At 69.6% G+C, this 91,576-nt stretch carries 83 protein-coding genes and 1 rRNA gene (1 of these 84 cut by a window edge); 27 read left to right on the top strand and 57 right to left on the bottom strand.

The genetic code is table 11. The annotated features are described in order from the left end of the window. The 6 genes from FKR81_RS11950 to FKR81_RS11975 all read right to left on the bottom strand — a co-directional run. Positions 1 to 532, bottom strand: partial view of an alpha/beta fold hydrolase gene (locus FKR81_RS11950; RefSeq protein ID WP_146351065.1) — the 5' end (the start) only. It extends 1,052 nt beyond the left edge of the window; the window shows 532 of its 1,584 coding nt (coding positions 1-532); its start codon is at positions 530 to 532; the stop codon falls past the left edge of the window. A 69-nt stretch (positions 533 to 601) separates the two neighbouring features. Next, a complete protein-coding gene (locus FKR81_RS11955; RefSeq protein WP_146351066.1) occupies positions 602 to 1,024 on the bottom strand; it encodes a DUF3237 domain-containing protein in 423 nt (140 codons plus the stop codon). A gap of 8 nt (positions 1,025 to 1,032) precedes the next feature. Beyond that, the gene (locus tag FKR81_RS11960) at positions 1,033 to 1,758 is read right to left on the bottom strand and encodes an SDR family NAD(P)-dependent oxidoreductase (protein ID WP_146351067.1); all 726 of its coding nucleotides are present in this window, start codon (positions 1,756 to 1,758) and stop codon (positions 1,033 to 1,035) included. Continuing rightward, positions 1,755 to 2,522: an SDR family NAD(P)-dependent oxidoreductase gene (locus FKR81_RS11965; protein WP_146351068.1), complete on the bottom strand. Its 768-nt coding sequence runs from the start codon at positions 2,520 to 2,522 to the stop codon at positions 1,755 to 1,757. The genes FKR81_RS11960 and FKR81_RS11965 overlap by 4 nt, the downstream gene beginning before the upstream one ends. Before the next feature lie 50 nt (positions 2,523 to 2,572). Further along, complete coding sequence (locus tag FKR81_RS11970) at positions 2,573 to 3,196, bottom strand: TetR/AcrR family transcriptional regulator (RefSeq protein ID WP_186762925.1); 624 nt, start codon at positions 3,194 to 3,196, stop codon at positions 2,573 to 2,575. 80 nt (positions 3,197 to 3,276) lie between these two features. Next, positions 3,277 to 3,900 (bottom strand): TetR/AcrR family transcriptional regulator, encoded by a 624-nt coding sequence (locus tag FKR81_RS11975; protein ID WP_235921471.1) that lies wholly within the window; start codon positions 3,898 to 3,900, stop codon positions 3,277 to 3,279. A 110-nt stretch (positions 3,901 to 4,010) separates the two neighbouring features. Between FKR81_RS11975 and FKR81_RS11980 the strand changes: the two genes are divergently transcribed. The 5 genes from FKR81_RS11980 to FKR81_RS12000 are packed head-to-tail and all read left to right on the top strand — an operon-like array spanning position 4,011 to position 11,629. Beyond that, on the top strand, positions 4,011 to 5,411 hold the full coding sequence (locus FKR81_RS11980; protein WP_146351071.1) for an amino acid permease: 1,401 nt from the start codon (positions 4,011 to 4,013) through the stop codon (positions 5,409 to 5,411). Continuing rightward, entirely contained in the window at positions 5,408 to 6,118 is a 711-nt protein-coding gene (locus tag FKR81_RS11985; protein ID WP_146351072.1) for an urea amidolyase associated protein UAAP1, read from the top strand. The genes FKR81_RS11980 and FKR81_RS11985 overlap by 4 nt, the downstream gene beginning before the upstream one ends. Next, positions 6,115 to 6,699, top strand: a complete 585-nt coding sequence (locus tag FKR81_RS11990) for an urea amidolyase associated protein UAAP2 (protein WP_146351073.1) — start codon at positions 6,115 to 6,117, stop codon at positions 6,697 to 6,699. Before FKR81_RS11985 ends, FKR81_RS11990 begins: the two co-directional genes overlap by 4 nt. Then, positions 6,699 to 10,064, top strand: a complete 3,366-nt coding sequence (locus FKR81_RS11995; protein WP_146351074.1) for a 5-oxoprolinase/urea amidolyase family protein — start codon at positions 6,699 to 6,701, stop codon at positions 10,062 to 10,064. Before FKR81_RS11990 ends, FKR81_RS11995 begins: the two co-directional genes overlap by 1 nt. Further along, complete coding sequence (locus tag FKR81_RS12000) at positions 10,061 to 11,629, top strand: allophanate hydrolase (RefSeq protein WP_146351075.1); 1,569 nt, start codon at positions 10,061 to 10,063, stop codon at positions 11,627 to 11,629. The genes FKR81_RS11995 and FKR81_RS12000 overlap by 4 nt, the downstream gene beginning before the upstream one ends. Here FKR81_RS12000 and FKR81_RS12005 read toward each other — a convergent pair. After that, positions 11,592 to 12,389, bottom strand: coding sequence for a class I SAM-dependent methyltransferase (locus FKR81_RS12005; RefSeq protein WP_186762926.1), 798 nt, complete (start codon positions 12,387 to 12,389; stop codon positions 11,592 to 11,594). The genes FKR81_RS12000 and FKR81_RS12005 overlap by 38 nt on opposite strands. Positions 12,390 to 12,596: 207 nt before the next feature. Between FKR81_RS12005 and FKR81_RS12010 the strand changes: the two genes are divergently transcribed. Beyond that, entirely contained in the window at positions 12,597 to 13,583 is a 987-nt protein-coding gene (locus FKR81_RS12010) for a PHP domain-containing protein (protein ID WP_146351077.1), read from the top strand. A 190-nt stretch (positions 13,584 to 13,773) separates the two neighbouring features. On the opposite strand, the gene FKR81_RS12015 is transcribed toward FKR81_RS12010, so the two are convergent. Beyond that, entirely contained in the window at positions 13,774 to 14,355 is a 582-nt protein-coding gene (locus FKR81_RS12015) for a hypothetical protein (RefSeq protein WP_146351078.1), read from the bottom strand. 216 nt (positions 14,356 to 14,571) lie between these two features. On the opposite strand from FKR81_RS12015, the gene FKR81_RS12020 reads away from it, so the two are divergent. From FKR81_RS12020 to FKR81_RS12030, 3 genes are read left to right on the top strand one after another with little or no spacing between them, the layout of a single operon-like run. Further along, positions 14,572 to 15,948 carry a CBM96 family carbohydrate-binding protein gene (locus FKR81_RS12020; protein ID WP_146351079.1) on the top strand — a complete coding sequence of 459 codons (1,377 nt, stop codon included), beginning with the start codon at positions 14,572 to 14,574 and terminating at the stop codon, positions 15,946 to 15,948. 55 nt (positions 15,949 to 16,003) lie between these two features. After that, positions 16,004 to 17,221 (top strand): MFS transporter, encoded by a 1,218-nt coding sequence (locus FKR81_RS12025; protein ID WP_146351080.1) that lies wholly within the window; start codon positions 16,004 to 16,006, stop codon positions 17,219 to 17,221. Then, positions 17,218 to 18,156 carry a TolB family protein gene (locus FKR81_RS12030; protein WP_146351081.1) on the top strand — a complete coding sequence of 313 codons (939 nt, stop codon included), beginning with the start codon at positions 17,218 to 17,220 and terminating at the stop codon, positions 18,154 to 18,156. Before FKR81_RS12025 ends, FKR81_RS12030 begins: the two co-directional genes overlap by 4 nt. Here FKR81_RS12030 and FKR81_RS12035 read toward each other — a convergent pair. After that, complete coding sequence (locus tag FKR81_RS12035; RefSeq protein ID WP_146351082.1) at positions 18,153 to 18,458, bottom strand: hypothetical protein; 306 nt, start codon at positions 18,456 to 18,458, stop codon at positions 18,153 to 18,155. The genes FKR81_RS12030 and FKR81_RS12035 overlap by 4 nt on opposite strands. A 118-nt stretch (positions 18,459 to 18,576) precedes the next feature. Here FKR81_RS12035 and FKR81_RS12040 point away from each other — a divergent pair, with 118 nt between their 5' ends. Further along, positions 18,577 to 19,086: a hypothetical protein gene (locus FKR81_RS12040; protein WP_146351083.1), complete on the top strand. Its 510-nt coding sequence runs from the start codon at positions 18,577 to 18,579 to the stop codon at positions 19,084 to 19,086. Positions 19,087 to 19,148: 62 nt separating this feature from the next. On the opposite strand, the gene FKR81_RS12045 is transcribed toward FKR81_RS12040, so the two are convergent. The 6 genes from FKR81_RS12045 to FKR81_RS12070 are packed head-to-tail and all read right to left on the bottom strand — an operon-like array spanning position 19,149 to position 25,834. After that, on the bottom strand, positions 19,149 to 20,435 hold the full coding sequence (locus FKR81_RS12045) for an ABC transporter substrate-binding protein (protein ID WP_146351084.1): 1,287 nt from the start codon (positions 20,433 to 20,435) through the stop codon (positions 19,149 to 19,151). A 16-nt stretch (positions 20,436 to 20,451) separates the two neighbouring features. Beyond that, the gene (locus FKR81_RS12050) at positions 20,452 to 21,552 is read right to left on the bottom strand and encodes a branched-chain amino acid ABC transporter permease (protein WP_146351085.1); all 1,101 of its coding nucleotides are present in this window, start codon (positions 21,550 to 21,552) and stop codon (positions 20,452 to 20,454) included. Then, positions 21,549 to 22,436 (bottom strand): branched-chain amino acid ABC transporter permease, encoded by an 888-nt coding sequence (locus FKR81_RS12055; RefSeq protein WP_146351086.1) that lies wholly within the window; start codon positions 22,434 to 22,436, stop codon positions 21,549 to 21,551. Before FKR81_RS12055 ends, FKR81_RS12050 begins: the two co-directional genes overlap by 4 nt. After that, complete coding sequence (locus FKR81_RS12060) at positions 22,429 to 24,267, bottom strand: AMP-dependent synthetase/ligase (RefSeq protein WP_146351087.1); 1,839 nt, start codon at positions 24,265 to 24,267, stop codon at positions 22,429 to 22,431. The genes FKR81_RS12055 and FKR81_RS12060 overlap by 8 nt, the downstream gene beginning before the upstream one ends. Then, positions 24,264 to 25,052 (bottom strand): ABC transporter ATP-binding protein, encoded by a 789-nt coding sequence (locus tag FKR81_RS12065; RefSeq protein WP_222598233.1) that lies wholly within the window; start codon positions 25,050 to 25,052, stop codon positions 24,264 to 24,266. Before FKR81_RS12065 ends, FKR81_RS12060 begins: the two co-directional genes overlap by 4 nt. Continuing rightward, on the bottom strand, positions 25,049 to 25,834 hold the full coding sequence (locus tag FKR81_RS12070; RefSeq protein ID WP_146351089.1) for an ABC transporter ATP-binding protein: 786 nt from the start codon (positions 25,832 to 25,834) through the stop codon (positions 25,049 to 25,051). The genes FKR81_RS12065 and FKR81_RS12070 overlap by 4 nt, the downstream gene beginning before the upstream one ends. A gap of 199 nt (positions 25,835 to 26,033) precedes the next feature. Here FKR81_RS12070 and FKR81_RS12075 point away from each other — a divergent pair, with 199 nt between their 5' ends. The 6 genes from FKR81_RS12075 (at position 26,034) to FKR81_RS43500 (ending at position 30,348) form a co-directional block, all read left to right on the top strand. After that, positions 26,034 to 26,498, top strand: a complete 465-nt coding sequence (locus tag FKR81_RS12075) for an SRPBCC family protein (RefSeq protein ID WP_146351090.1) — start codon at positions 26,034 to 26,036, stop codon at positions 26,496 to 26,498. 12 nt (positions 26,499 to 26,510) lie between these two features. Next, on the top strand, positions 26,511 to 27,230 hold the full coding sequence (locus tag FKR81_RS12080) for a SigB/SigF/SigG family RNA polymerase sigma factor (RefSeq protein WP_146351092.1): 720 nt from the start codon (positions 26,511 to 26,513) through the stop codon (positions 27,228 to 27,230). A gap of 44 nt (positions 27,231 to 27,274) precedes the next feature. Then, positions 27,275 to 27,700, top strand: a complete 426-nt coding sequence (locus tag FKR81_RS12085; protein WP_186762927.1) for a DUF4383 domain-containing protein — start codon at positions 27,275 to 27,277, stop codon at positions 27,698 to 27,700. A gap of 480 nt (positions 27,701 to 28,180) precedes the next feature. After that, positions 28,181 to 29,248 carry a carboxylate-amine ligase gene (locus FKR81_RS12090; protein WP_186762928.1) on the top strand — a complete coding sequence of 356 codons (1,068 nt, stop codon included), beginning with the start codon at positions 28,181 to 28,183 and terminating at the stop codon, positions 29,246 to 29,248. Between the two features lie 3 nt (positions 29,249 to 29,251). Next, complete coding sequence (locus FKR81_RS12095) at positions 29,252 to 29,968, top strand: heme oxygenase-like domain-containing protein (protein ID WP_186762929.1); 717 nt, start codon at positions 29,252 to 29,254, stop codon at positions 29,966 to 29,968. 17 nt (positions 29,969 to 29,985) lie between these two features. Next, a complete protein-coding gene (locus FKR81_RS43500; protein WP_186762930.1) occupies positions 29,986 to 30,348 on the top strand; it encodes an STAS domain-containing protein in 363 nt (120 codons plus the stop codon). A gap of 45 nt (positions 30,349 to 30,393) precedes the next feature. Here the strand turns inward: FKR81_RS43500 and FKR81_RS12100 are convergent, their stop codons facing one another. Genes FKR81_RS12100 through FKR81_RS12110 form a run of 3 tightly spaced genes read right to left on the bottom strand, consistent with a single transcriptional unit; the run spans position 30,394 to position 33,574 of the window. Then, the gene (locus FKR81_RS12100) at positions 30,394 to 30,717 is read right to left on the bottom strand and encodes a hypothetical protein (RefSeq protein ID WP_146351097.1); all 324 of its coding nucleotides are present in this window, start codon (positions 30,715 to 30,717) and stop codon (positions 30,394 to 30,396) included. Between the two features lie 47 nt (positions 30,718 to 30,764). Next, the gene (locus FKR81_RS12105) at positions 30,765 to 31,208 is read right to left on the bottom strand and encodes a nucleoside deaminase (protein WP_235921472.1); all 444 of its coding nucleotides are present in this window, start codon (positions 31,206 to 31,208) and stop codon (positions 30,765 to 30,767) included. Positions 31,209 to 31,234: 26 nt separating this feature from the next. Then, entirely contained in the window at positions 31,235 to 33,574 is a 2,340-nt protein-coding gene (locus tag FKR81_RS12110) for an immune inhibitor A domain-containing protein (protein WP_146351098.1), read from the bottom strand. A 123-nt stretch (positions 33,575 to 33,697) separates the two neighbouring features. Between FKR81_RS12110 and FKR81_RS12115 the strand changes: the two genes are divergently transcribed. After that, a complete protein-coding gene (locus tag FKR81_RS12115) occupies positions 33,698 to 35,191 on the top strand; it encodes an Nramp family divalent metal transporter (RefSeq protein WP_146351100.1) in 1,494 nt (497 codons plus the stop codon). 1 nt (position 35,192) lies between these two features. On the opposite strand, the gene FKR81_RS12120 is transcribed toward FKR81_RS12115, so the two are convergent. Beyond that, on the bottom strand, positions 35,193 to 35,522 hold the full coding sequence (locus FKR81_RS12120; protein WP_146351102.1) for a TfoX/Sxy family protein: 330 nt from the start codon (positions 35,520 to 35,522) through the stop codon (positions 35,193 to 35,195). Positions 35,523 to 35,529: 7 nt separating this feature from the next. Further along, complete coding sequence (locus tag FKR81_RS12125) at positions 35,530 to 38,124, bottom strand: CHAT domain-containing protein (RefSeq protein ID WP_235921475.1); 2,595 nt, start codon at positions 38,122 to 38,124, stop codon at positions 35,530 to 35,532. Between the two features lie 258 nt (positions 38,125 to 38,382). On the opposite strand from FKR81_RS12125, the gene FKR81_RS12130 reads away from it, so the two are divergent. From FKR81_RS12130 to FKR81_RS12150, 5 genes are all read left to right on the top strand, one after another. Then, on the top strand, positions 38,383 to 39,399 hold the full coding sequence (locus tag FKR81_RS12130; RefSeq protein WP_235921477.1) for a S8 family peptidase: 1,017 nt from the start codon (positions 38,383 to 38,385) through the stop codon (positions 39,397 to 39,399). Between the two features lie 54 nt (positions 39,400 to 39,453). Beyond that, on the top strand, positions 39,454 to 40,080 hold the full coding sequence (locus tag FKR81_RS12135) for an RNA polymerase sigma factor (protein WP_146351105.1): 627 nt from the start codon (positions 39,454 to 39,456) through the stop codon (positions 40,078 to 40,080). Continuing rightward, positions 40,055 to 40,513: a hypothetical protein gene (locus tag FKR81_RS12140; RefSeq protein ID WP_146351107.1), complete on the top strand. Its 459-nt coding sequence runs from the start codon at positions 40,055 to 40,057 to the stop codon at positions 40,511 to 40,513. The genes FKR81_RS12135 and FKR81_RS12140 overlap by 26 nt, the downstream gene beginning before the upstream one ends. A gap of 110 nt (positions 40,514 to 40,623) precedes the next feature. After that, a complete protein-coding gene (locus FKR81_RS12145; protein WP_146351109.1) occupies positions 40,624 to 41,424 on the top strand; it encodes an SAM-dependent methyltransferase in 801 nt (266 codons plus the stop codon). A 3-nt stretch (positions 41,425 to 41,427) separates the two neighbouring features. Beyond that, positions 41,428 to 43,326 (top strand): diguanylate cyclase domain-containing protein, encoded by a 1,899-nt coding sequence (locus FKR81_RS12150; protein ID WP_146351111.1) that lies wholly within the window; start codon positions 41,428 to 41,430, stop codon positions 43,324 to 43,326. 55 nt (positions 43,327 to 43,381) lie between these two features. Here FKR81_RS12150 and FKR81_RS12155 read toward each other — a convergent pair whose 3' ends face one another. The 6 genes from FKR81_RS12155 to FKR81_RS12180 form a co-directional block, all read right to left on the bottom strand. Continuing rightward, a complete protein-coding gene (locus tag FKR81_RS12155; RefSeq protein ID WP_235921478.1) occupies positions 43,382 to 43,906 on the bottom strand; it encodes a snapalysin family zinc-dependent metalloprotease in 525 nt (174 codons plus the stop codon). Positions 43,907 to 43,987: 81 nt separating this feature from the next. Continuing rightward, on the bottom strand, positions 43,988 to 45,145 hold the full coding sequence (locus tag FKR81_RS12160; RefSeq protein ID WP_146351115.1) for an alkaline phosphatase PhoX: 1,158 nt from the start codon (positions 45,143 to 45,145) through the stop codon (positions 43,988 to 43,990). Between the two features lie 56 nt (positions 45,146 to 45,201). Continuing rightward, positions 45,202 to 45,798, bottom strand: a complete 597-nt coding sequence (locus FKR81_RS12165; RefSeq protein WP_146351117.1) for a GTP-binding protein — start codon at positions 45,796 to 45,798, stop codon at positions 45,202 to 45,204. A gap of 16 nt (positions 45,799 to 45,814) precedes the next feature. Beyond that, a complete protein-coding gene (locus FKR81_RS12170) occupies positions 45,815 to 46,234 on the bottom strand; it encodes a roadblock/LC7 domain-containing protein (protein WP_146351119.1) in 420 nt (139 codons plus the stop codon). Then, complete coding sequence (locus FKR81_RS12175) at positions 46,231 to 49,074, bottom strand: sensor histidine kinase (RefSeq protein ID WP_235921479.1); 2,844 nt, start codon at positions 49,072 to 49,074, stop codon at positions 46,231 to 46,233. Before FKR81_RS12175 ends, FKR81_RS12170 begins: the two co-directional genes overlap by 4 nt. A 232-nt stretch (positions 49,075 to 49,306) precedes the next feature. Beyond that, positions 49,307 to 50,317, bottom strand: coding sequence for an ABC transporter substrate-binding protein (locus FKR81_RS12180; protein ID WP_146351122.1), 1,011 nt, complete (start codon positions 50,315 to 50,317; stop codon positions 49,307 to 49,309). 181 nt (positions 50,318 to 50,498) lie between these two features. Between FKR81_RS12180 and FKR81_RS12185 the strand changes: the two genes are divergently transcribed. Both FKR81_RS12185 and FKR81_RS12190 read left to right on the top strand, forming a co-directional pair. Next, positions 50,499 to 51,668, top strand: a complete 1,170-nt coding sequence (locus tag FKR81_RS12185; RefSeq protein WP_328593138.1) for a 4-hydroxybenzoate 3-monooxygenase — start codon at positions 50,499 to 50,501, stop codon at positions 51,666 to 51,668. Between the two features lie 125 nt (positions 51,669 to 51,793). After that, a complete protein-coding gene (locus FKR81_RS12190; protein WP_146351125.1) occupies positions 51,794 to 52,510 on the top strand; it encodes an IniB N-terminal domain-containing protein in 717 nt (238 codons plus the stop codon). Between the two features lie 1,006 nt (positions 52,511 to 53,516). On the opposite strand, the gene FKR81_RS12195 is transcribed toward FKR81_RS12190, so the two are convergent. The 5 genes from FKR81_RS12195 to FKR81_RS12215 form a co-directional block, all read right to left on the bottom strand. Further along, the gene (locus FKR81_RS12195; RefSeq protein WP_146351127.1) at positions 53,517 to 54,323 is read right to left on the bottom strand and encodes an ABC transporter ATP-binding protein; all 807 of its coding nucleotides are present in this window, start codon (positions 54,321 to 54,323) and stop codon (positions 53,517 to 53,519) included. Further along, positions 54,307 to 55,074 (bottom strand): ABC transporter permease, encoded by a 768-nt coding sequence (locus FKR81_RS12200; protein ID WP_146351129.1) that lies wholly within the window; start codon positions 55,072 to 55,074, stop codon positions 54,307 to 54,309. Before FKR81_RS12200 ends, FKR81_RS12195 begins: the two co-directional genes overlap by 17 nt. Beyond that, positions 55,071 to 55,814 (bottom strand): ABC transporter permease, encoded by a 744-nt coding sequence (locus FKR81_RS12205; protein ID WP_146351130.1) that lies wholly within the window; start codon positions 55,812 to 55,814, stop codon positions 55,071 to 55,073. The genes FKR81_RS12200 and FKR81_RS12205 overlap by 4 nt, the downstream gene beginning before the upstream one ends. A gap of 93 nt (positions 55,815 to 55,907) precedes the next feature. Next, positions 55,908 to 58,718 carry an NACHT and WD repeat domain-containing protein gene (locus tag FKR81_RS12210; RefSeq protein ID WP_146351131.1) on the bottom strand — a complete coding sequence of 937 codons (2,811 nt, stop codon included), beginning with the start codon at positions 58,716 to 58,718 and terminating at the stop codon, positions 55,908 to 55,910. Between the two features lie 6 nt (positions 58,719 to 58,724). Continuing rightward, entirely contained in the window at positions 58,725 to 61,547 is a 2,823-nt protein-coding gene (locus tag FKR81_RS12215) for an nSTAND1 domain-containing NTPase (RefSeq protein WP_146351133.1), read from the bottom strand. A 131-nt stretch (positions 61,548 to 61,678) separates the two neighbouring features. On the opposite strand from FKR81_RS12215, the gene FKR81_RS12220 reads away from it, so the two are divergent. Further along, positions 61,679 to 62,626, top strand: coding sequence for an ArsR/SmtB family transcription factor (locus FKR81_RS12220; RefSeq protein ID WP_146351134.1), 948 nt, complete (start codon positions 61,679 to 61,681; stop codon positions 62,624 to 62,626). Here FKR81_RS12220 and FKR81_RS12225 read toward each other — a convergent pair. The 4 genes from FKR81_RS12225 to scpB form a co-directional block, all read right to left on the bottom strand. Continuing rightward, the gene (locus tag FKR81_RS12225; protein ID WP_146351136.1) at positions 62,619 to 64,739 is read right to left on the bottom strand and encodes an ATP-binding protein; all 2,121 of its coding nucleotides are present in this window, start codon (positions 64,737 to 64,739) and stop codon (positions 62,619 to 62,621) included. The two genes, FKR81_RS12220 and FKR81_RS12225, sit on opposite strands and share 8 nt — an antisense overlap. A 185-nt stretch (positions 64,740 to 64,924) precedes the next feature. Beyond that, positions 64,925 to 67,690 carry an nSTAND1 domain-containing NTPase gene (locus FKR81_RS12230; RefSeq protein ID WP_146351138.1) on the bottom strand — a complete coding sequence of 922 codons (2,766 nt, stop codon included), beginning with the start codon at positions 67,688 to 67,690 and terminating at the stop codon, positions 64,925 to 64,927. A gap of 249 nt (positions 67,691 to 67,939) precedes the next feature. Then, on the bottom strand, positions 67,940 to 68,674 hold the full coding sequence (locus tag FKR81_RS12235; RefSeq protein ID WP_146351140.1) for a pseudouridine synthase: 735 nt from the start codon (positions 68,672 to 68,674) through the stop codon (positions 67,940 to 67,942). Beyond that, positions 68,667 to 69,872 (bottom strand): SMC-Scp complex subunit ScpB, encoded by a 1,206-nt coding sequence (gene scpB / locus FKR81_RS12240; protein WP_407936517.1) that lies wholly within the window; start codon positions 69,870 to 69,872, stop codon positions 68,667 to 68,669. The genes FKR81_RS12235 and scpB overlap by 8 nt, the downstream gene beginning before the upstream one ends. Positions 69,873 to 70,003: 131 nt before the next feature. On the opposite strand from scpB, the gene FKR81_RS12245 reads away from it, so the two are divergent. After that, a complete protein-coding gene (locus tag FKR81_RS12245; RefSeq protein WP_146351141.1) occupies positions 70,004 to 71,149 on the top strand; it encodes an RNA-guided endonuclease InsQ/TnpB family protein in 1,146 nt (381 codons plus the stop codon). A 100-nt stretch (positions 71,150 to 71,249) separates the two neighbouring features. On the opposite strand, the gene FKR81_RS12250 is transcribed toward FKR81_RS12245, so the two are convergent. The 6 genes from FKR81_RS12250 to ald all read right to left on the bottom strand — a co-directional run bounded on the left by FKR81_RS12250 (position 71,250) and on the right by ald (position 75,708). After that, positions 71,250 to 72,059 carry a segregation and condensation protein A gene (locus tag FKR81_RS12250; protein WP_146351143.1) on the bottom strand — a complete coding sequence of 270 codons (810 nt, stop codon included), beginning with the start codon at positions 72,057 to 72,059 and terminating at the stop codon, positions 71,250 to 71,252. Then, on the bottom strand, positions 72,056 to 72,373 hold the full coding sequence (locus FKR81_RS12255; RefSeq protein WP_146351145.1) for a hypothetical protein: 318 nt from the start codon (positions 72,371 to 72,373) through the stop codon (positions 72,056 to 72,058). The genes FKR81_RS12250 and FKR81_RS12255 overlap by 4 nt, the downstream gene beginning before the upstream one ends. Then, on the bottom strand, positions 72,370 to 73,305 hold the full coding sequence (locus tag FKR81_RS12260; protein ID WP_146351146.1) for a ParA family protein: 936 nt from the start codon (positions 73,303 to 73,305) through the stop codon (positions 72,370 to 72,372). The genes FKR81_RS12255 and FKR81_RS12260 overlap by 4 nt, the downstream gene beginning before the upstream one ends. A 100-nt stretch (positions 73,306 to 73,405) precedes the next feature. After that, the gene (locus tag FKR81_RS12265; protein ID WP_146351148.1) at positions 73,406 to 73,726 is read right to left on the bottom strand and encodes an ArsR/SmtB family transcription factor; all 321 of its coding nucleotides are present in this window, start codon (positions 73,724 to 73,726) and stop codon (positions 73,406 to 73,408) included. Positions 73,727 to 73,750: 24 nt separating this feature from the next. Further along, complete coding sequence (xerD, locus tag FKR81_RS12270) at positions 73,751 to 74,635, bottom strand: site-specific tyrosine recombinase XerD (RefSeq protein WP_146351231.1); 885 nt, start codon at positions 74,633 to 74,635, stop codon at positions 73,751 to 73,753. Beyond that, on the bottom strand, positions 74,635 to 75,708 hold the full coding sequence (gene ald / locus FKR81_RS12275; protein ID WP_146351150.1) for an alanine dehydrogenase: 1,074 nt from the start codon (positions 75,706 to 75,708) through the stop codon (positions 74,635 to 74,637). Before ald ends, xerD begins: the two co-directional genes overlap by 1 nt. 52 nt (positions 75,709 to 75,760) lie before the next feature. Here ald and FKR81_RS12280 point away from each other — a divergent pair, with 52 nt between their 5' ends. Continuing rightward, the gene (locus FKR81_RS12280) at positions 75,761 to 76,378 is read left to right on the top strand and encodes an NINE protein (RefSeq protein WP_235921481.1); all 618 of its coding nucleotides are present in this window, start codon (positions 75,761 to 75,763) and stop codon (positions 76,376 to 76,378) included. Positions 76,379 to 76,381: 3 nt separating this feature from the next. Here FKR81_RS12280 and FKR81_RS12285 read toward each other — a convergent pair whose 3' ends face one another. The 16 genes from FKR81_RS12285 to rrf all read right to left on the bottom strand — a co-directional run bounded on the left by FKR81_RS12285 (position 76,382) and on the right by rrf (position 91,563). Next, on the bottom strand, positions 76,382 to 76,747 hold the full coding sequence (locus tag FKR81_RS12285; protein ID WP_222598234.1) for a DUF2752 domain-containing protein: 366 nt from the start codon (positions 76,745 to 76,747) through the stop codon (positions 76,382 to 76,384). 35 nt (positions 76,748 to 76,782) lie between these two features. Further along, complete coding sequence (locus FKR81_RS12290; RefSeq protein WP_235921482.1) at positions 76,783 to 77,406, bottom strand: NUDIX domain-containing protein; 624 nt, start codon at positions 77,404 to 77,406, stop codon at positions 76,783 to 76,785. Further along, positions 77,407 to 79,086, bottom strand: a complete 1,680-nt coding sequence (locus FKR81_RS12295; RefSeq protein WP_407936520.1) for a CTP synthase — start codon at positions 79,084 to 79,086, stop codon at positions 77,407 to 77,409. An 815-nt stretch (positions 79,087 to 79,901) separates the two neighbouring features. Further along, entirely contained in the window at positions 79,902 to 80,831 is a 930-nt protein-coding gene (locus FKR81_RS12300; RefSeq protein ID WP_146351155.1) for a copper transporter, read from the bottom strand. Next, complete coding sequence (gene steA / locus FKR81_RS12305) at positions 80,828 to 82,012, bottom strand: putative cytokinetic ring protein SteA (protein ID WP_146351157.1); 1,185 nt, start codon at positions 82,010 to 82,012, stop codon at positions 80,828 to 80,830. Before steA ends, FKR81_RS12300 begins: the two co-directional genes overlap by 4 nt. A gap of 55 nt (positions 82,013 to 82,067) precedes the next feature. Continuing rightward, entirely contained in the window at positions 82,068 to 82,526 is a 459-nt protein-coding gene (locus FKR81_RS12310; protein WP_146351159.1) for a hypothetical protein, read from the bottom strand. Then, positions 82,523 to 82,978, bottom strand: a complete 456-nt coding sequence (locus FKR81_RS12315; protein WP_146351161.1) for a hypothetical protein — start codon at positions 82,976 to 82,978, stop codon at positions 82,523 to 82,525. Before FKR81_RS12315 ends, FKR81_RS12310 begins: the two co-directional genes overlap by 4 nt. Then, positions 82,978 to 83,559 (bottom strand): hypothetical protein, encoded by a 582-nt coding sequence (locus tag FKR81_RS12320; RefSeq protein WP_146351163.1) that lies wholly within the window; start codon positions 83,557 to 83,559, stop codon positions 82,978 to 82,980. Before FKR81_RS12320 ends, FKR81_RS12315 begins: the two co-directional genes overlap by 1 nt. Next, positions 83,556 to 84,149 carry a hypothetical protein gene (locus FKR81_RS12325; protein ID WP_146351165.1) on the bottom strand — a complete coding sequence of 198 codons (594 nt, stop codon included), beginning with the start codon at positions 84,147 to 84,149 and terminating at the stop codon, positions 83,556 to 83,558. The genes FKR81_RS12320 and FKR81_RS12325 overlap by 4 nt, the downstream gene beginning before the upstream one ends. Positions 84,150 to 84,175: 26 nt before the next feature. Continuing rightward, positions 84,176 to 85,963: a DNA repair protein RecN gene (gene recN / locus FKR81_RS12330; RefSeq protein WP_186762932.1), complete on the bottom strand. Its 1,788-nt coding sequence runs from the start codon at positions 85,961 to 85,963 to the stop codon at positions 84,176 to 84,178. Positions 85,964 to 86,043: 80 nt separating this feature from the next. After that, positions 86,044 to 86,934, bottom strand: coding sequence for an NAD kinase (locus FKR81_RS12335; RefSeq protein WP_146351167.1), 891 nt, complete (start codon positions 86,932 to 86,934; stop codon positions 86,044 to 86,046). Beyond that, entirely contained in the window at positions 86,931 to 87,737 is an 807-nt protein-coding gene (locus tag FKR81_RS12340; RefSeq protein ID WP_146351168.1) for a TlyA family RNA methyltransferase, read from the bottom strand. Before FKR81_RS12340 ends, FKR81_RS12335 begins: the two co-directional genes overlap by 4 nt. A 4-nt stretch (positions 87,738 to 87,741) precedes the next feature. Beyond that, positions 87,742 to 87,909, bottom strand: a complete 168-nt coding sequence (locus tag FKR81_RS43505) for a hypothetical protein (protein ID WP_186762933.1) — start codon at positions 87,907 to 87,909, stop codon at positions 87,742 to 87,744. Positions 87,910 to 87,913: 4 nt separating this feature from the next. Continuing rightward, positions 87,914 to 88,708 carry an HAD-IIA family hydrolase gene (locus FKR81_RS12345; protein WP_146351170.1) on the bottom strand — a complete coding sequence of 265 codons (795 nt, stop codon included), beginning with the start codon at positions 88,706 to 88,708 and terminating at the stop codon, positions 87,914 to 87,916. Continuing rightward, positions 88,705 to 91,353 carry a tetratricopeptide repeat protein gene (locus FKR81_RS44315; protein ID WP_235921483.1) on the bottom strand — a complete coding sequence of 883 codons (2,649 nt, stop codon included), beginning with the start codon at positions 91,351 to 91,353 and terminating at the stop codon, positions 88,705 to 88,707. Before FKR81_RS44315 ends, FKR81_RS12345 begins: the two co-directional genes overlap by 4 nt. A 93-nt stretch (positions 91,354 to 91,446) precedes the next feature. Then, a 5S ribosomal RNA gene (rrf, locus tag FKR81_RS12355) occupies positions 91,447 to 91,563 on the bottom strand. Positions 91,564 to 91,576: the final 13 nt, after the last annotated feature.

Below are 91,576 nucleotides of genomic sequence, written 5' to 3' on the forward strand. Positions count from 1 at the left end.
CGCGCTGGCAGTTGACCTCCTGCGCCCGCGCGTAGTCGGTCCAGTTGGACAGCTGCGCCTCGGTGGGCCGCGTGGGGAACTCGTCGTCGGACCCGGTGCTGATGCACAGCAGGTTCGTCGACCGGCCGACGCCGCGCGGGTCCATGCCGATCACGTCGTAGACCTGGCGGGCCTCCTGGCCGTCGAACCAGTTCACCAGGCGCAGGCCGCTGCCTCCCGGACCACCGGGGTTGGTGAACAGGATGCCCCGTCTGCGGGCCGGGTCACCGGCCTTCTTGCGGGAGATCGCGATCTCCAGGCTGCCGTCGTCGGGGTTCTTGTAGTCGACTGGCACGATCACCGTCGCGCACTCGACACCGGTGGACGGGGTGACCCATCCGGCCGGGCACTCCGCCCAGCTGACCGCCTGGGTGTAGAAGGGCTCCAAACGCTTGGGGTAGTCGGCCGCCTGGGCGGATGAGGCGGACGCGACGACGAGTGAAGCGGCGAGCGGAGCGACCAACGCCGCTGCGCCCCAGCGTGAATTGCGCACGAATTCCTCCGATCAACGTCTGCGAAAACGTATTCATCGGAGGAGCGCGCCGGAACCCTACGATCGTCGCTACCGCACCTCGAAAAGTTCGTACGTGAGGGTCATGCCGTCCAAACGGCCCTTCGCGACCGCCTGCACCTTGTTCAACCAGCGGTACCGGTCGTCGCCGGTCTCGAACAGCGGCGCCGCGTACATCGGTGAGCTGCCCGGACCACCGGAGACGTCGGTGCGCCCGGTGTAGTGGATGAAGATCAACGCGCCGTCGTCGGTCTCCAGCACCGAGCGCACGTCGAGGGTCGCGGTGCCGTCGGGTCCGATCACCAGCCAGTCGGCCGTTGACGAGCCCTTCATCTTGCCGGACAACCGCTCCCCGGTGATGGCGCCGGACTCCACCTCGTAGACGAGCCGGTCGCCCACCGGCGTCTTGGGGAGGTAGTGCGGACGGCGCAGGTCCGCCGTCATGGTGCCGAGCGGAACGAGTTCGATGCTCACGAATGACCTCAGATCATGGAAAGGCCGCCGCTGACGGCGAGGGTGTGCCCGGTGATGAAGGAGGCGTCGTCGGACACCAGGAAGGCGATCGCACCGGCGATCTCGTCGGGGGTGCCGCTGCGCTTCATGGTCGTCGCGTCGATCATCCCCTGGCGCAGCCGCGCGCCGAGCGTGCCCGCGTCGGACGCGGAACCGTTGAGCAGCTGGGTGTCCACCGGGCCGGGCGCGACCGCGTTGCACCGCACGCCGTAGCGCGTGGACTCCTGCGCGATCGCCTTGGTGAAACCGATCAACCCCGCTTTGGCCGCGGAGTACGCGGCGCCCGCGATGGTCCCGCCGCGGCCCGCCTCGCTGGACACGTTGACGATCACACCGCGCCGCCGCGCGTGCATGCCGGGCAGGACGGCGTGCGTGCACGTCATCGCGCCGAGCAGGTTCACGCCGAGCACGAAGTCCCAGTCGGCGCGCGTGGTGTCGAGGAAGAACGCGAACCGCGAGGCGCCCGCGTTGTTGATCAGCACGTCGACCTCGCCGATCGACGCGATCACCGCGTAGACGGAGTCGGTGTCGGCGACGTCGAGCGTCACCGCGACCCCTCCGATCTCCTCGGCGACCAGCTCCGCGTTCGCGACGTCGATGTCCGCGACCACGACCGAATGGCCTTCCTTCGCGAGCCTGCGGCAGACCGCGGCGCCGATGCCGGATCCACCTCCGGTCACGAACGCGGTGCTCACGCGACTGTCCCGCCGTCGACGACGATGATCGACCCGGTCGTGTACGACGCCGCGGCCGAAGCCAGCCACACCACCGAACCCGCGACCTCGTCCGCCTCGCCGACCCGGCCCAGCGCGGTCTTGCCGATGACGGCCTTGTGCAGCTCGGGCGTCTCGACGATCAGCTTCGAGAAGTCGGTGTTGATCACACCGGGCGCGACCGCGTTGACCCTGATGCCCTGCGGGCCGAGCTCGCGCGCCAGCGTCTTCGTCGCGCTGATCATCGCCGCCTTGGCCGCCGAGTACAGGCCCATGAACGGCTCGGCCTTCAGACCTGCCGCGGACACGATGTTGATGACCGAACCGCCACCGTGTCCGAGGCCGGCCCTGACCGCCTCGCGCGTCAGGCTCAACGGCGCGCGAACGTTGACGGCCATGATCTTGTCGAAGAGCTTCGGCGTCACGTCGATCATCGCGCCGAACGGCGGGCTCGCGCCCGCGTTGTTCACCAGCACGTCGATCCGGCCGAACCGCGCCGTCACCGACTCGACGATGCCCGCGATCTCGTCTTCGTGGCCGACGTCCGCGACCACGGGGAGCGCCTCGACCTCGAACTCGCGCTCGATCTCGGCCGTGACCTGCTTCGTGGCCTCCGCGGTGCGGGCGACCACGGCGATGCTCGCACCGGCGCGGGCGAGGCCGCGCACAGTCGCGAGACCGATGCCACGGGTACCACCCGTGACCAGTGCGACATGCCCTACCAGGGAGAACGGATTGCTCGACATGGTGCCGAAGTTAATCGACACCGTGTCGAGTCGAAAGCGGTGAGCGTTATCTACTGCGAAACCCCGTACACCGACCGGAACCACACCGATGTGAGCGTGTCCACGAGCTCGCGATCACGCGCCGCGGACTTCCTGCCGAGCGTGAGGTTGAAGCAGGCGGCCTCGTTCATGCTGATCAGCACGGTGGCCAGCCCGCGCGCACTGGGCGGGCCTGCCGTCGCGACGCCCGCCGCGCGTTCGATCTCGATCTGCTGCGCGGTCGCGTCGATGAACCGGTGCGCGACCTCGGCCCAGAACTCGCGCATCATCGAGTTCGTGTCCCGCGCGCGCACCGCGGCCCGCAGCACCGGGCCGTGCTGGCGCCACAGGCCGACCGTCGCGGCGATCGCGCGGCGGATCGAGTCCTCCGGCGGTTCGCTCCCCCGGCGCAGCCACATGGCCGCCGACTCGTACAGCCCTTCGGAAACGCGTTCGGACAGCGCGTACAGCACTGCCTCGCGTGATTCGAAATGGAAATAGAAGGTGGATCTCGAGATGCCCGCGCCCGAAGTCAGCTCGTCGACCGCGATCTCGTCGAGCGGCTTCGTTTCCAGCAACCGTTCAGCCGTGTCGAGAATGGCCTGCGAAGTAAGATCACCTTTACTTCGCTTGCGCCTCGATCCGGCTTGACTCACGGGGGCCGAGCGTTGGGACATGGCGAACATCTTGATGTACCGCCCGGCCGCCGTGAAAGCGGCCCCGCCACAGGATCGATTCAGCGGCAAAGACGCAGACCAGCCGCCCGAACCTCGGGAAGGTCGTCCTCGGCGCACCCGGCGACCCGCACGCACGCGTCCGCACCCGCCGCGGCGAAGTCGGCGACTTCCGAAATGGCTTTCTCGCGCCTCGTCAGAATCACGCCTTCGACCAAGCCGAACACGAGATCGACGCGCACTTCAGGGCCGTCAACCAACTCTCCGTAGGCCACTTTGAGTGCCGCTCGTTCGGCACGAAACCGTGCGAAACGCTCGGAGTTCAGCTCGGGCAGGAGGTAGAGCGCGCCGAGGTTGTGCGCACCGCCGCAGAGAAGTGCGATGTCGAACTCGCTCAACGCCCACAGCTTCACCATCGGCGGCACGTCGAGCGCGCCCAGTTCCTCCGCGCGTTGCAGCGACGGCAGCACCGTGGCCTCGAGCAGCTCGGCGAGCACGTCGTCCTTGCCGCCGAAGTAGTGGTACAGCGAGGCCTGCCTCAGTCCGGCGCGCTGGGCGATCGCCCGAGTGGACGTCGCTGCGTAGCCCCGCGTGGTGAACAGCTCGGCCGCCGCGTCCAGCAGGTCCCGCCGCGAGTCGCCGGACACCCCGGTCGCCCTCGGCCTGCCCACCTTCCTCGGCTCCACGGAGATCATTCTGCCTTACCCAGGTGTCACAAGGGCTTCACGTGATCGGCACGACCCGACCCTAATTTCGATCACATGACAGAAATCCTCTGACCTGCGATGGAGACGTCATGTCTGACGAGCTGTCCACGTTCGGGTACAAGCAGGAACTACGCAGGACGCTCGGCGGTTTCTCCGCGTTCGCCGCCGGCTTCTCGTTCGTCTCGATCCTCACCACGGTCTTCCAGCTCTTCGCCTTCGGCTACTCGTTCGGCGGCACGCTGCTGTTCTGGACGTGGCCCGTCGTGATCTTCGGCCAGCTGATGGTCGCGCTGAACTTCGCCTCGCTGGCCGCGCGCTTCCCGCTGGCGGGCTCGGTCTACCAGTGGGCGAAGAACCTGAGCAGCGGGTTCGCCGGCTGGCTCGCCGGGTGGACGATGCTGCTCGGCTGCGTCGTCGCGCTCGCGGCGGCCGCGATCGCACTGCAGATCGTGCTGCCCTCGGTGTGGCCGGGCTTCCAGCTCGTCGGCGGCGACCCGTCCGTCATGTCCGCTTCCGGTGCGACGAACGCCGTCGTGCTGGGCACGTTGCTCATCATCGGCACGACGATCGTCAACTCGGCGGGCGTCCGGCTCGTGGCGCGGGTCAACGACATCGGCGTCGCCGCCGAGCTCATCGGTGTCGTCGTGCTCATCGGCGGACTGGTCACCTTCGCCGTGCGCGGGCCGCAGGTCGTGACGCAGAACCCCACCGGCACCACGGGTGCGGGCGTGTTCGCGGCGGCGCTGATGGCCGCGTACGTGCTGTACGGGTTCGACACCGCGTCGTCGGTCGCCGAGGAGACCGTGGACGCGCGGCGCACCGGTCCGCGCGCGATCCTGCGCGCGCTGCTCGTGTCCGGGATCGGCGGCCTGGCCGTGGTGCTGTTCGCGCTGATGGCCGCGCCGTCGCTCACCGACGGAAGGCTTGCGGGCGAAGGACTTCCGTACGTCATCACATCGATCTTCGGCGACACTCTCGGACGGATCTTCCTCGCCGACGTCGCCGTGGCCGTGGTGATCTGCACGCTGACGATCCAGACCGCGACCGTGCGGCTGATCTTCTCGATGGCCCGCGACGGCGTGCTCCCCGCGTCGCGTTCGCTCGCGTCCGTCCACCCGCGGACCGGCACGCCGGTGGTCGCCACGGTGCTGGCAGGCGTGGTCGCGATCGGGCTGCTGGTGCTGAACCTGGGCAACGCGCAGCTGTTCGCGTCGCTCACCGCGACCTCGGTCGTGCTCGTCTACCTCGCCTACCTGCTGGTGACGCTGCCTCTGCTGCGCGAACGCCTGCGCGTCGGCTCCGGCCGCTGGATGCTCGTCGCCAACGCGCTGGCCGTGGCGTACGGGATCGCGATGATCGTCAACATCGCGTGGCCGCGTCCCGAGGTCTACAAGCCCGCGTTCTTCCCCGTCCTGTTCGTCGCCGCCGTCATCGTCGTCGGCAGGGTCGTGTGGCGTCCTGCCCGTCAGCTGGAGGTGCAGCCCGCATGAACACGTCGACCACGTACGGCGCGCGTGACCACGCTCGTGCGCAGGAACAGGAGGTCGAACGGCCGGACGCGCCCGGCGCGTTCTGGGCGGAACGCGTGCAGCCGGACGGGTACGCGCACCGCGTGGTGGCGCGCGGCACGGTGCTGCGGATGGACGACGTGACCGGTGACGCGTGTGCGCACGTGCTGCTGCACCACGCCGACCAGCCGTGGGAACGGCTCAACGTGGCGGACACCGTGAAGGTGCAGTGGAACGCGTACCTCGGTGCCGGGGTGCTGCTGCTGTCCGACCAGGGGCGGGTGCTGGCGTCGATCACCGAGTCGTCCGGCGCGCACGACGCGCTGTGCGGCACGTCGCCGCAGGGGCGGTCGCTGTTCACGCTCGCCGCGGCCAAGCACGGGCTGACGCCGCGCGACCTGCCGCCGAGCCTGTCGTTCTTCCAGGGCGTGCACGTGATGCCGGACGGGAAGCTCGACTTCACCGGTGCGTCCGGGCCGGGTTCGGTGACGCTGCGGGCCGAGCTCCCGCTGATCGTGCTGATCGCGAACACCGCGCACCCGCTGGGCTCCACGTGCTCCGCACTGGACGTGGCGGCGTGGCGTGGCGAACCGACCGCACCATCCGATCCACTGTGGACAGCCACTCCGGAAGGCCGCAGGGCGTTCGAGAACACTGCCGACTACTTGACCGCGCGGGGGTTGTCATGACTGTCGTTCCCGCCCGCGCGCCGTGGTCCGGCGTGATCGCACGCGGCCAGACGCTCACGATCATCGACAGCGGTGGCAACCAGGCCGTCGACTTCCTCGTCTACGACGCGGCCGACACGTCCGTGCGGTACAGCGCACCGGACACGATCGTCATGCAGGGCAACATCTTCCTGACCTCCGGCAGCGTCCTGTACTCCGGCGCGCGCACGCCGTTGATGACCGTCGTCGAGGACACCTGCGGCCGGCACGACACGATCGGCGGGGCGTGCAGCAAGGAGTCCAACACGCTGCGGTACGGCCACCACACCCGGCCGCAGCACGCGTGCGTCGAGAACTTCCTGCTGGAAGGCTCGAAGTGGGGCCTCGGCAAGCGCGACCTGGTCAGCAACGTCAACTGGTACATGAACGTGCCGGTCGAGCAGGACGGCACGCTCGGCATCGTCGACGGCATCTCCTCCCCCGGCCTGCGCGTCGGGCTGCGGGCCGAGACCGACGTGCTGGTGCTGATCTCGAACTGCCCGCAGATCAACAACCCGTGCAACGGCTTCGACCCGACGCCGATCGAACTGGTGGTGTCCTGATGTTCGACACGCTGCTGGTGGCGAACCGGGGCGAGATCGCGGTGCGCATCATCCGCACGGCCCGTCTGCTGGGACTGCGAACCGTCGCCGTGTTCTCCGACGCCGACCGGGGTGCGCCGCACGTCCACCTCGCTGACTCGGCCGTGCACCTCGGTCCCGCGCCCGCGCGGGACTCGTACCTGCGGATCGACCGGCTGCTGGAGGCGATGGACTCCTCCGGAGCCGGTGCCGTGCACCCCGGCTACGGCTTTCTGTCGGAGGACGCGGCGTTCGCGCGTGCCGTCGAGGGGGCCGGGCTGGTGTTCGTCGGGCCGTCGCCCGCGCACCTGGAGTTGTTCGGCACCAAGCACACCGCGCGCGCTGCCGCTCTCGCCGCCGGTGTGCCGCTGTTGCCGGGGACCGGGCTGTTGGCTTCCGTCGACGAGGCCCTTGCCGAGGCCGAGCGGATCGGCTACCCGGTGATGCTCAAGGCAACCGACGGTGGCGGCGGGGTCGGGATGCGCCGGTGTGCCGACGCTTCCGCGCTGGCCGAGGCGTGGGAGTCGGTGCGCCGGGTGTCGCGGGCCGGGGTGTACCTGGAGCGGCTGATGGCGGACGCGCGGCACGTCGAGGTGCAGGTGTTCGGTGACGGGCACGGCGACGTGGTCGTTCTGGGCGACCGCGACTGCACCCTGCAGCGGCGCAACCAGAAGGTCGTCGAGGAGTGCCCGGCGCCTGATCTTCCCGTGCGCGCCGAGCTGCACGAGGCCGCGCGGGCGTTGTGCGCGGCGGCGTCGTACCGGAGCGCGGGCACCGTCGAGTTCATCTACGACGGGTCGGTCGCCGCGTTCCTGGAGGTCAACACGCGGCTGCAGGTCGAGCACCCGGTCACCGAGGCGGTGTACGGGGTGGACCTGGTGGAGTGGATGCTGCGCCTCGCGCTGGGCTCCCCGCTTCCCGAGGTGCCCGCTCCGCGCGGGCACGCGGTCGAGGCGCGGATCTACGCCGAGGACCCCGTGCTCGACCACCGGCCCAGCGCCGGTGTGCTGACCGGGGTGTCGTTCCCGGACGTGCGCGTCGACACGTGGGTGGGGGCGGGCACGGAGGTCACCACGCACTACGACCCGTTGCTGGCCAAGGTGATCGTGTCGGGCGCCGATCGTGCCGCCGCGTGGGAGGCGCTCGGCGACGCGTTGAAGGCGACCCGGATCGACGGGATCGCCACCAATCTCGGTCAGCTGCGCGCTGTCGCACCTGGTTCCCGCGTCCTGCCTCCCGATCCGTCGCCGCGGATCGACGTGCTGCGCGCCGGCACGATGACGACCGTGCAGGACTGGCCGGGGCGCACCGGGTACTGGCACGTGGGCGTGCCCCCGAGCGGGCCGATGGACGACCGGTCGTTCCGGCTGGGCAACCAGATCGTCGGCAACCCCGAGGGCGCACCGGGCCTGGAGTGCACGGTGGACGGGCCTTCCTTGCGGTTCTCCACGGCCGCAACCGTTTGCGTGGCTGGTGCACCCGCGCCGGTTCTGCTGGACGACGTCCCGGTGCCGCAGTGGGAGGCCGTTGAGGTGCCCGCTGGTTCCGTGCTGTCGATCGGTGCGGCCACCGCCGGACTCCGGACGTACGTGCTGATCGCGGGCGGGCTGGACGTGCCGGACTACCTGGGTAGCGCGGCGACGTTCACGCTCGGCGGGTTCGGTGGTCACGGCGGCCGTGCGCTGCGCGGGGGTGACGTGCTGCGGCCGGGTTCCGCGTCTGGCGTGCCCTCGACGGTTCTGGAGGTGCCGGAGTTCCCTTCTTCCTGGGAGATCGGCGCGGTCGAGGGGCCGCACGCGGCGCCGGAGTTCTTCACGGTGGAGGACGTGGAGGAGTTCTACGCGGCCGAGTGGCAGGTGCACTTCAACTCGGCGCGCACCGGGGTGCGACTGGTCGGACCACGGCCTTCGTGGGCGCGATCGGACGGCGGCGAGGCGGGGCTGCACCCGTCGAACATCCACGACACGCCCTACTCCGTCGGCGCGGTCGACTACACCGGTGACCTGCCGATCCTGCTCGGGCCGGACGGGCCGAGCCTCGGCGGGTTCGTGTGCCCGGCGACCGTGCACACGGCGGAACGCTGGAAGCTCGGCCAGTTGCGGCCCGGTGACACCGTGCGGTTCAAGCCGGTGACCACCGCGCTGCGGGATCGGCGGGCACACGTCGACGGCGGGGTGCTGGACCGGTTCGACGACGTGACGTTCCGCCGCAGCGGCGACGACAACCTGCTGGTCGAGTTCGGGCCGATGCAGCTGGACCTGGCGCTGCGGATGCGGGTGCACGCGCTGGCGTCCGAGCTGACCTCGCTGGGGATCACCGGGCTCACGCCGGGCATCCGGTCGTTGCAGATCCAGGCCCCGCCGGAGGAGGTGCTGGACGTGGTGCGCTCGGCGGCCGCGGCGCTGCCGGACGACCCGGTCGTGCCGAGCCGGACCGTGCACCTGCCGCTGTCCTGGGACGATCCGGCGACGCGCGAGGCGATCGAGCGCTACATGGCGGGCGTGCGCGACGACGCGCCGTGGTGCCCGTGGAACATCGAGTTCATCCGCCGGGTCAACGGACTGTCCAGTGTGGACGACGTGTACCGCACGGTGTTCGACGCCGAGTACCTGGTGCTGGGCCTGGGCGACGTGTACCTGGGCGCGCCGGTCGCGACGCCGCTCGACCCCCGGCACCGCCTGGTGACGACGAAGTACAACCCGGCGCGCACCTGGACCGCGGAGAACTCCGTCGGCATCGGCGGCGCGTACCTGTGCGTCTACGGCATGGAGGGGCCGGGCGGCTACCAGTTCGTCGGGCGCACGACCCAGGTGTGGCACAGTTGGCGTTCCGGCGACCCGTGGCTGCTGCGCTTCTTCGACCGGATCCGCTGGTACCCCGTCTCGGCGGAGGAACTGCTCGACCTGCGCGCGGACTCGGCGGCCGGGCGGTGGGAGTTCGCGTCCGAACCGGGCGAGTTCCGCCTGTCGTCCTACCAGCGGTTCCTGGACTCCAATGCGGAGAGCATCGCCGCGTTCCGCGCGCGTCAGGCGGCGGCGTTCTCGGCCGAGCGGGCGGCGTGGGAGGCAGCGGGCGAGTTCGATCCGCGGCCGGATCCCGGTCTGTCCACTGTGGAACGCAAACCCGTGCTGCCGGGAGATGTCGTCGAGGCGCCGTTCCTCGCTACCGTGTGGCGGGTCGACGTGCGGCCGGGCGACGTCGTGCGAGCCGGTGATCCGCTGCTGGCGCTGGAGGCGATGAAGGCGGAGTCGGTGGTGCCCGCTCCGCGCGACGGTGAGGTGGTCGAGGTGCTGGCGGGACCGGGTGACCAGGTCGGTCCGGGAACTCCTTTGGTGGTGATGGCGTGAACCGGGTGCGGCAGGCGTACGAACGCATTCGTCAGGTGGACCGGCCGGAGATCTGGATCGACCTGCGGCCGGAGTCGGATGTGCTGTCGGAGTTCGCTTCGGCTTCCGGCCCGCTGGCCGGGAAGTTGCTGGCGGTCAAGGGGAACATCGACGTCGCCGGGCTGCCGACGACGGCAGGATGCCCTGACTACGCGTACCAGCCCTCCGCTGACGCGCCGGTGGTGGCGCGGTTGCGTGCGCTGGGTGCCGTGGTGCTGGGCACGACGAACATGGACCAGTTCGCGACCGGGTTGGTCGGCACGCGATCGCCGTACGGGGCCGTGCGGTGCGCGGTGGATCCTTCGCGGGTGTCCGGCGGGTCGAGTGCCGGTTCCGCGGTGGCGGTCGCTCTGGGAATCGCCGACCTGGCGCTGGGAACGGACACCGCCGGGTCCGGGCGCGTGCCCGCGGCGTTCAACGGCATCGTGGGGCTGAAGCCGACTCGGGGCCTGTTGTCGATCTCGGGTGTGGTGCCCGCCTGTCGGTCCATCGACTGCGTGAGCATCTTCGCGCGTACGGCGCCGGAGGCTTCGTTCGCGTTGAGCTGCTTGACTTCTGAGCCGCTCGGCGGTCCGCCCGCGCTGCCTTACCGACTCGGTGTGCCTGTCGAGCTGGGTCCGCTGGCGCCTGGTTGGGACGCTGCCTTCTCGGCCGCTTCGCACCGGTTCGCCGGCGCTTCGCTCGTGCCGGTGGACATCTCGCCGTTCCTGGCGGCGGCGCGATTGCTGTACGAGGGCGCGTTCGTGGCCGAGCGGTACTCGGCGGTGGGGTCGTTCATCTCCGCGCACCCCGACTCGGTGGACCCGACCGTCCGGTCGATCATCAGCTCTGCCGCGTCGCTGCCGGCTTGGCAGCTGTTCGACGATTTCGCGGCGTTGGAGAGCTTGAAGCTCGCCGCCGATGAGGTGATGTCGTCGGTCGACGCGTTGTTGCTGCCCACGACCACTTCGCACCCCACGCTGGCCGAGGTGGCGGCCGATCCGGTCGGGGTGAACAGCGGGCTGGGGCGGTTCACGAACTTCGCGAACCTGCTGGACTACGCGGCTCTGGCCATTCCGGCCGGTTCCGTGGACGGGTTGCCGTTCGGGGTGTCGCTGATCGGGCCGGCACACAGCGATCACCGGCTGAGCGCGATCGCTTCGTTCTTCGGTGACACGCGGAAGATCGCTGTCGTCGGTGCGCACCTGTCCGGTCAGCCGCTGAACCACGAGCTGGTCAGCCGGGGTGCGGTCCTGGTTTCCTCGACTAAGACCGCGTCCGCGTATCGTCTGTTCGCCCTGGACACTTCGCCGCCGAAGCCGGGCCTGGTTCGTGCCGGTGACGGCGCCGCGGTCGAAGCCGAGGTGTGGGAGCTGCCGGTGTCCGCGTTCGGTTCGTTCGTGGCGGGTGTGCCTGCCCCCATGGCGATCGGCAAGGTGGAACTGGCCGACGGCACGTGGGTGCCGGGCTTCACGTGCGAGCCCTTTGCCGTTTCAGGTGCGCAGGACATCACGTCGTACGGCGGGTGGCGAGCGTTCCTGTCGTGAACCGCATCCGGGTCGTGAGCACGAGGTCCCCTCGGGGCCCGCGCGCTTTCTCGATCTCGGCGAACGCGGCCGCGCACGCCTCGGGCATGGTCTCTTCGGGGACCGCTTCGAGCAACGCGCGGCCGCCGTGCGTCCACATCCACTCGAGCCACTGCTCCGGATCCTTGAGCCTGCTTTCGAACGCCAGCTCTTCGACTCGGCCTTCGAAGCCGTTGCCGGTCAGCAGTTCCAGGAGGCTCTCCGGTGTGTCGAACACCGGGTTGCGCGGGGGCCGCTCGTACCCGGTGAACTTCGCCATCGCCTCAACGGCCTTGGCGAACCGTTCGTCCTCGGCGGCGAAGCTGTTGAAGACGACCCGGCCACCGGGGCGCAGGATTCGCGCGTAGTTGCGCAGCGCCTTGGCCGGATCGGGGAGGAAGAAGATCACCAGGTTGGCGGTGACGACGTCGAACGAGCGGTCAGGGAAGTCCGGCTCCTCGGCGTCGCCGATGCGGACCGTCGCGTTGGCGGGCGCGTCCTTCTTCGTGAGCTCGACCATCGTCGGCGCCAGGTCGGTGCCGACGACCGTGCGCGCGGTCTTCGCCGCCTCGACGAGCGCCGCACCCCGGCCGCAGCCGACGTCGAGCACGTCGTCGGTGGGCTTCAGGTCGGCCCTGCGGACCAGCTCCTTCGCCATGGGGAGGAAGAAGTCGACGTCGACCTTGTCGTAGGTCTGCGCCGCGCGGTCGAAGACCCCCGTGATGTACGACTTGGCATCCATGGTCTCCATCGTGCCCGGTTCCCCTGGTCGACTCACCTTCGCTTGATCAACGGCCCGTTCACTCGCCGGGCTGGGAATTTCGCGGAACGTTCCGGCCCCGCCGATCGTTGCGCAATTCGGAAGCGCGCGGGGGCAGCGGGGCTCGCCTGTGCCGGGGCCTGTGGACAACTGTGTGCGGGATCCGGCGGGACCGGGTAGGAATGGGACGTGGATCCGGTACGGGCACTCCGTCAGGTCGCCTTCCAGCTCGAACGAGCAGGCGAGCCGACCTACCGCGTGCAGGCGTTCCGCAAGGCGGCGGCGATCGTCGCCGAGCTCGACCCCGACGAGGTGGTCAAGCGCTCCCGCGTCGGCACGCTGACCGACCTGCCCGGCATCGGCAAGTCCACCGCGGGCGTCGTGGCCGACGCACTGGCCAAACGCGAACCCCGCTACCTCGACAAGCTCCGCAAGGTCGAGATCACCGGCGGGGACGAGCTGCGCGCCAAGCTCCGCGGCGACTGCCACACCCATTCCGACTGGTCGGACGGCGGCAGCCCGATCCGCGAGATGGCCGAGGCGGCCCGCGACCTGGGCCACGAGTGGATGGTCCTCACCGACCACTCGCCACGCCTGACCGTCGCGAACGGACTCACCGCCGCCCGCCTCCGCCAGCAGCTCGAGGTCATCGCCGAGCTGAACGTGTCGCTCGCGCCGTTCCTGATCCTCACCGGCATCGAGGTGGACATCCTCGACGACGGCTCACTCGACCAGGACCCGGACCTGCTCGCCCAACTCGACGTCGTGGTGGCGAGCGTGCACTCGAAGCTCCGCATGCCGCGCGCCGAGATGACCGAACGCCTGCTCACCGCGGTCGCCAACCCGCACGTCGACATCCTCGGCCACTGCACCGGACGCCTGGTCGTGGGCAAGGGTCGCCCCGAGTCGGAGTTCGACGCCGCGGCCGTGTTCGACGCCTGCGCCTCGCACGGCACCGCTGTGGAGATCAACTCGCGGCCTGAGCGGCTGGATCCGCCCCGGCGGCTGTTGTCGATGGCCGTTGAGGCCGGGTGCACGTTCGCCATCGACAGCGACGCTCACGCGCCTGGGCAGCTCGACTGGCTGGGGTACGGGTGTGCTCGTGCTGAGGAGTGCGGGGTCGATCCCGGCACGGTGATCAACACTCGGGCTGCTTCGCGGTTGTTGACCGGCTGATCAGGCTGGCTCTGCGTACGCCGCATGGGGCGATCGGGCCGGCCCGGCACGCACCGCACCGGCTGGTCGGGCTGGCTCGCTTGCGCTGCACCGGATGATCAAGCTGCTCGCGCGCACCGCACCGGGGTGATCAAACTGACCTGCGTGCGCCCAACCGGGCCGACCGGGCTGGCCCTCACGCATCCGGTGATCAACACGCGGCCGGCATCGCGGCAGACGTGCGAACGAGGTGGTCGTACCAGGCGACCAACGGCCCAGGCTGCTCAATGGCATGCCGCCAAGCAGCCCGACAGAGCCGCAACACGGGCGTCGCGTCCCACCGAGCGACGAGCGACTCCAGCGAGGACTCGGCAAGAGACCCGAGCGCGTACCGCCGATCGATCCCCGAACACAGCGGCACGACGGTCCCATCCTCCTCCACCACCAACGGGTCAAGCCGAAGGAAGTCATCCGGACGAGTGAGCAGCGCAGTCCGCGACGCGACGTCGAACTGCACCTCGACGGCGTGCTCGGAGGCGATCGACCGCACCTCGACGGCAGCACGGACGAGCTCGACCTCGTCGACGCCGGAGGGGCAGATGCGCACCTTGCGGGCACCATCAGCCACCGCGGCCGCGGCGAGGACGCGCAGCGGGCACGAAGTGGTCAGCTCGATCGACGCGGTCACGCGGTGCGAGGTGTGGGATGCCACGTCACCGGCGTCGACCACCAGTTCGGCCGGCTCGCCGCACGCCGCGAGCCAGCGCGCGGCACGCACTTCCAAGGCACGCACTTCCAAGGCACCAGCGCGCACATCCAGGTCCATGTAAGCAAGGAGCATCCAGGTGACCTGCTGATACACGGATGTCGCCAGATCAGGACCCCGACCATGCGCAGGAGGAACGGTTACGCGGCCGTTCACCGGATGGCCGTCCGAGGATCATCCGGCCGTGCTCACGCGTCCCTACCGTTCCCGGAGCCCTTGTCCGGCAACAGGAAGCGAACAGGCATGTCAGGTCGCAGGGCTCCCCTAGCGGTCCTCGCCGTCACAGTCCTCACGGCGACCGCGCTCACCGTCGTCGCCTCGTCCGACCAGCTCCCGGCCGCGCAGGCCGCCACCTCCACCTTCACCCCGGCCGCGGACACGTTCGTGGACAGTTCGGCGGCCGGCACGAACTACGGCACGTCCGGGCAGATCGGCGTGGACGGGTCGCCCACCAAGCGGGCGTTCCTCAAGTTCGCCGTCTCCGGTACGTCCGGCACGGTGACCAGTGCGAAATTGCGCATCCACACCGATGACGTGTCGGGTGCGCAGAGTCCCAGCGGTGGCGCGTTCCGGGCCACCACCAACACCTCGTGGGCCGAGACCGGGGTCACCTGGAACAGCCAGCCCGCCATCGACGGCGCGTCACTCGGGTCGCTCGGGTCCGTGGCGCGCAACGCCTGGTACGAGGTCGACGTGACGAGCTACGTCACCGGCAACGGCACGTTCAGCATCGCGATCACGTCCACCAGCAGCGACGGCGCGGACTACGACTCCCGGGAGTCCGGTACCACCGCGCCGCAGCTCGTGATCACCAGCGGCACCACGCCGCCGCCCGGCGATCCGGTGCTCGTCGGTGCCGGTGACATCGCGGACTCCGGTTCCGGTGACAGCGCCACGGCGGCGTTGCTCGACAACATCGGCGGCACGGTGTTCACGACCGGCGACAACGTCTACGAGAACGGCACCTCCGGCGAGTTCAACAGCTACTACAACCCGACCTGGGGGCGGCACAAGGCGCGCACCAAGCCGTCGCCCGGCAACCACGACTACAACACCAGCGGCGCCAGCGGCTACTACGGCTACTTCGGCTCGGTCGCCGGACCGTCGGGGCGCGGCTACTACTCCTACGACATCGGCAACTGGCACGTCGTGTCGCTGAACTCCAACATCAGCATGTCGGCGGGCTCGGCGCAGGAGCAGTGGCTGCGCGCGGACCTCGCGGCGAGCACGAAGCCGTGCACGGCGGCGTACTGGCACCACCCGCTGTTCACGTCGGGCGCCAACCACGCGCCGTCGACCGCGACGCGGCCGTTGTTCCAGGCGCTGTACGACAACAACGCCGACCTGGTGTTGTTCGGGCACAACCACCAGTACGAGCGGTTCGCGCCGCAGAACCCCACCGGCGGGCTCGACACGGCACGCGGCATCCGGACGTTCGTCGCGGGCATGGGCGGTGCCAGCCACTACGGCTTCGGCACCATCAAGCCCAACAGCGAGGCGCGCAACAACGACACGCACGGCGTGCTGAAGCTGACGTTGCACAGCAACAGCTTCGACTGGCAGTTCGTGCCGGAGGCGGGCAGGTCGTACACGGACAGCGGCAGCACCAACTGCCACTGACCACCCCATCACCCGCACCCGGCGCGAGCCGGGTGCGGGCTCTCCGGAGGCCAGCGTGTACCTGTCCACAATAGACAAGACGAAACCGGTCGGCGGCTGGAGAGGACTGAGCGGCAACGTCTTCGCGCTCGGTGCGGTCAGCCTCGTCACCGACGTGTCCTCGGAGATGGTGACGTCGATCCTGCCGCTGTACCTCGTCGTCGGGCTCCAGCTCAGCCCGGCCGCGTACGGCCTGATCGACGGCGTCTACACCGGGGCGACCACGCTGCTGCGGCTCGTCGGCGGGTACGTGGCCGACCGGACGAACAGGCGCAAGGCCGTGGCGGGCACCGGGTACGCGATCTCGGCGGTGGCCAAGCTCGGACTGCTCGCGGCGGGCAGTTCCACCGCCGCACTCGGCCTCGTGATCACCGCCGACCGGGCGGGCAAGGGTCTGCGCACGGCGCCGCGCGACGCGCTGATCACGTTGTCCACCCCCGAGAAGGACCTGGGCCGGGCGTTCGGCGTGCACCGGGCGATGGACGGCATCGGCGCGTTCGCCGGGCCACTGGTCGCGCTCGCCGTGCTGGCCGCCGCCGCGCAGTCGTTCGACGCGGTGTTCATGGCCAGCTTCTGCGTCGCCGCGCTCGGCGTGGTGATCCTCGTGCTGTTCGTCCGCGACCACCACGAGCACACGGCCCCCAAGGAGCCCTTGCGGCTCAACGCCATCACACAGCTCCTGCGCGAGAAGCCCGTCCGCGACGTGGTGCTCGCGGCGTCGCTGCTCGGGCTCGCGACGATCGGCGACGGGTTCGTCTACCTCTTGCTGCAGAAGCGCGAGGGCCTGCAGATCGGCTGGTTCCCGCTGCTCGCGGTCGGCACCAGCCTGGTCTACCTGCTGCTCGCCGCACCCGTGGGCGCACTCGCCGACCGGGTCGGCAGGCTGCCTGTGATGCTCGGCGGCTACGTCGCGCTGGCCGCGGTGTACCTGCTGCTCTTCGGACCGGCGGGCGGGTGGACGCTGGTCGTGCTCGTCCTCCTGCTGCACGGCGTCTTCTACGCGGCCACGGACGGCGTGCTCATGGCGCTGGCCGGCCCTCGGCTCCCCGAACGCCTGCGCACCACCGGGATCGCACTGATCCAAAGTGGACAGGCGCTGGCCTACCTCGGCTCGTCCGTGCTCTTCGGCGTGCTGTGGCAGTTCTGGGGACCCGAGGCCGCCACCCGGATCGCCGCGCTGGGCGTCGGGCTCGCCCTCGCCTGCACCGCCTACCTGCTGGGACGCCGATCATGACGACACGCACCCGCCTCGCGATCACCGCACTCGCCGCGATCCTGCTGGCCGCCGTCGCGGTCGGGTACACCAAGCTCTCCGCCGCACCGGAGAGCAACGTCGCCGCGGGCGGTGTGATCGGGCCGCGGCTGCAGGTGCTGAGCAACGGCAGGCTGTCCACGGTGTCGCGCACCGACCCCTGCGGGCCGCGGGAGGTGAGCGAGCAGCTCTGCGACCGCGCGTACGCGGCGGCGGGCACGGTCGCGTGCCTGCGTCCCGTCGGGGCGCTGAAGTCCGGTGAGCTTGCCGTGCTCGACGCAGAGCTGCACGAGCAGCGCACCGTGCCGCTGACCGGGTTCCCCAACCGCGCCCGCGTGTCCGCGAGCGGGCGGATGGTGGCGTGGACGCTGTTCGTCGACGGGCACTCCTACGCCGCCAACGGTTTCTCCACCAGCACCGGCATTCTCGACACGCGCACCGGCGCACTCGTCACGTCACTCGAGGAGTTCGTCCCGGACCGGGCCGCGGACACGAACTTCTGGGGCGTCACGTTCGCCGCGGACGACAACCGCTTCTACGCCACCATGTCCACCGGCGGCCACCGCTACCTGGTCGAGGGCGACTTCGCCGCGCGCAGCGTGAAACCGGTGCAGGACAACGTCGAGTGCCCGTCGCTGTCGCCGGACGGCACCCGCATCGCCTACAAGGCCGCGATCGACGGCGACCCGCAGCGCGGCTGGCGGCTGTCCGTGCTCGACCTCGCGACGAAGCGGATCACGCCGCTCGCCGAGACCCGCAGCGTCGACGACCAGCCGGCGTGGCTGGACGACCACGACGTCGCGTACGGCATCCAGCGCGGAGACGGGGTCAACGACGTCTGGACCGTGCCCGCGGACGGCACCGGCAGCGCGCGGGTGCTGGTGCCCGAGGCGAACTCCCCCGCACCACTGGGCTAGCCGGGCAACGGCTTCATCCGGTCGGGCATGTGCGCCCGCAGGCAGTCCAGCAGGACGGCCACCTCGGCCGCGTCGAGCAGCACCTCGGTCTGGCCACAGGCGAGCGTGGCCTCGCCGGTGCCGGCCTCCGGCTGGTAGCGCAGTGACACCTCCGGGACAGCGCAGGCATGCGAGTCCCTGATGGCCTCGATCAACTGACCCGCGCGGGGATAGGGCAACCGCGCGCTCCACTGGCGCGCCGCGACCGGCCTGACCAGCAGGCGCAGGCCTCCGGACGCACGGCGAACATCAACCACATGCACAACAGGTCAATGTACCCTTCGATGCCAAACAACAGGCCGCTCGTTAATCCATTCGAGTAGTGCATAGGGCCTTCACCTGCGATTCCAAGCGGAATAGCGTGGCGAGGAGGTGTACCGAATGATCCGAGCGATCCTCATTTCCGCCGCCACGGTCGCCGCACTCATCGTCCCCAGCGCACCTGCCGGAGCCGCCGTCGATGTGCTGACCTGCGTCTCGTCGACCGATGTGACGTACACGCCCGGTCTGCTGCTCACCCCGCAGGAGGTGAAGGTCGAGGTCGACGGGAAGTTCCTCACGTGCGTCGACCTCAGCGGTCAGTCGATCACCGGCGGCACGTACGGGGCGAAGCTCAAAGCGACCCGATCGTGCCTGGACCTGCTGGCGTCCACCACCGGGACGTTCACCGTGCACTGGAACAACAACAGCTCCAGCACGATCAACTTCTCCCGCACGACGACCGTGACCGGGGCCGCCATCGTCACCACCGAGGTGGGCGCCGTCGTGTCGGGCGCGTTCACCGGGCACAGCACGGTGTTCGTGACCACCGGCCCCAACCTGCTGACGCAGTGCCTCGCACCGCCGGGGCTGACCACCTTCCACACCAACGGAGACCTGACCGTCGTCTGAGACCATGAGGGAACCCTTCACGGCGCAGACCGCCGTGAAGGGTCCCCTCATCGCATCTCAGGTCACTGGTAGCAGGGCTTGTCGAACTTGAAGTCCTTCGCGGTCGGACCGGTGAAGAACTCCTCCACCAGCGACACACCGGTGGGCGCCGCGTCGTCCGGCTTGTAGATCAGCGACTGCCGGAACACGTGGTCGTTCGGCGAACCGGTCTGCTTGCCCGCACCCGAGGGCAGCATCCCCTCGTAGTCGACGGAGTCCAGCTGCCGCACCGCGTTCAGCAGGCCGGCCCGCGTCAGGTCCTTGTTGTCCGCGGCCTTCTGCAGAGCGGCCTTCAGCGGGTACGCCCACACCCAACCTGCGGTGTAGCCGTCGTTCGGCGTCACCGACGGCAGCGCCGCGCGCATCGCGGTGTGGCCGACGGACTCGGTGTTCCACGCCTTCCACGGCGCGGACTGCATGTACAGCGCCTTGATCGCCGGTGCGGCGGGCGACTTGAGCAGGCCGGGGTTCCAGGTGGGCGAGGTGCCGATGAACCTGCCGGTGAAGCCGCGCGCCGCCGTCTGGCCGATGATCACGGCCGCGTCGGTCGGGCCGGTCGTGAGGATCACCAGGTCGGGCTTGCCGGACACGATCGCGTCGATCGCGCCGCCCTGGTTGTCCTGGCCGGTCTGGGTCGTGACGTTGGTGAACGTCAGGCCGCGCTTCTCGGCCGCGAGCTTCGTGCCCGCCGCGGCGTCGTCGCCGTAGTCACCGGCCAGGTGCACGGCCATGACGGACTTGACGCCCATCTTGTCCGCCGCGTAGTCGACCGAGTTCATCGACTCGATGCAGTAGTTCGTGCCGGACTCCAGCACCACTTCCTCGTGGCCCCACAGGGAGGTCCACGACGCGGGCACGGACACCATCTGGGTGTTCTCCAGGTCCGGCAGGATCGCGGCGGTCGTCGGCGAGCCCAGCGTCTGGGTCAGCGCCAGGATCTTGCCCTTGATCTCCTGGTAGACCTGGTTGTGGATCTGCGGCAGGTACTTGTTGTCCTTGACGTACGTCGTCACGTCGATCTCGTAGCCGCCGATGCCGCCCTGGTCGTTGACGCGCTTCCAGAACGCCTTCTGCGCGTCCGTGATGGGGACGGCGAGCGTCTTGAACGGGCCCTCGGTCAGGTCCGAGATCGTGCCGAGGTAGATGCAGCCCTTCGACTTGTCGACGGCGCTGGGGCAGGCGTCGGAGGTCACTCCGGCGTCGACCTTGATGCCGCCTTTGCCCTCCGCGGGGGCGGCGCCGTCACCACCGCGGCAGGAAGTGAGAGCCAGCAGCGCGACGAACACCGCTGCCAATCTTGTGGAGGACATGGGCTTTCTCCCTTGCTCAGTACGAGAACGGCCAGGTGCGCCAGTAGTTGCGGACGCGCACCCAGATGCCGAACAACCCACGCGGTTCGACGATCAGGAACACGATCAGCAGCACCCCGTAGAGCACGGCCTCCAGCTGGAAGACCGTGAACGTGCCGGTGGCGTCGCCGCTGATGAACGGCAGCACCGCGGGCAGCTCCCTGGTGATGCGCGGCAACAGCGTGATGAACAGGGCGCCCATGATCGCGCCCGAGATGGTGCCCGCGCCGCCGATGAGCACCATCGCGATGTACTGCACCGACAACAGCAGGCTGAACGAGCCGGGGTCGAAGAACCCGTTCGGCACGAACAGCAACGCGCCCGCGACACCCGCGTAGAACGACGAGATCGCGAACGCCAGCACCTTGTACTTCGTCAGGTCCACGCCGATCACCGACGCGGCCAGGTCGCGGTCGCGCACGGCCGCGAACGCGCGGCCGACCCGCGAGCGCACCAGGTTCCGCGCCAGCACGCCGAAGATCACCAGCAGGACGAACATCACCAGGTACAGCTTCTGCGCGCCGGTGAGGAACGCGCCGTCCTTGTCGAGCCGGACGCCGAGCAGTTCGGGCACCGCCGCCGGCCGCCCGACACCTGGCCCGCCCGTCAGCTCCGTCCACTCCCGGAAGACGTGGTCTCCCAGGAAGACCAGCCCGAGCGTGACGATCGCGAGGTACAGCCCGCGCAGCCGCACGGCCAGCGGCGCGACGATCACGCCCGCCAGCGCGGCGACCAGGCCGCTCGCCAGCACCCACACCGGCAGCGACGTGACACCGAACCCGATCACCCTGCCGTCCGGGTCACCGGACAGCGCCGCACCCGTGTACGCGCCGATGGCGAGGAAGAACGCGTGCCCCAGCGACACCTGGCCCGCGTAGCCCGTCACGATGTTCAGCCCGATCGCGCCGATCGCGGCCACGTACCCGGTCGCGAGCAGCTGCAGCAGGTCATCGGTGATCATGAACGGCAGGAGCAGCGCGACCACCAGCAGCGCACCGGTCGACACGCGCTTGGGCCGCGTGTTCAGGAACGCCATGTCCTGCGCGTACGACGTGTAGAGCTCCGGACGGCCTCTCACAGGCGTTCGACCTCCCTCTTGCCGAACAGCCCGTACGGCCGCACGAGGAGTACCAGCAGCATCAGCGCGTACGGGGCGACCAGCGCGAAGTTCGGCCCGAGCCAGGGCGCCACATCACCTTGGTACGTACCGAAAAGGGACTCGATCACGCCGACCGCGAGACCACCGATCACCGCGCCGCCCAGTGACTCGAGGCCACCCAGGATGATCGCGGGCAGCGCCTTCAGCGCCACGATCCACAGCTGCTGGTCGACGCCGGCGCCGGTCGCGACGAACACACCGGCCAACGCGGCGAGACCGCCCGCGAGCGCCCACGACAGCGCGAACACCGAGCCGACCGAGATGCCCTGCGCCAGCGCGACTTCCTGGTCGTACGAGACCGCCCGCATCGCGAGCCCGACCCGCGAGTACCGGAAGAACGCGAACAGCGCGGCGGTCACCACGGCCGTCGTCGCGAACATGACGAGGTAGCGCTCCTGGACGTCGACCCCGAGGAGCGGCACCGTGTTCAGGCCCCACGGGTCGCCGACCTGCCGCACGTCGAGCCCGATGAACGCGTTCGTGACGACGCGGACCACCACGTCGACGCCGATGGTGATGATCGCGACGACGAACACCGGCTTGCCGACCATCGGGCGCAGCACGGTGCGCTCCACACCGAGCGCGAGGAACGCGATGACGACGGCCGCGAGCGCGACGGCACCGAAGAACCCGGTCGCCGGCGCCAGGTAGCTCACCAGCACCGCGCCCGCGAGCATGAACGCCGGCTGCGCGAAGCTGATCACCTGGGTCGACTTGTAGATGATGACGAAACCCAGTGCCAGCAACGAGTAGATGGACCCGGTACCGAGACCGCGGACGAGCGACTGAACAAACTCATCCACGGGTACCTCCCGCGTACATGTCGTCGACGAGCGCGTCGAACATCTTGTGCAGCGCGGAGCGCTTGACCTTCTGCGTCGCGGTCAGCTCGCCGTCCTCGTGGTCGAGCTCCTTCGGGAACATGCGGAACTTCTTGACCTGCTCGACGTTCGCGAACCGCGCGTTGACGTCGGTGACGATGCCCTGCACGAGCTTCAGCACCTCGGGTTTCTCCGAGAGGTCGCGGTAGGTCGTGTACGGGATGCGCTTCTGCTGCGCCCAGTGCCCGACCGTCTCCAACTCGATGCCGATCAGCGCGGTGAGGTACGCGCGGCCGTCGCCGATCACCACGGCTTCCTTGATGTACGGCGAGGTCTTGAGCGCGTTCTCGATCTCCGAAGGGGCGATGTTCTTGCCGCCCGCGGTGATGATGATGTCCTTCATTCGGTCGGTGATCTTCACGTGCGTGTCGCCGACCCACTCCCCCACGTCGCCGGTGTGCAGCCAGCCGTCCGGCGAGACGACGCGCCTGGTCGCCTCGTCGTCGCGCCAGTAGCCGGCGAACACGCCCGCGTGCCTGGTCTGGATCTCGCCGGTCTCCGGGTCGATCCGCAGCTCCACCGCGTCGTGCGGTTCGCCGACCGTGCCGACCTTCACGCGGCCCGGCCGGTTGGCCGTCGCGATCGCGCTGTTCTCGGTCATGCCGTAGACCTCGTGCATCGGCACGCCGATGCCCATGAAGAACTTCAGCACCTCCGGCGCGATCGGCGCGGCACCGGACGACGCGTAGCGCACGCGGCGCATGCCGATGCGGGTGCGCAGCGCGCGGAAGCAGAAGAGCCAGCCGATCGCGTACCGGACGCGGCTCTTGGACGTGTGCACGCCGCCCGAACGCACGAGCTCGGCGCCGATCGCGTCGGCCTGCTTCAGCCAGAACCGGGTGGTGGTGCGCTTGAGCCAGGACGCGCTGGACACGCCGATCGTGACGCCCGCCAGCACCTTCTCCCAGATGCGCGGCACGCCGAACAGGATCGTCGGCTGCACCTCGCGGAGGTTCGCCTGGACCGTCTCGATCGACTCGGCGAAGTGGACCTGCACGCCGGACGACGCGCTGAACCACGTCGTGAAGATCCGCTCCGCCACGTGGCACAGCGGGAGGTACGACAGTGTCATGTCCTTTTCGGATGGTGGGGGCGAAGTGAACCCACCTCCCTCTACCAGGACGGTGACCGCGAACTCGACGTTCTCGACGGTGAGCATCGCGCCCTTGGGCGGGCCCGTCGTTCCCGACGTGTAGATCAGCGTCATCACGTCGTCCGGCGTCGTCTCCTCCATCCGTGCGGACAGCTCGTCGGGGAACTCGTCGCGGTGCGCGGCTCCCAGGGCGAGGAAGTCGTCCCACCACAACAACTTCGGCTCGTCGTACCGGCCGCGCACGCCGCGCGGTTCGATGTAGACGATGCGTTCCAGGTCCGGCAGCTCGTCGAGCACCGCGAGCACCTTGTCGACCTGCTCCTGGTCCTCGGCGATGAGGATGCGCGCGCCGGAGTGGCCGAGGAGGTACGCGACCTCGGACGCCGGGTTGGTCGGGTAGAGGCCGACCGTGATGGCGCGCGCGGCAACCGTGCCGAGGTCCGCGTACAGCCACTCGCGGCGGTTCTCCGAGTGCACCGCGACCCGGTCGCCCGGCTCGACGCCGAGCGCGAGCATCGCGTGGCCGACGAGCTCGACGTTGGCCCAGTACCGCGCCCAGGTGACCTCCTGCCAGATGCCGAAGTCCTTGGCGCGCAAGGCGGTCCGGTCCGGTGTCGCGGCCGCGCGGTCGCGGACGCGGGTGACGACGGTCGTGGTCATGCCACACCTCCGGCGGTGCGGTGCTGCTCACCCAGGTACGCCCTGATCACGTCCGGGTCCTCCTGGACCTCGCGCGGCGTCCCGGTGCGGATGGGCTTGCCGAAGTCCATCACCATCACCCGGTCCGCGAGGTCCATCACCAGGCCCATGTCGTGCTCCACCATGACCATCGCGACGCCGAGCTCCTCGCGGATGTCGAGCACGAACCGGGCCATGTCCTCGGTCTCCTCGACGTTCATGCCCGCCACCGGTTCGTCGAGCAGCAGCAGGCGCGGCTCCATGGCGAGCGCCCGGCCGAGCTCGACGCGCTTCTGCACGCCGTACGGCAGGAGGCCGACCGGGAACCGGCGCCACTGCTCCAGCTCGAGGAAGTCGATGACGTCCTCGACGGCCGACCGGTTGGCCAGCTCCTCGCGGCGGGCTCGCCCGATCCAGGCGAAAGCCGACAGCGCGCCGTAGCGCATGTGGTTGTGGCGTCCGAGCATCAGGTTGTCCACGACGGTGAGGTGGGAGAACAGCTCGATGTTCTGGAACGTGCGGGCCATGCCCAGCGCGGCGATGCGGTGCGGCCGCATGCCGATGAGGTCCTGGTCGTGGAAGCGCACCGAGCCCTGTTGCGGCCGGTAGACGCCGGACAGCACGTTGAAGATGGACGTCTTGCCCGCGCCGTTCGGGCCGATGATGGCGAACAGCTCGCCAGGTTCCACGGTGAACGAAACACCGTCGACCGCGACGACACCGTCGAAGGCGAGGCGGATGGCGTCGACCTCCAGGACGGGATTCACGACAGCCACCGCTTCCGCCTCTTGTAGTGCTTGACGGTCCGGAACGACTGGGTCGTCGCCTCGCCGCGAAGGCCCAGGTAGAACTCGCGGACGTCCTCGTCGGCGAGCAGTTCGGACGCGGGTTTGTCCATCACGACCTTGCCGGTCTCCAGCACGTAGCCGTGGTCCGCGATCGAGAGCGCCATGCTGGCGTTCTGCTCGACCAGCAGGACGGTGGTGCCCTGGTCGTTGATCTTCACGATCAGGTCCCTGATCTGCTGCACGAGCAGCGGCGCGAGGCCGAGGCTGGGCTCGTCGAGCAGCAGGTAGGACGGGTCGGACATGAGCGCTCGGCCGATCGAGAGCATCTGCTGCTCGCCGCCGGACAGGTAGCCGGCCGACTGTCTTCGCCGCTCGTGCAGCCGGGGGAAGAGCTCGTACATCCGTTCGAGGTTCTCGCGCACCCGCGCGGCCTTGACGTGCCCGCCGACCTTGAGGTTCTCCTCCACGGTCAGCTCGCCGAGGATGCGCCGGCCCTCCAGCGCCTGCTTCACGCCCAGTGCGGCTATCTTCGCAGGTGGAAGCCGGTGGATCGGTTCACCGTCGAGTGTCACCGACCCCTTGGTGACCTTGCCGTCGTGGACGTCGAGCAGGCCCGAGAAGGCGCGCATCAGGGTCGTCTTGCCCGCACCGTTCGCCCCGAGCAGGGCGACGATCTTCCCAGCGGGCACCCGCAGGCTCACGCCGCGGAGCACCAGCATCACGTCGTCGTAGACCACCTCAAGGTTGCTGGCCTCGAGCACCGGCGCCTCCACATCGTTGGGAGGTGATCAGTATGACCTGGATCACAAGCTTGTCGACTACCCAGCGCGATTTCGTGATGTTCAGATGGCAACAGGTTCACTACTTTACGTAACTGTCCATAGTGGATAGAACCGGATGTGTAACGTTCGGGATCACGGGTACTCCTCTGTCTGACGACAACCGATACGAGGAGTTTGTGTGACCACTATTGAAAAGTCGGTAGACGTCGGAGTTCCGGTGAGCACGGCGTACAACCAGTGGACCCAGTTCGAGTCGTTCCCCGCCTTCATGGACGGTGTTGAGCGCATTCAGCAGCTGACGCCCACGACGACCCACTGGACCACCAAGATCGGTGGCGTGCAGCGCGAGTTCGACGCTGAGATCACCGAGCAGCACCCGGACGAGCGCGTCGCGTGGTGCACCACCGATGGTCCGAGGCAGGCGGGCGTCGTGACGTTCCACCGGATCGACAACGACACCACCCGCGTCCACCTGCAGATGGAGTACGAGCCTGAGACGCTGACCGAGAAGGCGGGCGCCGCGCTCGGCGTCGTCGAGCACCGCGTCAACGGTGACCTCAAGCGCTTCAAGGAGTTCATCGAGAGCCGCGGCACCGAGACAGGTGCGTGGCGCGGCGATGTCGAGCCGCCGGCACAGCACTGAGATTGGCGTGGGGTGACGCCTGACCAGCAGCGCGCGTTCGACCAACTCGCGCGCACACCGAACGGCTCGCCGTGCAGGCAGGCGCTGCGCGAGCGGCTGGTGCGCGAGTACCTGCCGCTCGCGCGCCACATCGCCCGCCGGTTCGCCGAACGCGGTGAACCGCTCGAGGACCTGACCCAGGTCGCGGTGGTGGGCCTGCTCAACGCCATCGACCGGTTCGACGTGGGACGGCAGACCGACTTCCTGTCGTTCGCCGTTCCCACGATCACCGGCGAGGTCCGCAGGCACTTCCGCGACCAGTGCTGGGCGGTCCGCGTCCCGCGAAGGCTCAAGGAACTGTGCGACGCGATCGACGGCGCCACCATCGAGCTAGCCCACCGCACCGGGCGGTCTCCGACTCCGACGGAGATCGCCCGGCATCTCTCCATTCCGCTCCGCGAGGTCTACGAGGGCCTGCTCGTGGAGAAGAACACCCGCCCTGCCCCCCTCGACGAGATCGAAGACAACGAGGTCGAAGACCCCGCACTCGAGGGCGTCGAGATCCACGAGGCGCTCCAGCCGATGCTGCGCGGCCTGCCCCGCCGCGAACGCACGATCGTCATGCTCCGCTTCTTCGGCCGCATGACCCAGACCGAGATAGCCCGGCGCGTCGGCATCTCCCAGATGCACGTCTCGCGCCTCATCAACAAGTCACTCGAACAGCTTCGCCGCGACATGTTCGCGGACGAATGAATAAGCACGCGCGCGGGTAGGCCGGAGTGGTAATACTGATGTCCATGAGGCGTTCGCGGCTGAGGTGGCCCCAGGTGCTGTCGCTCGGCACCGGCCTCTTCCTGCTGCTCTGGGGCCTGGCGGGATTCCTCGTCACCGGTGTTGCCGACTTCGCAGGGCAGGCCGAGACGCACTTGCTCGGGTTGCGGGTCAACCCGCTCTCCAACGTCGTTCACGTGGTCACCGGGCTCGGTTTCATCGCCGTCGCGCCTCGGGTGCGGACGCTCGCCGGGGTCGGCCTGCTGCTGGCCGGGTTGTACCTCGTCATGTTCGGCATCGGCTCGGCCGACGACGCGTCCACCAACCTGCTGAACGTCAACACCGGGACCAACGTGCTGCACCTGTTCGTGGGGTTCGCCGGGATGGCGATCGTGCAGGGTGCCGCGTGGATGCGGCAGTGCGACAAGGTCGCGGCTTCTCGCCAGTCCTGATCGGACGTTGTTGCGGTGTGGGCCTCCGGCGGCCCGTGCCTTCTTTTCGTAGTGGGTCGCCTTGGTGGTGGGGTCTCCGTACGACGCACCAGAGGCAGCCACATTTCGAGGGTGGGGTCAAGACGAAAAACGTGTCTTGACCCCACCCTCGAAATGCGGCAGGGCTTCGCCTGCGCCGTACGGAGACCCCACCACCCACTGGTTTGTTGCGCCTTCGGCGCCTCTCGGTGCTCGCCTTCGGCATCGCCTAGTGAAAGAGCCCCCCGCACTCCGGCGGCCACGCTGGAAAGAGCGCCCGCCGCACTGGCGAGCACCGCACTGCCCGGCGGGCGCGGCCCCGAGCACAAACCGGCAGCCGAACGACCAGAACAAACTTTCCCGGAGGGCAGGGAGTGGGGAGGGCCTCCCCACCACCAGAAACCCAGCCCGCAGCACACCGGGAGAGTTTCGGCCCCAAGATCAGCGGGTATTCGCGCCACGATGAGCGAGTACACGGTCGGCGTGGAGCAGGAGTTCCTGCTGGTGGACCCCCAGACCCGGCGGCCGGTGGCCAGGGCTGAGGAGGTCCACGCCGCCGCGCGGGCCGAGAAGCCGTACGACGTGCAGTTTGAGCTGACCCCGTTCCAGATCGAGGTCGCCACCGGTATCTGCGCTACGCCCGCCGAACTGGACCAGCAGGTTCGGCGCGCCAGGAAGGTGCTGGTCGACGCGGCTGACGCGGTGGGGTGCAGGCTCGTCGCGGTCGGTCTGCCGCCGATCGGTGAGGCCGGGCCGCCGCCGGGTACGGACGACCCCCGATATCACCGGATCGAGTATTCCCACCGAAGGCTCGTGATCGGGCAGGGTGCGTGTGGGATGCACGTGCACGTGGGTGTGGAGGACCGGGCGGCCGCGATGCGCGCGTCGAACGCGCTGCGGCCGTGGCTGCCTACGTTGCTGGCGCTGAGCGCTAACTCGCCGTTCGCCAACGGCGAGGACACGGGTTACGCGAGTTGGCGCGCGATGGTGTGGTCGCGGTGGCCGGTCAGCGGCCCGCCGCCGGACTTCGACTCGCCCGAGCACTACGACCGCGTGGTGGAGGCCCTGGTCAGGTCGGGTGCGCTGATCGACAGGGCGATGGTCTACTGGGATGTCCGGCCGGCTGTCGACTGGCCGACGGTCGAGGTGCGGGTGTCGGACATCCCCATGCTGGCAAGCGAAGCCGTGATGCTGGCTGAGCTGATCCGCGCGATCGTGGTCGTCGGAGCGCCCGAGGGCCGGGTGGAGGATCCCGTGCTGCGCGCGGCGTACTGGCGGGCCGCGCGCGACGGGGCGGACGGGCTGTCCGCGAACCCGATCACCGGGCGGCTGTCCCCCGGCTTCGAGCAGGCGGACGCACTGGTGAAGCACTGCGCTCCCGCGCTGCGGGATCGTGATCAACTGTCTACTGTGGAACAGCACTTGGAGTGGTTGCGCCACAACGGCTGTGGCGCGGCCCGTCAACGCCGCACCGAGGATGCTGAGTCGCTTGTGGACATGCTGATCGCCAAGACCCGTGAGGACCTGTAGCCCATGTGCCTGCCCGCGCCCCGCGGCCACACGAGTGCCGCGCTGATCGCCGCGCTCCGCGCCGCACCGTCACCCCACCCCGCGCTGCTGGTGAGCGGCGGCACCCGCCCGGTGCAGGCCGACGACGATCTCCAGCTGGCGCTGTGGATCTGCTACAACCGGCCGTTCACCGACGAGCACCCCGGCTGGCAGCGGCACCCCGCGCTGGCCCAGTTCCGCTCCGCGCTGGAGGCCCGCTGGGAGACCGCGCTGCGGGCGGTCGAGCCGGTGGATCCGGTCGAGGTGCGTCCCACGACCGCGCAGGAGGCGGCGGAGTGGGAACGGCACCAGGCGTTCTGGCTGCCGCAAGGTGGTTATCGCACGGTGATGCTCGACATCGACGCCTACGGCTCGGTGCTGATGTCGTTGTCCTCCGACATCTCGGAGATGCCGGTGCAGACCCTCGCGCTGGCGAACGCGCTGTCCCTGTTCAGTTCTCATCCGCGCCTGGTCGGTGTGCTCGCGGGGTTCCTGACCGCGGTGGACACGATGGCGGGCGACCCCTACGCCCAACTGGCCGCGGGAGGCTTTCCCGCGGAGGACGTCCTGTTCGGTTTCGGCACGTGTCATGCTCTGCACGCACGGCTCGGCGCGCACGTCGCCGACGCCTGGCGGAGCGGGCGCTCGTCGCTCCGGACACGCTGGCTCCCGTTGCCCGACCGGGTCAACGTGGGCTGTTGATCGAAAGGAGCCCATCGGTGCCCGACCCCACTGCTCTCGCGTCCGTGGTCGTCGACCACATCTCGCCCGACGTCGTGGTGCTGCACGTGTCCGGCGAGCTGGACACGACGAGCACGAACGAGCTGACCGAGCCCATCGGGACCCACGTGGTCACCGGCAACCGCGCGGTCGTCGTCGACCTGTCCGGCGTGCGCTTCCTCGGCTCGGCCGGGCTGGAGGCGTTGGTCGTCGGCCAGCAGCGCGCTGCGGCGGCCGGTGTCGAGTTCGTTCTCGTCGCGGACTCGCGTGCCGCGCTGCGCCCGATCGAGGCGACCGGACTCGACTCGGTGTTCACGATCCTGCCGTCAGTCGAGCAGGCTGCTGAGCGCTTCTCCGCCTGACCTGACCGGCGCCGAACTCGCCTGGGCTGCGACTACGTGCAGCCATCACGGCCGCACGGTCCTGATCGCGCAGCGGATCACGCTGACCAGCGGCAGCGCGTCGCCGGGGCGCACGACCCAGTGCGCGGTCGGCGCGGGTACGCGGTCGCGCCAGTAGCGGACGTCCGGCGGGGGCGTGTGCGGTCTGGTGTCCCAGCGCGCCAGGAACAACCAGCGGGTGCGTCTGCCTGGCAGCGCGAGGATGGGGCCGAGCGGTCCGGCGAACGTGAGCTGGTGGCTCACCTCGCCGCCCCAGCTCGCGGGCACGTCCACCGCGACGACGTCACGCGGCAGCAGCAGTTCGTCGGAGTCGAGGCTCAAGTTCGCCATGTCCGACGATGGTGATCAACGCACATGACCGCCGGGTAACCCGGAGATCAATCCTGGCCGATGTCCTCGTACCAGAGCTCGGGGCGCTCGGCGATGAACGACTCCATCATCGCCACGCACGCGGGGTCGTCCAACAGGGTGACCGTGACACCGTGCTCCTCGAGCCACGGGTGGCCGCCGGAGAACGTCCGCGCCTCGCCGATCACGACGTGCGAGATGCCGAACTGGCGCACCAGGCCGGAGCAGTACCAGCAGGGCGACAGGGTGGTGACCATCGTGGTGCCCCGGTAGGAGCGGCGCCGTCCGGCCGCGCGGAACGCCGAGGTCTCGGCGTGCATGGACGCGTCGCCGTCCTGCACGCGGCGGTTGTGCCCGCGTCCCCACACAGAGCCGTCGCCGCCGAAGAGGGCCGCGCCGATGGGGATCCCGCCCGATGCGAGTCCCATCCGCGCCTCTTCGACGGCGACGGCGAGCATGTCCTCAGGGGTCATGCGGAAACACTACCCAGAAGGAAGTGCTATTTCGTCTTGAACAACTTCACCTTCATCGAAGTGCCCGCCTGGGACACGACGCGCAGGCCGACACCGGCCGCCGGGACCTTGACGCCCGTGTTCGGGGTCTCGGCGTACCAGAACGGCTTGGTGTCGTCGAACACCGGCTGCGCAGCCTGGCCGCGGACGTAGGACGCCTTGCCATTGACGTGCAAGGTGAACGAGTCCGACTTCTGCCTGCCGAACGGGGCGTCGTAGCCCGCCACGGTCGCCGACCACGGCCTGCCCTCGAGGTTGTAGATCGGCGCCGGGTTCGCGTCGATCGGGAGGATCAGGCCCTCACCGGGGTGCTCGCTGGTGTTGTTGTCCAGGTGGGACGTGTCCCACAGCGACACGAGCAGACCGTCCTGGTACGGGAAGTGCTCCACCCAGTCCGGCTTGTCCGGGAAGCTGAAGCGGTACGGGCCGGTCTTGTTGTACTTGCCGTACGACTCGTACGTGCGGTTCGACGCGACGTAGAACTGGTCGAAGACCTTCTTCTCCGTACCCGCCGTGCTGCGGAAGCCCTTGAGCGTCCACGGGCCTGCCGTCTCGGCGCCGTCCTCCAGCACCGGGGCACCGTCCGCCGTGACGACGAGCGAGTCCGCGAAGAAGCCCTGCAGCGCGAGGCCACCGTCGGTGCGGTAGGCGAAGCGCAGCTTGGTGTTCTTGCCCGCGTAGGCGTTCAGCGGCACCTGCACGTCGACCCACTTGCCGGCCGACGAACCGCTGATCGCGGGAGCGTCACCGGAGTCGCGGATGAACGGCTTGCCGTCGACCACGCCGTCGAGCTGGGTCCAGCTGCCGTCCTCATTGGACGCCTCGACGTAGAGGTAGTCGAAGTCCTCCTCGATGTCGAAGCGCGCCTTCAGCGACAGCGACGCCGACGTCTTGCCCGTGAGGTTCAGCGGGGCCGTCATCGTGTGGTCGAGGTCGTTGCCCTTGTCGCTCCACCACATCTTGGAGCCGGCGAACGGGGTGCCGTAGTTGAACGTCTTCTCGACGTCCGGCAGCACGACCACGAGCCCCTGCGCCTTGCGCGAGTTGTACTCGTGCGGGCCGAGCTCGAAGGTCTTCTCCTGACCGGCGACGCCGATCTCGTAGTCCAGCCAGCCGAGCTGCAGCTTGTCCCACGCGGACAGCTCGTTCGCACGCGTGCCGGGCGCCTCGTTCAGCTCGCCGACGCGGGTCTGGCCCATCAGCGACCACCAGTTGACGCCGTTCTGGCCGCCACCGCTGGTGTCGTAGTGGTCCGGCAGACCGAGGTCGTGGCCGTATTCGTGCGCGAACACGCTGACGCCGCCGTTCTCCGGCTGCATCGTGTAGTCGCCGACCCAGATGCCGGTGTCGCCGATCAGCGAACCACCGAGCTTGTTGTTGCCGGGGCCGGTGTTGTAGTTCTTGAACGCGTAGCCGCGGTGGGACCAGATCGCGTCCTCGCCCTGCCACGGGTCGCCGTCCGCCTGGTCGCCACCGGAGTGCACGACCTGGAAGTGGTCGATGTAGCCGTCGGGCTCGTTGAACTCGCCGTCACCGTCGAAGTCGTAGCGGTCCCACTCGTCGAACGTCGCGAGCTCGGCCTTGATCTGCGCGGGCGTCCGGCCCGCCGCCGTCTGGTCGGCGACCCACTGGGTCACCGCGTCGCGGACGAGCTGCTCGGAGTTGTTGCAGACGTTGCCACCGCACGGGAAGCCGTTGGACCGGCCGTAGCGCGCCTCGTTGTACTTGACCTTGACCCAGTTCGTCACCGAGCCGGTGACGCTGTAGCGGCCAGACGACTGCTTGTCGTAGTAGTTCGCGACCGAGTTCGCGCCCGACTTGGTCGAGAAGTACAGGTCCTGGAAGTACTGGCGGCTGAAGTCCTTCTGCCAGATCGTCGTGTTGTCCTTGGTGCGATCCGGCTCCGGGATCTGGTTGTGCAGCGGGCCGTCGAACCTCTGCGGACCGGGCACGTTCGGCGCCGTGTCCTTGTCCGGGTACTGCGGGTGCCGCTCGTTGCCGAACTCGGTGAGCACGACGAAGATCTTGTCGACCTTCTCGCGCTTCAGCTCGACGTACTGGTCCTTCTTGTCCTTGGTGCTGGTCTTACCGACCTTGACGACGGTGCTCGCACCGCGCTTCTCCGCGGTGGCGGCCCCCGTCAGCACCTCGGCGAGCGCCTCCTGGCGCGCGGCCCGGCGCTTGTCCTCCAGCGGGTGGGGCAGCTCATCCGTCTGCTGCACCGTCTGCTCAGTCGGCTGGGCCGCGGGCGACGCCGTCGCGACTGCGGGCAGCACGCCCGCGCTCAACAGCGCGAGAGCGGCCGCTCCGGCCAGAACTCTTCGCACGAGAGTCCCCCTCACTAATGGGTGAAAAGACAAACCGAGGGGACGCTACGTATTCGATCGGCGGCGCAACACGTCCGAAAGTCGGTAGTACGGTCGTCGAAAAGCCAGTTCGGGAGGTCGTCAATGGAGACGCAAACCCACCCATTAGGGACGAGCAGGCCACCGCTGGACGTCGCTGACCTGCCCCAACCCGAAGACGTGTTCAAGGTCCGGAAGCTCGGGCCCGTTCAGGTGATCCAGTTCGTCATCGGCCCGAGCCTCATCGCGCTCGGCATCTCGATCGGCAGCGGCGAGTGGCTGCTCGGACCGCAGGCCGTCGGCAAGTACGGATTCGTCGGCGTCGGCTGGGTGATCACGGTCTCGGCGCTGCTGCAGACGTTCTACAACGTCGAGATCTCGCGGTACGTCATCGCCACCGGTGAGGTGCCGGTCGTCGGGTGGGGAAGGGTGCCACCCGGCTGGAAGTTCTGGGTGCCTTTCTCACTCGTGGTCTTCTACTTCGCGTTCATCTTCGGCGGCTGGGCGGCGGGCGCCGGACAGGGACTCTTCGCGTTGGTCGCGGGACGCGTCTACCGGCCGGACGAGATCGAGTACGTGCGTCTGCTCGGAATCGGCCTGCTCGTCGTCGTATTCCTCATCACCGTGATGGCCAAGAAGGTCTCGCGTGCTCTGGAACTCACCAACTGGGTGCTGGTCGGCGCACTGCTGCTGATCCTGCTCGGCGTGACGGTCGCGATCGTGCCGTTCGCCGTGTGGCTGGACGGGATCAAGGGCCTGGTCACGTTCACCGCGCCACCGGCGGGCATCACGGCGACCCAGCTCGGCGCGCTCGCCGGGTTCACCGCGCTCGCGTCCGGGCTCAACTGGTACGCGATGAACCACTACCGCGACAAGGGTTACGGCATGGGCCACCGGGTCGGCTACATCTCCGGCATGCGCGGAGGCAAGCAGGAGATCAAGCCGGTCGGCGTCACGTTCCCGGACACGCCGGAGAACCGGTCGCTCTGGAAGCGCTGGTACAAGCTGCTGCTGATCGACCAGTGGGCGGTGTTCTTCGTCGGCGCGATGCTCGGCATGCTCCTGCCGACCGTGCTCATGGCGCACGTCGTGGACGTCAGCGGAAAGCAGCCGACCGCGGCGAACGTGCCGACGTTCTCGGCCGAGCAGCTCGGCGCCATCTACGGCCAGGCCATGTTCTACCTGATGCTGATCGTGGGCGTGCTCATCCTGTTCTCCACGCAGCTCGGCATCTTCGAGGCGCTGGTGCGCAACTTCACCGACGCGGCGCACGCCGTGTCGCCCCGGATCAGGAAGCGGATCGAGGACGACCCGCGCAAGTTCTACTACCCGTTCATGCTGCTGGTGCTCGCGGTCATCGCGGGCGCGATCCACCTCGCACTTCCCGTTGAACTGGTGCAGATCTCGGCGAACATGTCGAACTTCGGCGCGCTGATGTTCCCGTTCGCCTTGATGTACCTGAACTCCAGGCTCCCGAAGCCCGCCAGGCCGCACTGGTGGCACTACGTGATCCTGGCGCTGAACGTCGTGTTCTTCGGGTTCTTCTTCGTCAACTTCGTCTACGAGTTCTTCACCGGCGCCGCGCTGGTGAAGTTCTGAGTCACTTCGGCGGCATCGGTTCCACGTAGTCGCGGGCCCGGTCGATCCAGTCGGCCAGGTCCGCGTCTTCGCCGACGGCCTCGCCTGCCACGACGACCCAGCCCTTCATCGGGCGGCCGGTGAAGTCGAAGACCCGTGCGCCCGGCTGCTTCAGCGCGTCTGCCATGCCGTCAGGGCCTACGCGGGCGATCAGGTCGTCGCCCATGACGCCCACCAGCATGTTGCCGCGCCACATGCAGGCGAGGCCGCCGAACATGCGCTTCTCCACCACGTCGGGGAGGTCACCGAGCGCCTCGCGCAAACGCTGGGCCAGGCCTTCGTCGTAAGCCACGGGCAACTCACCCCGCCCCGAAGCACACGAAGCCGACACCGGCCGCGTAACCGAGGTCGTCATCCCGTTGCACGGCAGCCAAAGCCTCGGCGGGCGCCATCCCGGACGCGAGCCGCTGGTGCAGGTCGACCATGAGCGGCGCGGTGCCGTCGGTGGGCACCGGTACCACGGGCGCGATCAACGTGCGGGTCCCCAGCCCGAGAAGGGCGGCGGTGAACCCCATGAGCTCGTCCCCCGGACGCACCGCCGACTGACCGGTGTCGCACGCGGACAGCACGACCAGCGAAGGCGGCGCGTGCAGGCGTTCGAGGTCGTAGACGGTCAGCGGACCGTCGGCCAGTTCCAGGGCGGAGAACAGCGGGTTGTCGACGCGGAAGCTGCCGTGCGCGGCCACGTGGGCGAGCCGGGCGCCGTCCATCGCGTCGGCGACCGCGGACACGGTCGCCGCGGCACCGACGAGCACCTTGTTGTCCGGGACGTGCGCGCTGATCGCCTCGATCTCGGCGGGGGCCGCCGCCAGCCGGGGACCGGCGGCCAGCACGGAGGAACCGGCGCCGCCCGCGACCGAAGAGGCGCGCAGCCACACCGTCGCCGACGGCGAGACGGTCACCTGGCGGTTGAGCACCGCCCACGGCAGACCGTTCAGTGCGCCGGTCGGCACGACCACGAGCGACCGGCCGTCGATGCGCCGCTGCAGCGGCGCGAGCAGCCGCTCGCCCAGCGCCTTGGCCGCGTGCGCGGCGGAAGCCCGTGCCACGGAACGGTTCGGCGTGTCCGGAGGCAGGGTCACCAGGCGGTGCAGGGCGAAGCGCAGCAGGCGGATCTCCCGCACCGCGCCCTCCACCTCGCCGAGCCGGTGCAACGACGCGCGCCCGTCGACCACGACGACCGCGAGCAGCGCGGAGTCGTACTGGACGAACTCGACCAAGGCCGATGAACCCAGCGCGCCCGCGAGGCGGGACAGCGACGGCGGCCGGTGGACCACTCCCCCACCCGACGCCTGGCGGGTCAGGTCGCGCACGCGCTGTTCGAGCCGGACGAGGCGCTGGCGCAGCGCGTTCGACGGCCGTCCGGCCAGCACAGCGGCCTCCAGGTCGCCGGACACCGAGCGCAGCTCGCCCATCGCGTCCTCGAGGCGGGGATCGTCGGGCGGCGAAACAGGAGTCATGCGCAGCGCACCGGCGCGCCAGCTCTCCGCCCACGACAACACCTGCGAAGCAGCACCGGAAGCGACCGCCAGCCCCAAGCCCTCCAGCGCGAGCGCCTTGCCCTGGGCGCCGCTGAGCGCGCGGAGCTCCGCCGCGCCGAGGGACACGCGGTACTCGTCCAGCAGGGAAAGACCGCGTCGCAGCGCCGACGCCGTGCCGCGCACGTTGCCGGAGAGCTTGCGCCGCAACGCTTCCGCGTACCAACCGTGCACGCGGTGCGAGGCCGCGCCGCGCTGGCGGGACCGCGCCGCGACGGCCAGCTGGGACTCGGCGCGACGCACGTCGCCCATGTCCAGTGCCACCTGGCCCGCGTCGACCCGCGCCTCCAGTGCCGACATCCGCCAGCCCAGCGACTCCAGCTCGTCGGCGACCTTGATGATCGCGGTGCACAGCACGCGCGTGCGTTGCCCGGACAGGACCGCGGCGCGCAGCTCGAGGTAGCGCGCGGACGCCTCCCAGACGTCGCGCTTCTCCCGCCGGAACAACCCGCGCGCCTCGGCGGCGAACGACGCGGCGCCCGCGAGGTCGTTCTCCTGCAACGCGACCTGCGCGCGGTAGAACAGCGACTCGGACAGGCCGTGGGTGAGCTTCGACGACCGCATCTCGGCGATCACCCGGTCCGCGGTCGTCCGCGCCTCGTCGAGCAACGGCACCGACGCGAGCAGCTCCAGCCGGTTCACCAGCAGCTGCGGCCGGGGCACGTCGAGCCGCCGGTACTCGTCGTCCGCCTGGGAGAACATCGTCAGCGCGCGGGGGATGTCGCCGGCGCGCTGCGCGGAGATGCCCGCGTTCCACCGCACGTCCGCGACCGCCAGCTCCTGCCCGAGCGACGCGTACAGCTCGGCCGCGCGCGAGAAGTCCTCGTCCGCGCGGCGCAGACCACCGCAGTAGGCCCTGACCAGGCCCCGGTTGTTGCGGGCCCGCGCCTCCCCCAGCGCGTCACCGGTGCGCCGGGCCGCCTCGATCGCGTGGTCGTAGTCGCGCAACGCGTCGGTGTACCGGCACAGGTAGTGCGCGACGACACCGCGTTGCATGCGCGCGTGGTCGGCGTCCTCACCGGAGAGCTCGGGCAGCGCCGAGTCGATCAGCTGCAACGCCTGCCGGTGCCTGCCGAAGTGCGACAGCACGTACGCGAGGCTGATCGACGCCAGTGCCGCCAGCCGGGCCGACCCGATGGACTCCGCTATCTGAATCGAACGACGCAGGTGCCTTCGCGCGCCGGCGAAGTCGTGCAGCTCGCGCAACGACAACCCGATCGCGCGTTCGGCGACGGAAGCCTCCTCCAGGTCGCCTGAGGAACGGGTGCGGCGGAGCACCTGGCGGGCCATCTCGATGGCCGCGCGGGGGTTGCGCTGCCTGGCCTCCAGCGCGTCCTCCGCGGAGATATCGGTCACCGCGCCACTTTATCCGCTGTGGTAGCTTGATCAAGCTCGGTCGGGGTGCCCGTCAACGCTGCTAGTGAGGCCGTTGTGTCGAAATCGCCGGAACGTGCGGAACTTTACGAAAGAGCTTTTGACCAGCTCATCGCCGAAGACAAGCGCATTAGTCTGCACGCCGAGCAGGGACGTGAATTTCTTTTCCGCCCCAGCGAGTTGTTGGTCAATGAAGTAGATCGCGACCGCGTGATCCGAAAGTTGCGGCAAAACGACTTCGTGGTCGAAGTCGGTAAGGGATTCGCGGGAATGGCCCGGCTGATCCTCCCGCGCAACCCCGACGACATCCCGCGCATCGTCCGCCTGCTGCGCGACCCGCGTCAGTGGCCCGGCGAGCGCGTCCCGTTCGTGCAGCCGCACCACGTCGTGGTCGGCCACGGCGGCAACATCCACGGCCACCCCGGCGACCGCCCGAAGCCCTCGGACCCGTTGAAGGAGCCGAAGCCGGACGAGCGCAACAGCAAGGTCGTCGTCGGCATCATCGACACGGGCATCTCCAAGTCCGCGACCAACGACCACGGCGGCTGGTTCAAGGGCCGGTACTCCCAGGAGCTCGACGACGTCGACAAGGCGTACAGCGCCGGCGACTTCTTCGCGCTCCAGGGCGGGCACGGCACGTACGTCGCAGGCTGCGTGCAGCAGGCCGCGCCGGGCGTCTCGTTCGACCCGGAGGTCGCGCTCGACCCGAACGGCCTCGGCGACGAGGAGACGCTGTGCGCGAAGATCACTGAACTGGGTGACCGCGTCCACATCCTGAACCTCTCCCTCGGCTGCTTCACCGAGGACGACGTGGCGTCCGAACCGATGCGCCGCACGATCAACGCGCTCAAGAGCGACGTCGTCGTGGTCGCGTCGGCGGCCAACCAGGGCACGACCCGCCGGAGCTGGCCCGCGGCGCTGCGCAACGTCGTCGCGGTGGCCGCGCTCGCGCAGAACGGCGACGGCTCGATCGTCCCCGCCTGCTACAGCAACCACGGCGACTGGGTCGACCTGTGCGCCATCGGCAACCGCACCAGCACCTACCTCAAGGGCGAGTGGCAGCTCCCCGGTGAGCCCGCGCCGACGCCGTTCGCGCTGTGGGCCTACTGGGCGGGCACCTCGTTCGCCGCGCCGTACGTCTCCGGGGCCATCGCCCAGAAGATGAGCGACGACGGCATCAGCGCGCCACAGGCGCGCGACAAGCTCCTCGCATCCGGGCCGGAGTTCCATCCCGGTTATGGAGTTTTCATCAAGTAGATGTATCTGGCGGGCAACCCGGCGCTCCGCATGTTGTGAACGCAAGGAGTGGACGTGACCTCTGCATCCCCGATCGCCGCGCTGGTCAGCGCGGCGGCCGAGGGCGACCAGCGGGCGTGGAACGAGATCGTCGATCGTTACACGCCGCTGGTGGTGTCGGTGATCTACAAGCACCGGCTGCGTCCCGCGGATGCCGCGGACGTCAACCAGACGCTGTGGCTGCGCCTCGTGGAACAGATCGGCAGGCTCCGCGAGCCGGAGGCACTGCCCGGCTGGATCATGACGACCACCCGCAACGAGTGCCTTCGGGTGCTGCGCGTTCAGCAACGGACTCACCTGTACGACCCGCTGTCGGCGGAGGAGCCGGTCGGCGAGGCGGACATGGCGACGGACCTCGACGAGGAGATGCTCGCCGTCGAGCGCCGTCAGGCGTTGCGCGACGGGTTCCGCGAGCTCACCGAGCAGTGTCAACGCCTGCTGACCAAGCTGATGACCGATCCACCGCCGAGCTACCAGACCGTCAGCGAAGAGCTCGCGATGCCGATCGGCAGCATCGGGCCGACGCGCATCCGGTGCCTCGGCAAGTTGCGCAAGACGCCCGCGATCATGCGGTTCCTGGGGGCACCGTCAACAGGGGGGAGAGGAGGTGTGTTGGGTGCGGCAGCACGGATGGGACAGTGACGAGGCGATGCTCGAAGACCTGCGTGACGCGTTGATGGAACCGGCGGCGTCGTCGTCAGAGGTGCCGCCGGAGTTCTACGAGGCGGCGCGCGCGGCGTTCACCTGGCGCACCATCGACGCCGAGCTCCTGGCGATCAGCTACGACTCCGTGCTCGACGACGACCTGATGGCGCGGGCCCGGTCCACCATGACCGCCCGGCAGCTGGTGTTCGACGCGGACGGCGTGTCGTTGCAGGTCGAGGTCACCGAGGCCGGCATCACCGGCCAGCTCATGCCGCCGCGCAGCGCGCGGGTGGCGCTGGTGACGCCGGACGGCGTGGGTGAGGAGGCCGACACCGACGAGCTCGGCTGCTTCCTGATGGGGCCGCCCCCGCGCGGCCCGATCCGATTCCGGCTCGACGATTCGTCACTCACCGATTGGGTTTGTCTATAAGGCATCCCCAAAAGGGTGATGCGAGAATTAGCTCGTTCGGCCTACACGTGCCGCCAGTAGGGTTATGCCGCTCAGGATTTCCGCGCATTTGAGAGTGGCAGGTGTCTGCAGTGGTCGACCAAGTCAGCTGGGTACCGGAAGGCGTCAACGTCGACGTGCCGAGTTCCGCGAGGATCTACGACTACCTCCTCGGCGGCGGGCACAACTTCGAAGCGGACCGCAACACCGCCGAAGCGCTGATCAAGGTGCTCCCGGTGCGCGACATGGCCCGCCGCAACCGTGCTTACCTGCGGCGTGTCGTGCTCGAGCTGGCGGACATGGGCATCACGCAGTTCCTCGACCTCGGCTCGGGCATCCCGACCGTCGGCAACGTGCACGAGATCGCGCACGAGGTGAACCCGGACGCCCGCGTGGTCTACGTGGACTTCGAGCACGTGGCGATCACGCACGCCGAGCTGATGCTCGCGAACGAGCCCAACGTGACGGCCGTGCTCGCCGACCTGCGGGTACCGGAGACCGTGCTGAAGCAGGCCTCCACGCTGCTCGACTTCAGCAAGCCGGTCGGCCTGCTGATCGTGGGCGTCCTGCAGTTCATCCCGGACGCCGACGACCCGTGGCAGATCATCGAGCAGTACGCCGAGGCGCTGGCACCCGGCAGCTACGTCGCCCTGTCGCACTTCACCGCGGACTCCATGCCCGAGGCGATGGCCGCGGGCAAGGAGATCTTCGCCAGGACCGCCGAGCCGATCACGCCGCGCACGCTCGAGCAGGTGACCCAGATGCTCCGCGGACTCGAGACCGTCGAACCGGGCATCGTGTTCACGCCGCAGTGGCGGCCGGAGTCGCCCGACGACGTCGGCGAGAACCCCAGCAGGGCCAACCTCTACGCCGCGGTCGGCCGCAAGCCGTAACCCGTGCCCGAACAGCCGTCCAACATCGCGAGACGCTGGGCGACGGTCCTCATCGAGAGCGCGTACTCGCCGATCTTCCGCGGCAGGCTCACGCACATCCTCGACGAGCACGTCGCCCGGCTTTCGCGCGCGCTCGGCACGGAGAACGACACCGAAGGCGACTCGGCGGCCGACGCGGTCGGCGAGTGGCTCGTGGCGTCGCGGTTCACCGGCCCGGACAGCCTGAAGGGCACCATCGAGACGCTCGGCGAGCTCGGCCGCGGCCAGCGCCTGATGACCATGCTCGGCTCGCTGTCGGCCGGCTACGTCCGCGCGACCCGCGACCAGCTGTTCCACCAGCAGGAGAAGGTCAAGAACTCGCTGCTCAAGGCCGTCGAGGACGCGCAGCGGTCGTTGTTGGAGAGCGAGGCGCGGTTCGCGCGGGTGTTCGCGAGCTCCGGCGCGGGCATCGCGATCATGGACCTGGACGGCGAGGTCGTCGAGGTGAACCCGGCGCTCGCCGCGATGCTCGGCCACTCCGGCGAGCCGCAGCCGAAGCTCGTGTTCGCCGACGCCGACCTGGCCGTGCTGTTCAACGACTGCCGCCGCCTGCTGTTCTCCGACGACGAGTCCGTCCGGCAGGAACGCGAGCTCAGCCGCGGCCCCGAGGACCGGCTGTGGGCGAACGTCGTGCTCTCGCTGCTGCGCGACGGCGAGGGCGAGCCGCGGTACTACATCGCGGTGATCGAGGACGTCACGGACCAGCGGATGCTGCGGGACGTGCTGCGGCGGCAGGCATCCACGGACATGCTGACCGGCCTGCCGAACCGGCAGAGCTTCGTCAACCGGCTGGAGGAGGTCATCGCCAGGGCCGGTCCCACCGACACGATGACGCTCGGCTACCTGGACGTCGACAGCGTCACGATCGTCAACGACGGACTCGGCTACGCCGCGGGTGACGCGGTGCTGCGCGAGGTCGCGCGCCGCCTCGGCAGGGTGCTGCCGGAGGCGGTGATCGCCCGCATCGGCGGTGACGAGTTCGTGGTGCTGGTGGAGGGCGCGCCGGACGTGTCCGCGCTGGCCGAGTTGATCGACGACGAGCTGGCCGAGCCGGTGTTCATCGACGGTCACGGCGTCGCGGTGTCCACGTCCATCGGGTTCGTGCACGGCACCGGCCCCGAGATCGACCCGGTCGCGCTGCTGCGTCGCGCGCACAGCACGTTGCGCCGCGCCGAGAAGGGCGGCAAGCGGCAGTGGGGCATCTTCGACCCGGTGCAGGACCTGGCCGACCGCACCACGTCCGCGCGGATCGCGTCGATGCCGGGCGCGTTCGAGAACGGCGACATCCGCATCGAGTACCGGCCCATCGTGCGGCTCTCCGACGGTGCTGTCGTCGCGCGCGAGGCGCAGCTGCGGTGGGCCGACCTCGGTCACGACGAGTGCGCCCGCTACGCCGAGACGCTGGGCCTCGCGTCCCGGATCGGCCGCTGGATGCTGCAGGAGGCGTGCTCGCTGGGCGAGCCCGTGCTGGTGCGCCTGTCACCGGACCAGTCGCGCGACCCGGATCTCGCGGCGATCGTGCGCAGAACGTTGCGCAACAGCGCACTCGGGCCGCTGTCCCTGCTGCTCGCGCTGGACGTGCGCGGCATGCCGGACGGCGAGGAGAACCTGGAAGTGCTGCACGACATGGGAGTCCGGGTGCTGCTGCACGAGTTCGGCGGCGGGTTCGCCGGACTGTCCTACGTGGACCGCAACCCGCTGTGGGGTGTGCGGCTCAGCGCTCCCCCGTCGGAACGTCTTGCGCGGCAAGGACTTGCCGGACTGGTTCCGCTGCTGCACGCCGCCGGGATCCAGGTGATCGCCGGACATCCGGCCGATCCGGACGAACACCGCGCGCTGGGCGTGGACCTGGTCGTGCGCTAGTGCGTGCGTGGCCGGGGTCCTCAGGACGAACCCCGGCCACTCACGATCGGCTGGGTCAGCCGGCGTCCACGAACTGGTTGTTCCACTCGCCGGTCGCCATCACGCTGGGCCGGAACTTGGCCTCGACGCGCGCCTTCTCACTGGCGTTCGGGTAGATGTTCTTGCAGGGGATGCCACCCGTCGAGCCGGACATCAGGCTGCTGCACGGACCGGGCTTGATGTCCGGCAGGCCGAGGATGTGGCCGAGCTCGTGCGATGCGATCCGGGGCGGGTAGTAGCCCTGGTCAACGGCCTGGCGCCCCATCCACACGCGGCCGTTGCCGAGCGTGGTCGGTTGGGCCCGAGGCCAGCCGTTGTCCGCGACGATGGTGATGTTCGCGGCGCCGGTGGTCTTGACGAGCTTCACGTTCTTGACGCTGTCGTTCCACACCTTCGCACCCTCGTCGACGACGGCCTTGAACTCGGCCGCACCGTTCGAGTTGTAGGTGAGAACGCGGGGAGCCGCCTCAGCTGCGGGAGCGATGCCGACCACCAGGGCCGCGGTGCTCGCGAGCACGGCTATTGTTTTGCGCAGGAACACAGGGATCTCCTCGCAATGCAGGGATTAACGTTTCCGAGCGTATCGCCGAACCTTTGCGACACAAGAAGAGTCAAGTGTCAACTAGCGCCGGAACGGTCCAGTCACTTCGTAGGTGATGCCTCCGCCGCTGGTCCCGGACGTGCCGCGCTGCGAGGAGAAGTAGAACCGGTTCCCCGCGGGGTTGAACGCGGGACCGGTGATCTCCGATCCGCTCTGGTTCGGGACCCGCAGGAACGGCGCGACGATCCCGTTCGGCGTGATGATGCAGATCTCCATGTTGCCGCCGTCTTCGGCGACGAAGAGGTCACCGCCGGACGACCGGGTCACGTTGTCCACACCGGTCAGCGGTGGCGTCCCGTTCACGAGCGAGTCGTCGTAGGTGAGGCTGATCGTCGAGGTGGCCGCGTCGTACGCCCACACCCTGTTGTCGCCCTTGGTGGTGAACCAGCAGACGCCCGCGGCGTAGTAGCAGCCCTCGCCGCCGTTGAACCGCTTCGCGCCGGACACCTGGTTGCGGGTCGCGGTCGGCGAGCCGTCCGGGTCGGGAACGGGCTTCCACGTGACGGGGCCGGAGGTCTGCGACGTCGCACCGACCATGACCTCGAGCGTCCCGCTGGACAGGTCACCCCACACCGTCGGCTTGAACCGGTAGAGGCAGCCGTCCGGCACGTCCTCGGTCAGGTAGATCACCTTGCGGTCGGGGTCGGAGGCGCACGCCTCGTGCTTGAACCGGCCCATCGCGGGACGGCGGATCGCCGCCTTCACGCCGAACGGATCGGTCTCGTAGACGTAGCCGCGGTCGACTTCCTCGCAGGACAGCCAGGTCTGCCACGGTGTCGCGCCGCCCGCGCAGTTCACGTTCGTGTTGGCGAGGGTCCGGTACGCGCCCACGATCTTGCCGTCGGACGCGAACCGCACCGCGCCGACGCCACCGGTGGCCGGGACCTCGCTGTTGGACACGTAGATCCACCCGGTGCCGTCGGCGAAGCAGGCTCCGCCGTCCGGCGCCGGGTGCCACGTGTACGCGGTGCCCGCGACCTTCTGCCCGGTCCTGGCGACCACCCTGCTGGTGAAACCCTTGGGCAGCATCAAGCCGCTCGGGTTCACCGGCTCCAGCGGACCGTACGGGCTGGGTCCCGGCTGCGCTCCGGCCGCGAAGGCCTCACGCCAGGACGCACCACCGAACGCGGCCGCTGCGGTGCCGACGACCGCTACGCGCAAGAGAGTTCGACGCTCCATGGCTTGGAGCGTCCCGCACTTCCCCGCCCGCGCGACTGCCTGACCGTTGACAGGTTTCAGACGAGGGACGGTTGCCGCAACGCGTGTTCGACGAGCTGGATCAGGATCTGCTTCGTCGACTGACGGTTCCGCGCATCACACGGGATGATCGGCACGGACGGGTCGATGGTCAGCGCGTCGCGGATCTCCTCCGTGCGGTGGTGCATCTTGCCGTCGAAGCAGTTGACGCCGACCACGTAAGGAAGTTCGCGGTCCTCGAAGAAGTCGATCGGCGCGAACGCGTCGGACAACCGGCGCGTGTCGACCAGCACGACGGCGCCGATGGCTCCGCGCACCAGGTCGTCCCACATGAACCAGAACCGGTGCTGTCCCGGCGTGCCGAACAGGTACAGGATCAGGTCCTTGTCGAGCGACACGCGGCCGAAGTCCATCGCCACCGTGGTGGTGACCTTGTTCGGTGTCGCTGACAGGTCGTCGACACCGACGCTCGCCTGGGTCATCAGTGCCTCGGTCGTCAATGGCGTGATCTCCGAGACAGACCCGACGAACGTCGTCTTGCCGACACCGAACCCTCCGGCCACGACGATCTTCGTCGACGTGACGTTCAGGTCCACCCCAGGTGACCCCGGACGACCCGGAGCACCGTTGCTCATGAGAACTTCTCTCTACTCAGGCTCGCATGGAAACGTGCAGCTGGGCCCGGATCTCCGGCGTCAGCTGGAGTCCGACCCGCTCCACCAGGCGGGTCATCGCGTAACCGATGAGCCCGATGTCGCAGTTGGGCGCGGCGAGCACCGCCAGGCACGAGCCGTCGCTGATGGACATCAGGAAAAGATAGCCCCGTTCCATCTCGACGACCGTCTGCTTCACCTCACCCGCCTCGAAACAGCGCGCTGCCCCGAGGTTCAGACTGATGAGACCGGACGACACAGCCGCCAGCTGCTCCGCACGATCATGGGGCAGTCTGTCAGACGTCGCGAGAAGCAGTCCGTCGGCCGACACGACAATGGCGTGAGCCACACCAGCGACCCTGCTGACGAAGTCCTCGACCAGCCAACTGAAGTTGTCCAGTTCCTCCGAGGTGGTCACTGGTGCTTCCTTTCTACGATCACGGGGATGTTGCCGATGGTCGAGTCCACGAGGGACTCCCGGCCCATCCGCACACCCTTCTGGTACGTGGCGAAACGCTGACGCAGCCGGTCCGCGGACCTGCCCGAGCCCGGCGCGGCGAGCGCGGGGACGGGTGAGGTCGTCCGGGGGGACGACCCAGGTACCAAACGCGCGCGAGGCACGCGCTTGGGCAGACCGTTCTCCGTGGTCTCGGTTCCTCCGTTGGTGAGCGCACCCGCGGCGCGCCAGCCTTCGTCGGCCGATCCCCAGTCGGACTCCGCCCAGTCCGCGACCGCCTTCGGCACCGTTTCCGGTGCGGCCGAGGGCTTCTGCTGCTCCGCTGCCGACCGCTGCCGCTTGGGCAGCCCCGCCACCGTCTCCTGCTGGACCTCCTCGTCCACGGGCGTGTCATCGGCAACGTCAGCGGGAACGGGGGCGGATCCGTTCTCGCCGGGTGGTGACTGGAACCAGCGCGACAGCCCGCCGTCGGTCAGCTCCTGCAGCGCGGGCAAGGTCTCCGTGAGCGGCTCGCGCTGCTCCGGCAGCTCCGGCTGGTCACCGGGAGGTGTCAGCGGGGGCTCGTAGTCGTACTTGTCGGCCGGGGGCCCGCTCGGCGGTTCGTAGCTGTAGGCGTCCTCGTCCGCGATCTCGGTCGCCTCGGTGCGCGCGGTGAACAACCCGTCCGCCGGCGTCGCCTCGACGCGGTGGCGACCGGTCGCCTCCTCCGGCGTCTCGACGGCGACGGGGTACGCGGGCGGCGTGCTGTCCGGCGTCCACTTGGGCACACCGGCGAGCGCGCCGTCGTCCGTCGCGGTGACGCCACCACCGGTCGTCTCGACCGGCAGCGCGGGCGCGGGACCCTTGTGCAGCAACGAGACCGGCAGCACGACCTGCGCCGTGACGCCACCCTCGATGTCGTCGTTGTTCGCGAGCGTCACCCGGATCTCGTGCCGCTTCGCGAGCTGGCCGACCACGTACAAGCCCATCTCGCGGGCCACCGACACGTCCACCTCGGGCGGGTCGGCGAGCTTCGCGTTGGCCTCGGCGATGTCCTCCTCCTGCATCCCGACACCTCGGTCGTGGATGCGGATGGCGACCTCGCCCCGGCGCGTCTCGATGGTGCGCACGGTGACCTTGGTGGTGGGCTTGGAGAACGCGGTCGCGTTGTCCAGCAGCTCGGCGATGAGGTGCGCGAGGTCGTTGACGACGCGGCCCTGCACCATCAGCTCCGGCGTCGGCGCGATCTGCACGCGCGCGTACTTCTCGACCTCGGACACCGCGGCGCCGAGCACCTCGGCGATCTGCACCGGGCGGTTGACCCTGCGGTTGACCGTGGTGCCGGAGAGCACCAGCAGGTTCTCGCTGTTGCGGCGCATCTGCGTCGCGAGGTGGTCGAGCTCGAACAGCGACGCGAGGTGGTCGGGGTCCTGCTCGTCCTGCTCCAGCCGGTCGATCACGTTGATCTGCCGCTCGACGAGCGCCTGCGAGCGCCGCGAGAGGTTGATGAACATGTCGTTGACGTTGGCGCGCAAGGCGACCTGCTCGACCGCGAGTCGCACGGCCTCGCGCTGCACGAGGTCGAACGCGCGCGCGACCTGGCCGACTTCCTCGGTCGTGTTGAGCGGGACCGGGACGATCGCCTCCTGCGCGGCGCGGTCCGGGTCGCGGTGCGTCCTGATTCGCCGGATGGCGTCGGGCAGCTGGTTGCGGGCCACGTCGAGCGCGCTGCGGCGCAGCACGCGCAGCGGCCTGATCATCGAGCGAGCCACGACGATCATGAGGCCGAACGCGATGACGAGCGACGCGGCCACCAGTGCCGCGTCGCGCCAGGCGGACTGGCGCGCGGTCTCGGCGAGCGAGACGGTCTTGTTGTTGGTCTGCGCCTCGATGAACGAGGACACGTCGCGGACCAGGCCCGCGGTCTCCTCGCCGATCTTGAGCACCTCGGCGTCGGTGATCGACAGCGGCTGCTTGTCCGTGTCCTGCACCAGCGCGAGCTTCACCAGCCGGTTGCGGCCGTCGACCGCGGCACCGGACACGGTGTCCTGGAACCGCTGGCGGGTCGGCTGGTCCGCGACGGCGTCGAACTCGGTGAGCGCGGCGTCGAGCCGGGACTGCGCGGCGCGCAGCGCGTCGGCCTGGCCGGGCCCGAATCCCTTGCGCAGCGCGGCGGAGACCAGGATCGCGTTCTGCTGCGACAGCTGTTCCTTGGCCGCGTAGAGCGACTGCGAGGACGCGGCGAGCGGGGTGATCTCGGATTCGTTGAGACCGCTGACCGTCACCCGGTTGACCTGGCTGATCGCCGCGATCATCTGGTTGTAGGCGCTGATCACCGAGATGTCGGGGTACTTCGTGGCGATCAGCGTGTTGCGGAGGTTGCTCAGCCCGTCCAGCGCCTGCATGGACTTGGTGAACGTGTCGAGCACAACGTTGTCAATGCCGGTGGTCGTGGCGGCGACGTCGCGGTACTTCGCGATCTCCACGTCGGTCCGGCTGGCACGGGTGATGTGCTCGGCGCAGTTGTTGGCGCGGCCACCGCCGACGCACTGGACGGCCCAGTCGCGCTCGGTCTGCAGCGCGTCCTCGACCTTCATCGCCTGCTGGCTGAGCGACAGCTCCCGCTGCACCTTGGAGAACAGCTCCACGTCGTCGAGCTGGACGTTGAGCCGGAGTCCGGCGAGCGTCGCGGTGCTCAGTGCCGGTACGAGCAGCACCACCGCGAGTTTGCTCCGAAGCCTCCAGTTGCGGAGGCGGTAGCGAGCGAACCTGTCCTTGCGCTCGCCGCTGTCCCTGCGCCGCTGGTCCCTGCGACCGCGCACCGTCAGCACTCTCCCCGCCCCTGGAAATCCCAACAAACCTCGTGGATCTTGGTGTAAAACCTGCAGTTCTCATACCGCCATATGGACGACGGCTGTGATAGTTGACAAATCATTCAGCATCCCACCACTGCGGCTAAACGGGGGCTAACCGATAATTCATCTGGAGGAAACACCGAACGCGGGTGACGTCGATCACGGCGAGATCACGAAAGTCACCCGCGTTCGCAGTTCGTCAACTGCCGGAGGGTGCCAGCAACATCGGCTTGACGTCCATGTCGTTCTGGAGCAGGCCGTAGGTCTTCATCAGCGTCGCGACGCGCTGGAGGCGGGTGGCGTCCAGCGTGGTCGGGAACTCGCCGAAGTGCACGAGGCTGGCGGTTTCCTTGTCGACCTTCGCGTACTCGACCAGCAGCGGCTCGACCGTCGGACGGTCAGCGGCGTCCTTCTGCCCCTTGGTGATCGCGCGCTGGAACGCGGCGAGCGTCTTGGGGTTCTCCTTGGCGAACTTCCCGGTGGTCGCGTAGCCCGCGATCGGGATGTTCGCGGTCGGCCCGGAAGCCGCGTCGAGCACCGTGACGGCGCCCGCCATGCGCTGGGCCCTGGTGATGAACGGCTCGACCAGGAACGCGGCGTCCACGGTCTTGTTCTGCAGGGCGGCCTGCATGTCCGGGAACGGCATCTCCTTGAACGTCACCGTCTTCGGGTCGACGTTGTTGGCCTCGAGCGTGGCCTTCGCGGTGAGCTCCGCGATGTTCTTGAACGTGTTGATCGCGATCGTCTTGCCTGCCAGGTCCTTGGGGTTCTTGATGGCGGAGTCACCGGCGGCCAAGATCAGGAACATGTCGGGTTTCGCCTGGTAGCCGTCGGCGACGAGCTTGAGGCCGTCGACCGCCTTCGCGGCGCCCTTGGACTCGGCGGCGAAGAAGCTGACCCAGTTGCCGAAGCTCATGTCCAGCTCGCCGTTGACCAGGCCGGGGATCGCCTGGGCGCCGCCCTGGATCGTCTTGAGCTCGACCTCGAGGCCCTCTTCCTTGAAGTAGCCCTTCTTGTTCGCGACGTGGATGGCCGCGACGTCGAGGATGGGCAGAACGCCGACTACGACCTTGGACTTCTCCACCTGCCCGTTGGACTGCTGGGCGGGTTTCTGCTCTTCACCACCGAGCAGGCCGCAGCTTGCGACCAGGGCGAGCAGAGCGGCGAGGGCGGTGCCGCGGAAGATCGATCGGCTGACTCTAAGAGTCATCGGGAGCACTCTCCTGTCGGAGCGGTGTCGCTTGCGGGTGCGGGGAGCCGGTCCGCCAGGGGACCACTCAGAGTAGTGACGCTTGCTCCGCAAGACCCCGGTTGACCGACGTGTGAAGGCCTGAATCCACTACCTTCGGTGAGGATCTAAGCACAGGGTGTCTAGTGACAGGAGCACTAACGTGAAGAGCGCTGTAGCCGTCGTCGGCGCGGGGCCAGCCGGTCTGACCTTGGCAAACCTGACTCTTCAGTCAGGTATCCCATGTGTGGTATTGGAGCGGTCCAGTCGACGTGAGGTGGAAACCCGGCCACGGGCGGGGGTCCTGGAACATCGCTCCGTAGAGTTACTAGAACGGCATGGTTTGGCGGACCGCCTCCTGGCGCAAGCAGACCGGCACGGCACCTGTGAATTCCGCGTGAACGGCCAGGCGTTCCAGGTCGACTACGCCGATCTGTACGGCGGCCGGACCCACTACGTCTATCCCCAGCAGGAAGTCGTCACCGACCTCATCGCCGCATTCATCGAGGGCGGCGGTGACATCCGGTTCTCGGTCGATGACGTGACGTTGCACGACCTGACGTCCGAGAGCCCCCGTGTGGCCTGGACCAGTGCAGACGGGGTGCGCGACGAGATCTCGTGCGACTTCGTCGCGGGATGCGACGGGTTCCACAGCGTGTCCCGCCGCAGCATTCCTTCAGGCTACCTTCAGGAACTTGTGCATCACCACGGAATTGGTTGGCTCTCCATTCTTGCCGAGGCGCCTCCGTCGACTAAAGCCATCATTTATTCGCTGCACCCCGATGGATTTGCCGGGCATATGTTGCGGAGCTCCACGGTGAGTCGCTATTACCTCCAGGTGGACCCGTCCGAAAGTGTTGACAACTGGCCAGATGACCGCGTCTGGATGGAGCTGCAGAAAAGGCTCTCTTTGGCCGACGGGAGCTGGCGGCTGACCACCGGCAAGATCACCGAGAAGCGAATCTTGGACATGCGCAGCCATGTGGTCGAACCCATGTCGTACGGACGGCTGTATCTGTTGGGTGACGCAGCACACATCATCACACCGGTCGGAGCGAAGGGGATGAACCTCGCGATGAACGACGCGGCCGTCCTTTCAAGCGCCCTAACGGAGTACTACAAGGCCGGTGACGAGACGGGCCTCAAGACGTACTCGGACGACTGCCTGCGCCGGGTGTGGCGCGCACAGGAGTTCTCGCAGTGGATGGTCGGCATGATCCACACGTCGCTCGACACGCCGTTCCAGGCCCGGCTGGCCCAGGCGCGACTGGAGCACCTGGCCTCCTCGAAGGCCTACGCGGCGTCGTTCGCCGAGAACTACGTGGGCCCCTAAGGAGCCCCTAACGGTCTTGTTTGGTCGCGAACTAGGGCTCTCTCCCGATGCCGGGGGATGCCGGTGGTCCATACGGTTCCCACCACATCCCCCGTATCGACACCTTCTTCAGGAGCAGAGCTTTCATGAGCACCCAGCAGACCACCCTGCACGACTTCACCCTCGACCTGCTGGCGAACCCGGACGCGCGCGCCTCGTTCCAGGCGGACCCGCAGGGTGCGCTGAGCGACGCCGGCCTGGAGGGCATCACCGCTGGCGACGTGTACGAGATCCTCCCGCTGGTCCTCGACTCGGCTTCGGTCGTCAAGGTCGACGCGATCGACAAGGTGCTGGTCGAGGCAGGCGACATCACCGCCGCCGACCACCTCAAGCTGATCACCGACAACCTGGTCTCCGTCGCCCCGGTGACCGACGTCGTCGCCACCGGCGGCATCGCCGCGTTCGTCAAGGACTTCTCCGACGTCGGCGACGTCTCCAGCACCCTCGACGCCGTCGTGGCCGGCAACGACCTGGCGACCGACCTCGTCCACGACAACAACGTCGTCACCAAGATCCACGACGTGGCCGACGTGGACGTGTCCGAGATCGACGTCGTCGACGACGTCGTCGCGAAGACCGCTGTCCTCAACGACAACGACGTCCTCACCGGCGACATCGACAGCACCATCAAGGCGGTCGACGTCGTGAACGTCGGCGACACCGTCGTCCAGGACGTCGCCCAGGTCGGCGACGTGCACGGCGACCTCGGCCAGGTCGTCGGTGACATCACCGTCGGCGACGTCGCGGGCGACGTGCTCTCCGGCGGCATCGGCAACGGCAACGACGTGGACATCCACTTCTGACCCACTGCCCTCCACAGGGGAACCAGCGGGCGCCTCGCTCTGCCCCCGAGCAGGCGCCCGCTGCCACAGACGTACGACTCGCCGGAACATCCAGCGGCGGCGGCCGGCGAGTCGTACACCCTCTTCGCATCACCCTCCAGTGCCCCGTGTGCGTCGTCGTCGGGGGACGACACACACGGGGCACTCCCGCGTGCGCAGGCCTTCACGGCTTCGCGTGGCGCGGCTTTTCGTTGGGGTTGCGAGGTTTGCGTCGGTTCGGCCGCCTCGCCGGATTGCGAAGTTCGCTTCCTTCGGCCGCCTCGGGGGTGCGTGGCCGGCCTCGAGTCGCTCACCGTCGGGTACCCGGCTCAGGCCGCCTGGCGCCGGGGCCCTGGCATGCGGGCTGTCGCGCCTGCCCGCGGAACTCTTGCCGCCTCGGCCCTTGTCGCCTGCCGTCCGGGCTTTGCTCGGCTGCCGGTTCTCGGTGGTGCTGGTCTCTGCCGGTTTTCGTCGGGGCGGGGTTCTTTGCCTGGCTGCCGGTCCCTGCCGGGGCTGAGGTCTGATGCTCGCTGCGCTTCGGTGTTCTGGTGTCGTGGGTTGGGTCGCGCCTTCGGCGCAGCGATTGGGCCTTGACTTGGGGCCCCTCGCGGCGTGTTGGGGCCGGCTCCGCCGGCAGGAAGAGCACCTGCCGGCCCGATAGGGGTACCACGCCGCACCCCAAGTCAAGGCCCAATCGCCAGGTGCCCACCACCCCGCTGACTGCGGACGCGCAAACCGCCGGGCCGAACACCGACCCACCTGCCGCCGGGCCCGCTGTCCGTGGAAGCACCGCCCCACCGATCGCAGCTGGTCAGGTACCAAGGGAGCACAGCGAAAACCGGCAGGTACCAAAGGAAAAGAGCGCCCGCCGCACTCCCCAACCCACGCACTGCCAACCGGGCGCGGCCCCCGAGCACAAACCGGCAGCCGAACGATCCCAAGCATCCGAAGGGCCGGGGGTGGGGATGTCCTCTTAGGACAACACGACCTACCGGTCAGCCAACGCTTCCTCGGCCAGCGACTCGCGCTCAGCGGCGGCCCACTTGGCGATGTCCACGGTGGGCTTGCCGACGTTGAGCAGCCGAGCCACACGGGACCGCAGCGTCACGAACTTCTCGTCGGTGCGCGTGGTGACCTGGTCCCGCACCGCGGGCAGGTCGACCTTCAGGTCGGCGACCAGCCGGGCGGGAGACCCGGACAGCACGAGGATGCGGTCCCCCAGGTACACCGCTTCGTCGATGTCGTGCGTGACGACGAGGACGGTGGCGCCGAGCTCGCGCCGCACCTTCAGCAGCAGGTCCTCGAGCTCGAACCTGGTCTGCGCGTCGACGGAGGCGAAAGGTTCGTCCATCAGCAACAGGGAAGGTTGGTAGGCGAGTGCGCGGGCGATGGCCACGCGCTGCTGCATGCCACCGGAGAGCTGCCACGGGTTCTTCTTCGCCGCGTCGGTGAGGCCGACCCACTCGAGCGCCTCCGCGGCGCGGCGGCGGCGTTCGGCGCGCTTCGTGGTGCGGCGCAACGGGAACTCGACGTTGCCCTGCACGGACAGCCACGGGAACAGGGAGCGGCTGTAGTCCTGGAACACGACGGCCAGGTGGTCGCCGTTGAGGTCCACCGACCCGTGTGAGGGTGTGATGAGGCCGGAGATGGTGCGCAGCAGCGTCGACTTGCCGCAGCCGGAAGGGCCTACGACGCACACCAGCTCGCCGGCCCCGACGTTGAACGACAGGCCGGCGATGGCCTGGTGTTCGCCGTAGGTGTGGCCGAGATCGGCCACCTCAAGCATGTTGGTCATCAAGACTCCTCGGTTGCCAAGCCAAAGCCCTGCGTTCCACCGCGAGCAACGCGGTGTTGAGTCCGTAGCCGATCGCGCCGAGCAGCACGATCCCGGCCCACATGCGCGTGTAGTCGAACTCGCGCTGGGCCACCATGAGTTGCGATCCGATGCCGCTGTCGGTGCCGACCAGCTCGGAGATCACCATCAGCACCAGCGAGAGCGACAGGGAGACGCGCAGGCCGGCGAAGATCTTCGGTGACGCCGCGGGCAGCACCACGCCGAGCACCCACTGCGCCCTGGGGATCTGGAACACCAGAGAGGTGTCGAGTTTTGTCACGTCCACTGACCGCGCACCGTCCACGCTGTTCAGCAGGATCGGCCACAGCACGCCGAAGACGATGGTGGCCAGCTGCATCGACGTGCCCGTCTTGAACAGCAGCAGGAACACCGGCACCAGCGCGGGCGGCGGGATCGAACGCAGGAACGTCAGCAGCGGGCCCGCGTACTGCATCGCGGTGTCGGAGCGGCCGAGCAGCAGGCCGAGCGAGATGCCGATGCCGGCGGCGACGAGCCAACCGGTCAGCAGACGTCCGACGCTGGGCAGGATGTGGTCGGTGACGTTGGACGGCTCCAGCACCCACCACTCCCACGCGGCGGTGAGGATCTGGCTGGGCGGCGGGAAGAACGGGTTGTCACCGAGCCACGCGAACAGCTGCCAGCAGGCGACGATGCCTCCGAACACGGTCCAGCGTTGCAGGAACCTGTTCACCAGGCCACCCAGCGGCGCCGCGCGCGCTCGAGCCCTCCGTTGACCAGCACGCCGATCGCACCGGCGACGACCGTGCCGACGAGCACCTGGTCCATGCGGCCCGCGCCGCTGCGCGCTTCCATGATGAAGTAGCCGATGCCGATCTCGCTGCCGGACATCAGCTCCACGCTGACCAGCACGACGAGCGCGGTGGTCGCGGCGAGCCTGATCCCGGTGAGCACGAAGGGAAGTGCGCTGGGCAGCGCGACCTGCAGGAGCACCCTGATCCGTCCGCAGCCGAACGCCCGCGCGGTGTCCACCATCACCGGGTCCAGTTCGTCCAGTGCGTAAATGGTGTTGAACAGGATCGGCCACAGCGCCGCGTACACCGCGAGCGTGATCTTCGTTTCGGGACCGAACCCGAGCATCACCAGCGCGAGCGGGATGAGCGCGACGGACGGGATGGGCCGCAGGAACTCGATGACCGCTCGCGTTGCGTGGCGCACGGCGGGCACGCTGCCGAGCACGAGTCCACTGGGTACGGCGATCACCACGGCGACGACCACGGCGATCAACAACGCCAGCACGGTCGCGATCACGTGCCGGATGAACATCTGGTCGCTCAGCTGGGTGAACAGCTCTCCGACGACGACCGACGGTGGCGGCAGCGCGTCGTCGGGAACCAGCGGGGAGCGTCCGAACAGCTCCCACACCACGAGAAACCCGGCGATGCCGAGAAGTCCCCTTGTGAACACACGCACCCGGTCACCCTAGAGAGTGGATCTTCCCACCACAACGAGTGCACGAAGAACTTCACACGGTGACACCAACTTCGGTACACACTGAAGCAATAGTCATGAGCACACTGAAATCGGTTTCACTCCGAGGAAGTAGTCGTTCCACCGAGCGGCGGGCAGATCCATGTCACGGCTGTTGCACGCGGTGGCGATGAGCCGGTCCGTGTCGAGGTCGAACCGCCAGAGCCCGGTGTTGCGGTCGATCAGCAGCACGTCCTTCTTCTCCGGCCGGTACACGGGCTGCTCCAGCAACCCGCCCAGCCCGCCGAACGACGCGATGCGCTGGGGGCGTCCGGCGAGCTCGACGTTCCAGAGCAGCACGCGCCCCTCGGTGCTGACGATCAGCGTCTTGCTGTCGGACGCGAACTCCACGACGAGCGACGTGGCGGTCGTGTCGCTCACCGCCGACCACTCCACCGCGCCGTCGGACACCTCGTACACCCGCAGCACCTTCAACGCGCGGTCGGGCACCACGACGAACCGGCCGTCCGGACTGATCTTCGCCTGCAGGTAACCATCGCTGCCGATCACCATCCGCAGGCGGCGCAGTTCAGCACCCGTCTCCCAGATCTCGATGACGTTCCCGATGGTGGCGTCCCTGCGGACCAGGACCATCCGGCGGCCGTCGGCACTCAGTTCCGCGGACTGGACGTCGGCGGCCGGCACCGGCACCTCCTCGACCTGCCCGGAACTCGTCACGCGCAACAACGTGAGCACACCGGTCGGCACCCAGTTCGCCTGGCCGCCGCTGCCGTCGAGCCGCTGCCCCATGACCGCGAGCACGTCACCGGCCGCGTTGACGTCCTGCACGACGGCGGGCTTCGTCCACTGCGCGATCTTGCGCATCCGGTGCCGGACGGCGATGTCCCACAATTGGTAGCTCGTGCCGGCCTCGCCGACTCCGGTCCTCGTCAGCAGCACGCGTTCGTCCCCGCTGAACATCTCGGGGAAACCGGTCTCGGGCAGCGTGCCCGCCGGTTCGAACGTGCCGCTCGCGATGTCGGTCAGGAACATCCGGCCATCGCGGTCGGTGCCGAGCGCGAGGTTCCCCTGCGGCGACAGGTACATGCCCATCGCACCGTTCTCGTCCTTGCCTGCGAACAGGGACTTGGTGATCTCCGCCTGAGCGGCGCTCAGCGCGTCACGGGCTTCCGCCGTGGCAGACACCCGGTAAGCGGCGAGCGCGATCCTCACCGCGTCACGGGAGTCGGTGCCGATCAGGTCGACCGCGGCGTCCGCCGCGCGCAGCGACAGCGCGTTGTTGCGCTGCTCGACCGAGGTCTGCTCCGCACTGTTCGCGTACAGGACGACACCCGCGAGCAGCAGCACCAGCACGGACAGCAGAGCGACGAACAACCGCAGTCGGCGCGTGCGCCTGCGCACGGCCACCTGGCGTGCGGTGTCCGCGACGACGCTCGCGTCCAGGAACTCGCGCTCCCGGCCGGACAACACCTCACCGAGATCTTTCGCCTGCACAAGGCGGACTCCGCGGTACAGCGCGTCCGGGTCACGTCCGTGCGCCTCCCACGCGTCGGTGGCGTCGATCAGCTGACGATGCGCGCGCAGTCCGTCGCGGTCCTCGGCGATCCAGTCCCGCAGCCGCGGCCACGAGCGGATCAGCGCCTCGTGCGTCAGCTCGACCGAGTCCCGGTCCAGCGTCACCAGACGTGCCGACACCAGCCGGTCCAGCAAGGAGTCGGCGTCCAGTTCGCGGCGCGGCACCCGGCGCTTCGTGTCCTCGGTGCCCTCGCCCAACGCGATCAGGCGCAGGAACAACAAGCGCGCGGCGCGCTGTTCGTCCGGTGAGAAGGCGAAGAACACCTCCTCGGCGGTGCGCGCGACCGCGTGCTCGATGCCGCCCGCGGCCTCGTAACCGTTGAGCGACAACGTCATCCCGCGCCTGCGCCGCCACGTCTCGACGAGCGCGTGCGACACCAGCGGCAGCGCGGCGGCCTGACCGGCCACATCCGCGACGAGGCGTGCCACCAACGCCGTCTCGACCGTGGCACCAGCCCGCGCGGCGGGTTCGGTGATCGCGCGGCGCAGCTCGTCCGACGTCATCGGGCCGACCAGGAGTTGGCTTCCCTCAAGGGATTCCACCAGCTCCGGGTACCGTCCACAGTGGCCGTAGAAGTCCGCGCGCACACCGAGAACCACGCGCGGTCCGCCGGTCAGCGCCCGCACGAGCCAGTGCGCGTCCGGCGCCAGCGTGAACGCCTCCTCGAACTGGTCGACCACCAGCACGAGCTCGGGCTCGAACTGCCGCACCCGCAGCCACAGGTTCGCCGGGTCGGCGGCGAACTCCTGCTTCAGCTCGACCGCGGACACGCCCATCAGCGCGGCCAGCCGCACCGCGCACTCCTCCACCGGGTTCGCGCCGGGCGTGAGCACCAGCGCGCGACCCGGCAGCGCGGGCACCAGACCGGCCCGCAGCAGCGACGACTTCCCGGACCCCGACGCGCCGAACACGCCGACGAACCGCCGCGAACCCACCAGCTCCAGCAACTTCCCGGTCAGGTTCTCCCGGCCGAAGAACCGGTCCGCGTCGGCGGCCTGGAACGCGGCCAGCCCGACGTACGGCGACTCGAGCGCCGGTGCGGGCTCCTCGCCGACGGCCAGCTCACGCCACCGCGCCTCCCACTCCCCCAGGTCGCCACCGCAGGCCGCGACGTACGCCAGGGTCACCGCGAGCGTCGGCAGCTTCCGCCCGCCCGCGGCCTCGGACAGCGTGGCCGCCGAGTAGTGGGCGCGCTGTCCCAGCGAGCGGTACGGCGGGCTGCCCGCCTTCTCCCGCAGCAGCCGCAGGTCCGCCGCGAACCGCGTCAGCGCGGCGTCGCCGGACTCCAGCGGTCGTTCACCTCGTGGCACGGACCCTCACTCGCAGACCGACTTCCTCGGCACCTCGGGGAACAGAGCTTTCCAGTCCTCGTCGCTGACGTGGTAGGACGGGTCGCCGCACATGCTGAGCACCACCGCGTCCACGTCGACGGTGAACTCGAACAGCTCACGCGGCTTCTTCTGGCTCTGCGCGACGAACCCGCGCTCGCCCTGGAAGGTCACCCTGCTGATGTCGTCCAGGTTGCTCGTGACCGTGCCCAGCTCGACGAAGGACCCCGGCACGGCGAGGCCGAACGTCCGCAGCACGCCCGCGGACGCCACGACGATCGTCCCGCTGTCCGCACCGAAGGCGACCGCGATCGGGTCGTTCGTGTCGCGCGCGATCATCCCCGACATCGCGCCCCAGTGCTGCGGCGCTTCCGGGGTGGACACGTCCCACACCTCGAGCCGGTTGCCCACCAGCACGGCGACGAACCGCCCGTCGGGGCTGAAGGTGAACGACTCCGCGGCCGTCGCGTCGACGTCGAACGAGGACACCGTGCGCGACGCGCGGTCGTCGCCGATCCGCGCGAGGTCGACGGAGAAGCCCGCCCCGCCGGTGCGGAGGCGGATGATCGCCAAGAGCCCACCCGCCGGGCTGATCACGACGTCGTCCGACGACGCTCCCGGCACCGCGACCGGCTTCGGCTCCCCGGTGCGGATGTCCCACAGCGCAGGCGAGAAACCGGTCCACGTCTGGCCGGTCGGGCTCCGGCTCATCCTGGTCGCGACGACGAGCCCGGTGGACGGGTTGACGTCGCGGATGAACGCGGGCCCCGGCAGCGCCATGACCCGCCTCGGGTGGTCGAGGTCGCTGATGTCCCACAGCAACGGGGTGTACTGGTCGTCGTGCGTCACGACGTACCGGCCGTCCGCGCTGAACACCGCGCCGCCGCCGGACGGCCCCAGCTCGCCGCGCGTGGTGAAGGCGTAGCCGGACAGGCTCCACAACCGGTACTTCCCGGCGTTGTCCCTTCCGACGACCACCTTGCCGCCGGGTGCGATGGCCGGTGTCTCGTCGACCGGCCCGGTGAGCTCGACGAGCGCCCGCTTGCTGGCGGCGTACGAGCTGAGCAGCGCGTCGCGCGCGGCCTCGGTCGGGGTGAGGCTGTACGCGGCGAGCGCCGTGCGCGCGGCGGCGTGCGGGGAGGAGTTGAGCAGCATCATCGCCTCCATCGCGCCGCGGTGGGACATGGCGTTGTTGGCGGCCCTGGTCGCCTCGCGCTGGATGATCACCGCGTAGACGACCGTGCCGGCGAGCACGAGCACCACCGCGGCCAGTATCGCGACGAACTGCCGCAGCCGGTGGGTGTGCAGCCGCTCGGACGCGTCGTGCTCGCGTTCGAGCTCGGCGCTCGCGGTGAGGAACTCGCGCTCCCGCCAGCCGATCAGGTCGCCGAGCGCCTTCGCCTGCGCGAGCCGCACGCCCCGGTAGAGCGCGTCCGGGTCGCGCCCGTCGGCCTCCCACACCGCGGTCGCGTCGACCAGCTGCCGGTGCACGCGCAGCCGTTCCCTGTTCTCCGCGATCCAGTCGCGCAGCCGCGGCCACGAGCGGATCAGCGCCTCGTGCGTCAGCTCGACGGCGTCGCGGTCGATCGAGATCAGCCGCGCGGACGCGAGCCCTTCGAGCACCGAGTCGTCGACGTCCAGCTCGCCGCGCGGGACGCGGCGCTTGGTGTCCTCGGTGCCGTCCCCCAGCGCGATCAGCCGCAGGAACAGCAGGCGCGCCGCGCTCTGCTCGGCCGCGGCGAACGACCGGAACACCGTCTCGGCGGTGCGCGCGACGGCGTGCTCGAGCCCGCCCGCCTCCTCGTACGAGGACAGCGCCAGCGCCATCCCGCGCCTGCGCTGCCACGTCTCGACCAGCGCGTGCGACACCAGCGGCAACGCCGCCGCCTGACCCGTGACGTCGGCGACGAGCCGCGCCACCAGCGCGGTCTCCACCTTCACGCCCGCACGCGCGGCCGGTTCGGTGATCGCGCGGCGCAGCTCGTCCGGTGTCATCGGGCCGACGAGCACCTGGCTGCCGCGCAACGCCTCCACCAGCGCGGGGTGCCGCCCGCAGTGGCCGTAGAAGTCCGCGCGCACGCCGATCACCACGCGCGGCCCCGACGTCAGCGCGCGGACGAACCACTCGCGTTCCTCGGCGGACGCGAGCGTGAAGACCTCCTCGAACTGGTCGACCACCAGCACCAGGTCCGGGTTCCACTGCCGGATCCGCAGGTGCAGGTTCGCCGGGTCCGCGTCGAGCTCCTGCTTCAGCCGCACGGCCGACTCACCGGTGAGCCCGGCGAGCCGCACCGCGCACTCGTCGGCCGGGTGGACGCCGGGCGTGAACACCAGCGCGGGCGCGCCGATCCTCGGCACCAGTCCCGCGCGCAACACCGACGACTTGCCCGACCCGGACGCGCCGAACACGCCGACGAACGGGCGGGTCCGAACAGCGGCGATCAGCTCCTCCGTCAACTGCTCCCGGCCGAAGAAACGATCCACGTCCTCCGGTTGAAATGCCTGCAATCCGACATAGGGTGAGTTGGTGGAACCCATTTCGCTGCGTTCACACGCCGCGATTTCCCGCCAGCGCTCCTCCCACTCCGTCAGGTCTCCTTCGCAGGCACCCACGTAGGCCAGCGTCACCGCGAGGCTCGGCAGCTTCCTGCCACCCGCCGCCTCGGACAACGCGGCTGGCGAGTAGTGGGCGAGCCTGGCCAGCTCGCGGTACGTCGGCCTGCCCGCGCTCTCCCTCAGCCTGCGCAGATCGCCCGCGAACTGGGACAACGCCCCCTCGTCGCCCCCGATCGGACGTTCACGTCGTGGCACCTTCGCCTCCCCCTCAGACCCGCCCATTGTTCAGTCCCGGTTGTTCAGCGTCCACGGCCTGACACTGAACAACCCGATCGCCCTAGCGTCTGTCGTCATTGGGGAGCACACATCTCCTGGGGGAGAGGGAAATGCTGTCGACTTACTGCGCACCCGCGATGCCGTCCATTATCGCGACCGGTGCGCCAACAGGGGGAAAGTCACTGCGCATCCACTTCGGGCTGGAAGACCTGGCGAACACGTTGTTCGCCAGCAGCCCGTTGCCGATGTACGAGCTGGTGTTCGGAGTGCGTTCCCGCGAATGGGACCGCGCGCTGCTGCCGGTCATCGCACCGCTCGCCGAGCTGATCCGGCCGAACCACCTCATCCCGGACTTCTTCGACTCGGCGCGGCCGAAGTTCGTGGACGCGGTCGGCGAGGTGCTCGACCTGGCCACCGGCTCGGCTCGCGCGCAGTTGGCGAGCTTCGGCACGACGTCGCCGTGGCTGCGGTCGTTCGCGCGGGGTGATGCCAGGTCGCGGATGGACCTGCGCACCGCGCTGCACAACTACCACCGCACGCAGCTCGCGCCGACGTGGGAGCAGATCTCCCAGTCGTTCGACGCCGAGGTGCGGACGCGGGCGCGGCAGGCGTTCACCGACGGGTTCGGTGCGATGCTCGGCTCGCTGCACCCGTCGATCCGCTGGGAGGCGGGGGTGCTGCACGTGGACATGTGGTGGGACGGCGACATCCACCTCAACGGCAGGGGCCTGCTGCTCGTGCCGACCGTGCACGCCCGGACCGGTCCGGCCGCGGCGCTCACCTCGGGTCAGCAGCCGATCCTGTTCTACCCGGCGGCCGCGGTGCCCACGTCGGGCGTCAGCCTGGAGGGCGCGCTCGGCCGGACGCGCACCGAGGTGCTGCGCGCGTTGACGACCGAGCGGTCGACCACCGACCTGGCCAGGCACGTGGGGATCAGCCTGCCGACGGCGTCGCAGCACGCCACGGCGTTGCGCGGGGCGGGGTTCGTGTCCACGCACCGCGAGGGGCGGGCGGTGAAGCACCGCCTCACCCAGCGCGGCTGGGAACTGCTCAACTGATCTCGGCGCACAACGGCGCGTAGGGCTCGCCGGTGAAGTAGCGGGCCCACTGGCCAGCCGTGATGACGGGCCGGGTGACCGAGCAGATCCGCTCGGCCGCCCGGTCCGCTTCCCCCACGGGGAGCCCTGTCTCGCGCACGTGCTGGCCGAGTTCGGGGAGAGCGTGGACCGCCAGGTCGCCGACGGGCCTGCCCTTGATCTCCTGGAAGCCGCCGCCCTTCAGGTCGAACAGCGCCCACTGGGCGACGTCCCTGCCGCGCACCAGCGACAGCTCGGCGTCGTCGCCGACCCGCACCTCGGGGATCGTGCCGTCCGGCAGGCGAAACCGCAGGTAGTAGGTCAGTGCGGCCATCTCGCTGAGCCTGCCGGCCATCTCGGGAGTCCGCGTCATGCGGTACGCCTCCTGGACCAGCTGCAGCGCCAGCGCGGGGTCGGTGTTCCGCAGCTCCGTCGCGGCCGTGACAGCCAGTTCCGCCATGCGGCCTTTGCGCTGCTTCTCAGCGTTCTCCTTCGGGCCGACCGACAGCAGCGAGCCGATCGTGCCGAACCCAACGAAGATCAGGACGACGAGCACGAGCACCCCTCGGCGTCGGCGGCTGACGCGCCGCCGGGCGGCCAGTTGCCCGGCGTCCTCCTCGGCGATGCTCGCGGTGAGGAAGTCGGCTTCGCGGTCGGAGAGGCCGCGTTCCGGGGTGTGCCACTTCTTCGCGATCGTCAGCCGCGTCCCCCGGTAGAGCGCGCCGGAGTCGCGGCCGTGCGCCTCCCACGCGTCGGGGGCGTCGGTGAGCTGGCGGTGGATCCGCAGCCCTTCGCGGTCTTCGTCCAGCCACTGGCGCAGCCGCGGCCACGAGCGGATCAGCGCCTCGTGCGCCAGCTCGACGTGGTCGCGGTCGAGCGTGATCAGCCGGGCGGCGGCGAGCTCTTCGAGCAGCTGGTCGGAGTCGATCTCGTGGCGGCTCACCCTGCGCTTGGTGTCGTCGGGCCCGTCGCCGAGCGCGATCAACCGCAGGAACACGTGCCGCACGGCGATCTTCTCGGTGCCGGACAACGTGCTGTACAGGTGTTCGGCGGTGCGGGCGATGGCGTGCTCGACGCCGCCCGCCTCCATGTACCCGTGCAGGGACAACGTGATCCCGCGCCTGCGCTGCCACGTCTCGACGAGCGCGTGCGACAGCAGCGGCAGCACCGCCGCCTGCCCGGCCGCGTCGGCGACGAGCCGCGCGACCAGCGCCGTCTCGACCTTCGCTCCCACGGCGAGCGCGGGTTCGACGATGGCCCGGCGCAGTTCCTCGGTGCTCATCGGACCGACCATGACCTGCCCGCCGCGCAACGCGCCGACCAGTCCGGTGTGCCGTTCGCAGTGCGGGTAGAAGTCCGATCGGACACCGATCACGACGCGCGGGGCCTCGGTCAGCGCCGCGATCAGCCACTCGCGCTCCTCAGCGGGCGCGAGGGTGAACACCTCCTCGAACTGGTCGACGACCAGCAGCAGGTCCTCGTCGAACTGCCGGATCCGCAGCCGCAGGTTCGCCGGGTCGGCGGCGAGCTCCTGCTTCAGCACGACCGCCGACTCGCAGGTGAGCCCCGCGAGCCGCACCGCGCACTCGTCCACCGGGTGTGCGCCGGGCGCGAACACCAGCACCGGCGTCTCCAGCGCTGGCACCAGGCCCGCGCGCAGCACCGACGACTTGCCCGACCCGGACGCGCCGAACACCCCGACGAACCGCCGCTGCCCCACCAGTTCCACGAGCTCGGCGGTCAGCCGTTCGCGGCCGAAGAAGCGCTCGGCGTCCGCCGTCTGGAACGCGGCCAGCCCGACGTACGGCGACTCGTCGGTGGCCGGCCGGTCATCGGGCTGGGCCAGCTCACGCCAGCGCGTCTCCCACTCGACGACGTCGCCGTCGCAGGCCTGGACGTACGCGAGCGTCACCGCCAGCGTCGGCGCCCTGCGCCCGCCCGCCGCCTCCGACAGCGCCGCCGCCGAGTAGTGCGCGCGACGACTGAGCTCGCGGTAGGGCGGACCGCCCGCCTTCTCCCGCAACCGCCGCAGGTCGGCGGCGAACCGCAGCAACTCGCTCTCGCCCTCGTCGAGCGGGCGTTCCCCTCGTGGCACCGTCGTTCTGCTCCCCCGACGTTTCGGCCCTCGCCAAAAGGCTGGGCCATCGCGTTCCCACAGCCTAGTTTCGCGAGTGCGGGTTGCTGAGGACGAGGTGGTTCGGGGGACGCCTCGCTCCGACGCGCAACGTGGTGGGCGGGTGCCATGGACCAGCAGCCGTCCACCACGAAGGACCTGTGCTCCTACTGGGACGGACAGGGTGGCTTGAACTCCACGCCGGGGAAGTAGCGGTTCCAGTCCTCTTCGGTCATTCGCGGCACCGCGCGTTCGCACGCCCGGTCGTAGCGGTCGCGGCCGCCGATCTCCCACAGCCGCAACGTTCCGTCCGCGCCGCCGGTGACGACGGTGTCCGAGTCCGGCATCAGCGCGACGGTCGTGACGGCCCCGGCGTGGCCGCTCAGCCGGACGGTCTCGATCGGCGCGCCGGACGCGGGGAGCGACCACAGCCGGGTGGTGCCGTCCTCGTTGGCCGTGGCGACGGTCTTGCCGTCGTGGCTGTAGATCGCGGCGGTGATCTGCCCGCCCTCGCCGGGGATGTCGCCGTTCTTGCGCTGCCCGAGACGGGTCTGGTCCCACACGGTCGCGACCTGGCCGCCCGCGGTGACGATGTCGCCGTGCTGGTTGAACGACGCGGTCGTCGCGGCCTGCGGCAGCGTCGCCCTCGGGTACAGCTCTCCCCCGCCGCCGACGTCGAGCACGATCGCGTCACCGCCGACGGTCACCGCGACCATCCTGTTGCCGTCGTCGCTGAACGCCACGTGCCGCAGTTTCGGCAGCACGTCGGCGTGCGTGCGCACCAGCTTCTGCGACGCGTTGCGCACGCCGTCCCACATCTTCACCAGGCTGTCCTGGCCCGCGGTGACGAGCGTGTCGCGGCGGAACGCCATGGCGGTGACCGGGCCGGCGTGCGCCTGGAACGTGCCGATCTCGCTCGGCCTGCCCAGCGACACGTCGATGATGTGGACGTAGCCGTCCTCGCCCGCGGTCACGACCGTGCGGCCGTCGGCGCTGATCGCCATCGCCACGACCGCGCCCTCGTGCTTGGTCATCCGCACCGGCTCGCGCGGGCCGGGCTGGTCGCGCAGGTCGGTGAAGAGCACGGTGCCGTCGCGGTGCCCGGACAGCAGCTGCTGCACCGGCGTGAGCACCATCGCCGTGACCTCGCTGCCGGACTGGCGCAGCTGCTGTCCGGTGAACGCGTCGTAGCGCAGGCCGCGCAACGCGTCCGGCACGCCAGCCAGCTGGTAGGCGGCCAGGCTCAGCTGGATCGCGAGCGCCGGGTTGGTCGTGCGCAGCGCGGCCGCCTCGCCGACGGCCTTGAGCGCCAGCGCGTTGTTGCGCTCCTCGTTCGCGCTGCGCTGCGCGTTCAGCGCGACGACCGTCGAGGTGAGCGCCACCGCGAGCAGGACGACCAGCACCGCGATGAGATAGCGGCCGCGCCTCGTGCGCTTGCGGACGGCAGTCCGCACCTCTTCTTCTGCCGCCTCGCTCGCGGCGAGAAACGCCCGCTCCCGCTCGTTCAGCGCGGTGTGCGAGTGCGCGCGCCACTCGAGAGCGACCTCCAGCCGCACGCCCCGGTACAGCGCGCCGGGGTCGCGGCCGAGTGACTCCCACGCGTCCGCCGCGTCGGTGAGCCTGCGGTGCACGCGGAGCCCGTCGCGGTCCTGCCCGATCCACTCCCGCAGCAGCGGCCACGAGCGGATCAGCGCCTCGTGCGCGAGCTCCACACCGTCACCGTCGAGCGTCAGCAGGCGTGCGGCGACGAGCTTGTCGAGCACCTCGCTGGCGCTGACCTCGCCCAGCCGCACCTTGCGCTTCGTGTCGTCCGTCCCGTCGCCGACGGCGATCAGCCGGAGCAGGATCTCCCGCGCCTCCTTGCGCTGCGCGGTGCCGAGCGAGGTGTACACGTCGTGCGCGGTCTGCGTGACCGCGTGCTCCAGCCCGCCCGCCTGCTCGTAGCCTGCGAGCGTGAGCGTCATGCCGTCCCGGCGCACCCACGTCTCGGCGAGCGCGTGCGACAGCAGCGGCAGCACGCTCGCCTGGCCCACGGCGTCCGACATCAGCCTGGCCAGCAGCGCCGCCTCGACCTTGGCACCCGCGTGGTGAGCGGGTTCGGTGACGGCCTGCCGCAGCTCGTCCGCGCTCATCGCGCCGACCATGACCTGCCCGCCGCGCAGCGCGTCCACCAGCCTCGGGTACCGCGCGCAGTGCCCGTAGAAGTCCGCGCGCACCCCGATCACCACGTGCGGGCCGCTGGTCAGCGCCGTGATCAGCCACTCGCGCTGCCGGTTGTCGCGGCACAGCGTGAACAGCTCCTCGAACTGGTCGACGACGACCAGCAGCCCGTCGGCCAGGCGTTTCAGGTTCGCCGGATCGTCCTCCAGCTCGGCGCGCAGCGCTTTGACGGACTCGTCGCGCACGGTCGCGAGCTGCATCGCGACCTCGTCCAGCGGGTCGGCGCCGGGCGTGAACAGCATCACCGGCAGGTCGGTCCGCGCGATGAGCCCAGCCCGCAGCACCGACGACTTCCCCACCCCGGACGCGCCGAACACGCCGATGAACCGGCGTTCAGTCACCAGGTCGAGCAGCTCGGAGGTGAGCCGGTCGCGGCCGAAGAAGCGGTGCGCGTCGGCGGCCTGGAACGGCTTGAGCCCCACGTACGGCGACTGCCCGTCCAGGCCCATGTCGTGCTGGAGCGCGTTGCGCCAGCGCGCCTCCCACTCGGCGGAGTCGCCTTCGCAGGCCTGGACGTACGCCAGGGTGACGGCGAGGCTCGGCAGCTTCCGCCCGCCCGCGGCCTCGGACAACGCGGCGGCCGAGTAGTGGGCACGCCTGCTCAGCTCGCGGTAGGTCGGGCTTCCCGCCAACTCGCGCAACCTGCGCAGGTCCGCCGCGAACTGCAGTAACTCGCTCTCGCCCGCGTCGAGCGGGCGCTCGCGCCTGGGCACGGCGTCATTGTTCAGAGAACTTTGTTCAGCGTCCACGAAAGGCCTCTGAACAACCCGTTCGCCCTAGCGTTGATCTCGCCGGGGGAAGGACCACCGCATTTCGGGTGGTACGGCGGCGGGCGAGATCACCTGCGGGGGAGGCAGGCGGTCTCTGTCCGCCGCCGGGGCAGCTGCCGGCACTCTCGCCCCGAACCGGTGCCGGTGCACAGGTCGGTGGAGCCGACCCCAGTGGCTCCACCGACCTCCCGCCTACAGTCCTACGAGCTTGTACAGCCCGCCGACTTCCTGCCGGTTGAGCACGCGCATCGAGCCGGGCCGCTGGTTGCCGAGCAGCACCTCGCCGACGGCGGTGCGGACCAGGCTGCGCACCGGGTAGCCGACCTCTTCGAGCAGCCGCCGCACGATGTGCTTGCGCCCCTCGTGCAGCACGACCTCGACGAGCGCGCGGCCGGGCATCGAGTCGACGAGCTTGAACGAGTCGACCTTGACCGGCCCGTCCTCGAGCTCGATGCCGGCGCGCAACCGCTTGCCGACACCCCGCTCGACCGGACCCGGCACCTCGGCGAGGTAGGTCTTCGTGACGTTGTACGACGGGTGCATGAGCCGGTGCGCCAGCTCGCCGTCGTTCGTGAGCAGCAGCAGCCCCTCGGTGTCCGCGTCGAGGCGCCCGACGTGGAACAGCCGCTCCTTGCGGTTGCGCACGAAGTCGCCGACGCACGGCCTGCCCAGGTCGTCCTCCATCGTGGACAGCACGCCGAGCGGCTTGTTCATCGCGATGGTGATGATGTCCTCGCGGATCTGCACCCGGACCCCGTCGACGTGCACGACGGCCGTCTCCGGGTCGATGCGCCGCCCCTGCTCCTTGACGACCTTGCCGTCGACCTGGACCCGGCCCTCGGCGATCAGTTCCTCCGAGGCGCGGCGGCTCGCGATGCCCGCCTGAGCGAGCACCTTCTGCAGCCGTACGCCTTCCTGTTCAGACATCGTCGATCGCATCCACTTCGGGCAACAGGGGGGCGATCGGTGGCAGGTCGGCGAGCGACGGCAGCCCCAACCGCTCCAGGAACAGTTCGGTCGTGCGGTACAGGATCCCACCCGTGTCGCTGTCGGTGCCGATCTCCTCGATGAGGCCCCGCGCGACGAGGGTGCGGATCACACCGTCCACGTTGACGCCGCGCACCGCGGCGATCCGCGCCCTGGTGACCGGCTGCCGGTAGGCGATGACCGCGAGCGTCTCCAGGGCGGCACGCGTGAGCTTGGCCCGCTGGCCGTCCAGCAGCAGCTTCTCCACGAAGGGGGCGAAGCGGTCGCGGGTGTAGAAGCGCCAGCCGTCACCCACCCTGCGCAGGTCGATGCCGCTGCCGGACTCGGTGTACCGGGTGCTGATCCTACTCAGCGCCTCCTTGACCCGTTTGACCGGCTGCTCCAGGGCGCTCGACAGCTGGTCCTCGTGGATCGGGGAGTCGACCACGAGCAGGACCGATTCCAGTGCCCCGTCGAACTCCTGGTCGTTCGTCAGGTCCGGGAGGCCTGAGTCCTCGATGTCCTCCGGGGTTGCGTTCGCCAGGTCTGCCGCTTCCAGGGCGGCGGTGACTGCGGCCGCGTCCAGGTCCCGCGTTTCGGGCTCGGGCTCGGGCTCGGTGTCAGGGTCGAACTCGGCGTCAGGCGCGGTGCCGGGCTCGGCCTCGAGCTCAGGGGCTGCCTCGGGCTCGGCTACGGGCTCCTGCGCAGAATCGGCCTCAGCTGCGGGGTCGGGGGCCGGTTCGAACTCAGGCGCGGAGTTGTCCACAGATTCGGCCGCGACCTCGGCTTCGGCCCCGGAAGTGTCGGTGCTGGTCGATACACTGGAACCGGGGGGCGCCCCCGCGGGTTCAAGATCGGAAGCCTCAGCCCCGGCGCCCTCCGCGCCGGCCACCGAGTTGTCCACAGATTCAGGCGCAGCCTCAGCTTCGGCCCCGGAAGTGTCAGTGCTCGCCGATACGCTGGAACCGGGGCCCGCCCCCGCGGGTCCCACAGCATCAAGATCGACCTCAGCCTCGCCGCCGGCCGACTCTTCCTCTTCCTCGGACTCGGACTCGGCCCGCCCCCCAACCCACCCAGCGAGGGCGGCACCAGCCGCGTCGAGAGCGGCGAAGTCCCACGGGGCGGCCTTTGACGCCGAAGGGTCGGTCGGCTCGGTCATCGAATCTCCAATCGGCGGAGCCGCCGGCTGCCACGGTGGGGATGTGTCAGCCCCCAACCGCCAGCTCGCGGCCGCAACATGGGTCCACCCCGCCCACTGTCTTTCACAGGGCCGGAAATAAAGTGTGAACGATGTCGAAGACGCTGGTGAAGCGGGCCTACCGGTACCGCTTCTACCCAACCGAACGTCAGCAACTCGAGTTGCTGCGCACGTTCGGCTGCGTGCGTCTCGTCTACAACATGGCCCTGCAAGCCAGGGCGGAGGCATGGGACCAGCACCGACGTCGGATCAACTACCACGACACGTCGGCGCTGCTGAGCGGGTGGAAGCGGACCGACGAGCTGGCTTTCCTCAACGATGTGTCCAGCGTGCCGCTGCAGCAGACGCTGCGGCATCTCCAGACGGCGTTCACCGGGTTCTGGGCCAAGCGCGCACGGTACCCGCGGTTCAAGTCCCGCAAGCGGGGGAAGGCCAGTGCCGAGTACACCCGCTCCGCATTCAGGTGGCGTGACGGGCGACTGTGGTTGGCGAAGCTGGATGATCCTCTGGACATCCACTGGTCCCGACCGTTGCCGGACAACGCGACGCCATCGACAGTCACGGTCAGCCGCGATGCGGCCGGGCGCTGGCACGTCTCGCTGAGGGTCGAAACAAGCGTCGAGCACCTGCCGCCCGGAGTGGACGCGGTCGGGATCGATGCCGGGTTGACTGCGCTGATCACTCTGTCGACAGGCGAGAAGATCGCGAACCCGCGACACGAGCGTCGCGACCGGCAACGGCTGGCCCGTGCGCAGCGGGTTTTGTGCCGCAAGCAGAAGGGATCCAACAACCGGGAAATGGCCCGCAAGGCGGTGGCACGCGTACACGCGCGCATTACTGATCGCCGGACGGACTTCCTGCACAAGCTCTCGACTCGGCTCGTTCGCGAGAACCAAACGATCGTGCTCGAGGACCTCAACGTGCGGGGCATGATCCGCAACCACAACCTGGCTCGCGCCATCAGCGATGCCGCGTGGTCGAAGCTGCGATCGATGCTGGAGTACAAGGCCGACTGGTACGGGCGCACCGTGATCGTGGTCGATCGCTGGTTTCCCAGCAGCAAGACCTGTGAGCAGTGCGGGCACCGACTCGACGACCTGCCGCTGGAGACGCGGGCGTGGACCTGCCCCGGCTGCGGCTACACGCATGATCGGGACGTGAACGCGGCCCGCAACGTACTGGCCGCCCGGCGGGCGGTCGCAGCCTGTGGAGACGGAGTAAGACCGATCCGGCGCTAGTTGGTGAGGCATCCGCCGCAACCTCCCTTCCAGGGAACAGAAGCAGGAACTGTTCGGCGCGAGCCGAACGGACAATCCCGGCCGTCCGGCCGGGAAGACGTCAACCGTATTCCTCGTCTTCGTCGCGGGCGACGGCCCGCGCTTCCTCCACCGACCCACCGACCCAGGTCACCTGCAACGGCCCCAACGGGTCGGGCTGCTCGAACGCCAGCACCTTCTCCCGGTACAACTCCAGCAAGGCCAGGAACCGGGCAACGACGTCCATCGTCTCCGAACAGTCGGAAACCAACTCGGCAAAGGTGGCCGTCCCGGCCGCGGCCAAGCGGGAACGCAACAACTCGGCGTGCTCCCGAACGGACACCCGATGCTGGTGAATGTGCGCGACGGACACTGTCTTAGCGGCCTTGGGCCGAAAGGCGGCGGCGGCGATCTCGGCGAACCGCGCGGGCGATACGCCGAGCATCACCTCGGGCAACAACCCTTCGTACCGCTGCTCCAATGCGACAGAACGCGGATACCGCCGATAAGCCCCTTGCTCCAACTCGGCGAACAACGCCGCGACCTGCTTGTAGGCCCGGTACTGCAAGAGTCGCGCGAACAACAGGTCGCGTGCCTCCAAGAGGGCCAGATCGTCTTCGTCCTCGACGTCGCCCGCGGGCAACAACCGGGCGGCCTTCAAATCGAGCAATGTCGCCGCGATGACGAGGAACTCGGTCGTCTCGTCCAAGTCCCACGAGTCGCCGAGTGCGCGGATGTGCGCGATGAAGTCGTCGGTGACGGTGTGCAGCGCCACCTCGGTGACGTCCAGGGTGTGCTGGGAGATCAGCTGCAGCAGGAGGTCGAACGGCCCCTCGAAGTTCGTCAGCTTGACCTTGAACCTGCCGTCGCCCTCAACAGACGGTTCAGTCACTGCTCGCGCAACCTACGCACGAGCAACGAGTCGGCGCCCGATGACTCCAGGTCGTCCAGCACGATCGCGATGGCCTCGCGCACCACGCGGCCGCGGTCCACGCCCAGCGAGTGCGACCCGCGCAGCTCGAGGCGGGCCTGCTCCAGCGCGAGCAGCTCCTCGTCGGACACGTACACCGTGATCTTCGTGGTGTGCTTCTCTCGACCGCTCCCCCGCCGTTGCGCGGGAGGCTCGTCCGTGGACGAGGTGGCGGGAGCAGCCGAGGTGAGGCGGAACAGCTCAGCCGCGCCCGGCAGTGAAGGGCGACGGTTCACCTGGCGATCACCTCACGGGCCAGTGCGCGGTACGCCTGCGCGCCCGCCGAGCGCGGGGCCCAGCGGGTGATCGGCTCGCCCGCGACCGTGGTCTCGGGGAACCGGACGGTGCGGTTGATGACGGTGTCGAACACGATGTCGCCGAACGCCTCGACGACGCGCGCCATCACCTCGCGGGAGTGCAGGGTGCGGTGGTCGTACATGGTCGCGAGGATGCCGGTGATCTCCAGCTTGGGGTTCAAGCGTTCCTTGACCTTCTCGATGGTGTCGATGAGCAGCGCGACCCCGCGCAGCGAGAAGAACTCGCACTCGAGCGGGATCAGCACTCCGTCCGCGGCCGCGAGGGCGTTCACCGTGAGCAGGCCGAGCGAGGGCTGGCAGTCCACCAGCACGTAGTCGTAGTGGTCTATCACCGGACGCAGCGTGCGGACGAGCGTGTGCTCCCTGCCGACCTCGGACACGAGCTGGATCTCGGCCGCGGACAGGTCGATGTTCGACGGGAGCAGGTCCATGTCGTCGACGCCGGTGTTGCGGATGACGTCGCGGACGCCGCAGTCGCGTTCCATGATGACGTTGTAGATCGTCTGGTCGAGCTGGTGCGGGTGGATGCCGAGGCCGACCGACAGCGCTCCCTGCGGGTCGAAGTCCACCAGCAGCACGCGTCTGCCGTACTCGGCCAGCGCGGCACCCAGGTTGATGGTCGACGTCGTCTTGCCCACGCCGCCCTTCTGGTTGCAGACCGCGAGGATCTTCGCGGGGCCGTGCTGCAGCACGCCCGGTGGTTCGGGCGTGTGGCGGCGCGGGCGACCGGTCGGACCGATGCCACCGACCTGCTCGGGTGCGACGTCGTCGACGGGCGCGGCGTGAGGAGCCAGGCTCAGGTCAACGGGAGGACGCGGCGCGAAGCGCTCGGCGTGCTCTGGTGTCGACATGGCCCGGTAACCTCACTGCTCGTAGTCGTCTCTCCGGGCGCAGCCTAGGCCGACGATGTATCAGCGGCAACGCGCCTCGCCGAGGACCGTCACACTGAGGTCAAGCAGGTACATCCGTTCGGGTGGCAGCCGAAAGGACCACGTCGAGCAATCCGGGGAACAACCTGTCGAGGTCTTCGCGGCGCAGCGACACCCAACGCTGGTTGCCCCGGCATCGTGTCCGGGTCACCCCGGCCTCTCGCAGGACGCGCAGATGTTGGGACAACGTCGACTTCGCGACCCCCACTTCGAACGCTCCGCAGAGGCGTTCGCCGTCGGCTTGTATCTGCCGTACGACGGCAAGCCGGGTCGGATCACTCAACGCGTGCAACACAGCGGGAAGGTCGATCGCCTCGAGGAGCGGCTCGTCCAAGTTCGGCACGTTTACACCGTACCCGTGGATGCCTCACATTCCAGTGGCACGTGGGTGAGCGGTCGCATAAACCTCGCGCAAAGTCGTAACTGTGACCAACGTGTAGACCTGAGTGGTCGTAACGGACGCATGCCCTAGCAACTCTTGGACCACACGCACATCCGCGCCTCCTTCGAGGAGGTGCGTCGCGAACGAGTGCCGCAACGTGTGCGGTGAGACGGGGGCCAGAATTCCGGCCTCCTCCGCCGCCGTTTTGAGCACCTGCCAGGCCGACTGGCGCGAGAGCCGCCCGCCACGCGTGTTGAGGAACAAGGCGGGCGTGCCGCGTCCCTTTGCGGCCAAAGCGGGTCGCGCTCTCACCAAATAGGAGTCAACGGCGGCCAGCGCCGGACGGCCGACAGGAACGATGCGCTGTTTGCCACCTTTGCCGTCCAAAAGGACGGTCCGCTCCTCCGCGTCAATGTCGTCCACGTCCAAACCGACGACCTCCGAGATGCGCGCGCCCGTCGAGTAGAGGAGTTCCAGCAACGCCTTGTCGCGCGGATTGGACACGTTGTCCAGCAACTGGAGCACCTGGTCGACCGGCAACGCCTTGGGCAGCCGCTTCGGCGGCGACGGCGGGTGCACGGCGCGCGCGGCGTCGTGCGGCACCAGTCCTTCCCGGTGCGCGAAGCGGTGCAGCCCGCGCACGGCCACGAGCGTGCGGGCGGCGGACGACGCGGCGAGACCGCTCTCGCGCAACGTCGCGAGGAACTCGCTGACGTGCCCCTCGCTCACCTCCTCGAGCGCGGTGACGCCGCGTTCGGTCAGGTGCTCGTCGTAGCGGCGCAGGTCGCGCGAGTACGAGTCGAGCGTGTTGTGCGCGGTGCCGCGTTCGACCGCGAGGTGGTCGAGGTAGGTGGCGATGACCTCAGCGATCACCCCGACAGCCCTTCGAGGACGATCCGTCCGTCCACCGCGTTCACGCCCTTCGCCAGTGCCGGGTCGGCGGCGACCGCGGCTTCGAAACCCTTGTCCGCCAACGCGAGCACGTACGGCAGCGTCACGTTGGTGAGCGCCCAGGTCGAGGTGTTCGGCACCGCGCCGGGCATGTTCGCGACGCAATAGAACACGGAGTCGTGCACCCGGTACGTCGGGTCGGCGTGCGTCGTCGGCCGCGAGTCCTCGAAGCACCCGCCCTGGTCGATGGCGATGTCCACGAGCACCGAACCGGGCCGCATCCGCGACACCAGGTCGTTGCTGACGAGCTTCGGCGCCTTCGCGCCCGGCACGAGCACCGCGCCGATCACCAGATCCGCCCAGCGGCAGGCCTTCTCGACCTCGTAGGCGTTGCTGGCGATCGTCTGGAGGTGGCCGCGGTAGGTGAAGTCGATCTGCCGCAGGCGGTTGACGTTGTTGTCCAGCACGATCGTCTCGGCCTGCAGGCCGACGGCCATCGTCGCCGCGTTCAGCCCGGCGACCCCGGCGCCGATCACCGCGACCTTGCCCGCCGCGACACCGGGCGCGCCCCCGAGCAGCACGCCGCGGCCGCCCTGCGCGCGTTCGAGGCAGTGCGCGCCGACCTGCGCCGCCATCCGCCCGGCGATCTCGCTCATCGGCGCGAGCAGCGGCAGCGAGCCGTCCGGCAGCTGCACGGTCTCGTAGGCGATGGCGGTGATGCCGGAGTCCAGGATCGCCTTCGTGCACTCAGGACTGGCCGCGAGGTGCAGGTAGGTGAAGAGGACCTGGCCGGACCGCATGCGGTGGTACTCGTCCGCGATCGGCTCCTTGACCTTGAGCACGAGCTCGGCGTCCCGCCACACGTCGTCGGCGGTCGGCACGATCGTCGCGCCCGCCTCCTCGTACTCGTGGTCGGGGAAGGACGACCCGGCGCCCGCGTCGGTCTCGACGACCACCCGGTGCCCGCGGCGCATCAGCTCGACCACACCCGCCGGCGTGATGGCCACCCGGTACTCGTGGTTCTTGATCTCCCGAGGGACTCCGACCAACATCGTCGCAGCGTATTCCGCACAACCCCGAGTCGCATCGGATAGCGTCCGCGTCGTGTCAGAAGCTTTCGGCGCCGAGCACCAGCGCATCGGCAACCAGCAGCGCGAAGAAGCGATCAACGCGCTCAACGACCACTTCGCGGCGGGCCGCGTCGACATCGGCGAGTACCAGAACAGGGTGAGCAGCGCGACCAACGCGCAGACCTACCAAGAACTCGCGATGCTGTTCAGCGACCTCCCGCACCCGCACCCGCCGTTCCTGGCACCCGCGACACCGCCGCCGTTCCCGACGATGACGATGCCGCCGCCGGCATACACGCCGCCGCCCACGTACACGCCGCCGACGGGGCCCTACACGCCTCCTGCGGGCGCGTACGTGCCTCCGCCGACCTATGCGGTGCCGCCGACGGCATACGGGTACAACGTCTACGCGCCGTACGGCTACGACCCGCTGACCGGGCAGCCGCTGTCGGACAAGTCGAAGGTCGTCGCGGGCCTGCTGCAGCTGTTCCTCGGCGGCTTCGGCGTCGGCCGGTTCTACATCGGCGACGTCGGTATCGGCGTCGCGCAGCTGCTGACGTGCGGCGGCTGCGGCATCTGGGCGCTGGTCGACGCGATCATCCTGCTGGTCAACGGCGGAACGGACGCGCAGGGCCGCAGGCTGCGCGACTGACGCTCAGAGCACCAGGTTCCGCACCAGCATCCACGTGAGCCCCACTCCCAGGACCACCGATCCGAGCCTCCTGGGAACGGGCCGCGGCTTCTCCCCCTTGCGGGCCGCGTTCGCCCACCGCAGCCACAGCCACGCGAGCATCGGCAGCCCGGCGACGAGCATGACCGCGTTGAAGTCCCACGCGGCGGCGAAGTCGCCGTGCAGCAGCGCGTGCACCATCCGGGTGGACCCGCAGGCGGGACAGTCCCAGCCGGTCAGCCAGTTGAACGGGCAGCGCGGCAGCAACGAGTCCGGGTTGTTCGGGTTCACGAACAGCAGCACGCCGCACCCGGCGGCAGCCGCTGCCAGCGTGATGAAGGGAGCTTTCATCAAGCTCAGCTTTGTGAAAGCTCCCTTCATGAAGATCACCTCAGGCCGCGGGCCGCGAAACGGGTCGGGCGGTCGCGCCACGGGGCGTCGGCGGGACGGGCGGACGCCCGGCCCTCGACGACCTCGCGCGCGGCCAGCAGTCCACCGACCGCGGACGAGTTGACGATCTCACCGGAGAACACCATCGACACCGCGTCGGACAACGGGAAGCGGTGGATCTCCAGGTCCGCCTCCTCCTCGCCCTGATGATCACGTTCCACAGTGGACAGACCCTGGGCGAGGTAGACGCGGACGACCTCGTCGGTGAAACCCGGTGACGCGGCCACGTCCACGAGCGTCGACCACCACTGCGCGGAGAGCCCGACCTCCTCGCCCAGCTCACGCCGCGCACCGTCCACAGGGGACTCGCCCTCGGCGTCGAGCAGGCCGGCGGGCAGCTCCCACAAGTGGCGGCCGAGCGCGTGCCGGTACTGGTGGATGAGCGTCACGAAGCCCTCGGAGTCGAGCGCGACGACCGCCACCGCACCGGGGTGCTCGACGATCTCGCGTTTCGCGGTGTCCCCGCCCGGCATCTCGACGTCGTCCACCCGCAGCGCCACGACGCGGCCGATGTGCACGTCCGTCGAGTCGACGGTCTTGAACTCGTGACGATCACTCACTTATTTGACTCCTGCCGTGAGCGGAAGACGTTCCGCGACACGGTAGTCGATCGCCGCCCGAACGAAAGCGGCGAACAGCGGGTGCGGCTTCGTCGGGCGCGACTTGAGCTCCGGGTGGGCCTGCGTCGCGACGAAGAACGGGTGCACGTCGGCGGGCAGCTCGATGAACTCGACGAGCCTGCCGTCCGGCGAGACACCGGAGAACACGAGGCCCGCGTCGGCGAGCTTGCCGCGGTAGGCGTTGTTGACCTCGTAGCGGTGGCGGTGCCGCTCGGACGCCTCGGAGGCACCGTAGGCGTTCGCGACCTGCGAGCCGGGCGTCAGCTTCGCGACGTACGCGCCGAGGCGCATCGTGCCACCCATGTCGCGCTCGCCGGAGATGACGTCCTGCTGGTCGGCCATCGTGCTGATGACCGGCGCGCCGCCCTCCTCGAACTCGGCCGAGTTGGCGTCCGCGATGCCCGCGAGGTTCCGCGCGGTCTCGATGACCATGCACTGCAGCCCGAGGCACAGGCCGAGGATCGGCACGCCGCGGGTGCGGGCGTAGGTGATGGCGCCGATCTTGCCCTCGATGCCGCGCACGCCGAAGCCACCGGGCACGAGCACGCCGTCCAGGCCGGACAGCGCACGCGCCGCGCCCTCTGGCGTCTGGCACTCGTCGGACGGCACCCACTTGACCTCGACCTTGGCGCGGTGCGCGAAACCACCCGCGCGCAGCGCCTCGGTGACCGACAGGTAGGCGTCCGGCAGGTCGACGTACTTGCCGACGAGACCGATCCTCACCGTCTCGGACGGGTTGTGGACGCGGTCGAGCAGGTCGCCCCACACGGTCCAGTCGACGTCGCGGAACGGCAGGTCGAGGCGGCGCACGACGTACGCGTCGAGGCCTTCGGCGTGCAGGACCTTCGGGATGTCGTAGATGGACGGAGCGTCGACCGCGGCCACGACGGCCTCGTTGTCGACGTCGCACATCAGGCCGATCTTGCGCTTGAGCGCGTCCGGGATCTCCCGGTCCGCGCGGCACACGATGGCGTCCGGCTGGATACCGATGTTGCGCAGCGCGGCGACCGAGTGCTGCGTCGGCTTGGTCTTCAGCTCACCGGACGGCGCGAGGTACGGCACGAGACTGACGTGCAGGAAGAACACGTTGTCCCGGCCGACGTCGTGCCGCACCTGGCGGCACGCCTCGAGGAACGGCAGCGACTCGATGTCGCCGACTGTGCCGCCGACCTCGGTGATGACGACGTCCGGCGTGACACCGTCCGCGTCCGGCTCGGCCATCGCCCTGATCCGGCGCTTGATCTCGTCCGTGATGTGCGGGATGACCTGGACGGTGTCGCCCAGGTACTCGCCGCGCCGCTCCTTGGCGATGACCTCGGAGTAGACCTGCCCGGTCGTGACGTTCGCGTCCGCGGTCAGGTCACGAGCGAGGAACCGCTCGTAGTGGCCGATGTCGAGGTCCGTCTCCGCGCCGTCGTCGGTCACGAAGACCTCGCCGTGCTGGAACGGGTTCATCGTGCCGGGGTCCACGTTGAGGTACGGGTCCAGCTTCTGCATGGTGACCCGCAGACCACGGGACGTGAGCAACTGGCCGAGGCTGGAAGCCGTGAGCCCCTTGCCGAGCGAGGAGGCGACGCCTCCCGTGACGAAGACGTGCTTGGTCGTGCGTACCTGCTGCACCAACGAGGGCTCCCGTGGTCCGAAATTGGTGAGGGTCAATCCCCCACGTCCACGGGCCTAAACGCTAACACGCCTTCGGTCACTCAGCGCACTCCGACTCGGTGGATCACATCACCCGGTTGGCGGTGCCGCCATCGCACCAACAAGAATCGCCGCGCAGCGGCAGCCCAACCCAGCGGCAGCGGGCAGCCGTCCCGGCACGGCTCCGTCGAATCGGCGTGTTGGTCGGGCGGGATGCCGAGCAGGGTGAGCGGCCCGGCGGGGCAGCATCGTGAACACAGCGGGGATCAGGAAACAGGCACGGCCTTCACGATCATTGGTCTTCGACACCACATGATCGAACAGAGGTCGTACTCGCTCACATCGCAGCCGCACCAAGCAACAATCGCCGCGCAGCGGCAGCCCAACGGGCAGCCCCCACCCGCCCTGGCAGGGTTCCGTCAAAGTCAATTGCCCGCATCCTGCGCGGACACCGGGACATCGAGAACCGGCTGCACCGGGTCCGTGACGTCACCAACGGCGAAGCCACTCCCGCCCGCGCACCGGCACCGCACCACGCGCCATGGCCAGCCGGCGCAACCTCGCCCTCAGCGCACACCGCATCACCGGCACCAGCAACATCGCCCAAGCCCTACGCGCCACGGCCCGAGACAACACACGATCGAACCGACGTCGTGCCTGCCTGCGCCGCAGCAACTCCAGGCAGCCCCCACCCGCCCTGGGGGGCGTCCCTGCTCCAGTCTATCGACATAGCCGCAGGTCAGCGCGCCATTCGGCGATCTGTGGACAACTCGGCCGGTGTGGACAACTCGCGATCACGCCGCCGGCGACGGCGCCTCGGCGTTCCCGGCCACGCCGTAGCGCCCCGACCTGCCCTCCAGCTGCTCCCGCAACGCCAGCACGGTCACCACGCGACCGGCCGCGGAGTCGATGTTGTCCACAGTGGACAGGACCGAGGTGGACGCCGTGTCCGCCCGCACCACGCCGATCGCCCCGGTCCCGCTGGCCGCGCCGTCCGCACCGGCGAGGACGGTGCCGGCGCCGGACCGGTCGAGCTGGGTCGCGAACCGCGCGACGGTGGCGGCGCGGTCGCCCGCGGCGTCGCCCGTCGCGGAACCACCGGTGAGCACGACCGCGAGCTGCGCGGCCTTCACGCCCTGGGTGGCGCGCACGAACCCGGAGTTCGCGAGTCCGGCCAGCGCGGAGGCGGCCTCGTCGGCTGAGGCCTGGGGCTGGTTGTCCTTGTTGAGCAGCAGCAACGTGCCGAGGAGGCCACCAGCGCGCGTGCCGGGGTCCGACGCGGTCGGCAGCTGGGTTCCGGCGGGCTGGAGGCGGGCGACGAGGTCGCGCAGCTGGTCGGCCTTGTTCGGGTCGGTGAACGCGTCGGTGAGCTGGAGCTCGCCGGTGACGGTCGCGCCCGCGGCCTTGAGCAGCTGGGTCAGCGCGTCGCGGTCGGTGGGCCGCGCGTCGGCCGTCGTGACGATGACGACCGTGCGGTCGGTGAGCCGGTCCTTCACCGCGAGCGGACCGACGGAGCCCGCGAACCGGTCAGCCTCGGCGAGCTTCGCGTTCAGCGCGTTGCGCTCGGTCTGCAGGTCGGACACCTGCTGGCCCAGCGTGTTCTTCTCGTTCGACAGTCCGGAGAGGAGCCTGCCGCTGATGGCGGTCGACCCCAGCACCACGCCCACGGCGAGCGCGAGGAACACCGCGGTGATCGAGACGATGTGGTAGCGCAGCGAGATCACGAGAAAAGCCCCCTGAACCAGTCGGCGACGGATTTCCACGCGTCGACGGCGATGTCGACGTAGGCCTGACCGACCCCGGACACCGCGAGCGCCGACACCATGGCGATGACGGCGGCGAGCACCAGGAGGACGATCACGCCGAGTGAGACCCGGCTGCGGTGCAGCGTGGCGACGGCTTCGCCGTCCACCAGCTTGCTGCCCAGCTTCAACCGGGTCAGGAAGGTCGAGGGGTTGGAGCCGGAGTGGCCCCGGTCGAGGAACTCGCGCAGCGTCGCGCGCAGCCCCACCGTGACGACCAGGGACGCGCCGTGCGCCTCGGCGAGCAGCAGCGCCAGGTCCTCGGCGTTGCCGGACGCGGGGAACGTGACCGCGCCGATGCCCAGGTCCTGGATGCGCTGGAGACCGGGCGCGTGCCCGTCGGTCTGCGCGGGCACCACGACCTCGGACGCGGCCTTCAGCGACGCGGTGCCGATGCCGTCGGGGTCGCCGACGATGATGTCCGGCTTGAACCCGGCGTCGTGCAACGTGTCCGCGCCGGTCTCGACGCCGATCAGCACGGGCCGGTACTCGCGGATGTACTTGCGGAGCTTGCGCAGCTCCTCGGCGTGCGACGGGCCGCCCGCGACGACCAGCACCTGCCGGTCGCGGATCGGCACGTACACCTCCGGCACGCCGACGCCGTCGAGTATCAGCGTGCGTTCGCGGCGCAGGAACTCGATGGTGTTGGCGGAAAACGCCTCCAGCTGCGCCGACATCCCGGCCTTCGCCTCGATCATGGCGTCCGCGATGGACTCGGCGTTCTGCTCGACGCCCTTCGCGAGCTCGCGTTCGCCCGCGTAGACGACGCCCTCGTGCAGCCGGAGCTTCGTGCCCTCCTTGATCTCCCGCAGCGCGGTGGCACCGACCTGGTCGATGAGCGGGATGCCCGCCTCGATCAGCAGCTCGGGCCCCAGGTTCGGGAACCGGCCGGAGATCGACGGCGACGCGTTCACCACCCCGACGACCTCGGCGGCGACCAGCGCTTCCGCGGTCCGGCGGTCGAGGTCGACCAGGTCGAACACCGCCACGTCTCCGGGGCTGACCCTCCGGATCAGGTCACTCGCCTTCCGGTCCACCCGCGCCACGCCGGTGACCCCTGGCAGTTCGGTGTTCGAGCGGCTGAGCAACCCGGAGAGCTTCATGCGTCCGATGGTGACTCACGGTGCAGGTGTGGCCGGTGAGGCACGCCGAGCGCGTTCAGTCCCAGGTCGGGTGAAGAACCGTCCCCGCGACGGCCACGACCACGGCCGCGAGCAGGAACCAGATGCCGTCGCCGTACCCGGCGCGCAACGCGGGGTCGACCAGCAGGTTGCCGTCGCGGGAGAACGCGATCGCGTTCTCCAGGTACACGAGCAGCATCGCGACCACGCCCGCGAGCATCGCGGTGCCGGCGAGCGCGAGCTTCTTGCCCTTCTTCGGCCATGCGAGCGCGACGACCAGCAGCAGGGCCGCGGCCACGATGGACGCGCCGAACAGCGGGCTGTGCGGGTCGTCCGGGCCGCCGAAGTTCGTGCGCCACGCGGTGGTGAAGAACTCGCTGCGCGGCTGGTCGAGGCCGAACTGGATGCTCAGGTAGGACAGCGTCCTCGTCGTGCCCCACAACGCCAGTGCGACCGCCGCCACGAGCGCGACCACGGCCTGAACGCGCCTGCTCACGCCGCCTCCCGCTGCAACCCGACCGCACCCGCCGTCGCAACGACCGTCGCCACGACCAGCAGCACCAGCCCGATGCCGAAGTCGAACGACGCACCCTTCTGGCCGACCGCGTGCCCGCGCTCGGACATCACCAGCGCCACCAGCACACCCAGCGCACCGACCTGGGCCAGCGCGCCGCCGAGCGCGGCGTACCGGGCCACCTCGGGCCGCCACGCGAGCGCGGCGATCGCCAGCGCGGCGATGACCGCGGTGACGGTCAGCGGGATCCCGTACGTCGGGGACAGTTCGCCCGCGGGCCAGTCGCCCGGCTTGTTGATGATCGTGGTGCCCCACGCGCGGACGACGACCTCGACACCACCGGTGTAGGACGACGAGTACAGCGGCAGCACCTGCGCCACCGCGGTGAGCACGACGCCGACGGCCAGCAGCGCGGCCGCCGTGGCGCGCCCCATCACGCGTTCTCCTGCATCGGGACACCGTACGGCGGGGTGTCCATCTCGTCGGAGTCGTCGAACTGGTGGATCACCACCGCTCCCTCGGTGGCGGCGGGTTCGGCGGCGCGCTTGCGCCGCAGCGTGAACACGAGCCCGACCACGGCGACGACCACGCCCGCGATCATGACCGTCAGTCCGCCGCCCGCCTCGGCGGTGGGCCCGAAGTCCATGCCCGGTTCCTGCGCCTGGACCCCGCTGCCCATCGACAGGTACGCCTCCGCGGCCGACCACACACCCGCGGCCATCCCGGCGACACCGCCGACGGCGAGCAGACGGCCGGCTTCCCGTCCACGCAGCAACAAGACCACGCCGACGACGGCAGCCACGGCGGCGGCCGAGATCGGCAGCCCGAAGCGGGGCGGGTACGCCTCCTGGGGCGGCCCCGACGCGGGCTGCAGGTACTCCCACGAGCTCATCGAGTGCACCTCGGAGGCTCCGGGGAACGAGAACTTGAGCACGTACAGCTCGAGGAACGTCCCGATCACCGCGACCACGGCACCGACGACCAGCAGCACCGGCCCGAGCCGCACCCGGATCACTTGGGTTCCTCGACCACGACCGGGAAGCCGTAGGGCGGCGTGTCCTCGTCGCTGCCCTCGTCCTCGATCTGGTGGATGACGACGTCGTCCGCGGGCGGCTCGGGTTTCGGCTGCCGCGGCGGGTACTCCTGGATCGCGGCCGCGCCGACCAGTGCGAGCCCGGTCGCCACGATCAGCGCCAGCAGCCCGTCGCCGGTGTGCAGCTGGACCGGCGAGTCGGGCTGCAGCTGGAACGCGAACTCGGCGACCTTCGAGTCGTGGTACTCCTGCGCGGTCCACGCGGCGCCGAACAGCAGGCCGGCACCGATCAGCGCCCCGTACCTGGCGAGCGGCAGGCGGGTGCTGAGCAGCCCGCCGAGTGCGAGCAGCACAGCACCGGCGAGTATCGGCAGGCCGAACCTCGGCGGCGGCGTGGTGCGGCCGCCGGGGAAGTCGTTGCGCGACACCGTCCACGCGTCTTCCTCGAACCGCAGCGGTGAGCCCTGGCCGACGTCGATCTCGATGTAGCGGAACGTCAGGAATGTCGCGGCCACGCCGAGCGCGGCCGCGAGCACCACCAGCACCGCCCCCAGTGCCCGGCGCGTGGTCACGTTCGCACTTCCTTCCAGCCTGTTGCTCAGGCGCCCTTCTTGCGGCTCTTGCGCCGCACGACGGGTGCCGCGTCCTTGTCCGCCTTGGCGGCGGCCAGCAGTTCCTCGGCGTGGGCCCGGCCGGTGTCGGTCGAGTCCATCCCCGCCAGCATGCGCGCGAGTTCGACGACCCGCTGGGATTCGTCCAGCCTGCGCACCGCGCTGCTCGTGAACGTCCCGTTCGCGCTCTTGTCGACGACGAGGTGCCGGTCCGCGAACGCGGCGACCTGCGGGAGGTGCGTCACGACGATGACCTGGTGGCTGCGCGCCAGCCTGGCGAGCCTGCGCCCGACCTCGACGGCCGCACGGCCGCCGACACCGGCATCGACCTCGTCGAACACGAGCGTGGGCACCGGGTCCGAGTGCGACAGCACGACCTCCAGCGCCAGCATGACCCTGGAGAGCTCACCGCCGGACGCGCCCTTGTGCACCGGCAGCGCGGGCGCGCCGGGGTGCGAGATGAGCCGCAGCTCCACGTCGTCGACGCCGGACGCACCAGCGTGCAGCCGCAGCTTGCCGACGGCGAGCGCCTGCGCGTCGTTGGCCTCGGCGTGGCGTGGCCGGACGACGACCTCGACCGTCGCGTGCGGCATGGCGAGCCCGTCGAGCTCCTCGGTGACGGCCTTGCCCAGCTCCTCGGCCGCGGACGTGCGCGCGTCGGTGACCTGCTGCGCGAAGATCGCCAGCTCGAGCGCCAGCGCGTCCCGCCGTTCGGCCAGCGCGGTCAGCGCCTCCTCGGACGTGTCGAGCCCGTCGAGCCGCTGCTTGGCCTGGTCGGCCCACTCGATGACGCCGTCGACGTCCGCCGCGTACTTGCGGGTGAGCGCCTTCAGCTCGGCCTGCCGCTGGAGCACCTGCTCGAGGCGGCCGGGGTCGGCGTCGAGGTGCTCGAGGTAGGTGCTGATCTCCGCGCCCACGTCGGCGAGCAACGTGGCCGCTTCGACGAGCCGCGGTTCCATCTCGCGCAGCTTCGGGTCCTCCGAGACGGACAGCCTGCGGCGCGCCTCGCTGATCAGCCCCAGCGCGCCGGGGTTGTCCGGGTCGCCGTCGACGGCGCCGCTGACCGCGTAGTGCACGCCCTGCGCGGTTTCACGCAGCTGGTCGGCGTCCGCGAGGCGGCGCGCCTCGTCGTGCAGCTCGGTGTCCTCGCCCGGCTTCGGGTCAACGGCCCCGATCTCGCCGAGGCCGTGCCGCAGCAGATCGGCCTCGCGGGCCAGCTCGCGGGAGCGTTCGGTGCGCTCGGTCAGCTCGGCGGCGACGCGCAGCCACTCCTCACGCAGCCGCTGGTACTCGCCGAGCGGCCCGGTGACGTCGTCGCCCGCGAAGCGGTCGAGCAGCGCGCGCTGCTCGGTGGGCCGCATCAGGCGCAGCTGGTCGTTCTGCCCGTGCACGGCGAGAAGCTGTTCGGACAGCTCGGAGAGCACGCCGACCGGGACGGAGCGGCCACCGAGGTGGGCGCGCGAACGGCCGTCCGCACCGACGGTGCGCACGGCGATCACCGTGCCGTCGTCGTCCGGCTCACCGCCGACCTCGTCGGCCACCTTCGCGGCCGGGCTACCGGCCGGGGCGTGAAATCTTCCCTCCACCACTGCTTTGTCGGCGCCGGTTCGAACTCTGGACGCCTCGGCACGACCTCCGCCGAGCAGGTGCAGCCCGGTCACGACCATGGTCTTGCCCGCCCCCGTCTCACCGGTGACAACGGTGAATCCGGGGTCGAGCTCGAGCGTCGCCTCGTCGATCACGCCAAGGCCATTGATGCGCATCTCGGCCAGCACAGGGCGAACGATACTTGCCTCCCCTGACAGTTCCGCGCGGGTACCGTATCCAGCGAATGCCGCGTGTCCGAGCGGTGAGATCAGCCTGCCGATGGTCCGCGCCATCCCTTCACGGGCAACGAGAACTTCTCGACCAGCCGGTCGGTGAACGGTTCCTGGCGCAGCCGCACGACCTTGAGCGGGAACTTGCCCTCGACGACCTCGATGCGCGACCCCGGCGGCAGCTCGAACGTGCGCCGCCCGTCCGCGGACAGCACGGCGGGCTGGCTGCTCGGCTCGATCTCGAACGCCACGACGGACTTCGGCGACACCACGAGCGGCCGCGCGAACAGCGCGTGCGCGTTGTTCGGCACCACCAGCAGCGCCTGCACGTCCGGCCACACCACCGGTCCGCCCGCGGAGAACGCGTACGCGGTCGACCCGGTCGGCGTCGCGCACAGCACGCCGTCGCAGCCGAACGCCGAGACAGGCCTGCCGTCGACCTCGACGACCACCTCGAGGATCCGCTCCCGGATGCTCTTCTCGACGCTGGCCTCGTTGACGGCCCAGGTCTGCGCGATGACGTCGCCGTTGGCGCGCACCATCACGTCGAGCGTCATGCGCTCCTCGACGTGGTAGTCCTTCGCCAGCACGTGGGTCACGGCCTCGTGCAGCGCGTCCGAGTCCGCTTCGGCGAGAAACCCGACGCGGCCGAGGTTCACGCCGAGGATGGGCACACCGGCGGGCAGCGCGAGCTCCGCGCCGCGCAACAGGGTTCCGTCACCGCCCAGCACGAGCACCAGCTCGGTACCGGCGGCCGCCTCGTCGTCCGCGGGGACGAGCTTCGTGCAGCACGACGGTCCGAGGTCGGACGCCTCCTCGTCGAGCACCCGCACGGTGATGCCACCGACGGCGAGCCTTCCGGCCACCTGCCGTGCGAGATCGACGTTGCTCTGGTGTCCGGTGTGGACGACCAGCAGGATTTCCCTCATTGGGGCCCTTCTGCGACAGCGGTGCGCACCATCTCGGCGACAGCACCCGGTTCGACCGGGGCGCCGCGCCGGAGCCAGAGGAAGAATTCGACGTTGCCGGACGGGCCGGGCAACGGGCTAGCGACCACGCCGTGCGGCTGCAGCCCCAGTTCCTGTGCGGCGACGGCCACCTCGGTGACCGCTTCGGCGCGCAGCTCGGGGTCGCGGACGACGCCACCCGAGCCGAGCCGTTCCTTGCCGACCTCGAACTGCGGCTTGACCATCGGCAGCAGATCGCCCTCCTCGTCGAGGCACGCGGCCAGTGCGGGAAGCACGAGCCTCAACGAGATAAACGAGAGATCAGCTACCGCGAGTTCAACTTTTCCGCCGATGTCCTCCGGCGTGAGGGTGCGGACGTTGGTCTTGTCCTTCACCACGACCCGGTCGTCGGTCTGGAGTTTCCAGTCGAGCAGGCCACGTCCGACGTCCGCCGCCACGACGGTTTTCGCACCGCTGCGCAGCAGGACGTCGGTGAAACCGCCGGTGGACGCGCCCGCGTCGAGGCACCGCTTGCCGTCGACCGCGATCTGGAACGCTTCGAGCGCGCCGACGAGCTTGTGCGCGCCGCGCGAGGCCCACTTGGGGTCGGCCTGGTCTTCCTTGACGACCAGTGCCGTGTCGATCTCGACGGCGGTGGCTGGTTTGGTGGCGACCGTGCCGCGGATCGTCACGCGGCCTTCGGCGACGAGCTGGCTGGCGTGCTCACGCGACCGCGCCATGCCGCGGCGCACGAGTTCGGCGTCGAGCCGTGCCCTGCGTGGCATCGGGTCACACCTTGTCGATGGAGGACAGCGCCTCGGTGAGCGTCGCGTGCACCGCGTCGAACCGGGCGACGTGCTCGGCGACGTCCACGTGGTCGAGGCCCTCGAGCCGCGACAGCGCGTCCTCGATAGCTTCCGCCGGGATCGGCGGAGGGCCGGGCAGTGGGAAGTTCACCGGTTCACGGTAGCTGATGCAGAACCGACAGGTCTCGGCCGACATACGTGGGCCGCCACTCCTCCGGCAGCGCCTCCGCGTCCTCGCGGGTCGACACGCCGGTGAGCACGAGCAACGAGTCCATGCCCGCGTTGACCGCACCCGCGATGTCCGTGTCGAGCCGGTCCCCGACCACCAGCGGCCGGTCCGCGCCGAGCGACTTGGCGGCCTGCTCCAGCAGCGGTGTCGCCGGCTTGCCCGCGACCAGCGGTTCGGTGCCCGTGGCCGCCTTCAGCGCCGCCACCAGCGCACCGTTGCCGGGCAGCAGCCCGCGCTCGGTGGGCAGCGTGACGTCGACGTTGCAGGCCACCCACAGCGCGCCGTTGTTGATGGCGACGCAGGCCTCGGCCAGCTCGCGCCAGCCGAGGTCCTGGTTGAGTCCCTGCACGACCGCCTGCGCCTCGTCCGCCGTGTCGACGGGGACGAGCTTGCGCAGACGGATCTCCTCTTTCAGCGCGTCGGTGCCCAGCACCAGCACCTTGGTCGCGGCGGGGACGCGGTCCGCGACCATCGCCGCGCCCGCCTGCGCACTGGTGCTGACCTCGGTGATGCTCGTGTTGAACCCGAGCTCGTTGAGGTGGTCCGCGACGGCCTGGGGGCTGCGTGAGGCGTTGTTGGTGACGAAGCGGATCCCGACGCTCTTCCTGCGTGCCTCGGCGACCGCCTCGACGGCGCCGGGAACCACTTCGCCTCCCCGGTAGACGGTGCCGTCGAGGTCGATCAGCAGCGCGTCGTACCGGTCCAACAACGTCTGGCTCACTTGTCTCCCGCGTCCTCGGTGCTCTCCGCGTCGTCGTTCGCGGTCTCGCCGTCGCCTGCGTCCTGGACGTCCTCGGTCAGCTCGAACGCGCGCTCGGCGGCGTCGGTCTCACCCTCGTCGTCGGCCTCAGCGGCGTTGAGGAACCACTTCACGGCTTCCTCGGTGCGCCCGGCAGCCGCCAGGTTGTCCGCGTAGGCGTAGAACAGCCGTGCGCTGAACTCGGTGCGGTGACCGGGGTCGAGGTCGGGCCCCTGCAGCGCGACGACCGCCGCGTCCAGCTGACCCATGTCCCTGCGCGCACCGGCCGCGACGATCCGCAGCTCGACGGCCTCTTCGTCCGGCAGCTTCAGTCCCTTGGCCTCACGGGCGAGCTCGATGGCCCGCTCGGGCCTGCCGAGCGCGCGTTCGCAGTCCGCCATGATCGCCAGGTGGCCGGTGCCGGTGGTCATCCGCCGCGCGGCCCGCAGTTCGGACAGCGCCTCGGCCCACTCGCCCGCGAAGTACGCGGTCAGGCCGGCCGCCTCGCGGACGACACCGACGCGCGCCGCCTTGCTGCGGGCGTGCCGTGCGTGCTCGAGCGCCAGCTCCGGCTCGCTGTCGATCAGCAGACCGGCCGCGGCCAGGTGCCTGCCCACGATCTCGGCGAGGCCCTTGGGGAGGCTGCGCAGCTCGCCCCGGATCTCCGGGTCGAGCAGCGAGATGTCGGCGTCCTCGGGGAGCTCGGGTGCCCGGCCCCGGACGGGAGCGGACTCCTCGTCCCGGTCACGCCCGCGGTCGCCCGCGTCGTCGCGCCTGTCGCTGCCGCGCTGGTCGCTGTCACTGTCATCGCGGCGGCTGTCGCCGGCCTCGTCAGCGGCGCGCTCGTCCTCGCGGTCGTCAGCACCGCTCTCGTCGGCGTCGCGCTCAGTTGAGTCGCGCTCGTCGATCTCGTCGTCCTCGCGGTCGACGTCGTCGGCCTCAACCGCGCTCGGGGCGTCGGTCGAGTCGTCGGCCTGCACAGCCTCGGCAGAACTCACAGTGGATGCGGAGACCGCGGCCTCGTCGACATCGGTCTGGTCGGCGGTCTTCTCGTCGACCTGGCTCGGCTCGGCGGCGCGCTCCTGGAAGCGTGCCGCGCGCTCACGGCTGCGCTGGTCGCGGCGGTCGTCCGTGGGACGGTCGCTGCTCGCCGGACGGTCATCGCGGCGGTAGCCGCCCTGGTCGTCACGGCGGAACTGCTTGCGCTCGCCCGTGTGGCGGTCGTCGCGGGGCTTGAAGTCGCGACGGTCGTTGTCGCGCGGCTTGAAGTCCCTGCGGTCGCCACCGCGGTCGTCACGCGGACGGTCGTCGCGGGAGCGGAAGCCGCCGGAAGGACGGTCGCCACCGCGGTCGTCGCGGGGCTTGAAGTCCCTGCGGTCGCCACCGGAGCGGGGGTAGCCGCCGCGGTCGCTCGAAGGACGGTCGTCGCGCCCGCGGTAACCGCCCTCACGACGGTCGCTGCCGGAGCTGTCGTCACGGCGGTAGCTCGGACGATCGCTCGAGCGGTCGTCACGCGGCTTGAAGCCACCGCGGTCGCCACCGGAACGGCCGCGATCGCCGCCCGCGCGGTCATCGCGACGGAAACCGCCGCGGTCACCGGAGCTGGAACGGTCGCCGCGGTAACCACCGCGGTCGCCCGACGAGTCGTCGCGGCGGTAGCTGGGACGGTCGCTCGAAGAGCGGTCGTCACGGCCGCGGTAACCGCCACGGTCGCTGGAGCTGTCGTCACGGCGGTAGCTGGGACGGTCGCCGCCACGGTCGTCGCGCGGCTTGAAGCCACCGCGGTCGCCACCGGTGCGGTTGTAGCCGCCGCGGTCGCTGGACGAACGGTCGTCACGGCCGCGGTAACCGCCCGAAGGACGGTCGCCACCGCGGTCGTCGCGGGGCTTGAAGTCCCTGCGGTCGCCACCGGAGCTGGAACCCTTGTAGCCACCCCGGTCCGAGCTGGGGCGGTCGTCACGGCCGCGGTAACCACCGCGGTCGCCGGAGCTGTCGTCACGGCGGTAGCTGGGACGGTCCGAGCCGGCGCGATCGTCACGCGAGCGGAAGCCGCCGCGGTCGCTGCTGCTCGACGAACCCTTGTAGCCACCCCGGTCGGAACCCGCGCGGTCGTCGCGCCGGAAACCACCGCGGTCGCCGCCGGTGCTGGAACCCTTGTAACCGCCGCGGTCCGAGCTGGGGCGGTCGTCACGGCCGCGGTAACCACCGCGGTCGCTGCCGGAGCTGCCGGAACCCGAACGGTTGTAGCCACCGCGGTCGCTCGACGAGCGGTCAGAGCTGGGGCGGTTGTAGCCGCCTCGGTCGCTGCTCGAGTCGTCGCGGCGGTAGCTGGGGCGGTCGGAGCCGGCCCGGTCATCGCGGCGGTAGCCGCCCTGGTCGTCACGGCGGAACTGCTTGCGCTCGCCCGTGTTGCGGTCATCGCGGGGCTTGAAGTCGCGACGGTCGTTGTCGCGCGGCTTGAAGTCACGGCGGTCCGAGGACGACTTCGCACGGTCGTCGCGGCTGCCGGTACTGCTGCTGCTGCTGTTGAACTTTCGATCGCCTGTTGGGCGGCCACCATCGGAACGGCGCGGTCGGTCTCCCTGGCCACGCTGACGGTCGCCGGGACGATCCCCGAACCTGGACACCAAATCCTCCTGTGGATATGGACGCACTGAAAGGGGCCTGCGAGAGAGCACTCTGTAGTGTGCCCCCATCGCAAGCCCCTTCAGGGAAGTAAAGTTCGGCGGCGACCTACTCTCCCACACCGTCACCAGTGCAGTACCATCGGCGCAGAAGGGCTTAACTACCGGGTTCGGAATGGGACCGGGTGTTTCCCCAACGCTATAACCACCGAAACACTATGGAAAT

It is taken from the genome of Lentzea tibetensis (assembly GCF_007845675.1).
Classification (GTDB): domain Bacteria; phylum Actinomycetota; class Actinomycetes; order Mycobacteriales; family Pseudonocardiaceae; genus Lentzea; species Lentzea tibetensis.

Excerpts from the sequence above, each read along its gene's own strand:
- FKR81_RS11985 (WP_146351072.1), top strand. The coding sequence starts at position 5,408 with ATGAACACGTCGACCACGTACGGCGCGCGTGACCACGCTCGTGCGCAG.
- FKR81_RS12315 (WP_146351161.1), bottom strand. The coding sequence starts at position 82,978 with ATGGGGCGCGCCACGGCGGCCGCGCTGCTGGCCGTCGGCGTCGTGCTC.
- FKR81_RS12060 (WP_146351087.1), bottom strand. The coding sequence starts at position 24,267 with ATGACCACGACCGTCGTCACCCGCGTCCGCGACCGCGCGGCCGCGACA.
- FKR81_RS12085 (WP_186762927.1), top strand. The coding sequence starts at position 27,275 with ATGAGGCGTTCGCGGCTGAGGTGGCCCCAGGTGCTGTCGCTCGGCACC.
- steA (WP_146351157.1), bottom strand. The coding sequence starts at position 82,012 with ATGAAGCTCTCCGGGTTGCTCAGCCGCTCGAACACCGAACTGCCAGGG.
- FKR81_RS12020 (WP_146351079.1), top strand. The coding sequence starts at position 14,572 with ATGTCAGGTCGCAGGGCTCCCCTAGCGGTCCTCGCCGTCACAGTCCTC.
- FKR81_RS11980 (WP_146351071.1), top strand. The coding sequence starts at position 4,011 with ATGTCTGACGAGCTGTCCACGTTCGGGTACAAGCAGGAACTACGCAGG.
- FKR81_RS12260 (WP_146351146.1), bottom strand. The coding sequence starts at position 73,305 with ATGTCGACACCAGAGCACGCCGAGCGCTTCGCGCCGCGTCCTCCCGTT.
- FKR81_RS12285 (WP_222598234.1), bottom strand. The coding sequence starts at position 76,747 with ATGAAAGCTCCCTTCATCACGCTGGCAGCGGCTGCCGCCGGGTGCGGC.
- scpB (WP_407936517.1), bottom strand. The coding sequence starts at position 69,872 with ATGACCGAGCCGACCGACCCTTCGGCGTCAAAGGCCGCCCCGTGGGAC.
- FKR81_RS12180 (WP_146351122.1), bottom strand. The coding sequence starts at position 50,317 with ATGACTCTTAGAGTCAGCCGATCGATCTTCCGCGGCACCGCCCTCGCC.
- FKR81_RS12090 (WP_186762928.1), top strand. The coding sequence starts at position 28,181 with ATGAGCGAGTACACGGTCGGCGTGGAGCAGGAGTTCCTGCTGGTGGAC.
- FKR81_RS12190 (WP_146351125.1), top strand. The coding sequence starts at position 51,794 with ATGAGCACCCAGCAGACCACCCTGCACGACTTCACCCTCGACCTGCTG.
- FKR81_RS12040 (WP_146351083.1), top strand. The coding sequence starts at position 18,577 with ATGATCCGAGCGATCCTCATTTCCGCCGCCACGGTCGCCGCACTCATC.
- FKR81_RS12245 (WP_146351141.1), top strand. The coding sequence starts at position 70,004 with ATGTCGAAGACGCTGGTGAAGCGGGCCTACCGGTACCGCTTCTACCCA.
- FKR81_RS12095 (WP_186762929.1), top strand. The coding sequence starts at position 29,252 with ATGTGCCTGCCCGCGCCCCGCGGCCACACGAGTGCCGCGCTGATCGCC.
- FKR81_RS12335 (WP_146351167.1), bottom strand. The coding sequence starts at position 86,934 with ATGAGGGAAATCCTGCTGGTCGTCCACACCGGACACCAGAGCAACGTC.
- FKR81_RS12115 (WP_146351100.1), top strand. The coding sequence starts at position 33,698 with ATGGAGACGCAAACCCACCCATTAGGGACGAGCAGGCCACCGCTGGAC.
- FKR81_RS11990 (WP_146351073.1), top strand. The coding sequence starts at position 6,115 with ATGACTGTCGTTCCCGCCCGCGCGCCGTGGTCCGGCGTGATCGCACGC.
- FKR81_RS11965 (WP_146351068.1), bottom strand. The coding sequence starts at position 2,522 with ATGTCGAGCAATCCGTTCTCCCTGGTAGGGCATGTCGCACTGGTCACG.
- FKR81_RS12030 (WP_146351081.1), top strand. The coding sequence starts at position 17,218 with ATGACGACACGCACCCGCCTCGCGATCACCGCACTCGCCGCGATCCTG.
- FKR81_RS12195 (WP_146351127.1), bottom strand. The coding sequence starts at position 54,323 with ATGACCAACATGCTTGAGGTGGCCGATCTCGGCCACACCTACGGCGAA.
- FKR81_RS12165 (WP_146351117.1), bottom strand. The coding sequence starts at position 45,798 with ATGAGCAACGGTGCTCCGGGTCGTCCGGGGTCACCTGGGGTGGACCTG.
- FKR81_RS12100 (WP_146351097.1), bottom strand. The coding sequence starts at position 30,717 with ATGGCGAACTTGAGCCTCGACTCCGACGAACTGCTGCTGCCGCGTGAC.
- ald (WP_146351150.1), bottom strand. The coding sequence starts at position 75,708 with ATGTTGGTCGGAGTCCCTCGGGAGATCAAGAACCACGAGTACCGGGTG.
- FKR81_RS12220 (WP_146351134.1), top strand. The coding sequence starts at position 61,679 with ATGCTGTCGACTTACTGCGCACCCGCGATGCCGTCCATTATCGCGACC.
- FKR81_RS12160 (WP_146351115.1), bottom strand. The coding sequence starts at position 45,145 with ATGGAGCGTCGAACTCTCTTGCGCGTAGCGGTCGTCGGCACCGCAGCG.
- FKR81_RS12235 (WP_146351140.1), bottom strand. The coding sequence starts at position 68,674 with ATGTCTGAACAGGAAGGCGTACGGCTGCAGAAGGTGCTCGCTCAGGCG.
- FKR81_RS12105 (WP_235921472.1), bottom strand. The coding sequence starts at position 31,208 with ATGACCCCTGAGGACATGCTCGCCGTCGCCGTCGAAGAGGCGCGGATG.
- FKR81_RS12005 (WP_186762926.1), bottom strand. The coding sequence starts at position 12,389 with ATGGATGCCAAGTCGTACATCACGGGGGTCTTCGACCGCGCGGCGCAG.
- FKR81_RS12045 (WP_146351084.1), bottom strand. The coding sequence starts at position 20,435 with ATGTCCTCCACAAGATTGGCAGCGGTGTTCGTCGCGCTGCTGGCTCTC.
- FKR81_RS12340 (WP_146351168.1), bottom strand. The coding sequence starts at position 87,737 with ATGCCACGCAGGGCACGGCTCGACGCCGAACTCGTGCGCCGCGGCATG.
- FKR81_RS11995 (WP_146351074.1), top strand. The coding sequence starts at position 6,699 with ATGTTCGACACGCTGCTGGTGGCGAACCGGGGCGAGATCGCGGTGCGC.